Annotated in this window: 114 protein-coding genes, 1 tRNA gene and 3 pseudogenes (2 of these 118 cut by a window edge); 55 read left to right on the top strand and 63 right to left on the bottom strand. The window is 58.8% G+C overall.

Annotated features, from left to right (window positions below):
• The 6 genes from speA to Q0562_RS03765 all read right to left on the bottom strand — a co-directional run.
• Nucleotides 1–949, bottom strand: the 5' end (the start) of a protein-coding gene (gene speA / locus Q0562_RS03790; RefSeq protein WP_298641372.1) for a biosynthetic arginine decarboxylase. Its footprint begins 962 nt before the window's first position; the window shows 949 of its 1,911 coding nt (coding positions 1–949); it begins with the start codon at nucleotides 947–949; its stop codon lies off the left edge, out of view.
• Nucleotides 950–1,088: 139 nt separating this feature from the next.
• Entirely contained in the window at nucleotides 1,089–1,613 is a 525-nt protein-coding gene (locus Q0562_RS03785; protein ID WP_298641369.1) for a hypothetical protein, read from the bottom strand.
• A 97-nt stretch (nucleotides 1,614–1,710) separates the two neighbouring features.
• On the bottom strand, nucleotides 1,711–1,947 hold the full coding sequence (locus tag Q0562_RS03780) for a hypothetical protein (RefSeq protein WP_115610812.1): 237 nt from the start codon (nucleotides 1,945–1,947) through the stop codon (nucleotides 1,711–1,713).
• A 5-nt stretch (nucleotides 1,948–1,952) separates the two neighbouring features.
• On the bottom strand, nucleotides 1,953–2,813 hold the full coding sequence (locus tag Q0562_RS03775; protein WP_298641362.1) for an alpha/beta hydrolase: 861 nt from the start codon (nucleotides 2,811–2,813) through the stop codon (nucleotides 1,953–1,955).
• Nucleotides 2,814–2,819: 6 nt separating this feature from the next.
• Nucleotides 2,820–3,872: a homoserine O-succinyltransferase gene (locus Q0562_RS03770; protein ID WP_298641359.1), complete on the bottom strand. Its 1,053-nt coding sequence runs from the start codon at nucleotides 3,870–3,872 to the stop codon at nucleotides 2,820–2,822.
• Nucleotides 3,873–3,875: 3 nt separating this feature from the next.
• Complete coding sequence (locus Q0562_RS03765; RefSeq protein ID WP_298641356.1) at nucleotides 3,876–4,682, bottom strand: hypothetical protein; 807 nt, start codon at nucleotides 4,680–4,682, stop codon at nucleotides 3,876–3,878.
• A 91-nt stretch (nucleotides 4,683–4,773) separates the two neighbouring features.
• Between Q0562_RS03765 and Q0562_RS03760 the strand changes: the two genes are divergently transcribed.
• The 8 genes and pseudogenes from Q0562_RS03760 (at nucleotide 4,774) to Q0562_RS03725 (ending at nucleotide 13,377) form a co-directional block, all read left to right on the top strand.
• Complete coding sequence (locus tag Q0562_RS03760) at nucleotides 4,774–5,325, top strand: methylated-DNA--[protein]-cysteine S-methyltransferase (RefSeq protein WP_298641353.1); 552 nt, start codon at nucleotides 4,774–4,776, stop codon at nucleotides 5,323–5,325.
• Between the two features lie 113 nt (nucleotides 5,326–5,438).
• Nucleotides 5,439–6,302: a 5-bromo-4-chloroindolyl phosphate hydrolysis family protein gene (locus tag Q0562_RS03755; RefSeq protein WP_298641350.1), complete on the top strand. Its 864-nt coding sequence runs from the start codon at nucleotides 5,439–5,441 to the stop codon at nucleotides 6,300–6,302.
• Nucleotides 6,289–7,386 (top strand): toxic anion resistance protein, encoded by a 1,098-nt coding sequence (locus tag Q0562_RS03750; protein ID WP_298641347.1) that lies wholly within the window; start codon nucleotides 6,289–6,291, stop codon nucleotides 7,384–7,386. The genes Q0562_RS03755 and Q0562_RS03750 overlap by 14 nt, the downstream gene beginning before the upstream one ends.
• The gene (locus Q0562_RS03745; RefSeq protein WP_298641345.1) at nucleotides 7,370–8,293 is read left to right on the top strand and encodes an SPFH domain-containing protein; all 924 of its coding nucleotides are present in this window, start codon (nucleotides 7,370–7,372) and stop codon (nucleotides 8,291–8,293) included. The genes Q0562_RS03750 and Q0562_RS03745 overlap by 17 nt, the downstream gene beginning before the upstream one ends.
• Before the next feature lie 1,551 nt (nucleotides 8,294–9,844).
• Nucleotides 9,845–10,222: pseudogene (locus Q0562_RS13740) on the top strand (lytic transglycosylase domain-containing protein); the annotation flags it as partial.
• Nucleotides 10,219–11,094 (top strand): lytic transglycosylase domain-containing protein, encoded by an 876-nt coding sequence (locus Q0562_RS03735; protein WP_298641340.1) that lies wholly within the window; start codon nucleotides 10,219–10,221, stop codon nucleotides 11,092–11,094. The pseudogene Q0562_RS13740 and the gene Q0562_RS03735, both read left to right, overlap by 4 nt.
• Nucleotides 11,095–11,102: 8 nt before the next feature.
• On the top strand, nucleotides 11,103–12,968 hold the full coding sequence (locus tag Q0562_RS03730; protein ID WP_298641337.1) for a transglycosylase SLT domain-containing protein: 1,866 nt from the start codon (nucleotides 11,103–11,105) through the stop codon (nucleotides 12,966–12,968).
• Nucleotides 12,969–12,978: 10 nt separating this feature from the next.
• Nucleotides 12,979–13,377 (top strand): MliC family protein, encoded by a 399-nt coding sequence (locus Q0562_RS03725; RefSeq protein ID WP_298641334.1) that lies wholly within the window; start codon nucleotides 12,979–12,981, stop codon nucleotides 13,375–13,377.
• A gap of 375 nt (nucleotides 13,378–13,752) precedes the next feature.
• Here Q0562_RS03725 and lpxA read toward each other — a convergent pair whose 3' ends face one another.
• Genes lpxA through bamA form a run of 5 tightly spaced genes read right to left on the bottom strand, consistent with a single transcriptional unit; the run spans nucleotide 13,753 to nucleotide 19,041 of the window.
• Nucleotides 13,753–14,529 carry an acyl-ACP--UDP-N-acetylglucosamine O-acyltransferase gene (gene lpxA / locus Q0562_RS03720; protein WP_298641331.1) on the bottom strand — a complete coding sequence of 259 codons (777 nt, stop codon included), beginning with the start codon at nucleotides 14,527–14,529 and terminating at the stop codon, nucleotides 13,753–13,755.
• A gap of 2 nt (nucleotides 14,530–14,531) precedes the next feature.
• Entirely contained in the window at nucleotides 14,532–15,005 is a 474-nt protein-coding gene (gene fabZ, locus Q0562_RS03715) for a 3-hydroxyacyl-ACP dehydratase FabZ (protein WP_366144689.1), read from the bottom strand.
• 7 nt (nucleotides 15,006–15,012) lie between these two features.
• Entirely contained in the window at nucleotides 15,013–15,987 is a 975-nt protein-coding gene (gene lpxD / locus Q0562_RS03710; protein ID WP_298641328.1) for a UDP-3-O-(3-hydroxymyristoyl)glucosamine N-acyltransferase, read from the bottom strand.
• Nucleotides 15,984–16,697 carry an OmpH family outer membrane protein gene (locus tag Q0562_RS03705; RefSeq protein ID WP_298641325.1) on the bottom strand — a complete coding sequence of 238 codons (714 nt, stop codon included), beginning with the start codon at nucleotides 16,695–16,697 and terminating at the stop codon, nucleotides 15,984–15,986. Before Q0562_RS03705 ends, lpxD begins: the two co-directional genes overlap by 4 nt.
• Nucleotides 16,698–16,746: 49 nt before the next feature.
• Nucleotides 16,747–19,041 carry an outer membrane protein assembly factor BamA gene (bamA, locus tag Q0562_RS03700; RefSeq protein ID WP_298641397.1) on the bottom strand — a complete coding sequence of 765 codons (2,295 nt, stop codon included), beginning with the start codon at nucleotides 19,039–19,041 and terminating at the stop codon, nucleotides 16,747–16,749.
• Between the two features lie 127 nt (nucleotides 19,042–19,168).
• On the opposite strand from bamA, the gene Q0562_RS03695 reads away from it, so the two are divergent.
• Nucleotides 19,169–19,546, top strand: coding sequence for a VOC family protein (locus Q0562_RS03695; RefSeq protein ID WP_298641322.1), 378 nt, complete (start codon nucleotides 19,169–19,171; stop codon nucleotides 19,544–19,546).
• A 6-nt stretch (nucleotides 19,547–19,552) separates the two neighbouring features.
• On the opposite strand, the gene Q0562_RS03690 is transcribed toward Q0562_RS03695, so the two are convergent.
• From Q0562_RS03690 to Q0562_RS03665, 6 genes are all read right to left on the bottom strand, one after another.
• A complete protein-coding gene (locus Q0562_RS03690; RefSeq protein ID WP_298641319.1) occupies nucleotides 19,553–20,317 on the bottom strand; it encodes a DUF4261 domain-containing protein in 765 nt (254 codons plus the stop codon).
• Nucleotides 20,318–20,429: 112 nt separating this feature from the next.
• Entirely contained in the window at nucleotides 20,430–20,951 is a 522-nt protein-coding gene (locus Q0562_RS03685) for a hypothetical protein (protein ID WP_298641316.1), read from the bottom strand.
• A 75-nt stretch (nucleotides 20,952–21,026) separates the two neighbouring features.
• Nucleotides 21,027–21,818, bottom strand: coding sequence for a pseudouridine synthase (locus Q0562_RS03680; RefSeq protein ID WP_298641314.1), 792 nt, complete (start codon nucleotides 21,816–21,818; stop codon nucleotides 21,027–21,029).
• On the bottom strand, nucleotides 21,815–22,327 hold the full coding sequence (gene scpB / locus Q0562_RS03675; protein WP_298641312.1) for an SMC-Scp complex subunit ScpB: 513 nt from the start codon (nucleotides 22,325–22,327) through the stop codon (nucleotides 21,815–21,817). The genes Q0562_RS03680 and scpB overlap by 4 nt, the downstream gene beginning before the upstream one ends.
• Nucleotides 22,328–22,547: 220 nt before the next feature.
• Entirely contained in the window at nucleotides 22,548–24,095 is a 1,548-nt protein-coding gene (locus tag Q0562_RS03670; protein ID WP_366144692.1) for a tannase/feruloyl esterase family alpha/beta hydrolase, read from the bottom strand.
• Nucleotides 24,096–24,117: 22 nt separating this feature from the next.
• Nucleotides 24,118–24,624, bottom strand: a complete 507-nt coding sequence (locus tag Q0562_RS03665; protein WP_298641306.1) for a phenolic acid decarboxylase — start codon at nucleotides 24,622–24,624, stop codon at nucleotides 24,118–24,120.
• A gap of 96 nt (nucleotides 24,625–24,720) precedes the next feature.
• Here Q0562_RS03665 and Q0562_RS03660 point away from each other — a divergent pair, with 96 nt between their 5' ends.
• Nucleotides 24,721–25,665 carry a LysR family transcriptional regulator gene (locus Q0562_RS03660; RefSeq protein WP_298641303.1) on the top strand — a complete coding sequence of 315 codons (945 nt, stop codon included), beginning with the start codon at nucleotides 24,721–24,723 and terminating at the stop codon, nucleotides 25,663–25,665.
• A 14-nt stretch (nucleotides 25,666–25,679) separates the two neighbouring features.
• On the opposite strand, the gene Q0562_RS03655 is transcribed toward Q0562_RS03660, so the two are convergent.
• Nucleotides 25,680–25,808, bottom strand: coding sequence for a hypothetical protein (locus tag Q0562_RS03655; RefSeq protein WP_298641301.1), 129 nt, complete (start codon nucleotides 25,806–25,808; stop codon nucleotides 25,680–25,682).
• A 15-nt stretch (nucleotides 25,809–25,823) separates the two neighbouring features.
• On the opposite strand from Q0562_RS03655, the gene rtcR reads away from it, so the two are divergent.
• The 11 genes from rtcR to Q0562_RS03600 all read left to right on the top strand — a co-directional run bounded on the left by rtcR (nucleotide 25,824) and on the right by Q0562_RS03600 (nucleotide 38,128).
• A complete protein-coding gene (rtcR, locus tag Q0562_RS03650; protein ID WP_366144688.1) occupies nucleotides 25,824–27,437 on the top strand; it encodes an RNA repair transcriptional activator RtcR in 1,614 nt (537 codons plus the stop codon).
• A gap of 185 nt (nucleotides 27,438–27,622) precedes the next feature.
• On the top strand, nucleotides 27,623–28,750 hold the full coding sequence (gene murG / locus Q0562_RS03645) for an undecaprenyldiphospho-muramoylpentapeptide beta-N-acetylglucosaminyltransferase (protein WP_298641295.1): 1,128 nt from the start codon (nucleotides 27,623–27,625) through the stop codon (nucleotides 28,748–28,750).
• Between the two features lie 131 nt (nucleotides 28,751–28,881).
• A complete protein-coding gene (gene murC, locus Q0562_RS03640; protein ID WP_298641294.1) occupies nucleotides 28,882–30,321 on the top strand; it encodes a UDP-N-acetylmuramate--L-alanine ligase in 1,440 nt (479 codons plus the stop codon).
• Nucleotides 30,318–31,238, top strand: a complete 921-nt coding sequence (locus tag Q0562_RS03635; RefSeq protein WP_298641291.1) for a D-alanine--D-alanine ligase — start codon at nucleotides 30,318–30,320, stop codon at nucleotides 31,236–31,238. Before murC ends, Q0562_RS03635 begins: the two co-directional genes overlap by 4 nt.
• 3 nt (nucleotides 31,239–31,241) lie before the next feature.
• Nucleotides 31,242–32,078: a cell division protein FtsQ/DivIB gene (locus tag Q0562_RS03630; protein ID WP_298641288.1), complete on the top strand. Its 837-nt coding sequence runs from the start codon at nucleotides 31,242–31,244 to the stop codon at nucleotides 32,076–32,078.
• Entirely contained in the window at nucleotides 32,078–33,298 is a 1,221-nt protein-coding gene (gene ftsA, locus Q0562_RS03625) for a cell division protein FtsA (RefSeq protein WP_298641285.1), read from the top strand. Before Q0562_RS03630 ends, ftsA begins: the two co-directional genes overlap by 1 nt.
• Nucleotides 33,299–33,333: 35 nt before the next feature.
• A complete protein-coding gene (gene ftsZ, locus Q0562_RS03620) occupies nucleotides 33,334–34,536 on the top strand; it encodes a cell division protein FtsZ (RefSeq protein WP_298641282.1) in 1,203 nt (400 codons plus the stop codon).
• Nucleotides 34,536–35,459 (top strand): UDP-3-O-acyl-N-acetylglucosamine deacetylase, encoded by a 924-nt coding sequence (lpxC, locus tag Q0562_RS03615; RefSeq protein ID WP_298641279.1) that lies wholly within the window; start codon nucleotides 34,536–34,538, stop codon nucleotides 35,457–35,459. Before ftsZ ends, lpxC begins: the two co-directional genes overlap by 1 nt.
• A 336-nt stretch (nucleotides 35,460–35,795) precedes the next feature.
• On the top strand, nucleotides 35,796–36,386 hold the full coding sequence (locus Q0562_RS03610; RefSeq protein ID WP_298641276.1) for a tetratricopeptide repeat protein: 591 nt from the start codon (nucleotides 35,796–35,798) through the stop codon (nucleotides 36,384–36,386).
• 88 nt (nucleotides 36,387–36,474) lie between these two features.
• Complete coding sequence (locus tag Q0562_RS03605; RefSeq protein ID WP_298641274.1) at nucleotides 36,475–36,726, top strand: hypothetical protein; 252 nt, start codon at nucleotides 36,475–36,477, stop codon at nucleotides 36,724–36,726.
• Between the two features lie 76 nt (nucleotides 36,727–36,802).
• Nucleotides 36,803–38,128 (top strand): MATE family efflux transporter, encoded by a 1,326-nt coding sequence (locus tag Q0562_RS03600; protein WP_298641272.1) that lies wholly within the window; start codon nucleotides 36,803–36,805, stop codon nucleotides 38,126–38,128.
• Nucleotides 38,129–38,428: 300 nt separating this feature from the next.
• Here Q0562_RS03600 and Q0562_RS03595 read toward each other — a convergent pair whose 3' ends face one another.
• Nucleotides 38,429–39,718 (bottom strand): leucine-rich repeat domain-containing protein, encoded by a 1,290-nt coding sequence (locus Q0562_RS03595; protein ID WP_298641269.1) that lies wholly within the window; start codon nucleotides 39,716–39,718, stop codon nucleotides 38,429–38,431.
• Between the two features lie 202 nt (nucleotides 39,719–39,920).
• On the opposite strand from Q0562_RS03595, the gene Q0562_RS03590 reads away from it, so the two are divergent.
• The 5 genes from Q0562_RS03590 (at nucleotide 39,921) to rbfA (ending at nucleotide 45,125) form a co-directional block, all read left to right on the top strand.
• Nucleotides 39,921–39,997, top strand: a tRNA-Met gene (locus Q0562_RS03590).
• A gap of 45 nt (nucleotides 39,998–40,042) precedes the next feature.
• The gene (gene rimP / locus Q0562_RS03585) at nucleotides 40,043–40,540 is read left to right on the top strand and encodes a ribosome maturation factor RimP (protein ID WP_298641267.1); all 498 of its coding nucleotides are present in this window, start codon (nucleotides 40,043–40,045) and stop codon (nucleotides 40,538–40,540) included.
• A gap of 11 nt (nucleotides 40,541–40,551) precedes the next feature.
• On the top strand, nucleotides 40,552–42,042 hold the full coding sequence (gene nusA / locus Q0562_RS03580) for a transcription termination factor NusA (protein ID WP_298641264.1): 1,491 nt from the start codon (nucleotides 40,552–40,554) through the stop codon (nucleotides 42,040–42,042).
• 18 nt (nucleotides 42,043–42,060) lie between these two features.
• Nucleotides 42,061–44,724 carry a translation initiation factor IF-2 gene (gene infB, locus Q0562_RS03575; RefSeq protein ID WP_298641262.1) on the top strand — a complete coding sequence of 888 codons (2,664 nt, stop codon included), beginning with the start codon at nucleotides 42,061–42,063 and terminating at the stop codon, nucleotides 44,722–44,724.
• Nucleotides 44,724–45,125 carry a 30S ribosome-binding factor RbfA gene (gene rbfA / locus Q0562_RS03570; protein WP_298641259.1) on the top strand — a complete coding sequence of 134 codons (402 nt, stop codon included), beginning with the start codon at nucleotides 44,724–44,726 and terminating at the stop codon, nucleotides 45,123–45,125. The genes infB and rbfA overlap by 1 nt, the downstream gene beginning before the upstream one ends.
• 42 nt (nucleotides 45,126–45,167) lie before the next feature.
• On the opposite strand, the pseudogene Q0562_RS13735 reads toward rbfA, so the two are convergent.
• Nucleotides 45,168–46,064, bottom strand: a pseudogene (locus Q0562_RS13735) (LysR family transcriptional regulator).
• Nucleotides 46,065–46,164: 100 nt separating this feature from the next.
• On the opposite strand from Q0562_RS13735, the gene Q0562_RS03555 reads away from it, so the two are divergent.
• The 3 genes and pseudogenes from Q0562_RS03555 to Q0562_RS13730 form a co-directional block, all read left to right on the top strand.
• Nucleotides 46,165–46,608, top strand: coding sequence for a GNAT family N-acetyltransferase (locus Q0562_RS03555; RefSeq protein ID WP_298641250.1), 444 nt, complete (start codon nucleotides 46,165–46,167; stop codon nucleotides 46,606–46,608).
• Nucleotides 46,605–47,165 (top strand): NAD(P)H-dependent oxidoreductase, encoded by a 561-nt coding sequence (locus tag Q0562_RS03550; protein ID WP_298641247.1) that lies wholly within the window; start codon nucleotides 46,605–46,607, stop codon nucleotides 47,163–47,165. Before Q0562_RS03555 ends, Q0562_RS03550 begins: the two co-directional genes overlap by 4 nt.
• Nucleotides 47,166–47,552: 387 nt before the next feature.
• A pseudogene (locus Q0562_RS13730) lies at nucleotides 47,553–47,774 on the top strand (NADP-dependent phosphogluconate dehydrogenase); the annotation flags it as partial.
• A gap of 259 nt (nucleotides 47,775–48,033) precedes the next feature.
• On the opposite strand, the gene Q0562_RS03540 reads toward Q0562_RS13730, so the two are convergent.
• From Q0562_RS03540 to Q0562_RS03500, 9 genes are all read right to left on the bottom strand, one after another.
• Nucleotides 48,034–48,510 (bottom strand): type IV pilin protein, encoded by a 477-nt coding sequence (locus tag Q0562_RS03540; RefSeq protein ID WP_298641242.1) that lies wholly within the window; start codon nucleotides 48,508–48,510, stop codon nucleotides 48,034–48,036.
• Nucleotides 48,511–48,514: 4 nt separating this feature from the next.
• Entirely contained in the window at nucleotides 48,515–49,027 is a 513-nt protein-coding gene (locus Q0562_RS03535) for a GspH/FimT family pseudopilin (protein WP_298641240.1), read from the bottom strand.
• Between the two features lie 11 nt (nucleotides 49,028–49,038).
• Nucleotides 49,039–49,842, bottom strand: a complete 804-nt coding sequence (locus Q0562_RS03530; RefSeq protein ID WP_298641239.1) for a hypothetical protein — start codon at nucleotides 49,840–49,842, stop codon at nucleotides 49,039–49,041.
• Nucleotides 49,843–49,863: 21 nt separating this feature from the next.
• Nucleotides 49,864–50,985: a prepilin-type N-terminal cleavage/methylation domain-containing protein gene (locus Q0562_RS03525; protein ID WP_298641237.1), complete on the bottom strand. Its 1,122-nt coding sequence runs from the start codon at nucleotides 50,983–50,985 to the stop codon at nucleotides 49,864–49,866.
• Between the two features lie 11 nt (nucleotides 50,986–50,996).
• Entirely contained in the window at nucleotides 50,997–51,560 is a 564-nt protein-coding gene (gene pilV / locus Q0562_RS03520; protein WP_298641234.1) for a type IV pilus modification protein PilV, read from the bottom strand.
• A 15-nt stretch (nucleotides 51,561–51,575) separates the two neighbouring features.
• Nucleotides 51,576–55,226 carry a PilC/PilY family type IV pilus protein gene (locus Q0562_RS03515; protein ID WP_298641231.1) on the bottom strand — a complete coding sequence of 1,217 codons (3,651 nt, stop codon included), beginning with the start codon at nucleotides 55,224–55,226 and terminating at the stop codon, nucleotides 51,576–51,578.
• 368 nt (nucleotides 55,227–55,594) lie between these two features.
• Nucleotides 55,595–57,517 (bottom strand): DNA topoisomerase IV subunit B, encoded by a 1,923-nt coding sequence (gene parE, locus Q0562_RS03510; protein WP_298641229.1) that lies wholly within the window; start codon nucleotides 57,515–57,517, stop codon nucleotides 55,595–55,597.
• A gap of 335 nt (nucleotides 57,518–57,852) precedes the next feature.
• The gene (locus Q0562_RS03505) at nucleotides 57,853–59,151 is read right to left on the bottom strand and encodes a PilT/PilU family type 4a pilus ATPase (RefSeq protein ID WP_298641227.1); all 1,299 of its coding nucleotides are present in this window, start codon (nucleotides 59,149–59,151) and stop codon (nucleotides 57,853–57,855) included.
• Nucleotides 59,152–59,168: 17 nt separating this feature from the next.
• Nucleotides 59,169–60,239, bottom strand: coding sequence for a type IV pilus twitching motility protein PilT (locus Q0562_RS03500; RefSeq protein ID WP_298641224.1), 1,071 nt, complete (start codon nucleotides 60,237–60,239; stop codon nucleotides 59,169–59,171).
• A 158-nt stretch (nucleotides 60,240–60,397) separates the two neighbouring features.
• Here Q0562_RS03500 and proC point away from each other — a divergent pair, with 158 nt between their 5' ends.
• Genes proC through Q0562_RS03475 form a run of 5 tightly spaced genes read left to right on the top strand, consistent with a single transcriptional unit; the run spans nucleotide 60,398 to nucleotide 64,190 of the window.
• A complete protein-coding gene (gene proC, locus Q0562_RS03495) occupies nucleotides 60,398–61,240 on the top strand; it encodes a pyrroline-5-carboxylate reductase (protein WP_298641221.1) in 843 nt (280 codons plus the stop codon).
• Between the two features lie 5 nt (nucleotides 61,241–61,245).
• Entirely contained in the window at nucleotides 61,246–61,776 is a 531-nt protein-coding gene (locus Q0562_RS03490; RefSeq protein ID WP_298641218.1) for a YggT family protein, read from the top strand.
• A gap of 1 nt (nucleotide 61,777) precedes the next feature.
• Nucleotides 61,778–62,074, top strand: coding sequence for a DUF167 family protein (locus Q0562_RS03485; RefSeq protein WP_298641215.1), 297 nt, complete (start codon nucleotides 61,778–61,780; stop codon nucleotides 62,072–62,074).
• A 4-nt stretch (nucleotides 62,075–62,078) separates the two neighbouring features.
• Nucleotides 62,079–63,932, top strand: a complete 1,854-nt coding sequence (gene mnmG / locus Q0562_RS03480) for a tRNA uridine-5-carboxymethylaminomethyl(34) synthesis enzyme MnmG (protein WP_298641212.1) — start codon at nucleotides 62,079–62,081, stop codon at nucleotides 63,930–63,932.
• Nucleotides 63,933–63,941: 9 nt separating this feature from the next.
• A complete protein-coding gene (locus tag Q0562_RS03475) occupies nucleotides 63,942–64,190 on the top strand; it encodes a hypothetical protein (protein WP_298641208.1) in 249 nt (82 codons plus the stop codon).
• Between the two features lie 287 nt (nucleotides 64,191–64,477).
• Here the strand turns inward: Q0562_RS03475 and Q0562_RS03470 are convergent, their stop codons facing one another.
• Nucleotides 64,478–64,816, bottom strand: coding sequence for a P-II family nitrogen regulator (locus Q0562_RS03470; RefSeq protein ID WP_298641205.1), 339 nt, complete (start codon nucleotides 64,814–64,816; stop codon nucleotides 64,478–64,480).
• 9 nt (nucleotides 64,817–64,825) lie between these two features.
• A complete protein-coding gene (gene pyrB, locus Q0562_RS03465) occupies nucleotides 64,826–65,872 on the bottom strand; it encodes an aspartate carbamoyltransferase (protein WP_298641203.1) in 1,047 nt (348 codons plus the stop codon).
• 192 nt (nucleotides 65,873–66,064) lie between these two features.
• Between pyrB and dtd the strand changes: the two genes are divergently transcribed.
• The 4 genes from dtd to Q0562_RS03445 all read left to right on the top strand — a co-directional run bounded on the left by dtd (nucleotide 66,065) and on the right by Q0562_RS03445 (nucleotide 69,156).
• Nucleotides 66,065–66,502, top strand: a complete 438-nt coding sequence (gene dtd, locus Q0562_RS03460) for a D-aminoacyl-tRNA deacylase (RefSeq protein ID WP_298641200.1) — start codon at nucleotides 66,065–66,067, stop codon at nucleotides 66,500–66,502.
• Between the two features lie 398 nt (nucleotides 66,503–66,900).
• Nucleotides 66,901–67,071 (top strand): hypothetical protein, encoded by a 171-nt coding sequence (locus Q0562_RS03455; protein ID WP_298641198.1) that lies wholly within the window; start codon nucleotides 66,901–66,903, stop codon nucleotides 67,069–67,071.
• Between the two features lie 66 nt (nucleotides 67,072–67,137).
• Nucleotides 67,138–67,635, top strand: coding sequence for a glycine zipper 2TM domain-containing protein (locus Q0562_RS03450; RefSeq protein ID WP_298641195.1), 498 nt, complete (start codon nucleotides 67,138–67,140; stop codon nucleotides 67,633–67,635).
• A 351-nt stretch (nucleotides 67,636–67,986) separates the two neighbouring features.
• Nucleotides 67,987–69,156, top strand: coding sequence for a tetratricopeptide repeat protein (locus Q0562_RS03445; protein WP_298641192.1), 1,170 nt, complete (start codon nucleotides 67,987–67,989; stop codon nucleotides 69,154–69,156).
• A gap of 11 nt (nucleotides 69,157–69,167) precedes the next feature.
• On the opposite strand, the gene Q0562_RS03440 is transcribed toward Q0562_RS03445, so the two are convergent.
• Nucleotides 69,168–69,890: a hypothetical protein gene (locus Q0562_RS03440; protein ID WP_298641189.1), complete on the bottom strand. Its 723-nt coding sequence runs from the start codon at nucleotides 69,888–69,890 to the stop codon at nucleotides 69,168–69,170.
• Nucleotides 69,891–69,943: 53 nt separating this feature from the next.
• Entirely contained in the window at nucleotides 69,944–71,806 is a 1,863-nt protein-coding gene (locus tag Q0562_RS03435; protein ID WP_298641187.1) for a fructose-specific PTS transporter subunit EIIC, read from the bottom strand.
• A gap of 266 nt (nucleotides 71,807–72,072) precedes the next feature.
• Here Q0562_RS03435 and Q0562_RS03430 point away from each other — a divergent pair, with 266 nt between their 5' ends.
• The 8 genes from Q0562_RS03430 to Q0562_RS03395 all read left to right on the top strand — a co-directional run bounded on the left by Q0562_RS03430 (nucleotide 72,073) and on the right by Q0562_RS03395 (nucleotide 78,720).
• Entirely contained in the window at nucleotides 72,073–72,906 is an 834-nt protein-coding gene (locus Q0562_RS03430; protein WP_298641183.1) for a factor H binding protein domain-containing protein, read from the top strand.
• Nucleotides 72,907–73,178: 272 nt separating this feature from the next.
• Complete coding sequence (locus tag Q0562_RS03425) at nucleotides 73,179–74,141, top strand: hypothetical protein (protein WP_298641180.1); 963 nt, start codon at nucleotides 73,179–73,181, stop codon at nucleotides 74,139–74,141.
• The gene (locus Q0562_RS03420; protein WP_298641178.1) at nucleotides 74,134–75,183 is read left to right on the top strand and encodes a DNA cytosine methyltransferase; all 1,050 of its coding nucleotides are present in this window, start codon (nucleotides 74,134–74,136) and stop codon (nucleotides 75,181–75,183) included. The genes Q0562_RS03425 and Q0562_RS03420 overlap by 8 nt, the downstream gene beginning before the upstream one ends.
• A gap of 5 nt (nucleotides 75,184–75,188) precedes the next feature.
• Nucleotides 75,189–75,761: a hypothetical protein gene (locus Q0562_RS03415; protein WP_298641175.1), complete on the top strand. Its 573-nt coding sequence runs from the start codon at nucleotides 75,189–75,191 to the stop codon at nucleotides 75,759–75,761.
• Between the two features lies 1 nt (nucleotide 75,762).
• A complete protein-coding gene (locus Q0562_RS03410; RefSeq protein WP_366144691.1) occupies nucleotides 75,763–76,380 on the top strand; it encodes a TerD family protein in 618 nt (205 codons plus the stop codon).
• Between the two features lie 188 nt (nucleotides 76,381–76,568).
• Nucleotides 76,569–76,838 carry a DUF1778 domain-containing protein gene (locus Q0562_RS03405; RefSeq protein WP_298641173.1) on the top strand — a complete coding sequence of 90 codons (270 nt, stop codon included), beginning with the start codon at nucleotides 76,569–76,571 and terminating at the stop codon, nucleotides 76,836–76,838.
• Nucleotides 76,839–76,877: 39 nt separating this feature from the next.
• Entirely contained in the window at nucleotides 76,878–77,357 is a 480-nt protein-coding gene (locus Q0562_RS03400) for a GNAT family N-acetyltransferase (RefSeq protein ID WP_366144686.1), read from the top strand.
• Nucleotides 77,358–78,123: 766 nt separating this feature from the next.
• The gene (locus Q0562_RS03395) at nucleotides 78,124–78,720 is read left to right on the top strand and encodes a recombinase family protein (RefSeq protein WP_298641169.1); all 597 of its coding nucleotides are present in this window, start codon (nucleotides 78,124–78,126) and stop codon (nucleotides 78,718–78,720) included.
• 76 nt (nucleotides 78,721–78,796) lie between these two features.
• On the opposite strand, the gene Q0562_RS13725 is transcribed toward Q0562_RS03395, so the two are convergent.
• From Q0562_RS13725 to Q0562_RS03320, 15 genes are all read right to left on the bottom strand, one after another.
• Entirely contained in the window at nucleotides 78,797–79,132 is a 336-nt protein-coding gene (locus tag Q0562_RS13725) for a hypothetical protein (protein ID WP_366144685.1), read from the bottom strand.
• A 462-nt stretch (nucleotides 79,133–79,594) separates the two neighbouring features.
• The gene (locus Q0562_RS03385; RefSeq protein WP_298641164.1) at nucleotides 79,595–82,333 is read right to left on the bottom strand and encodes a DUF2958 domain-containing protein; all 2,739 of its coding nucleotides are present in this window, start codon (nucleotides 82,331–82,333) and stop codon (nucleotides 79,595–79,597) included.
• 119 nt (nucleotides 82,334–82,452) lie between these two features.
• Entirely contained in the window at nucleotides 82,453–82,788 is a 336-nt protein-coding gene (locus Q0562_RS03380; RefSeq protein ID WP_298641161.1) for a type II toxin-antitoxin system PemK/MazF family toxin, read from the bottom strand.
• Complete coding sequence (locus tag Q0562_RS03375) at nucleotides 82,785–83,105, bottom strand: AbrB/MazE/SpoVT family DNA-binding domain-containing protein (RefSeq protein WP_298641159.1); 321 nt, start codon at nucleotides 83,103–83,105, stop codon at nucleotides 82,785–82,787. Before Q0562_RS03375 ends, Q0562_RS03380 begins: the two co-directional genes overlap by 4 nt.
• Nucleotides 83,106–83,235: 130 nt before the next feature.
• Nucleotides 83,236–83,376 (bottom strand): hypothetical protein, encoded by a 141-nt coding sequence (locus tag Q0562_RS03370; protein ID WP_298641157.1) that lies wholly within the window; start codon nucleotides 83,374–83,376, stop codon nucleotides 83,236–83,238.
• Nucleotides 83,373–83,582 carry a hypothetical protein gene (locus Q0562_RS03365; protein WP_298641155.1) on the bottom strand — a complete coding sequence of 70 codons (210 nt, stop codon included), beginning with the start codon at nucleotides 83,580–83,582 and terminating at the stop codon, nucleotides 83,373–83,375. Before Q0562_RS03365 ends, Q0562_RS03370 begins: the two co-directional genes overlap by 4 nt.
• A 107-nt stretch (nucleotides 83,583–83,689) precedes the next feature.
• Nucleotides 83,690–83,851 carry a hypothetical protein gene (locus Q0562_RS03360; RefSeq protein WP_298641152.1) on the bottom strand — a complete coding sequence of 54 codons (162 nt, stop codon included), beginning with the start codon at nucleotides 83,849–83,851 and terminating at the stop codon, nucleotides 83,690–83,692.
• A 165-nt stretch (nucleotides 83,852–84,016) separates the two neighbouring features.
• A complete protein-coding gene (locus tag Q0562_RS03355; protein WP_298641149.1) occupies nucleotides 84,017–84,277 on the bottom strand; it encodes a hypothetical protein in 261 nt (86 codons plus the stop codon).
• Between the two features lie 115 nt (nucleotides 84,278–84,392).
• Nucleotides 84,393–84,764 carry a hypothetical protein gene (locus tag Q0562_RS03350; RefSeq protein WP_298641146.1) on the bottom strand — a complete coding sequence of 124 codons (372 nt, stop codon included), beginning with the start codon at nucleotides 84,762–84,764 and terminating at the stop codon, nucleotides 84,393–84,395.
• Nucleotides 84,765–84,852: 88 nt separating this feature from the next.
• A complete protein-coding gene (locus Q0562_RS03345) occupies nucleotides 84,853–85,098 on the bottom strand; it encodes a hypothetical protein (protein ID WP_298641144.1) in 246 nt (81 codons plus the stop codon).
• A gap of 463 nt (nucleotides 85,099–85,561) precedes the next feature.
• Nucleotides 85,562–85,747, bottom strand: coding sequence for a hypothetical protein (locus Q0562_RS03340; RefSeq protein ID WP_298641141.1), 186 nt, complete (start codon nucleotides 85,745–85,747; stop codon nucleotides 85,562–85,564).
• Entirely contained in the window at nucleotides 85,744–86,442 is a 699-nt protein-coding gene (locus Q0562_RS03335; RefSeq protein ID WP_298641139.1) for a hypothetical protein, read from the bottom strand. The genes Q0562_RS03340 and Q0562_RS03335 overlap by 4 nt, the downstream gene beginning before the upstream one ends.
• A gap of 75 nt (nucleotides 86,443–86,517) precedes the next feature.
• A complete protein-coding gene (locus Q0562_RS03330) occupies nucleotides 86,518–87,585 on the bottom strand; it encodes a DUF6094 domain-containing protein (RefSeq protein ID WP_298641136.1) in 1,068 nt (355 codons plus the stop codon).
• Nucleotides 87,582–88,433 (bottom strand): DUF3275 family protein, encoded by an 852-nt coding sequence (locus Q0562_RS03325; protein WP_298641134.1) that lies wholly within the window; start codon nucleotides 88,431–88,433, stop codon nucleotides 87,582–87,584. The genes Q0562_RS03330 and Q0562_RS03325 overlap by 4 nt, the downstream gene beginning before the upstream one ends.
• A gap of 355 nt (nucleotides 88,434–88,788) precedes the next feature.
• Nucleotides 88,789–89,157 (bottom strand): hypothetical protein, encoded by a 369-nt coding sequence (locus tag Q0562_RS03320; RefSeq protein ID WP_298641130.1) that lies wholly within the window; start codon nucleotides 89,155–89,157, stop codon nucleotides 88,789–88,791.
• A gap of 349 nt (nucleotides 89,158–89,506) precedes the next feature.
• Between Q0562_RS03320 and Q0562_RS03315 the strand changes: the two genes are divergently transcribed.
• Nucleotides 89,507–89,797: a BrnT family toxin gene (locus Q0562_RS03315; protein WP_298641127.1), complete on the top strand. Its 291-nt coding sequence runs from the start codon at nucleotides 89,507–89,509 to the stop codon at nucleotides 89,795–89,797.
• The gene (locus tag Q0562_RS03310) at nucleotides 89,784–90,122 is read left to right on the top strand and encodes a BrnA antitoxin family protein (RefSeq protein ID WP_298641124.1); all 339 of its coding nucleotides are present in this window, start codon (nucleotides 89,784–89,786) and stop codon (nucleotides 90,120–90,122) included. The genes Q0562_RS03315 and Q0562_RS03310 overlap by 14 nt, the downstream gene beginning before the upstream one ends.
• Before the next feature lie 215 nt (nucleotides 90,123–90,337).
• Here the strand turns inward: Q0562_RS03310 and Q0562_RS03305 are convergent, their stop codons facing one another.
• From Q0562_RS03305 to Q0562_RS03275, 7 genes are all read right to left on the bottom strand, one after another.
• Nucleotides 90,338–90,577 (bottom strand): antitoxin, encoded by a 240-nt coding sequence (locus tag Q0562_RS03305; RefSeq protein WP_298641121.1) that lies wholly within the window; start codon nucleotides 90,575–90,577, stop codon nucleotides 90,338–90,340.
• Nucleotides 90,578–90,717: 140 nt separating this feature from the next.
• A complete protein-coding gene (locus Q0562_RS03300; protein WP_298641118.1) occupies nucleotides 90,718–91,029 on the bottom strand; it encodes a hypothetical protein in 312 nt (103 codons plus the stop codon).
• A gap of 436 nt (nucleotides 91,030–91,465) precedes the next feature.
• Nucleotides 91,466–92,110 carry a hypothetical protein gene (locus tag Q0562_RS03295; protein ID WP_298641115.1) on the bottom strand — a complete coding sequence of 215 codons (645 nt, stop codon included), beginning with the start codon at nucleotides 92,108–92,110 and terminating at the stop codon, nucleotides 91,466–91,468.
• A 95-nt stretch (nucleotides 92,111–92,205) separates the two neighbouring features.
• Nucleotides 92,206–92,394 carry a hypothetical protein gene (locus tag Q0562_RS03290; RefSeq protein WP_298641113.1) on the bottom strand — a complete coding sequence of 63 codons (189 nt, stop codon included), beginning with the start codon at nucleotides 92,392–92,394 and terminating at the stop codon, nucleotides 92,206–92,208.
• 811 nt (nucleotides 92,395–93,205) lie between these two features.
• Entirely contained in the window at nucleotides 93,206–93,454 is a 249-nt protein-coding gene (locus tag Q0562_RS03285; RefSeq protein ID WP_298641111.1) for a hypothetical protein, read from the bottom strand.
• A 69-nt stretch (nucleotides 93,455–93,523) separates the two neighbouring features.
• On the bottom strand, nucleotides 93,524–94,327 hold the full coding sequence (locus tag Q0562_RS03280) for a DUF3577 domain-containing protein (RefSeq protein WP_298641108.1): 804 nt from the start codon (nucleotides 94,325–94,327) through the stop codon (nucleotides 93,524–93,526).
• Between the two features lie 338 nt (nucleotides 94,328–94,665).
• Entirely contained in the window at nucleotides 94,666–95,697 is a 1,032-nt protein-coding gene (locus Q0562_RS03275) for a tyrosine-type recombinase/integrase (RefSeq protein WP_298641105.1), read from the bottom strand.
• A 10-nt stretch (nucleotides 95,698–95,707) separates the two neighbouring features.
• Between Q0562_RS03275 and Q0562_RS03270 the strand changes: the two genes are divergently transcribed.
• The 5 genes from Q0562_RS03270 (at nucleotide 95,708) to Q0562_RS03250 (ending at nucleotide 99,785) form a co-directional block, all read left to right on the top strand.
• Nucleotides 95,708–96,877, top strand: a complete 1,170-nt coding sequence (locus Q0562_RS03270; protein ID WP_298641102.1) for a tyrosine-type recombinase/integrase — start codon at nucleotides 95,708–95,710, stop codon at nucleotides 96,875–96,877.
• Between the two features lie 1,041 nt (nucleotides 96,878–97,918).
• A complete protein-coding gene (locus Q0562_RS03265) occupies nucleotides 97,919–98,215 on the top strand; it encodes a hypothetical protein (protein ID WP_298641099.1) in 297 nt (98 codons plus the stop codon).
• 147 nt (nucleotides 98,216–98,362) lie between these two features.
• Nucleotides 98,363–99,079 carry a hypothetical protein gene (locus Q0562_RS03260; RefSeq protein ID WP_298641097.1) on the top strand — a complete coding sequence of 239 codons (717 nt, stop codon included), beginning with the start codon at nucleotides 98,363–98,365 and terminating at the stop codon, nucleotides 99,077–99,079.
• 81 nt (nucleotides 99,080–99,160) lie between these two features.
• Complete coding sequence (locus tag Q0562_RS03255) at nucleotides 99,161–99,394, top strand: AbrB/MazE/SpoVT family DNA-binding domain-containing protein (protein ID WP_298641095.1); 234 nt, start codon at nucleotides 99,161–99,163, stop codon at nucleotides 99,392–99,394.
• Nucleotides 99,384–99,785, top strand: coding sequence for a PIN domain-containing protein (locus Q0562_RS03250; protein WP_298641092.1), 402 nt, complete (start codon nucleotides 99,384–99,386; stop codon nucleotides 99,783–99,785). Before Q0562_RS03255 ends, Q0562_RS03250 begins: the two co-directional genes overlap by 11 nt.
• Before the next feature lie 151 nt (nucleotides 99,786–99,936).
• Here Q0562_RS03250 and Q0562_RS03245 read toward each other — a convergent pair whose 3' ends face one another.
• From Q0562_RS03245 to Q0562_RS03230, 4 genes are all read right to left on the bottom strand, one after another.
• Nucleotides 99,937–101,373 carry a PepSY-associated TM helix domain-containing protein gene (locus Q0562_RS03245; protein WP_298641090.1) on the bottom strand — a complete coding sequence of 479 codons (1,437 nt, stop codon included), beginning with the start codon at nucleotides 101,371–101,373 and terminating at the stop codon, nucleotides 99,937–99,939.
• The gene (locus Q0562_RS03240) at nucleotides 101,370–101,918 is read right to left on the bottom strand and encodes a hypothetical protein (protein ID WP_298641087.1); all 549 of its coding nucleotides are present in this window, start codon (nucleotides 101,916–101,918) and stop codon (nucleotides 101,370–101,372) included. The genes Q0562_RS03245 and Q0562_RS03240 overlap by 4 nt, the downstream gene beginning before the upstream one ends.
• A gap of 75 nt (nucleotides 101,919–101,993) precedes the next feature.
• Complete coding sequence (locus Q0562_RS03235) at nucleotides 101,994–102,968, bottom strand: nitroreductase family protein (RefSeq protein WP_298641084.1); 975 nt, start codon at nucleotides 102,966–102,968, stop codon at nucleotides 101,994–101,996.
• 174 nt (nucleotides 102,969–103,142) lie between these two features.
• A complete protein-coding gene (locus Q0562_RS03230; RefSeq protein ID WP_298641081.1) occupies nucleotides 103,143–105,305 on the bottom strand; it encodes a TonB-dependent siderophore receptor in 2,163 nt (720 codons plus the stop codon).
• Nucleotides 105,306–105,599: 294 nt separating this feature from the next.
• On the opposite strand from Q0562_RS03230, the gene Q0562_RS03225 reads away from it, so the two are divergent.
• Nucleotides 105,600–106,172: a DUF2726 domain-containing protein gene (locus Q0562_RS03225; protein ID WP_298641078.1), complete on the top strand. Its 573-nt coding sequence runs from the start codon at nucleotides 105,600–105,602 to the stop codon at nucleotides 106,170–106,172.
• Nucleotides 106,173–106,266: 94 nt separating this feature from the next.
• Here Q0562_RS03225 and Q0562_RS03220 read toward each other — a convergent pair whose 3' ends face one another.
• Entirely contained in the window at nucleotides 106,267–107,385 is a 1,119-nt protein-coding gene (locus tag Q0562_RS03220; protein ID WP_298641076.1) for a Fic family protein, read from the bottom strand.
• 250 nt (nucleotides 107,386–107,635) lie between these two features.
• Between Q0562_RS03220 and Q0562_RS03215 the strand changes: the two genes are divergently transcribed.
• Entirely contained in the window at nucleotides 107,636–107,956 is a 321-nt protein-coding gene (locus tag Q0562_RS03215) for a hypothetical protein (protein ID WP_298641074.1), read from the top strand.
• Between the two features lie 46 nt (nucleotides 107,957–108,002).
• On the opposite strand, the gene Q0562_RS03210 is transcribed toward Q0562_RS03215, so the two are convergent.
• The 3 genes in view from Q0562_RS03210 to Q0562_RS03200 are tightly spaced (at most 15 nt apart) and all read right to left on the bottom strand, a layout consistent with a single transcriptional unit that may run on beyond the window.
• The gene (locus Q0562_RS03210) at nucleotides 108,003–109,952 is read right to left on the bottom strand and encodes a hypothetical protein (protein WP_298641071.1); all 1,950 of its coding nucleotides are present in this window, start codon (nucleotides 109,950–109,952) and stop codon (nucleotides 108,003–108,005) included.
• 15 nt (nucleotides 109,953–109,967) lie between these two features.
• Nucleotides 109,968–110,729, bottom strand: coding sequence for a hypothetical protein (locus tag Q0562_RS03205; protein WP_298641068.1), 762 nt, complete (start codon nucleotides 110,727–110,729; stop codon nucleotides 109,968–109,970).
• A gap of 11 nt (nucleotides 110,730–110,740) precedes the next feature.
• Nucleotides 110,741–112,010 carry the 3' portion of a hypothetical protein gene (locus Q0562_RS03200; protein ID WP_298641065.1) on the bottom strand. 59 nt of this gene lie beyond the right edge of the window, so the window shows 1,270 of its 1,329 coding nt (coding positions 60–1,329); its start codon lies off the right edge, out of view — the gene reads right to left on this strand; the stop codon is at nucleotides 110,741–110,743.

Genomic DNA, 112,010 nt, shown 5'->3' with positions numbered 1-112,010 from the left:
CGCAGTATTCTTCGAGGGTGTAGTTGCGCGAATGGATGGCGGAGGTGCGGCTGCCGTCATAGTCCACAGCGAGGCCGCCGCCGAGGTCGAGGAAGCGCATCGGTGCGCCTTCTTCGACGAGTTCGACATAGTAGCGGCAGGCTTCGCGCACGCCGGTGCGGATGTCGCGGATGTTGGGGATTTGCGAGCCGAGGTGGTAGTGCAAAAATTGCAGGCAGTCGAGCATGCCTGCCGCTTTCAGGCCGTCGATGACCTGCACGAGCTGGCTGGCGTTCAGGCCGAACATGGAGCGGTCGCCGCTGGTGGCGTTCCAGTGGCCGGAGACGTGCGAGAAGAGTTTGGCGCGCACGCCGATGACGGGGCGCACGCCCATCGCCTGCGAGCTTTCGACGATGATGGGCAGCTCCGCCGGGGTTTCGATGACGAAGATGACCTGGAAGCCGAGTTTGGTCATGCCGAGGCCGAGTTCGACGAATTCGCGGTCTTTGTAGCCGTTGCAGACGATGAGCGGACCGGGCTCGGTCAGCATGGAGAGCGCAATCATCAGTTCGGCCTTGGAACCCGCTTCGAGGCCGTGCTGCCAGGGTTTGCCGAAGCGGACAATGTCTTCAATCACCTGCGCCTGCTGGTTCACCTTGATGGGGAACACGCCCCGGTATTTGCCCCGGTAGTGGCTGCTCGCGATGGCTTTGGCGAAGCTTTCGTTGATGAGGCGGATCTGGTTTTCGAGGATGTTTTGCACGCGCAGCATCACGGGCATGGTCTTGCCGCGCACTTCCATGCCTTCGATGAGGTCGAGCATGGCGATTTCGGCGGTCTTGCCGCCGGCGAGCGGGGCGTTGATGACGAGATTGCCGTCGTCGTTCAGGCGGAAGTAGCCCGCGCCCCAGCCGCTGATGCGGTAGAGTTCGTCGGCGTCGGCGATGGTCCAGTCGGTGTGTTGGTTCAATGCGGTTCCTTGGTTTGTGCAGGTGGAGAGGCGGAGCGCCCCGGCGTGGCGCGGCATTGTAAAGCCCTTCCCCGGCGGGGGAAGGGCTTTTTTCGGCGGGAGGGAAAGGGCGTGGTTGAGCCGCTTGGTAGCTACTGCGTCAGGCCAGTTCCGCATTGAGGATTTCCCGCTGTTTGCCGTCGGCGGCGGTCAGCGTAATGGCAATGGCGTCGAAGCCGTCTTGTTGCAAGCGGGCAAAGGGGATGGTTTCGCCGCTGGTCAGCGCCACGTTGCCGTTTCCGTCGGCGAAGTCGTCGCGTTCTTCTTCGTAGTCGATGTTGTAGTAGAGACGGATACCGATTTGGCCGGGCGCTGCGTCCAGATCCTGCAAAGGGCGGTCGTTGTGCTGCGCGGCGCTGTACTCGTCGCAGAGCATGGCGTTGTAGCCGTGCCGGCAGCCGTCAAACAGCAGGATTTCCCGCCCGCTTGCCACGGCGACGGCGGTGATTTTGGCCGGTGCGAAGTCGGTGTCGGTAATCAGGTTTTCGTAGAGGGTGCCGTAGTAGCGGATGCGGAAGCAGTCGGTGCCGTCGGCGGCGAGGGTGAAGCGGTGTTCGATGCCGCGCGCGTCGCGGTGCAGGCTGCCGGGTTTGACATAGGGTTGCAGGTGGGGCGGGATGGGCATGGTGCGGTTTCGCCGACTTGTGGTTTGGGGACGCAGGGAGGGCTTCAGTCCGCCGCAGTAATGTTGATGGCGGGCTGAAGCCCGCCCTGCGGTCATTTCAGAACCAGATGACTTTGCGGCGGTTTCTGGGGGTGAAGGTGCCGCCGACCATTTCGCAGTTGCTTTGTGTCATTTCTTCGCGGTATTCGCGGCCGTCGGCGCGGATGCCGCGACAGTCGCCTTTGGAGAGGTTGTGTTTGCCGACGGCGGCGGTGGTGTCGCCCCGGGCGCAGGCGGTGAGGGTGAGGGCGGCGGCGAGGCCGAGGGTGAGCAGGGTTTTGTTCATGCGGTTCATGTGTTTTATGGGGTTTGTGCGGGTTGGTGTTGGTGGAAGGTTTGGATGGCCGCCCAGAGGATGTCCGGCTGGGCTTTGATGGCTTCGTGTCCGGCGAAGGGGATGTGCAGCAGGTGCGCGGCAGGGTTTTGTTTGCGCAGCGCCGCCCAGTCGGGCAGGTTCAGCAGGAAATCGTCTTCGCCACGTACTGCCAGGATGGGTTGTTTGATGGCGGCGACGCGTTCATTGGGGTAGCCCGTCGTGCTGTTATCCAGCCACAAGCGGCGCAGGTCGGCAGTCAGGGTGGCGAGGTCGGGCTGCGGGTTTTGTTGTTCGTAAGCGGCGACTTGGGCGGGCATATTTTCGCGGAGGAAGTCGGGGGTGAGGCTTTCGTACATGTCGCGCGCGGGTTCGATTTGGCTGCTGTGCCAGTTGGCGCCGACGGTCAGGATGCTTTGTACGCGTTCGTCGTTGAGGGCGAGGTGGTAGGCAGCGGTGCCGCCATCGCTGAAGCCGAGGATGTGGTAGGTGTTGAGGCGGAGGGTGTCGATGAGGTGTTTGGCGTCAGCGGCGATTTGCGCGTAAGTGAGGGGGACGCTGCCGCGTGTGGATTGGCCGTGGCCACGCGTGTCGTTTTCGATGACGCGGTAGTGTGGGTGCAGGCGCGGCAGGAGCGGGGCGAAGTCGTCTGCCGCTGTGCCCAGTCCGCCGTGCAGGAGGAGGAGCGCAGGGGCGTCGGTTTTGCCGTTGTCGCGGTAGTGGAGGATGGCGTCGTGGTAGGTGTGGCTGGTCATGGGTTTTTCTTGGCTGGGTTGGGCTTCGCTCAGGCGCGGGGTGAGGGCGGCAATGGCGGCAGCAGTGAGCAGGGTACGGCGGCCGGTTTTCATGCGCTGTCAGCGACGCAGGCGGCCCAGCGGGTCGGCGGGGTCGATGCCGTCCATGAATTGCAGGCGTCTGTCGCGGTGGGTGAGTTGGTAAACGAGGCCGAGCCAGTTGGCGAAGAGGGCCTTGGCGGTGTCGCGCCAGGTAACGTCCACTTCTTCGAGCAGTGCCGCTTCGGGGAAGTCACCGCTGGGCGCGCCGCTTGCGAGGTAGGCGTTGGCGAGGCGGGTGCCCGCCGGGGTGAGGTAGTGTTCGGGCAGGTAGGGCGCGCGGTCGCTGTCGCCTGCGCGGTAGTGTTGCAGGTCGCGGCGGTATTCTTTGAGCAGGCTGTTGCGGTCGTATTCGGGGTGGCCCTGGAAGTAGATTTGCCGGAAGCCGTCCGGCGAGCTGGCCATCGCCACGCCGCTTTCTTCGCCGGCAACGAGGACGGGCAGGCCGCAGGCGGCGAAGGATTCGGCGGCGACGTCATTCCAGCGGGAATGCGGCATGTCGAAACGGGTGTTGATGTTGGCAAGCATGGGGTGGCTGCGGTCTTGTACGCGGTGGCTGTACACGCCGAAGAGTTTGTTTTTGCGGCGCAGGCGCGGGATGCCGTAGAAGTGGCGCAGGGCGAGGTGCGAGGCGAGGCAGGAGCAGAGGACGGAGGTGACGTTTTGGTCCGCCCAGTCGAAGACGCGCCGGACATGCGGCCAGTAATCCTCTTGGGCAAGGTCGGCGTGGACGGGGTTGGTGCCGGTGAAGATGAGGGCATCCAGCCCTTCGGCGGCGAGGTCGTCGAAGTTTTCGTAGTGGGTGTCGATGTAGGCCTGGATGTCGGCGCTGCGCGGTACGCCGGGGACGGTGAAGATGTGGACGTAGAACTGGGCGATGCGGTTCGAGTTGCCGATGAGGCGCAAGAATTGGCGCTCGGTGGCTTTGAGTGCGCCGTCGGGCATGATGTTGAGGAGGCCGATGTGCAACTCGCGGATGTCCTGGCGGTGGGCGCGTTCGACGTCGAGGATTTCCTGGCCTTCGGCGCGCAGGCGGTCAAGGGCTTCGAGGGGGCGGTGGGCGACGAGCGGCATGGGTCAGTTCCTTTGTGCGGCGTTGAGCAGGTCGTGGAAATCGGCGGCGTCGCGCAGTTGCCAGATGTCGCGCGCGTTCAGGATGATGCCGCCGTATTGGGCGACGAGCGCGCGGTAGCGCTCGCGGCGGTGTGCCATCATGCGCGGGGTGACGTAGCGGATGAAGTCGTCGGATTCGAAGCGGTCGGGGGTGAGGCCGCCTTTCATCAGGCTGTATTCGCCAATCATTTCTTGCAGGAACTGCGGGTGGTAGCAGATGGGTTTGGGGTAGGCGATGGCGCGCGCTTCGAGTTCGGCGTAGTGGGCTTCGTCGGTGTCGATGTAGATGTAGCAGGTGTGCGCAGCCAGCGTCCGGAACATGGCGGGGTCGTCGATTTCGCAGATACTGCCGCCCGCGTCGTTAATGAAGGCTTTGTAGCCGTAGAGGCGCTCGGCCCGCTCGATGAAGGCGGGTACGTCGCCCATCGCCGCCTGTTCGGCGGCGCGGAAGAGGTGCTGCCGGGCGATGAAGATGCGGGCGTCGTAGCCGTCGCGCCCCAGTTTGCCGATGTAGGCGGAGAGGATGTGCAGCCGCTCGATGCTGACTTTGCCTTCCACGCTCACGGCATCGTCACGCAAGAGGGCGGCGAGGGTGGGTTCGCGGCGGGCGAGTTCGGTCAGCCAGTCGCTGATGGGTTCGTTCAGGTAGCGGGTGGCGATGCGGTAGTCGCCGGAGTAGTGGAACCAGCCGGCGGCGGCGAGCATGGTCGCCAGGGTGGTTTTGCCTACACCTGAGGTGCCCATCAGGGTGATGCGGGATATTGGGGGCATGTCGTCATCCGTTTGCACAAAAAACGCGCGCTATATTAGCACCCGCCCGCTAAAATGGATTTTCCCCCCTTCTTCACCGTAACCGCCGCTTATGAATGTCATCCGCACCCAGGTTTACCCGTCCCCCACCGGCGATTTGCTGCTCGGCGACTGGCGGGGCAAACTCGTCCTCTGCGACTGGCTGCTGGCCGCGAACGGTTATGCGGCCGACGACCGCGTGCCGCAGCGTCTCGGGGCGACGGTGCAAGAAGCGGCGACGGCGCTGTTGCAGGAAGCAGCGGCGCAGTTGAACGCCTATTTCGTCGGCCGCCTGCGCACCTTCACCCTGCCGCTTTATGGCGCGGGCACGCCCTTCCAGCAGCGCGTCTGGCAGGCACTCAGAGCAATCCCCTACGGCGCGACGCGCAGTTATCAGGACATCGCCTGTGCCGTCGGCAACCCGCGCGGCACACGGGCAGTGGCGAACGCCATCCGCCACAACCCGCTCTCCGTCATCGTCCCCTGCCACCGCGTCATCGGCAAAAACGGGCAGCTCACCGGCTACAACGGCGGCACCGCCGCGCTCTATATCAAGGAACGGCTGCTGGCGCTGGAACAGCGCGTCGCCGCAAGCCCCACACCGCACCTGACAAAACCGTTATAATCGCCGCCATCCCGCAACCGCCTGAACCATATGAATTCCTTCCCCCGCCTGCTCGGCTTCATCCTGCTATTCAGCGCCATTTTCATCCCCGCCTGCATGGGAATCTTCCGCTGATGCCCCGCGACCACAAAGCCATCGTCAAGCAGCAATACCTCGGCATACGCGGCATGGCGCTCTACCTCGTGCAAATCCCGCTGTGGCTGCTCATCCCGCTCAACCTGATCCTTTTCCGGCCGCTGCCCATCCTCAGCGCGGGCATCGCCGCCGCCCTGCTCTGCTACGCCGCTTACCTCACCCAGCAGCACTACCGCTCACGCCGCGACAACTACATCAAAACCGGGCAGGAGCACGCCGACGAAGATAACCGCCCCTACGCCCTCGGCTTCACCGCGCTCGCCGCTGCCGTGCTTGCCTTCACTGCCCGCCCGCAGCCGCTCTTCGCCCTGCTGAACGCGCTGGTTGCCGCCGCCGGTTACTACCTCAGCTATCTTTATGACGACACCCCGGCCGCCGACGTGCGCCCGCCGCGCGACATCCCCGCCGCCCTGAACGACACCCTGCGCAAGATGCTGGCGGATGGCTACGACGCCGTTGAGCAACTCGAACACTACACCAAACGCCTGCAACTGCTCGCCGAAGAGCGCGGCATCGCCGGCAAACTCGGCAACATCACCGCCCGGGCGCGCGCCATCATCAAACACATCGGATCTGACGCCGAACGCATCCGCGCCGCGCGCAGCTTCCTCATCGTCCACCTCGGCGAACTGAAAAACATCAGCGCCCAATACCTCGCCGACATCGGCAATCCCGGCCACGACGCACAACAAACCCGCTTCCTCACCCTGCTGGATGACAGCGAACAGGCCTTCACCGCGCAACACCTGCAACTGACGAGCCAGGAACAAATCCGCCTCGACACGCAAATGCAAGTCCTGCGCGAACAACTCAACCCGAGCCAAACCCATGACCCACACTGAACTCACCATCACGACGGCCACCGCCCCGGCGCACCTTGACGACGTGCGCGTCAAACAACTCGCGCAAACCCTCAACATCACCGACACCAACAGCATCCTCAACTTCGGTGCCGCCGCGCAAAAACAGCTCACCGCCGTCGCCGACACCATGCTCACCGACATCAAAAGCGAAGACGCGGGCAAAGCGGGACAACTGCTTTCCAACATGGTCTCGCTGCTGCGCGGCTTCCAGGGCGCGGAACTCAAAGTGCAGGAAAAACCCTCGTTCATGGCGCGCCTCTTCAACAAAGCCAAGCCGCTGCAAACCTTCCTGCAAAAATTCGACACCATCAGCGAACAAATCGACCAAATCAGCAACGCCCTCGAAAGCCACAAACAAAAACTGCTGGTGGACATCAAATCGCTGGACAAACTCTACGACGCCAACCTCGACTACTACCGCGAACTCGAATACCACATCGCCGCCGCCGAAAACGTGCTGGCCACGACCGACGCCGAAGTCCTGCCCGCGCTCGCCAAAGCCGCCGAAGACGGCGAAATGGAAAGCGCGCAACGCCTGCGCGACCGGCAAATGCAGCGCGACGAACTCGACCGCCGCCTGCACGACCTGCGCCTGACCAAACAAGTCTCGATGCAAGCCCTGCCGAGCATTCGCATGGTGCAGGAAAACAACAAAGGCCTCGTCAACAAAATCAACACCACCCTCGTCAATACCGTGCCGCTGTGGCGGCAACAACTCGCCCAGTCCATCGCCATCTACCGTTCCGGCGAAGCGGCGATCGCCCTCAAACAAAGCAGCGACCTCACCAACGAACTGCTCACCGCCAACGCCGAAAACCTGAAAATCGCCAACCGCGAAAGCCGCACCCAGCTCGAACGCGGCGTTTTCGACATTGCCTCCGTCGAAAAAGCCAACCAAATGCTCATCGAAACCATCGAAGAAAGCATCCAGATTCACGAAACCGGCCGCAAACAACGCCAGGAAGCCGCCGAAAAACTGCTCGCCGCCGAAGAAGCCCTCAAACAGAGCCTGAAATCGGCCGCGCAAATCACCCAGGAAACCCCGCATGAAAGGACTGTTTGACACCCTGCTCAACAAAATCCGGCCCATCGTCAGTGCGCGGCCACGCGTCCTAGCCGCGCACTTCCCGCCGGACAGCCTGCTCTACCATTACAGCCAGTACAACCTGCTCGAAAGCAGCACCCTGCACATCGACGCGGGGCAAGTCGCCTACCTCATCATCAACGAACAATACACCCCCGCCTATCGCGAAGGCGAATACCCGCTTGACCCGGATAACATCCCGCAGACCGAAACCGCCGACATCCTCTTCCTCAACACCGTCGCCATCGCCAACCGCCTCTGGCAAAGCGCCTACCAGCCCTCGCAGCGCCCGCTGGACCAGCCGCTTTCCGGCACATACAGCGTCAGCATCCATGATGCCGATGCGGTTTGCCGCACCGTCATCGAACACCAGGCCATCAACCTGGATGACGAACTCATCGACCAATGGGTGAGTTACACCATCGATCACACCCTCATCAACGAACACATCAGCGCGGACGACATCGAAAACCAGGCTGAAGCCCTGCAAAACTTCCTCAAAGCCCGCCTGCGCACCCAGCTCAACGCCCAGGGCCTCACTCTGCACGATCTGCGTATTGGCCGCCGACCGCCCGCTGTCAAAGCCGAGCGTGAACGCCGCCCCGCCTACCGCGCCCCCCCCGTTTTCGCCCCGGCGCGCGAAGCCGCCCCCGCCGCGACTGCCACCATTGCCGCCAACAACAGCGGCGACACCCCGCGCAGCCCGCTGTCCGAAGACAAAATCTACTACCGCGTCCACCACGGCCAGCAAATCGGCCCATTGAGCGCACTCGATATCCAGAAACTCATCGACGAAGGCCAAATCCTCGCGCGCGACCTGCTCTGGCAAAAAGGCATGACCGCCTGGCTGCCCGCCCAGGCATTCAGCCACTTCAACTGGAACTGATCCCACATGGAAAAACCCTATAACAAGGCCGGAAGCCTCGCCCTGTGCATCCTGCTCGCCCTCAACCACCCCACCGCCCACGCCCAGGACGCCACCGCCGGCCTTTACATCTGCACCGGCGCCGACGGCATGAACAACATCACCAGCCAGCCAAGCGGCGGAAACTGCCGCCCCTACCAAAAAGGCGCTATCGGCGGCGATAGTGCGCCAGCACCCGCTGCCTCCGCAATGCCCGTCACCCAACCGACCCCGCAACCCGCGCCCATGCCGCTTGCCGCCCCGCCTGCCAACGACGACGGCGGTTTTACCTGGGACGACGGCGACACCCCCGCCGCCGCCCCGCAACCTGCCAAAACCCCGACGCGGAAAACCCCCGCTGCCCAACCGGCTCCACAAGCCGCTGCGGCCCCCGTTGCCCCGGTAAGCGAAAATAACGACGACAGCGGTTTCACCTGGGACGACGGCGACGCTCCGGCCAAACCTGCCGCCCCCGCCAAAGTGGACAAAAAAGTAGCTGGCAAAAAAGACAAACCCGCCGCCAAAGACGCCGCCACCGCAGACAAAAAACCATCCGCCGCGCCGCAAGCAGCGGCACCCGCAGCCCCATCCACCACAGCGGCGAACAACCCCCTCTTCCCGCCCGCGCCCGGCTACACCAGCGCCCCGCAAGGCAGCGGCAAATACTACCAACACATCGCGCGCGGCAACGGCAAAGCCCCCGCCCAGCCCACGGCTCCCGCCGCCGAACAAGAAGAAAAAACCATCGCCACCGTCACCCCGCAGGGCACACAAATCTGGATGTGCCCGCAACTCGACGGTACCCCGACCATCATCGAGACCGCCACTCCGCCGCAGGGCAACTGCCAGCCGCTGGGACGCAAAGGCACAAGCGGCGACATATCCGCCCCCGCCCCGCCCGCGCCGAACCGGGGCAAACCGCTGGTTGGCGAAAGCACCCCGCAAGAAGCCCCGGCACAAGACATCTACAAATGCTTCGACAACGACGGCAAACCCAACTTCGTTCCTGCCGACAAACGCGACAAATACAAAGGCTGCACCTTCTTCTCGCGCTCATACAGCGGCGTCAAACAACAATTCATCCAGCAGGCCAACCAGACCCAGTCGCTGGAAGCCCTTGCCAGCGCCGGCGTCCAGAAAAACAAAGACGGCAAAACCACGGGCGGCCCCGGCCTGCAATGCACCGGCGCCGGTGCCGTGACCTTCAACGGCGAAACCCGCGAATTCAACTGCGCTACCCGCTCCTTCGACTACACCCCCGGCACCAGCGGCGGTGAAGCGCGCCTCGGCAGCCGCCAGACCAGCATCGCCGCGCACAACCTCGACTACCTCAACACCCAGGGCAGTTGCGGCGGCACCGTTACCAGCGAAAACGGTCGCGTCTTCCACCTCGAACCCACCAAAGACTGCCCGCAGTCCTACATCATCGAAGCCGAACGTATCGCCGCCGAGGTACGCAGAGAACTCAACATCAACGTCAGCGGCGCCTTCCGCGAACGCCAGCGCAACCTCAGCGCGCAAATCAACCAGATTGCGCTGGAAATCGGCGTCGAACCGCACTTCGTCCACGCCATCATCTCGGCCGAATCCGCTTACAAACCCGGCGCCAAATCCCACGCCGGCGCGATGGGCCTGATGCAGCTCATGCCCGGCACCGCCCGCCGCTTCGGCGTCACCGAACCGTACAACACCGGACAAAACGTCCGGGGCGGCGCGACCTACCTCAAATGGCTGCTCAACGAATTCGACGGCGACATGCAACTGGCGGCAGCGGGCTACAACGCGGGCGAAGGCAACGTTCGCAAATACGGGCGGAAAATCCCGCCCTTCATCGAAACCCGCGCCTACGTGCCGAAAGTCATGGAGTACTACCGCCGCTACAAAAACAACCCCAGCGAGATCGGCCTATGACGCGGCATGACCCATCGCCTGCGCCGCCCGCCAACCGCGCAGAAACCCCGCTTGACCGCTTGCAGGCGGCGTTTCTTCCCCGCCTCGCTGCCATCCTCCTCGCCTGCACCCTCATCCGGGGCGCACACGCCGCCACCTGCGGCACCGTCGTCTATCAGGGCAAAAAAACCAATATCTCCTGCCGCGTCGCCCTGCCTGGCGGCAAAAAACCGTCGAAGCCTGCGCAACCCGCCGCCGCGCCTGCGACCACCACCGGCAACGCGACCGCCCAGCCCGCATTACTCAACAACAGCCCGGCAGCCGCGGCCAAACCCGCCGCTCCTGCCTACGGCACGGGCTATTGCACCCGCACCGGCACCTTCAACGGCAGAAAAATCAAAGTCCGCCAACACTGCCCGCTCCTGCCGCTCAGCCCGCTTGCCACCCCCAACGTGCGCGAACCCAGCGGCGACTTCAAAACCCGCCAGACACAGCACAAACAACTCATCAACCAGCTGGCCGCCAAATACCAAATAGACCCCGCACTGGTTCACGCCGTCATCAGCGTCGAATCCGGCTACCAAAGCAACGCCCGCTCCCACGCCGGTGCCATCGGCATGATGCAGCTCATGCCCGGCACTGCCAGCGAACTTAACGTTGCCGACCCCTACGACCCTGCGCGCAACATCGAAGGCGGCATCAAATACCTCAGCCAACAACTGCAACGCTACCAAAACACCGAACTCGCGCTGGCCGCCTACAATGCCGGCCCGCAAAGCATCCTGCGCTACGGCGGGCAAATCCCGCCGTACAACGAAACCCGCGCCTACGTCAAACGCGTCATGCACTACAAAGAACGCTACCAGAACGACTGGCAACAACACATCAAATAAGGCACACCATGCACAAACTCCTGCTTACCCTCGTCCTCAGCCTCGGCGGCCTCACTGACAGCAACGCCGAAAACATCCTTGACGCCGAAAACGCCATCAAAAACGGTGCCCCGCTTGCGGCCTACCAGCATCTCGCGCCGCACCCGCTCTATCCCTACCTGCAAGCGCGCGCCTACCGCGACGACCCCGCCACCCCGGTCGAGACCATCGTCGCCTTCCTCAAACAATACCCGGCCGACCCCTTCTCCACCCAGCTTGCCAAACAAAAATTCCCGCTGTGGCTCGCCAGCGGCAACAACGACGCCATCATTGCCGCCTACAGTGCCGACTACGCCGATGCCGGCATCGAATGCGACTACCGCCTGGCTCAACTCAACAAAAACCACACCCGCGCTGCCACGCAAAAACTCGACGAACTCTGGGAACAGGACAAAAACCTCGACGCCGAATGCAACACCCTCTTTGACCGCCTCGCCCACGGCGGCCACATCAGCGAAACCCAGACCGCCGCGCGCTTCCGCCAGGCGATGGAACAAAACAACCGCCTGATCGCCAGCTACCTTGCCGGCGCCCTGCATGGGGCCGCCGCCCAGGCTGCGCAAACCTGGCTCGACATCGACCAGGGCAACCTGCCGCTGGATGCCGCCTACAACCTTGCCCCCGACTGGCGCAGCGCCCTGCTCGCGCAACAACTCGGCAAACGCCTGAAAAAAGACCCAGGCGCCGTCGCCCAGGCTGCAAACGCCGCCGCCTTCGGCTACCTCTCGAACCCCAAAGACGCGGGCAAACTCTACAACCCGCTCCTGCGCAAACTCGCCGACAACGACGATCCGCACACCCTCACCATCTGGAATGCCATCCCCGCTGGCGAACACGAAGACAACACCATCTACGACCTCATCGCCTACGACCTGCGCCGCAGCGACTGGCGCGGCCTCGCCTCGCACCTCGGCAAACTCGGCCCCGAAGCACAAGACAAAGCCGAAATCCAATACTGGCTCGGCAAAGCCCTCGAAAAAAACGGTGACCGCGCCGGTGCCGACACACACTACCGCCGCGCCGCCAGCAAACGCGACTTCTACGGCTTCCTCGCCGCCGAAAAACTCGGCGAAACCTTCCGCCTGAACGACCGCCCCGTGCGCCGTGACCAGCACTACACCGCCATCGTCGGCCGTCCCGCCGCCTACCGCGCCCGCATCTTCCGTAACCTCGGCGACGACGCCCGTGCCAGCCAGGAATGGCAGGCATTCACCAAAAACCTCAGCCCCGCCGAAAACGCCCAGGCCGCCCTCTACGCCAGCGAAATCGGCTGGAACATCCAGGCCATCACCACCCTCAGCAAAGGCAAAAACTGGGACGCCCTCGAACTGCGCTTCCCCGTCGCCTACGAAAACCAGGTACGCCAACTCGCCAGCCGCCACGGCATCAGCCCAGCACAAATACTGGCCATCATCCGCAAAGAAAGCATCTTCCAGCCGGGCATCGCCTCCAAAGCGGGCGCCATCGGCCTCATGCAAGTCATGCCAGCGACCGCCAGCCACACCGCCCAAAAAAACGGCATCCCGTACAGCGGCAAATGGCAACTGACCGAACCGGACACCAACCTCGAAATCGGCAGCCAGTACCTCGCCGACCGCCTGAACGAATTCGGTCACCTCGCCTACGCGGCGGCGGCCTACAACGCCGGGCCCGCACGCGTGCGCCAATGGCAGGCACAATTTGCCGGCCTGCCGCTAGACGAATGGATTGCACAAATCCCGTTCAACGAAACCCGCGACTACGTCAAACGCGTCCTCGAATACGAAAAAGTGTACGAATACCGCCTCGGCCTGCCGCACACCTCCTACAACAACGGCGCCGTCCGCCTGTGGTAAAGGAACAGCCATGAACAACAAACAACTCGCCCCCGTCCTTATTCTCTCCCTGCTGCTCACCGCCTGCGGCAGCGGCAACCCAACCCCGCCACACATCACCCTGGAAAGCGAAACATCGGACGAACTGCCCGAATACCAGCACACGCCCCGCCAGCTCGACCTGCCCATCACCAACCAGTGGGACAACTGGCACTGCAACGAAGGCGACCTCACCGTGCGCTACGCCGACAGCAGCAAAGCGCGCCTGCAAGTGCGCTACGCAGGCGGCGAACAAACCCTGGAAGCGCGCCCCGGCAACAACCCCGCCACCTTTGAAAACGGCCAGCTCGCCTTCCACAGCGACGGCAAACAGGCCGTCCTCGCCCGCCCGGCCTCAGCCGACATCCTCATGAGCGGCTGCCGCCCCTGATATAGACAAACCGCTGAAAAAGATAATGACGCAAGGCGGGCATCAACCCGCCATTTGCATTGCTGCGGCGGGCGACCGCCACCCTGCGGCAGGTTTTTATAGTGGATCAAGCTGGAAATAGTACAGAATTATCATTTCTGCCGTAGGTAGAAAATTCAAGTAAATAGAACAAGAACATATTGATTTATATAAAGAATCTGGATTCCCGCTTTCGCAGGAATGACGATATTTAGCTGTCATATTCTTAGATGAAATCACTATATAGTCGTTTCAATAGAAGCGGTATGGGCAAACCCTGCCAACACCGCATCACTTCTGCCTGAAACGGCTATAAAAAAGCCCGCCGTTTGCCGGCGGGCTTTTGCCGTGGCTGTTTCAGCGGGTCAGGCCGCGTTTGCCGACCATGTTGTTGAGGAAGGTGGCGATTTTTTCCGCCGGGGCGGATTCGGCGGCAAGGGCGTTGATTTTCTCGCGCGCTTCGTCCAGCAGCAGGTTTTCCTGGTAGAGATGGTGGTGGCAGCGCTTGATCATGGCGATGTCTTCGGCGCTGAAATGGTGGCGTTTCAGCCCTTCGAGATTGATGCCCGCGATGCGCGCCGGGGATTCGACCACAAGCGAGTAAGGCGCGACGTTTTGTTTGACCCCCGCGCAGTAGCCGACCATGGTGTAGGCGCCGATGTGCACGAACTGGTACACCAGCGCGAAGCCGCCCATGACGACATGGTCTTCGATGTGGACATGGCCGGCGAGGGTAACGTTGTTGGCGAAGGTGGTGTCGTTGCCAATGACGCAGTCATGCGCGAGGTGGACGTAGGCCATGATCCAGTTGTCGTTGCCGAGAATGGTGGTCCCAATGTCCTGCACGGTGCCCCGGTTGAAGGTGGTGTATTCGCGGATGGTGTTGTTGTCGCCGATGTGCAGGGTGGTCGCTTCGCCGCCGTATTTTTTGTCCTGTGGTGCGGCACCCAGCGAGGCGAAGGGGTAGATGTGGTTGTTTTTGCCGATGCGGGTCGGGCCTTCGATGACAACGTGCGGGGCGATGGTGGTGCCGCTGTCAATGTGCACGTCTGCGCCGATGACGCTGTATGCACCGATATTGACGTCCGGCGCGAGTTCGGCTTTGGGGTCGATGATGGCGGTTGGGTGGATCATGTTTATCCTCCTCTGCCTGCAGTGGTACACATGATTTCCGCTTCGCAAACGAGTTTGTCGTCTACGTGCGCTTCGGCGTTAAATGACCAGATGCCACGCCGTGAGCGGATAATGTTGATGTCGAAATGCAGTTGGTCGCCGGGGACAACGGTTTTGCGGAAGCGGGCTTTGTCAATGCCGACGAAGAAGTAGATGTTGTCTTCTTCGGGGATGTCGGGCAGGCCGAGTTCTTTACGGCCGCTTTTTACGCCGAGGATGCCGGCGGCTTGCGCCATGGCCTCGATGACCAGTACGCCGGGCATGACGGCTTTACCGGGGAAGTGTCCCTGAAAGAAGGGTTCGTTAGCACTGACGTTTTTGATGGCTTTGATGTATTTGCCAACTTCGATGTCGGTGACGCGGTCTATCAGCAGGAAGGGGTAGCGGTGCGGCAGGTAGCGGCGGATTTCTTCGATATCCATGATGGTGGGGTGCATAGCGGGCTCACTTTTCTTTGGCTAGGAATTTGAGTTTGGCGAAGAATTTTTTCCATTGCAACGCGGGCATGGCCGGGATGCCGGAGGAGTAGGCACCCGGCTGGTGGATGCTTTTGCTGATGGAGGAGTGTCCGGTGAATTGGGCGCCGTCGCAGATGGTGATGTGGCCGGTGAAAACGCAGGCACCGCCGACGACGCAGTATTTGCCGAAGGTGACAGAGCCGGCAATCACGGCAGAACCGGCGATGACGGTGTGGTCGCCGATGTGGACGTTATGCCCGATCTGGATGTGGTTGTCGAGTTTGACGCCGTTGCCGATAACGGTGTCGCTGACCGCGCCCCGGTCGATGGTGGTGCAGGCGCCGATTTCGACGTCATCGCCGATGCGCACCCCGCCGAGCTGGGCGACGGGCAGCCAGCGGCCGTCTTCAAAGTTGTTGCCGAAGCCGCGCTCGCCGATGACGGCGTTGGCGAGGATATTGGCGCGCGCGCCGATGGTTGTATTTTCGAGGATGCGTACGCCGGAGCCGATGCGGCTGTCTGCGCCGATGCTGACGCCGGCCGCGAGGTAGGCGAGCGGGGCGATGCGGCAGCCGTCGCCGATGTGCGCGCCCGCACCGATGACGGCACCGGCACCGATGCCGACGTTTTTTCCGATGACGGCATCGGGGGCAATGTGTGCCTGCGGCGAGATGACGGGCGGCGGCGGGGGTGGGGCGAAGTCGTCGGCGAGGAGGCGCCAGGCGCGTTTGACGTCGCTGACGATGATTTGCGTCATCGGGGCTTCTGGGCAGGCTTCGCCGACGAGGACGGCGGCGAGGCGGCTCGTCGCCAGGTAGGGACGGTAGTGCGCGTCGGCGAGGAAGCCGATTTCGCCCGCTTGCCCGTCTTGCAAGGTGCCGACGCCGCAAATGGGGGTGGCGGGGTCGCCGTGGAGGGTGCCGCCGAGACGGGCGGCGAGGTCGCCTGCGTTGGTTTTCATGGTGTTCCTGCCTTGTTTTGCAGTCGCCGGATGATGAGCGGGCTGAGGTCGGCGCGTTCGCTGACGTAGAAGACGCCGATGTCGTTGAGGATGATGTCGTAGCCCGCTTCTTTGGCATGGGTGAGGATTTCGTCGCCGATCATTTTTTGCAGCTTGGCCATTTCTTCGTTGCGGCGGACGTTGATGTTGTCGCGGTAGTCGCTGTCGCGGCGGCTGACGTCGCGGCGCTTGTTGATGACCTGGCGTTCGAGTTCGTTGTAGGCATCGCCGTGGCGGGTGGTTTCGAGGCGGCGCTCCATGTCGCGCAATTCGCTCTGCGCCTGCAAGAGGGCGTCGCGCTCGACGCCGAATTCGCGTTCGAGGCGTTCGTTGATTTCGTCGCGCTGCGGTGCGGCGGCCATGATGCGGCGGAAGTTGACGAAGCCGATACGCAGGTCGGCGGGGTCAACGGCGGCGGTGGCCGGGACGGTTTCAGCGGTCTTTGCCCCGCTTGCGGCGGGGACGGCCGTAGCGGCGTTGTAGTCATTGCCATCTGCCCCGCTTGCAGCGGGGGTGGCGGTGTTGCTGTCGCCGCTGTTTGCCCCGCTTGCGGCGGCAGGCGGGGTGGTGTTGCCGTTTGCGGCGGGGGTGGCTGCCGGGGCGGTTTCGGCGGCGGCAGCGGGCAGGGCGGCGGCGAGGGCGAGGAGTGCCGCCAGCGGTAGTATTTTCATGGTGTGGCCGATGGGTGATGCCGCGTCGTCCGTGCGGCGGCGGGTGGGGTCAGAAGCCCATGCCGAAGCTGAACTGGAAGGCTTCTTTTTCGTCGCCGTCTTTTTTCTTGATCGGCACGGCGTAGCTGAGGTTGAGCGGGCCGAGCGGCGACATCCACTGCACGAAGAGGCCGCCGGAGTAGCGGAAATCGCCGAGGTCGAAGTCGCCGACTTTGCTGTACACGTTACCGAAATCGACGAAGGTGCCGACGCGGACGTTGTTGGATTTTTCGCTGATTTTCCACGGGGTCATCAGCTCGACGCCGCCGACGGTGCGGAAGTCGCCGCCGGAGGTGTCGCCGTTGCTGTAACGCGGGCCGAGCGAGCTGTGCTCGAAACCGCGCACGGTGGTGAGGCCGCCCGCGTAGTAGTGGCGGTAGAACGGCAGGTCGTCGGTTTTGCCGTAGCCGGCGCCGTAGGCGATGTCGCCGCGCAGGCCGAGGATGAGGCTTTTGTCGTCGTTGAGCGGGAAATAGGTGCGGTTGCGGTAGCCGATTTTGTAGTAGGTGTCGGTCGCGCCGGGCAGGGTGATTTCGCCGCTGATTTTGTTCAGGCTGCCTTTAGTCGGCAGGTAGGTGTTGTCCTGGGTGTCTTTGCTCCACGCGAGTGTCAGCACGCCTTCTTTGTAGCGGCGGCCTTTTTTGTCGAGGTAGTCGGTGATTTCGCTCGCGACGTTGTCGCCGGTGTTGATTTTCAGGGTGCGGTAGCCGCCGCCGAAATAGACGTTCTGGTATTCGGTGAGCGGGTAGCCGAAGGTGACGGTGGCGTCCAGGGTGTCCGCCGCCCAGTCGGAGAGGCGCTCTTTGCGGTAGTTGGTTTTGCTGTAATCGAAGGCATAGTTGATGCTGACGCCGTCGGCGGTGAAATAGGGGTCGGTGAAGTCGAAGCCGTAGCGTTCTTCGGACGAGCTTTTGCCGAAGTTGATGCCGAGGGTGTTGCCGGTGCCGAGGAAGTTGTTGTCGTTGTATTCGAGGTTGAAGAGTGCGCCGCTGCTTTGTCCGTAGCCGACGCCGCCCTGGATGCTGCTGGTGCTGCGTTCGGTGATTTTGTATTCGAGATCCACCTGGTCGGGCGAGCCGGGCACGGGGTGGATGGACTGTTCGAGGGATTCCACCTGCGGCAGGCGGCGCAGGCGCTCTTCCGAGCGGGCGACATCGGAGCCGGAATAGAGGCTGGCTTCCTGCTGGCGCAGTTCGCGGCGCAGGACGCGGTCGTAGGTCTTGGTGTTGCCGGTGAAGCCGATTTGCCGCACGTAGGTTTTGATGCCGGGGGTAACGAGGATGTCGAAGCCGACTTCGCCGCTCAGTTTGTCGGCGTTCGGCACGATGTTCACCTGCGCCTGGGCGTAGCCTTCGTCGGCGAGGCGGGTGCGCAGCGCGTCGGTGGTTTTGCGCACTTCGCTGCGGTTGTAGCGGTCGCCCGGCTTGAAGGTGATGAGCGATTCCAGCTCGGTGCGCGGCACGATGAGGTCGCCCTGCAACTGGTAGCCCTTGACGCGGTACACCTTGCCTTCGTCCACGTTGATGGTGAGATAAATCCATTTGCGGTCGGGCGAGAGCGAGACTTGCGTCGAGGTGACGGCAAAATCCATGAAGCCCCGGTCACGGTAGAAAGATTCGAGGCGATCAATATCCGCTTGCAGCTTGTCGCGGTCGTACTGATCCGACTTGGTCAGCCAGGAATTCCAGCGCGGCGTCGAGGTGTCGAAGAGGGAAATGAGCTGCTTGTCGGAGTAAATCTTGTTGCCGACGATGTCGATCTGCTTGATGCGGCTGGAACGGCCCTCGCTGATGTCCAGATCAATGGCGACGCGGCCGCGCGGCAGCTGGCGCACCTTCGGCTCGATTTTCACCGCGTACTTGCTGCGCGCCTGATACTGCTCGGTGAGTTCCTGCACCAGCTGCTGCAACATCTGCGGGTTATACGCCTGCCCCTCGCTGATGCCGGCGGCGGACAGCGCCTTTTGCAAATCCTCCGATTTCAGGTCGCGGTTGCCTTTGAGATTGACCTCGGCGATGACGGGGAATTCCTCCACCTGCACCACCAGCACATTGCCGTCTCTGGCGAGGCGGACTTGCGAGAAGAGGTTGGATTTATACAGCGCGTCAATGGCCTGGGCGCTGTTTGCCATATCAAACTGCTCACCGGCGGTAACGGGCAAATACGTGAAGACCGTACCGGCGGAAATCCGCTGCAACCCTTCAATACGGATATCAGCGACGCGGAAAGATTCGGCCTGCGCCGAAAGGGACAAAAACAGGGCTGCGGCACAGGGTAAAACCTGCGTTTTCAGCGAATTGCGCATAGGAAAAACCATCCGGATGTGATTGATTTGGAAGGGCGGCATGATAACAAAGGGCAGAAAAGGCGGCAATGAAGCGCGGGCAGGGAACGGGCATAATCACGGCTTTGCACAAGCAGGGGGAAAGACGATGAAAATGCACCATGTGGCGCTGATTGCCGCCGACTACGCGCGCAGCAAGCGCTTTTACACCGAAATCCTGGGGCTGGAAATACTCGCCGAGCACTACCGCGCCGCGCGCGATTCGTGGAAACTCGATCTCGGCAGCGGCGGGCACTACCTGCTCGAACTCTTTTCCTTCCCCGCCCCGCCGCCACGCGCGAACAGCCCGGAAGCCTGCGGCCTGCGCCATCTCGCCTTCGCGGTGGACGACGTGGCCGCACAGCGGGCGGCGTTGCAGGCGAAAGGCGTCGCCTGCGAAGCGGTGCGCATCGACGAATACACCGGCAAACCGTTCTTCTTTATCAAGGACCCGGACGGGCTGCCGATTGAGTTTTATCAGGCATGAAGCGGCTCAATAGGCGATTTTCAGCGTTTCTGCGGCAACACCGGCGACGCGCGGCGAGCGGGTAATCGCCAGTTTTTCGTCTTCGCTGAAGCCGATGGTTTCGCCGTCGCGTAGGGTTACATCGTTGGCGATGAGGTAATCGCAGATGCTGCACAAAAAAACGTGCAACTCGCTCACGTCGTGGCGGCTGGCGAGGATTTCCAGCTCCATTTTGCCGAACTGTTCCAGGCCGATGGTGTAGGCATTGCTGCCGTCTTCGTCGTGCAGGTAGTACACGCCGATAAAAATCCACGCCATGACGGGCAGCTTACCGTGGCGCAGGCCGTCGCAGGCATCGCGGTAAAAAGTGGGGGCGAAGACGGTGCCGGAGGTGTACACGCCGAGGGCGTTGTCATCGTGGAGGCAGGCGCAGACGAGTTTGCTGTACAGGCTCATTACCGCAACGGGGTTCGCGGCATCGCCGCCAAGCGGCATGACCACGACCAGCAGATGCGCCTGATGCCGGCGTGCAGCCCCGACAGCATCCCAGCGGCAATAGTGGAAGGCGGCATTCAGCGCGACCCGTTCGGCTTCACCGCCGGGAACGGGCGCAGGCATCAGCGCCACCGAGCAGAGCAGGCCGTTGACGTTGAACATCAGCGTAGTTTCCGAAACGCTCAGTGTGCCGTCGGCATCGGGCACGATGCCCCAGTCGCGTTGCAGGGCGGCAAGAATGCGGGCGGGGTCGTAGCGGTTTTCTTTGAGCAGGACGAAGCCCTGGGCGTGTCGCATGGGGTTCTCCGGTTGTATGGGAATTGTCGGCGGGATGGTTGCCGGGTTTAGGGCGCCCGCCAAGCGGCGTCGTTACCGGGTTCGCGCCAGGCGGATGGTCGCCGGTTCTTTTTTACAGGCGTGTGCAGATGGTTTTAGCCATTTCCGGCCCACCGGCGCGTTCCAGTTGGGTTTGCCGCATGGTGTTGCCTTCAATGCTGTCAACACGCAGGACGATATTGGCGTCCACCTCGGTGTTTTCATCCGGTTTGAGGATGGCGGCAATTTCTTGTTCCAATTCACGCACCTTTGCTTTGGTTGTGATCAGTTTTTGTATTTCCGGATCATGGGCCGGGGTAAGCGGGTCGTCCCGCCAGGTCAGGCTGAGTGTGTCGCCATCCAGTTTCCAGCTGCCGTACGAAGGCTGTGTGTAGCGGAAGGTCAGATTTTGCACGCGGAATGTGTATTTTCCTGCGTTTTCGGCACGGTGATCGGCGTGCAGTGTCACGGTGTCGTCTGTGGTGGCGATGATGGCGTCGCCCGGGTATTCAGTAACGCATTGCCAGCGTCCGGTGATTTGCGCTTCGCTGATGTTGTTGGCGGCAGCGAGGGCAGGTATGGCGGCGCACAGCAGCAGGATGTGGTGTTTTTTCATGATATTTCCTTTGGATAGTTGGGAGATGGATTGGCCTGTATGTGAAAGGCTGCCAAGCAGGGGCGTTACGCGTTTTCAGCGCGGGCCCGGGGTGCGGGCAGGGCCTTTTTTCTGGCGCAGCGGTTCGAGCAGGGCGTTGGTTTCGCCGGGGGTAAGCAGGCGGTAGCGGCCTTGTGCGAGCTCTTTCGGCAGGTAGAGGTTGCCGAAGCGGATGCGTTTCAGGCGGCTGACCCGGCAGCCGACGGCTTCCCACAGGCGGCGCACTTCGCGGTTGCGGCCTTCTTTGAGGGTAACGCTGAAATAGCGGTTGTACTGGCTGTCGTCTTCGTGCAGGGCTTGCAGCGGCACGATGTCGTCGAATCTGGCGAAGCCGTCTTCGAGTTCGAGGCCGTGGCGCAGCGCTTCCAGGGTGCTCTCGCTGACATCACCGGCGACGCGCACCCAGTATTCGCGCGGGATTTCGCTACCGGGGTGCATCAGGCAGTGGGCGAGGGCACCGTCGTTGGTGAAAAGCAGGAGGCCGGCGGTGTTGAGGTCGAGGCGGCCGATGCTGACCCAGCGGCCCTGCCGTATTTTCGGCAGGCGGTCGAAGACGCTGCGGCGGCCTTCGGGGTCGCGGCGGGTGCAGATTTCGCCCGGCGGTTTGTGGTACATCAGGATTTGGCGCGGGGTTTCGCGTTCGGGTGAGGTGTGCAGCGGGTGGCCATCCAGGCTGAAGCGTTCCTGTCCGCTGACGGGCTGGCCGATGACGGCGGGTTTGCCGTTCACTTTGAGGCGGCCGTCGCGGATCCAGCCTTCGATTGCGCGGCGCGAGCCGTGGCCGCGCGCGGCCAGCCATTTCTGGATGCGTTCTTTTTCTTCTTTCATGCGGGTTCTCCGTCTTCTTCGGGTAGGGCGGGCAGCGCGTCAAGGCCGGCCACGGAAAAGTCGTTCAGGAATTGGGTGGTGGTCGCCAGCAGTTCGGGGCGGCCGGGCACTTCTTTGGTGCCGATGACTTCGATCCATTCGAGGTCGAAGAGCTGGCGGTAGATGCCGCTGCCGGTGGTCACGCCGCGCACGGCGTCAATTTCAGCGCGGGTGACGGGCTGGTGGTAGGCGATGTAGGCCAGCGTTTCCCAGAAGGCGCGCGAGTAGCGCACCGGCTGGGCTTCGGCGAAGGCGGCGACGGCCTCGAAATAGTCGGGGCGCAGTTGCAGGCGCCAGCCGTCTTTGACGCAGACGAGCGTCATCGCCGAGGTTTCATAACGCGCGGCGAGGTCGTCGAGCGCGGTGCGGACGGCGTCCTCCGTGGTGGCGAGCGCCTGCGCGAGTTGGGCGGCGCTCACGGCTTCGTCACGGGTGAAGAGGATGGCTTCGATGCGGCGGGAGAGGTGCAAGGGGATTCCTTATGGACGAGAGGGGTGGCGGGGCGGATTGTGCCCGCCCCGGCCTTTATATAAGGGAAGGCATTATACGTTGGCACCGTTTCCGCCCGGAAACATTCGCCGCTGCCGCAGCGGCGCATGACCGCCCCGAAAGCAGAAAACCCGCCGCACCACGCAAAAATGGCGGGCCGAAGCCCGCCTGACGAAGACTTTATTCTTTCCCGGCCCGGGACTATTCGCAGCGATAGCTGCCGTCTTTGTACATCGTCACTTGCGGATAGGCACAGAGCGGCATTTCCTGATTCGGGAAGGCTTTGCCGCGCGCGGTGAGCGCATTCGGCGCTTCGCCCTTGTCCTGCCAGTTTTCCAGCGCGGTGAGCGGGTCGAAATCGTCATAGGCTTGGCCGCCGCCGCAGTGGTTCATGCCCGGCACCATGAACAAGCGGCTAAAGCTGGCCGCATCGGCAGTGTCCTGTTGCAGTGTTTTGTACCACGCGACCTGGTCTTTGGCGGAGAAGACGGGGTCGGAAACGCCGGTAACGACGATGAGTTTGCCGCCGCCCGCCTTGAAGCTGCTGAGGTCGGTGCTGATGGCGTCGTTGAGCGCGCCGGTCTGGTAGGTTTTTAGCGGGTCGCGGTCGAAGTCGAATTTTTCTAAATTGAAATCGGGTACGGCCGGGGTCATGAAGTACCACAGCAGCGAGCCTGCACCAAGGCTGACGTTGCGCGCATCCGCTTTGCCTGTTTGCGAGGTGCCCAGTTTCCAAGCGCGCCAGTCGGGCTGGTTCAGCCCCGTGTCGTAGTACCAGCCGCTGTAGATGGGGTTGCCCTTGCTGTCGTGCGCGCCGTCCATCACGGCTTTGAGCGCGGCGATTTTGGCTTGGGGCAGGTCGAGGCTGTCGGGCTGGAAGTCGCAGTTTTCCCAGGCGTTGATGATGCCGTCGGCGCGGCCGTCTTTGCTGTCGCATTGTTTGAGGACGGCGGCGCTGACTTTGTCGAGATCTTCTTGGGTCAGCGCGTTGGCGAGGATTTTTTCGCCTTTGTCGTTGGTCGGCGCGATTTTCATGAGCTGCTGGTAGTCCCACTGTTGGGCGACGGCAGCACGCGAGAGACGGAAGCCGGGGTTGGCGGCGATGACGCCGTCAAATTCCAGCGGATAGCGCTGCGCGGCAATCAGTGCTTCCCGTCCGCCATTCGAGCAGCCCATGAAGGTGCTGTGTTTGGGGGCTTGCTGGTAGTGCTGCCGGATAAGCGCTTTGGCGACGGTGGTCACTTTGCCGGTCGCCTGATAGGCAAAGTCGAGGCGCGCCTGCTGGTCGGCGCCGAAATCAGGGGTAGGCGTAGGATGGCCGCCATCCATGCTGACCACGGCATAGCCGCGCATCAGCGCCGGGGTGGCGGTGGAACTGCGCACGGGGATGTTGCCGACCGCCGGGGCGACGAAGCCGTCCACGCCACCGCCCCCCTGGAAGAGGAAGCGCTGGTTCCAGTTTTCCGGCAGGCGCAGTTGGAATTTGATGCCGTAATGCTTGCCGTCGGCACCAGTGCGCGCACCGATTTCTCCGCTGACAACGCAATGCGGCCGTGCTTTTTGTGCAGCGGCAGAGCCGCCGGTGAGGGCGGCCATGTTGTCGCCATCGATGGCGCCGTCTGACCAGGTGACGCTATTGATGACGGTATCAGGCAGCGTGGTTTGTTGCAGGGCGAGGCAGTTTTTTTCGTCGGCCTGGGCGGTGAGCGCGACGGCGGCGACGGCGAGGGCGGGCAGGGTTTTGGTCATCATCATGGCGGCTCCGGCGGGTTCAGCTCAGGTTGGCGGGAAAATCGGCGGGCAGTTCGCTCGCGGCGCAGTTGATGATGCTGTCGTCGTTTTCCCCGCAGTCGCGGATGAAGGTGATGGTGGCGAATTCGTCGATGACTTCGGTCGGGTAGGCGGGGCCGGCGGCACGGTATTGTTCCATCAGCGCGATGTGCTCGTTCTGGAAGCAGACGGTTTTCTGCGGGTCGTTGATGACCCAGCGCGGGAAGAAGATGGTGCCGTGGAAGAGGCGGTCGCCGAGGTTGGCGATGAGGCTGACATCGGTGCCGGTCGGTTCGGTCCAGGAGATTTTGTAGCTGTCGGCGCCGACTCTGGCGATATACACGCGCTGGTCCTTGACCCAGCGGTTGCCGACGATGCCGCTGTGGATGCGGTAATCCAGCGTCTGCGCGTTCTTGACGTAGATTTCGTAGTTCCAGCCGTTGTCGTAGGTATAGACCAGGTGCTTGCCGAGCAGGCCGCGCAAATCGTGTTTGTCGAAAGTTGTCATGGGGTTCTCCGTTTTGTGTGTGCGGCCATGATAGCGCTGCCGCTTTTAGGGAAAAATGCGAGAATCGCTAAATCACCTTTAACGGAAACATCACCAATGGACACAACCGACCCGGATTTACGCACCCTGGGCTTCTTCCTCGACGTTTACCGCTGCCACAGCTTTTCCGCCACGGCGCGGCAACACAACCTCTCCGTGCCGGTCATCACCCGCTGTATCAGCCAACTGGAAGCCACCCTGCACACGCCGCTCTTTTACCGCACCACCCGCGCCGTGCTGCCCACCGCAGCGGGGCACTGTTTTGCCGCTCATGCCGAGGCGCTGGTGCAGCAGTGGCGGGCGGCACAACAGGCACTGGCCGACCTGCACGAAACCCCGTCCGGCAGCATCCGCATCCATGCCCCGCTGGCCTTCGGGCAGCGGCACATCGCGCCGTGGCTGGGCGGGCTGCTGCGCCGCTACCCGCAACTGGATGTAGAACTGCTGCAACGCGACGAGCGCGCCGATTTCCGCGCCGACCGCCTCGATCTCGCCTTCTGCATCGGCAGCCGCCCCGATTCCGCCCTGAAAACGCGCACCTTCGCGCGCGAGCACCACTACCTCGCTGCCGCCCCGGCCTATCTGGCGGCACACGGCAAACCGCAGACGCCGGACGAACTGGGCGCGCACCACTGCCTGCTTTACCGGGGAAAAAACGGCCTGCACCGCTGGCTCTTCCGCGCGGACGGGGGCGACTGGGAAAGCCCGGCACTGCGCGGGAAAATCACCGCCGATAACGTGGAAGTGCTGCTGCGGGCGGCACTCGACGGTGCCGGACTGGTGCTGTTTCCCGACTGGCTGCTGGGCGCCCACATCCGCCGGGGCGAACTGCACACCGTGTCCTGCGGCGGCAGACAGGCGGCCGACGATCGCCGCGAGCAATACGTCAGCGCCTTCTACCCCCACACCCGCCAGCCGTCGCGCAATGTGCGCGCGGTGCTGGATTATTTCGGCGGAGTATTCGGCGAAAAAGCCTACTGGCTGCTGGAAGGGCAGACATAGGGAAGCGGCAGGCTTCATTCCGCAAATACTTCTGCCAGCAGATTCAGCACCGCGCGGTTTTTCGCCGACTGTCCGGCATGGGCGGGCGGTTTTTTGTGCCGCCGCGCTGCCGCCTGACCGATGCCGTGCCATAATCCGCCCATCCCCACCACCCATCCGTGTCTATGAGCGAAAAACGCCGCATCGTCGTCATCAGTTTCCTCGGCACCGTCCTTGACAGCGGCAAGGGCGAAGGCCGCTGGCAGAAATGGCGGCCCAATGTCGCCCTCAACCAGCGGCAAGACCTTGCCGTTGACCGCATCGAGCTTTTCTGCGCCGAGAAATTCCGCGATACGGCGGAAACTGTCTGCGCCGACATCCGCCGCGTCGCGCCGCATACCGCCGTCAACCCCGTGCCGATGGAACTCGCGAACCCCTGGGATTTCAGCGAAGTCTATGCCCGCCTGCATGACTGGGCGGCGGCTTACCCCTTCGACAGCGAGCAGGAGGAATACTGGGTGCATATCACGACCGGCACCCACGTCGCGCAAATCTGCCTCTTCCTGCTGGTGGAATCGCGGCAGATTCCCGGCGTCCTCCTGCAAACCGCGCCGCCGAAGAACCAGAAACGCGGCATGACGCATGGCGATGTCGGCAGTTTCGAGCTCATCGACCTCGATCTCGCCCGCTACGACGCCCTCGCCGCCCGCCTCGCCGCCGTGCGCGATGATGCCGTCCTCTATCTGAAAAGCGGCATCGCCACGCGCAACCCCGCCTTCAACCGCATGATTGCCGAAATCGAGCAAGTCGCGCTGCACAGCCCCTCGCCCATCCTGCTCAGCGGCCCGACCGGCGCGGGCAAATCCATGCTGGCGCGGCGCATCTACGAGCTGAAAAAGGCGCGGCATCAGGTGCGCGGCGCGTTTATCGACGTCAACTGCGCCACTCTGCGCGGCGACGGCGCGGCATCCGCCCTCTTCGGCCATAAAAAAGGCGCGTTCACCGGCGCGGTGGACAAGCGCGACGGCTACCTGAAAAGCGCCGACGGCGGCGTCCTCTTCCTCGACGAAATCGGCGAACTCGGCCTCGACGAACAGGCGATGCTGCTGAAAGCGCTGGAAGAAAAGCACTACTACCCCGTCGGCAGCGACACGGAAACCGCAAGCGACTTCCGCCTCATCAGCGGCACCAACCGCGACCTGCGCCACGACGTGCGCGCAGGCCGCTTCCGCGAAGACCTCTACGCGCGCATCAACATCTGGAACTACCCGCTGCCCGCGCTGGCGGAACGGCGCGAAGACATCGAGCCGAACATCGCCCACCAGCTCGCTCTCGCTTCGCAGGAACTCGGCCGCACCACCCGCTTCAACAAGGAAGCACACGCCGCCTACCTTCGCTTCGCCCTCTCGCCGCAGGCGTCGTGGCGCGGCAACTTCCGCGATCTCGCCGCCAGCATCATGCGCCTCGCCACCCTCGCGCCACGCGGACGCATCACCACCGAACTGGTGCAGGCGGAAACCGCCCGCCTGCGCTGGCTGTGGCAGGACGACGCCGCGCCTGCCGCCAGCGTCATCCCCGCCGGGGTCAACCCCGACGACCTCGACCTCTTCGACCGCCTGCAACTGGAAAACGTCATCACCGTCTGCCGGCAGCACCAAAGCCTCGCCGCCGCCGGCCGCGCCCTTTACAACGTCTCGCGCGGCACGCGCACGAGCGCCAACGACAGCGACCGCCTGCGCAAGTACTTGCAACGCTTCGGCCTCGCCTGGGCGGACATCCGGCCCGAGCGCTGAAACCCGGCGATGCGGTTTTGTCGCCCCCGGCGGCCGTCAGGCGGGGCAATCGTGCCGCTTGTGCCGCCCCGGCCGCTATCCGGCCATGCCGACGGCGTGGTTTTCCTCTATCCTATGCGCCTTTTTTCACGCACACGTTTTCTTCGAGGATTTTCATGCCTACCGCTGCAAATAATTTGAATGTGATGGACAAGCCCGACCCCGCCCGCTGGCAGGGCAAGCGGGTGTTGATGATGGCGGGCGGCACGGGCGGGCATGTCTTCCCCGCGCTTGCCGTCGCGGGGGCGGCGCGTGATCTCGGCGCGGAGGTGCATTGGCTCGGCAATGGCAAGGGCTTTGAAGGGCAACGGGTGCCGGCGGCGGGTTTTGTTTTGCATGACATCGCGGTGCGCGGGCTGCGCGGCAAGGGTCTGCTCGGCTGGTTGCAGGCGCCGTTCATGCTGGCGCGGGCGTTTTGGCGGGCGAACGCGGTGTTGCGCCGCCTGCGGCCCGATGTGGTCATCGGCATGGGCGGCTTTGCCTCCGGCCCCGGCGGACTGGTGGCGCACTGGCGGCGGCTGCCGCTCCTGGTGCATGAGCAGAATGCGGTGGCGGGGCTGACCAACCGCCGCCTGGCGAAGATCGCCGACCGGGTGTTACTCGCCGATGGCCGTGCGGCGGAGAAGATGGGGTTAGCGGCGGGGCGGTTTGTGGTTACGGGCAATCCGGTGCGCCCCGAAATTGCTGCGATGCCTGCGCCTGCGCAGCGTTTTTTGGGGCGGCGCGGGCCGATTCGCCTGCTGGTGCTGGGCGGTTCGCAGGGGGCAAAGGCGCTGAATGCGCTGTTGCCGCAGGCGCTGGCGTTATTGCCGGCGGAGTCCCGCCCTGCCGTCACGCATCAGGTCGGCGAGCGCTGGCTGGATGAGGCGCGCGCGGCGTATGCGGCTGCGGGTGTCGAGGCCGAGGTGGTGCCGTTTATTGTGGATATGGCAGCGGCCTATGGTGCGGCGGATTGGCTGATTGCTCGTTCGGGTGCGCTGACGGTCGCCGAGGTGGCGACGGCGGGGCTGGCGGCGGTGTTTGTGCCGTTCCCGTTTGCGGTTGATGATCATCAGACGGCAAATGCGCAGGCGCTGGTGGATGCCGGCGCAGCGGTGGTGGTGCAGCAGCGGGATTTGTCGGCAGAGTCATTGGCCGGGCTGATTGCTGCCCGTCAGGATCGCGGTGCGCTGTTGATGCAGGCTGACCGCGCCCGCAGCCGTTCGCATGCGAAGGCGCTGGGGCGGATTCTGGCCGAGGTTGAAACGCTGCTGGCAGACAAGACGACACGCTAGTTCTTGTTATGTTCACTCTTTTTTCGCTGGCGCGGGGCTTCCCCGCCCTGCCCTTCCCCGCGTTTTTTCGCGTGGTTGTCCCGCTTGGCGGGGTTTGTTTTTAACTCACTTTTCAGGTTCAGGTTTTTCAGATGAGTGCTGATATTCATTTTGGGCGGATTGAGCGCCGCCAGATGCGCCGCGTGCGCAATGTGTTTTTTGTCGGGATCGGCGGGGTCGGCATGAGTGCCATCGCCGAGGTGTTGATTACGCTGGGTTATGCGGTGAGCGGTTCGGATTTGAAGCCGTCCGCCAATACGGAGCGTTTGCAGGCAAAGGGTGCCACGGTGTTTTTCGGGCACAGCGCCGAGAATGTCGGCGATGCGTCGGTGGTGGTCACGTCGTCGGCGATTGATCCGGGCAATCCGGAGGTATTGCACGCGCGCGAGTTGGGGATTCCGGTCATCCGCCGCGCCGAGATGCTCGCCGAGTTGATGCGCTTCCGTTTCGGCATTGCGGTCGCGGGCACGCACGGCAAGACGACGACGACAAGCCTGATTGCCTCCATCCTCGCCGATGCCGGGCTGGACCCGACGTTTGTCATCGGCGGGGTGCTGACGGCGGCGGGCAGTAATGCGCGCCTGGGCGACGGCCAGTATTTGGTCGCGGAAGCGGATGAGTCGGATGCGTCGTTCTTGTTTTTGCAGCCGATGATTTCGGTGGTGACGAATATTGATGCGGATCATCTGGAGAATTACGGCGGCAGTTTCGACAATTTGAAGCAGGGCTTCGTCCGCTTTTTGCACAATCTGCCGTTTTACGGGTTGGCGGTGCTGTGTGTGGATGATGAGGGGGTGCGCTCGGTGCTCGCCGAGGTCGGGCGGCCGGTGCGCACGTACGGGTTTTCGGAGCAGGCGGATTTGCGCGCGGTGAATGTGCGTCAGGTCGGCCTGGATATGCAGTTTGATGTGGTCGATAAGGCGCGCGGCGAGACGTTCCCGCTGTCGCTGTCCATGCCCGGCAAGCATAATGTGCTGAACGCGCTCGCGGCGCTGATTGTGTGCAGCGAGCTGGGGCTGCCGCATGAGGATATTGTCGCCGGGTTGCGCCAGTTCCGGGGCGTCGGGCGGCGTTTTACCTATCACGGCGTAATCCGGCACGAGCGCGGCACGGCGGAGGTGTTCGAGGATTATGGGCATCATCCGAACGAGATCCGCGCGGTGCTAGCGGCGGCGAAGGAGGGCTTTGCCGGGCGGCGGATTTTCGCGGTGTTCCAGCCGCACCGCTTCACGCGCACCCGCGATTGTCTGGATGATTTTGCCGAGGTGCTGGCGAATTGCGAGGCGCTGGTGCTAACGGATGTGTACAGCGCGGGCGAAGCACCGATTGCGGGCGCGGACAGCCGCGCGCTGGCGCGCGCCATCCGCGCGCACGGCAAGGTCGAGCCGGTGCTGATTGCCGACAAGGGCGCAATCAATCAGCAGTTATACGATAATTTGCTGCAAGACGGTGATGTCGTGATTTATTTCGGCGCGGGCGATATTGGCCGCGTCGCCAAAGATATGGCTACGGAACATGGGGTGACGCAATGAGTATGGATTTTGGCAAGGTTGCCGTCCTGTATGGCGGGACATCGGCGGAACGCGAGGTGTCGCTGGTCAGCGGCGCAGCGGTGCACGAGGCGCTGTGTGCGGCGGGCGTGGATGCGCATTTGGTCGATACGCTGGATAGACAAGCGCTGTTTTCTTTGCGGGAACGCGGTTTTGCGCGCGCTTTTGTGATTTTGCACGGACGCGGTGGCGAGGACGGGCAGACGCAGGCGATTCTGGATGCCTTGGCCATTCCCTACACGGGCGCAGGCGTTGCCGCTTGTGCGATTGCCATGGATAAGGTGCTGACCAAGCGGCTGTGGGCGGCGGACGGGCTGCCGGTGCAGCCGGATATGGTGATTGACGAATCGACGCCGTTCGACGCGCTGGTCACCCGCTTGGGCGCATCGTCGTTTGCGGTCAAACCCGCGCTGGAAGGTTCAAGCGTCGGCATCAGCCGTGTTTCCAGCCAGGCGGATTTGGTCGCGGCGTATGCCAAGGCAGGCGGCGCCAGCGAGAAGGTCATGGCAGAACCGTGGGTAGTTGGTCGTGAGCTGACCTGCGCCATCATCGGCGACGAGGTGCTGCCGGTGGTGGAAATCCGCCCCGCCAACAGCCATCAGTTCTACGATTATGACGCCAAGTACCGCGACGACAATACCCGCTATCTCTGCCCTGCCCCGCTGGATGCGGCGTTAAGCGGGGAAATTCAGGCACTCACCAGACGCGCGTTTGCCAGCATCGGCGCGAAAGGCTGGGCACGCGTCGATTTTATTCTTGATGAAGAGAACCGTCCTTGGCTGCTGGAAATCAATATGGCGCCCGGCATGACCTCACATTCGCTGGTGCCGCTGGCGGGCAAGGCGGCGGGGCTGGATTTTCAGGCGGTCGTCTTGAAGATTCTCGCGCAGACGCTGTAAGTCATGGCCCCGCCCCCGAAAAACCGCTATTTGAGCCGCTCGTCGGTCAGCGTGCCGCGCGAGGAGCGCACCGTGTGGCAAATCGCCTGGCTGATTGGCGAATGCACGCTCGCCGTCTTCCTGCTGCTCGGCATCGCCTACGGGGTGTATGTAACCTATCAACGCCTGACGCAGCAGGCGTTTTTCCCGCTGAAACGCGTCATCATCGAGGAACCGCTGCGTTACGGCGACATCAACGACATCGGCGACATCATCCGCCACCACCACCAGAAGGATTTGCTGCATATGGATGTGTCGCTGCTCGCCGGCGAAATCCAGCAGCTTGACTGGATTGCCAAGGCAGGCGTTTACAAGCGCTGGCCGGATGCGGTGGAAATCAAACTCGTCGAACGCGTCCCCATCGTGCGCTGGGGCAAGGAAGGCTTCCTTGACGCCAGCGGCACACCGTTCACCGTGCCGGACAGCGACAAGCTGCGCGGCTTGTTCAAACTGCAAGGGCCGGACGGCTACGAGCAGCAGGTGCTGCAATATTACGAAGACATCGCACCGTGGCTCGCCGCACGCCATCTCAATGTTGCCCGCCTCAGCCTTGACCCGCGCCTCGTCTGGCATGTCGAACTGACGGACGGCCCCGACGTCATCCTCGGCCGCGACCAGCTGAACGAGCGCCTGAAAAAACTCGTCGTCGTCAACAACAAGGTCATCAAGCCCTACCACCCGTACATCGACGCCATTGACCTGCGCTATCATGACGGCTTCTCCGTGCGCTGGAAAGCGGGGGTCAGACCCGTAACCACCGACAACGCAAGCGCAAAGGACAACGCAAAAGGCAAAAAATAATGAAAGAACAGGCCATCAAAGTCGTCATTGACCTCGGCAGCTCACGCACACGGGTGACCATCGCTGAAATCGGCAGCAACCACAGCTACTTTGAAGTGCTGGGCAGCGGCGTCGCTGCCGGAGGCGCCGTCAAGGCAGGCATCGTCACCAACATCCCCGCCGCCACCGCCGCCATCCGCCAGGCGGTGGCCATCGCCGAACAGGAAGCCGGCGTCAAAATCAACAGCGCCATCGTCAGCATCAGCGGCCAGCACATCCTCGGCGTCAACAGCGACGGCCAGGCCCATATCCGAAACCGCCGCATCCGCAACAACGATATCATCCACGCCGTCATGCGCGCCCGCAACCTCGCCCACAAAGGCGGGCAAACCCTGCTGCACATCCTCGAACAACAATTCATCGTTGACGGCCACAAAGGCATCACCGACCCCAAAGGCATGACCGCTGACGAACTCGACGCCCGCGTCCACGTCATCAGCGCCCGCAGCGCCGCTGTGGATAACCTCGGCCAGTGCGTGCGCGAAGCGGGCATCGAAATCGAACAAATTGTCTATGCCGGCCTCGCCTCCGCCTACGCCGCCAGCAGCGAAGACGAACGCGAACTCGGCATCTGCACCGTTGACCTCGGCGCCGGCACCGCCGACATCATGCTGTGGCTGCACAACCAGCCCATGCACGCCGCCACCCTGCCCATCGGCGGCGAACAAATATCGAGCGAACTCGCCACCGCCCTGCGCACCCCGCGCGCCGCCGCCGAAACCCTCAAATGCCGCTACGGCGCACTGCGCAACAAATACTGCCAGCAGCACCGCATCCCGCTGCCCAGCACCGGCCACCTGCCCGACCGCCAGCTCGCCGGCAACGACATGGTTGAGCTGCTCGCCATGTGCTACCAGAACTACTTCACCCACATCAACAAAGAACTGCACCGCGTCGGCCTGCGCAAAATGCTGGACGGCGGCATCATCTTCACCGGCGGCGCGGCGCAAATCCCCGGTCTTGCCGAAGCCGCCGGCGAACATTTTGAATGCCCGGTACGTGTCTTTATCCCCCCGCCCATCGACGGACTGCACGAACACCTGCAAGGCGACGCGGGCATGGTTACCACCCTCGGCCTCTTCTACCTGCAACAAGTCCCGCTCGCCGACTACGTTTGGGCGAAAGAAGAAAACGACGGTATAATCCAAAACGTTACAAACTTTTTAAAGCGTTACCTATAACAACGCACACACCCCGGCACACAAGAGGTAAACACATGGCCTTCACAATACAAATGGACGAGACCGACAACACATCCCCCGTCATGATCAAAGTTATCGGCATCGGTGGCGGCGGATGCAACGCCTTGAAACAAATGATGGATTTCGACCTGCAAGGCGTAGAACTCATCGTGGCCAATACCGACAAACAAGTCCTGCAAGAAAACCCCATCCAGAACAAACTGCAACTCGGCGTCAAAACCACACGCGGCATGGGCGCGGGCTCCAAACCCGAAGTCGGCCGCCAGGCCGCCGAAGAAGACCGCGACAAAATCCGCGAAGCCCTGAACGGTGCCGACATGGTCTTCATCGCTGCCGGCATGGGCGGCGGCACCGGCACCGGCGCCGCCCCCGTCATCGCCAATGTCGCCCGCGACATGGGCATCCTCACCGTCGCCATCGTCACCAAACCCTTCACCTTCGAAGGCGTGCCGCGCATGCGCAAAGCCGAAGCCGGCATCGAAGTATTGAAAAGCGAAGTGGACTGCCTCGTCGTCATCCCCAATGACCGCATCACCTCCGTCATGGGCGAAGACGCCACCCTCATCGGCTCCTTCAAAGCCGTGGACAATGTCCTGCGCGACGCCGTGTACAGCATCGCCACCATCATCCAGAAACTCGGCGTCATCAACACCGACCTCGAAGACGTCAAAACCATCATGAGCGAACGCGGCATCGCCATGATGGGCTCCGGCGAAGCCAAAGGCGAAGACCGCGCCCGCGCCGCCACCGAACGCGCCATCTCCTCGCCGCTCCTGGAAAACATCGACCTCGCCTCGGCGCGCGGCCTGCTCGTCAACGTCAGCGCCAGCTCCAGCGTCAAAACCGCCGAATACCACATGGTCGGCCACGTCATCTACGACATCATCGACCCCGAACAAGTCAACCTCAAAATCGGCCTCATCGTTGATGACAACATGGGCGACACCCTGCGCGTTACCGTCGTCGCCACCGGTATCGAAGGCGGCGACAGCGACGGCTACTTTGACGGCACCTTCGGCGACTTCGCGGGCGGCGGCAACAGTCGCAACAACGGCGGCAGCTACACCCAACTCAGCGACTTCGGCCTGAACGCCCGCAGCGAAAACAGCGGCAGCCCCTACGACGACGCCGCCGATGACCGCAGCGACTACCTCGACAACAACAACGACAACAGCGGCTTCAGCCTCAGCAAAATCCTGCGCCGCCGCACCCACTGATGGCCAGACAGAGCAGCATCCGCGAGCCCATCGCCGGCTCCGGCATCGGCGTGCACAGCGGCAGACGGGTGGACATCCGCCTGCTGCCCGCCCCCGCCGACAGCGGCATCCGCTTCCGCCGCACCGACCTTGACCCCGCCGTCGAAATCCCCGCCCGCGCCGACCTCGTCCGTGATACCCAGCTCTGCACGGCGCTCGCCAACGAAAACGGCGTACGCGTCGCCACCATCGAGCATCTCATGTCCGCCCTCGCGGGCGTCGGCATCGACAACATCACCATCGAACTGAACGCGCCGGAAGTCCCCATCATGGACGGCAGCGCCGCCCCCTTCGTTTACCTCCTGCAACAGGCGGGCATCCGCGAACTCGACGCCCTGAAAAACTTCATCCACATCACCGACACCATCGAAGTGCGCGACGGCGACAAATGGGCGCGCCTCAGCCCGCACAACGGCTGCCGCTTCGACTTCACCATCGAATTCGACCACCCCGTCTTCCGCCACCGCAACAACCATACCCGCCTCGACTTCACCAGCCGCCGCTACATCCGCGACATCAGCCGCGCCCGCACCTTCGGCTTCCTGCGCGACATCGAATACCTGCAAAGCCACGGCCTGACCCTCGGCGGCGGGCTGGATAACGCCGTCGTCGTGGACGACTACCGCGTCCTGAATGAACACGGCCTGCGCTTTGACGACGAATTCGTGCGCCACAAACTGCTGGACGCCGTCGGCGACCTCTACCTGCTCGGCGCGCCGCTCCTCGGCCACTACCAAGGCCACAAATCCGGACACGACCTCAACAACAAACTGTGCCTGGCGCTGCTCGCCGCGCCGCAAACCTGGAACCACATCCAGCTTGACCGCGACAGCGACATCCGCATGGACTACGGCGAAAATCTGCCGCTGCCGCAGGCAGGCTGAACGTCCCGGGAAAAACCATGAGAGACGCCGCCGCGCGTCTCTTTTTTACCGCCTCTGCCCTTCCCTGCCGATGAAACCCAGGAAAAGACGCATAGCGCGGGCTTCATACCAAAAACCTTGGCACACGACAAAATCCGTTATGACTAAACATCTAAAAATCTAAAAAACCGCAACGGCATTGCGCCGCCCTGCTCCAATCCTGTTTGCAACGACTGTATCTGTATAAGCCTGACAGCCGCCCACGCAGACTAGGGACGATGAAGCAGGCGCAGCCGCTTGCGTGTTTTGCTGCCGCGTCATATAAGTACGGCAATTTTTCAACCGCCGTCTGCCGCCATGACCACCCGCATCCCCGCCGCTTTCTCCCTTCAATTCGCCGCCCGTGCGCATGCGCAGGGCGATTATGACGGTGAGCGGCAACTGCTACTACCGCTGGCGGAGGCGGGCGATGCGGCGGCGCAATGCCGTCTCGGTCTGCTTTATACGACCGGCAGCGGTGGCGTTATCCGGGATTACGCGGCAGCGCGAGCGTGGTTCGAGCGCGCCGCCATGCAGGGGCACGGTGAGGCGCAGTTCTTTCTCGGCCTGATTTTCACCGACGGACAAGGGGTAACGCGCGACTATGTGCAGGCACGGCAGTGGTTCGAGCGCGCCGCCGCGCAGGGCGAGGCACGGGCGCAGAGTTATCTCGGCTGGCTGTATGACAACGGCTACGGTGTGCGCCGCGATTTCGCCACGGCGCGGCTGTGGCTGGAACGGGCGGCGGCGCAGGGCGATGCCGATGCGCAGTTCAATCTCGGCGGTTTTTACCGCTACGGCAAGAGTGTGGCGCAGGATATGGCCACCGCCCGCCTGTGGTATGAACGCGCCGCCGCCCAGGGCGACAGCGATGCCCGGCAGGCGCTGCGTGAGCTGGCGTGTGATTGAGGGGGTTTTTCATCAGGCGGCTGTGCCGTGATGTGCAGCGCTGCCGCCGAAAGCGGATAATGCGCGCCTTTTCAGGACAGAAATCCCCATGAAAAACGTCCCCCTCACCGCGCGGGTCTATGCCGATTTTGACAACGAACGCCCCGCCCGCCATATCGTCGGCCTGAGTCAGACGGGTAGCGTGCGCCACTTCGACGGCACGACGCGGATCGTCACGAACGGCGATTATCTCCACCTCTACATGGACTGCGGCGACGGCGAATATTGCGTCAGTGCCGGCATCGTCATTGCCAGCCCGTTTCCGGCGCGGCCCTATAAATGGGTGCTGTGTGCTGGATGAAGACATCCGCTACCGGCGGGAAGATTGACCGCCCGGCGGACACCCCATTCACCCATAACCAACAACAAGGACATCCATGACAGCCCGACACGAACTGGCAGCGACGCTGCGCCTCGCCCTGCCGCTGATGCTGCTGCAACTGCTGAGTTACTCCCTGCCGGTGATCGATACCGTGATGGCGGGACGCCACAGCGACCTCACCCTCGCCGCCGTCGCCCTCGCCGCGCAGATTTTCAGCTTCATCTACCTCTTCATGGCGGGCTGCGCGCTCGCCATCACCGCCGCCATGTCGCAGGCAAACGGCCACGACGACCGCGCGCAAATCCGCCGCAACTTCCAGCAGGGCATCTGGATGCTCGCCTTCCTCGCCGTCGTGACCATCATCCTTACCCTGCTTGGCGCCTACGTCCCCGGCTGGCTCGGCAGCACGCCGGACATCGCCCCTGAAGCCAGACGCTACCTGCTCACCCTCGCCCCCGGCGCGGGCGTGTGCATCATCGGCCTCGCCGGACGCTGCTTCCTCGAAGGCATGGCCTACCCGCGCACCATCGTCATCGTGCAGGCGCTGCTCATCCCCACCAACATCTGCGGCAACTACCTCCTGCTCTACGGTGCGGGCCCCATCCCCGCCCTCGGTGTGCCGGGCATGGCGCTCGCCACCGCCCTGTGCTACCTCATCTTCACCACCTTCGTCTTCACCGCCATTGCCCGCAACCCGCGCTGGCGGGCGTACCGCCCCTTCTACCGCTTCGCGGCGCCTGATCTTGCCGCCATCCGCCGCTACTTTGCCGTCGGCCTGCCGATTGCACTGGCGCTCGTCATGGAAACCGGCCTCTTCACCGCCGTCGGCCTGATTGTCAGCCGCACCAACGAAGTCAACGCCGGTGCCAACCAGATTGCGCTCAACTACGCCGGGCTGTCCTTCATGATCCCACTCGGTCTTGCCAGCGCCCTCACCATCCGCTGCGGCAACGCCTACGGACGCGGCGACCACGCCACCCTGCGCCGCCGCGCCCTGAGCGGACTGGCAGCAGCGGCCGTCATCATGTGCTTCATCGCCCTCATCCCGCTGCTCTTGCGCTACCAGATTGCCGCGCTGTACAGCAACAGCGCCGACACCATCGCCATCGCGGGCACCATCCTTGTGCTGGTCGGCCTCTTCCAAATCGGCGACGGCCTGCAAGTCTGCTCGGCGGGCGTGCTGCGCGGCATCCACGACACCCGCATGCCGATGATTTATGCCTTCATCGGCTACTGGGTGGTCGGCTTCCCCGCCGCCCTTATCGGCTACCACACCCTCGACATCGGCGTCGCCGGATTGTGGGTCGGCATGGTGGCGGGACTGAGCCTCACCGCCGCCCTCGGTGTGCGGCGGGTACTGTGGCAGGTGCGGAAACGCTGACGGGACTGTCCCCATCCGCAAACGGCGTCAATGCCAGGCTTGCGCAAGGTGAGCCTTGACCTGCCATGACGGAAATGAAGGAATGCGCGGCGGACCGGGTAGCGGCCTGCAAAGCAGGCTGCTTGGAAACAGCAAGAACCGGGCAGGTTTAGTTGACGCTTTCTGCCATGAAAACAGAGGGAAAATTCCCCCGTATTTGCTGTCTGTGCCATTGGCACATTCGTTGAGCATACCTTTCAGGCCACTACCAGATTATTTCCAGGATTGGTGTAAAACCCGCCGCTTCGTTATGTTTGTGGTTTATTTGAAGTAACCCGCCATAACCGCATTGCTCTCGATGCGGTTAGCCAGCGCCAGCGGGACTTTCATCCGCGTGTTACGGACGTCGAGGACGCACAGATGGGTCAGGTTGGCGATGAATTTCGGCAGGAAGGGAATCTGATTGCCGGAGAGGTTGAGCGTGGTCAGTTTGCCGAGGTTGGCGACGCTGTCCGGCAGGGAGCCGAGGTCGTTGCTGCCGACATCAAGGATTTCCAGTTCGCTCAGGTAGCCGATGTGTGTGGGCAGCATGGTCAGTTCGTTGTGTGCCAGGTGCAGGTTGTTCAGGCGGCTGAAATTGCAGATGAAATCCGGCAGGCTCATCAGGTTGTTGTGCGAGAGGTCAAGGGTGCTCAGGCGCAGCAGGCTGCTGGTCTGCTCGGGCAGGCGGGTCAGTTTGTTGTGCGCCAGCGAGAGGCGGCTCAGGTGTTGCAGATTGCCGATGCTTTCGGGCAGGCCGGTGAGGCGGTTGTTGTGCGCGTCAAGCACGTCAAGGTTTTTCAGCGCGCCGATGCTTTCCGGGATATTGGTGAGCAGGTTGCCGCCAATGTCGAGGCGGTGTAATTGGTGCAGGTTACTGAGGCTGTCCGGCAGGCTGCCGAGCTGGTTGCCGTAGAGTTCGAGTTCGGTCAGGTTGGCGAGCGAGCCGATGAAGTCGGGGACGTGCTTGAGCTGGTTGGAGGCGAGGTTGAGGTGGGTCAGGCGCGTCAGTTTGCCGAGGAATTCGGGCAGGTCTTCGAGCTGGTTGCGCGCGAGGTTGAGCCTGGTCAGGTTGGTGAAGTTGCCGAGGTAGTGCGGCACGCGCACCAGGCGGTTGTCGCCGATGTCGAGTTCGGTGATTTGCGTGAAGCCGGCGAGGGTTTCCGGCAGGCGGGTCAGTTTGTTGTAGCCGAATTCGAGCTTGCTGAGGCGGGTAAGGTTTTTCAGGCTGTTCGGCAGGGCTTCGAGTTTGTTCCATTTGAGGTCGATGCGTTTCAGCAGGGTGAGGTTGCCGATGCTTTCCGGCAGTTGCGCCAGTTCGTTGCCGCGCAGGTCAAGCTCGGTAAGCTGGCTCAGCTCGCCGATGCCGTCCGGCAGGCTTTGCAGGCGGCGGAAGGAGAGATCAAGACGGGTCAGCCCGGCGAGTTCTTCGGCATCGCGCGGGATGCGGTCTTCGCCGATGTTGTTCTCTTCCGCCCATTTGATGAGTTCGACAAAGCCTTCCTGATCGCCGTCATCTGCGGCATCGCGTCCGGTGATACGGCGTAATCCGTTGATTATTCTTCCAATCATGCAGGGTTTCCTTGTTGGGTAAATGAAGTTGCAGTTGTTTTATGGCGGCATTGTAACAATGCCTGCCACCGACTTGAATTCCAGCAGCGTGCCAAGTTTGTATATGTGTTTTCCGGTCAACCGCTTAACGGTGCCAAAGCGCGGGTTTTCATGCGGGGCTTGCAAGTGGTGCGCTTTCCCCTATAATGGCGCCCCTGTCAGATGCGGGGTGGAGCAGTCTGGTAGCTCGTCGGGCTCATAACCCGAAGGTCGTTGGTTCAAATCCAGCCCCCGCTTCCAAACCGGATTTTTTATCAAGCCCTTCTTCAAGGGCTTTTTTGTTGTATGTGTTTTCATGAAGGGGGCGTTGTGTCGCGCGAGGAGAAGGTTACGGAACTGCTGAGGCCCGTGGTGGAATCCATGGGTTTCGAGTGGGTCGGGGTGGAATATCACCACAATTCGGTCAATTCGGTTTTGCGCATTTATGTGGACCGGCCGGAAGGCGGCATCGATATGGACGGCGTGGTGGCGGTCACGGAAGCGGTGAACCCGATTCTCGATGTGGAAGACCCGATTAATGCGTCCTACACGCTGGAAGTCTCATCGCCCGGTCTGGATCGCCCGCTCTTTACCTTTGCCGATTTCGTCCGCTTTACCGGGCAGACGGTGAAGCTGGATTTGAGTGTTGCGCTCGGCAAGCGCCGCCGTTTCGAGGGGGTGATTGCCGCGACGGACGAGGCCGCGCAGCGCATCACCCTGCAAGTGCAAAACGGCAGGGAGACGGAAGCGGTGGAAATCGATTTTGCCCATGTGGATAAGGCACGTCTGGTGCCCGTTTTTTGAAGGAGAGAACCATGTCCAGAGAATTGTTGAACATCGTGGAAGCGGTAGCGAACGAAAAGGAAGTTGACCGCAGCGTGATTATCGAGGCGCTGGAAGCGGCGCTGGCGGCGGCGACGCGCAAGCGCTACCCCGACGAAGAAATCGCCGCGAAGGTGGTGATTGACCCGCGCAGCGGCGAATACAAGAGTTACCGCCTGTGGTCGATTGTGGATGACGAGGCGATTCTGGAAAACCCCGACGCCGAAATGCGCGAAAGCGTCGCCGCCATCGAACATCCCGAAGAAAACCTGCATGTCGGCGATGTGCTGGAAATCCCGATCGAGAACGAGCCCTTCGGCCGCATCAGCGCGCAGCAGGCGAAACAAATCATCATCCAGAAACTGCGCGAGGCGGAGCGGCGCAAAGTCTATGACCGCTTCATCGCCGAAGAAGGCACACTGGTACACGGCATCGTCCGCCGCCACGAACGCGGCAACGTGATTGTCGATGTCAACGGCGTCGAGGCGACCATCCTGCGCGACGGCATGATTCCGCGCGAAACCCTGCGCGTCGGCGACCGCATTCGCGGCTACCTCGCCAAAGTCAACCTCGAAATGCGCGGGCCGCAGCTCGAAGTCAGCCGCGTCGCGCCGGAAATGCTGAAAGCGCTGTTTACCCTGGAAGTGCCGGAAATCGGCACCGGCATCATCGAAATCATGGGCGTGGCGCGCGACCCCGGCCTGCGCGCCAAAATCGCCGTACGCACCTTCGACCCGCGTGTCGATCCGGTCGGTGCCTGCGTCGGCATGCGCGGCTCGCGCGTGCAGGGCGTGATGAACGAACTGGCGGGCGAACGCGTTGACATCGTCCTTTGGGACGACGACCCGGAAACCTTCGTGCGCAAAGCGATGGCACCGGCGCAAATCAGCGCGACCGCCGCCGACGAAGCGCGCAAAACCATCGACATCGCCGTGCCGGAAAACAAACTGCCGCAGGCGGTCGGACGCGGCGGGCAGAACGTGCGCCTTGCCAGCGAACTCACCGGCTGGAACATCAACATCCTCAGCGAAGCCGAATTTGCCGCGCGGCAGGAAGAAATGCAGAACGCGCAGGAACGCGAACTGGCCGCCGCGCTGGACGTGGACGACGACATCGCCGACCTCCTCACCAACGCCGGATACAGCACGGCGGAAGCCGTCGCCTCGGCCGAGCGCGACGCGCTGCTCGCCATCGAAGACTTCGACGAAGAAACCGTCGATGCTCTGATTGAGCGCGCCGCCGACCATCTGCTGCAACAGGCCTTTGTCGAAGAAGTCGAGCCGGAAGACGAAATGCAGACACCGCTTGCCGGTGTGGAAGGGCTGGATGAAGCAGCCGCTGCCGCCTTGCAGGAAAAGGGTCTGCACACCCGGGAAGACCTGGCCGAACTGTCGGTGGACGAACTCATGACCTACACCGGCATGAACCAAGAACAAGCCTCGGCGCTCATACTCAAAGCGCGCGAACCGTGGTTTCGTGGATAAACACGAGGGACAAAAACAATGACAACAGTCGCAGAAGTAGCCAAACAACTGAAAATCCCGGTGAACCGCCTGATGGCGCAACTTGCCGAAGCGGGCATCAACGTACAAAGCACCGAAGACGACCTCAGCCCCGCGCAAAAAGTCGCCCTCACCAAACACATGGCGGCGAAAAAAACCGGCGGGCACAAAAAACTCAGCCTGAAAGAACACAAAAGCGGCGGCAAGAGCGGCGGTGACGCCAAACTTGCCGGCAAAAAACCGGGCGGCGAAAGCGGCGCGAAAAAACCGCGCGGCAGCGGCAAGAAAAGCGGCGAGAAAAAACTGAGCCCGCTGGAAATCGCCAAACAAATGGCCGAACAGCAGCGCCTCGCCCAGGGCGAAGCCATGCGCGACAGCGAAACCCGCGCGCGCGAAGAAGCCCAGGCTGCCGAAGCCCGCCGCCTCGCCGAAGAAGCCGACCGCAAGGCGCGCAAAGAACAGGAAGAACAGGCCGCGCTGGAAGCCGAAGAAGCACGGCGCAAAGCCGAAGCCTCGCTGGTCGCCAGCCTCGCCGAACAGGAAAAACAGCGGCGCATCCGCGAAGCGGAAGAAGCGAAAAAGAACGCCGAAGCGCAGTTGCGCAAACACGAAGCGCGCGAAAAAGAAGCCGCCCAGGAACACGCCGAACTCGAACGCCAGCGCCTGGAAGCCCTGCAAGACGTCGCCAAGCGGGAAAACTACGAAGAAGAAGCCGAAAGCCGCTTCCACATCCAGACGCGCGAGCGCGGCGCGGGCGGCAAAAGCAAAACCGAACGCGGCGGCAAGCGCGGCGGGCGCAGCGGCGAAGACGAACCGCGCCGCAGCGGCGGCGGCCGTGGCGGGCGCGGCAAACCCGCGCGCGAGAACGAACGCAAAGGCGGCAAATTCGAAAAACCCGTCGCCCCCGTCTCGCGCGAAGTGCGTATCCCGGAAACCATCACCGTCGGCGAACTGGCGCAGAAAATGAGCGTCAAGGCGGGCGAACTCATCAAGGTCATGATGAAACTCGGCTCGATGGTCACCATCAACCAGCTGCTCGACCAGGAAACCGCCGCCCTCGTTGCCGAAGAGATGGGGCACCAGTACATCCTGCTCAAAGAAAACGAACTCGAAGCGCAAGTCATGGCCGAGGCCGCCGAAGACGCGGGCAACGTCATCCAGCGCGCGCCCGTCGTCACCATCATGGGCCACGTTGACCACGGCAAAACCTCGCTGCTCGACTACATCCGCAAAACCAAAGTCGTCGCCGGCGAAGCGGGCGGCATCACCCAGCACATCGGCGCCTACCGCGTGCAGACCCCGAAAGGCACCATCACCTTCCTCGACACCCCCGGCCACGCCGCCTTTACCGCCATGCGCGCACGCGGCGCGGATGCGACCGACATCGTCATCCTCGTCGTCGCCGCCGACGACGGCGTCATGCCGCAGACCATCGAAGCCATCCAGCACGCGAATGCCGCCAAAGTGCCGCTCATCGTCGCCGTCAACAAAATCGACAAACCCGACGCCGACCCGGATAAAGTCAAATCCGAGCTGACCCAATACGGCGTCGTCGCCGAAGACTGGGGCGGCGAAAACCTCTTCGCCAACGTCTCGGCGAAAAGCGGCGAAGGCATCGACGACCTGCTCGACAAAGTCCTCATCCAGGCCGAAGTCCTCGAACTCACCGCCCCCTCCACCGGCATGGGGCGCGGTGTCGTCATCGAATCCCGCCTTGATCGCGGGCGCGGCAGCGTCGCCACCGTCCTCGTCCAGTCCGGCCTCGTCAAAAAAGGCGATATCATGCTGGCCGGCATGGAATACGGCAAAATCCGCGCCATGCTGGATGAAAACGGTAACGAACTCAAAGAAGCAGGTGCCTCGACGCCTGTCGAAATCCTCGGTCTCTCCGGCACCCCGAACGCGGGCGACGAAGTCGTCATCGTCGAAAACGAACGTAAGGCGCGCGAAATCGCCAACTTCCGCCAGGGCAAATTCAAAGAAATCAAAATCGCCCGCCAGCAGAAAGCCAAACTGGAAAACCTTTTCGCCAATGCGGACAGCGGCGAGGTGCAGACCGTCAACCTCATGATCAAGGCCGACGTGCAAGGCTCGGTGGAAGCCCTCTCCGACTCGCTGCTCAAACTCGCCACCGACGAAGTCAAGGTGAACATCATCGCCTCCGGCATCGGCGGCATCACCGAATCCGACGTGCAACTCGCCATCGCCTCCGAAGCTATCATCATCGCCTTCAACGTCCGCGCGGATGCCAACGCGAAAAAACTCGTCGAAAACGAAGGCGTGGACCTGCGTTATTACAGCATCATCTACGAAGCCATCGACCAGGTGAAAGCGGCGATGCAGGGCCTGCTCTCACCGGAAGTGCGCGAAGACATCATCGGCCTCGCCGAAGTGCGCGAAGTCTTCCGCTCCTCCAAATTCGGCACCGTGGCGGGCTGCATCGTCGAAGACGGCATCCTGAAACGCAACAACCCCATCCGCGTCCTGCGCAACAACATCGTCATCTACGAAGGCGCGCTCGAATCCCTGCGCCGCTTCAAGGATGACGTGAACGAAGTGCGCGCCGGCACCGAATGCGGCCTCGGCGTGAAAAATTACAACGACGTGCGCATCGGCGACCAGATTGAATGCTACGAACGCGTCTCCGTCGAAAGGACCCTGTAATGCAACACCACAAACAGCACGGCGACCGCACCCGCCGCATCGGCGAACAAATCCGGCGCGAACTCACGCCGGGCTTCATCGCGCAAATCCTCAACCACCCGCATGCCTCGCTGCTGTCGATTACGGCGGTGCGGGTCACGCGCGACCTGTCCTTTGCCAAAGTGTACGTTACCCACGTCATCAGCAACCCGGGCGAACGGCAGGACCTCATCCGCGCCCTGAACGAACACGCGGGACAATTCCGCCACCACCTCGCGCAAAAGCTCACCACGCGCAAAGTGCCGGAACTCACCTTTGTCTATGACGATTCCGTGGAATACGGCGCGCGCATGGACAACCTCCTCTACGACCTGGTCAAGGACCTGCCGCCGCCGGAAGAAGACCCGGATACGCAGTCCTGAAACCCAAAGCCGCAACATTGCGGCTTTTTTCATGGCGGGGCATCACCCACCCTGCCCCAGCAGATAATCAATCAGCACCTGCACCCGCCGCGCTTTTTGCGTCTGCTGGCGGTAATAAAGATAAATCGGCGGATAGGAGCGCCAGTAGGGTTCGAGGACGGGGATAAAGGCGCCGCGGTCGCCCTGCCGGTCGCGGATGGGCTCGAAAATGCGCCCCAGGCCGAGACCGGCGCGCACGGCGTCGTTCATCACCTCGATGTCGTTGCAAACGAGCGCCATCGGCAGGGCGACGGTGATGTCCTGCCCGTTTTCCCGCAGGGTCAGCGGGTAGAGGTGGTTGGCGGTGATGAAGCGGTAGCCGATAAGCCGATGATGCAGCAGGTCGGCGGGTGTGGCCGGCGTGCCGTACTGTTGCAGATAGGCGGTGTCGGCATAAAGACCCTCGCGCAGCGCCGGATAGAGCGGCCGGGCGATGACGCCTTCTTCCAGGGCATTGCCGAAGCGGATGCCGAGGTCGAAGCCGCTGCTGACCAGATCGATGGTGCCGTCGTTCAGGGAAATTTCCAGGCATACCTGCGGATAGCGGCGGCAGAAGCCGGCGAAGACGGGGCGCAGCACAAGCTAATAGGCGAAGCGCGCCAGAGTGATGCGCACGCAGCCGGCCGGTTCGCCGCCCGCCCGGCGGGCCTCGTCCACCGCCTGATGCAGGGTAAGCAGGGCGTCGGCCGTGCGCGCCAGCAGTTGCTCCCCGGCTTCGGTGAGGTGGATGGCGCGGGTGGTGCGGGTACAGAGCGGCACGCCGATTTTGCCTTCAAGCTGTTTCAGCGCGGCGCTGGCGGAGGGCGTGGTGATACCGAGACGGCGGGCGGCGGCGGTGATGCTGCCTTCGGCGGCAATCAGGCGGAAGAGGTTCAGTTGGGCGTAGATGCTGTTGTCCATTGTGTGGTTTTGGCTAAGGGAGTCTCAGGCAGTTACAGGCTAATCCGCCTAATTGCGCCTGTCTATAATGCGCGCCGTCTTTGTTATGCAGGAACCTGTGATGTTTACCATCCGCCCCGATAACGACGCGGAACACCGTCGTGAAATTGCAAACCGCCTGCGCGCCGCCAACCGCGCACGTTGCGCCTGGCTGCGCGCCAACCCGTCTGCGGCGGAAACACGAAATTTCCTCGCCTTTGACGGCGGACGGCTGATTGGCGGGGCAGTGGGCTTTGTCCGCTTTGGCTGGTATTTTTTGGACCTGCTCTATGTGGATGCGGCCTGCCGCAATCGGGGTCTTGGCCGGCAGCTGCTTACTGCGGCCGAACATTTCGCCCGCGACCGCCAGCTGGTCGGCGTACGGCTGGATACGGCAGATTTTCAGGCGCGCGGCTTCTACGAAAAAATGGGATACACCCTTTTCGGCGAACTCGCCGACTGCTCGCCCGGCCATTCTCTCTACTTCTTGCACAAAACCTTCACCCGATCCAAGGAAAAACTATGAAAAACGTCCTGATTATCTCCGGCCACCCCGACCTCGGCACCTCCGTCGCGAACGCCACCATCCTCGAAGAAATCGAAAAAGCCCTGCCCGAGGCGGCAATCCGCCGCCTGGACAGCCTCTATCCCGACTACCGCTTCGACATCGCCGCCGAACAGGCCGCGCTGTTGAAAGCCGACGTCATCGTGCTGCAATTCCCCTTCTCGTGGTATGCCATGCCCGGCCTCTTGAAACTGTGGCTGGACCAAGTCTTCCGGCACGGCTTCTCGCACGGCAGCGAAGGCAAACTCGACGGCAAAAAACTGCTTTTCTCCTTCACCACCGGTGCGCCTGCCGCCGCCTACCGGAAAGACGGCCCGATGCAACACACCGTGGAAGACTACTTCCCCGCCTTTGCGAGCACCGCCGCCCTGTGCAACCTCGACTTTGTGCCGCCCATCTACACCTGCGGCCTCAGCTATACCGCCCGCGATGACAACGCCGCCATCAACGCGCAGAAAGAACAAGCCCGCGCCCACGCCGCCCGGCTGATTGCGAAAATCAGGGAAATCGTCGCTTAAGCCATGCCAACCGTCCGGCAGCGCAAACCACAACTACGCCCGACCGCTATCGTCGGCAGTCTCTGGCTGCTGTGCGTCGCACTATTTCTTACCCAGTATCTAATCCTGCTGGACAAAGCGGCCGAGGACGCCATCGTCAGCGTGAAGTTCCTTGTCACCCTGCTGATGGCGCTGCCGGGTAGCATCCTGCTGCTGGTTGACTGGCTGCGCTACGCCCTCCCCGAACGCGCGGCGCCCGTCGCTGCACGCGCTGCTGGCCGCCGCCGTGTATGGTGGCATTGGCTGGCTGACAAACTAAATGCTGGCCGCACCCATCACCTGCCGCTGAAAATCGTGCTCTTCGCCCACGGCATCGTGCTGCTGGGACAGCTGACCGGCGCGCTGGAAGCGGCCATCAGCCACGGCATCCCCGTGCCATGCATGACCTCGGCGCTGACCCTCCTCGACGGCTACACCAGCGCACAACTACCTGCCAACCTGCTGCAAGCCCAGCGCGACTACTTCGGCGCGCACACCTACGAACGCACCGACCAACCGCGCGGCAAATACCACCACACCAACTGGACCGGCAGTGGCGGCGACACCGCTTCGACCACCTACGATGCCTGACAAGCGGCACAAAAAAGCCCTCCCCGTAGGGAGGGCTTTTAATCATCAGTATAACTAACTGTGCTGGTGGTGGCCTGAAATGCATGCTCAACGAATATGTCAATAGCGCGGACAGGAAATACGAAGAGATTTTTTCCATTGTCCTCATAGTTGGAAGAATCAGCCAAACCTGCCCGGATTATGGGCAGCATACTTTTCAGGTTACTACTAACTATCGTATGCCCAACCTAGCATAATTTTCAAACCATAACCAAAATTTCTATTTTGACCAGCATTCTAATGAGACTTCATCGCGCTTGCTGCTCGGAGGAGTAGCTGTTTTCGACGCCATCTGTGAACCACTCTGATCGTAAAAGAAATAAGCACAGTCCTTATCTCTTTGTGCCTGGTTACCAAAAGCTTGTGCCTGCAAAGTATATCCAGTCGCTGTAATCGTGTTAGGTACAAAACTAATCGCATAACGTTTATTGGTACTACTGGGAATATCTGCAAAATTCCAGCTACTTATAGTCGCATCGCTAAGAGAATCGCCATTCGCCAGTTTTCGATAGTCTCGTGTTACCCGGTAATTTTGATCAATTCGTTGTGCTATCGCCTGCAGGGCGTTACGTGCTTCCACTCTCTGGCTACGAACGACATACCGGGAATAATTCGGTATTGCAATAGCCATTATAATAGCCATTATAACTACTACAATAAGTAGTTCTAACAACGTAAACCCTTTATTCATTTTCATTGTATCAAGCTCCTCTCAAACGCCCAGCCGATGAAATATTTACCTTCAGTTCGTGGTTACCTAATTTTACAGTTACAGAACCGCCAGCATTAATATCAAGGCGTCCGTTTCCTAGAAATTTCAGTTGACCATTAGCCCCTACCGGGCCGCCCAAAGTAACTTTTATCCTCTTGTCAGTCAATGGGCTATCTTGCAATATCTCCGGATTTTGACCCGCGACTTCATGTAAGACAAGCCATCCATTGGTAAAATCGTTACTACCACTGCATTTCTTGCCTTCACTATCGGAAGCGCAAAAAACCACACCATCCTTTAATCGTAAAGACTCGCTTTGCGCGAAATAAAAAGCACTTTTCCAATCATTAAGTACAGAACGTACTTTATGACGTTCCATCATAGAGCGGTAATTTGGGGCAGCCCAACTGATCAGAATACCAAGAATCGCTATTGTTACCAAGAGTTCCAACATAGTGAACCCTCGTTCAGCTCTATATTTACTCTTATATTTTTCGAGCATATGCCACCTCTCTAGCCGTTTAGCAGATAAATTGCTTGCATGACTGCATTGGTTGTTTTAACTTTTTCACTATTATTATTACCATTACCATTGCCGAAACCTACAGCAGTAATGCGGAAGACGACCACATCACCACTTTTGAGCTGGGTTCCCGCTGCAAGATCAGGAAATTCCATAGCGTTAATTTCCTTGGCAAGGAAACGTTCAATTATGTAATGAGGCTTCAACCCGGATGTCGTTGAGCAATCTTTGCATTCTATGGAAGGTAGTGTTGCATTAGCGGAGGAATCTAGTTGCTTGCTTGTAACTTTAACCTGATTGGCATTTTCTGACCAGTCCACACATACCCAAAACGGGCGGCATTTTTCATTATATTTATTGGCAAGAATATATTGCTGCGTATAAATACCATTATTGAGTAGTTCTCTTTTTCCCACAGCTGTAAAGGCCTCCTCAAGCGCTTTTTTTGTTTCGGTATCTTCCTTACTCCAGAAGGTATTTGCCCATTCTGCCTTGTTTTGTTCATCACAATATGCATCTTTCGTTTTACCGGGTGCAAGCGTAATACCTTTATCTTGCAGGCAAAGCTGGCGTCCTTGTTCAAGAATGAACCGCTCTGCTGCCCGTAATGCTGTGTCAGCAGATTGACGCGCTGTTAACATTTCAAAATCAGCCCCGGCCTTTCGTTCTTCCAGTCGCGAGCTTGTCATGGTAAAACGAATTATCCCCAGCAAAATCAACAGAAAAACAAGACAACTCAATAAGACGACTCCGTTCTCCCGTTTGTTCATACAAATATAAATATTCTCTTTCATTTCGACTGTCCTCAATACTCCCTATTCGGGGATATACAAACTGTTAGGCATACTGATTATTTGCACATACCGCTTATAGAGGCGGAAATCACCTGCTGGCCTTGGCCTATTTTCAGCAAATGAGGCGTCTGCGGCTGTCGCATTGAGACCTGCCTGACGGGCACAAGTGGGTATGTTGGGTTGGATCTCACCAAAAGACCCTTCACTGGTACCATCCATAGGTTCAACAGCAACAATTACACACGCTTCCACACCTACCACACTTGCCCATTTCAGCTCTTCATCTTCTACTTTTGACGCAGGAAGATATTTTATAACTTCCAGTCCACTGGTAGATTTACTCATATTTACTGTCTCACCAGCAGGAGTATCATTTGCAGGAGTGATCAGATAGCGGAAAGTCATTTCCTCAACACCTTCAATAATTCCCTGCCAATCACCCGCGCTACTGCTACAGCCAAAGCTGCCTTTACCATTATCGATTCGAACGCTGTAACGATTTACAACAAGTCCCGCCGCATCTTCCACTTTTCTGCCGATGCAATCTCTGCCTGCTCCACTAAGACTGTTATTTTCCTGAGTTTTAGAAGTTAAGGATGGCGATGGCGCTTTTTTACCATCGGAAATAGATTGATTTTGGAGATTATCAGGTGCAACAGTCTGGTAACCTATCTGTATGGATTGCCGTACTTGAAGATTAGTACCACTACAGGTCGCTAATTCTGTAAGTGAAGGCTGTGACGCGCCACTAAATTCACCATTACATCCTAGCAGTGGTACCACCCGGCCATTGGTGAATTTTCCTAATGTTGTCGCTTCTTTCAGATTACCCGTCAAGTTATCTTTTTGCCGTGCATAAATAGCAAGTACATGTGGATCTTCCAAGTCAAAAGCACTCTTCGCAGCAGATGCACTAGAAAATGGATCAAGATATCCCGCTTCATGTAAATCATAATTTAGTCTTTCCATTACTTGCCGAGCCACTTCATCCAGATTCTCCGACGTAGAACGCCGTTTTGAAGATTCATTGGCGGTAATAAAAAGCGTCGTTAATGCCATTAACAGAAGTACACCTAACCCCATTGCCACCATAAGTTCTATCAACGATAGCCCTTTCTGCTTTTTTATAGATATTATCTTCATGCTACCTCCATTCATAGCGTAAACCATACCCGTGTTCCTTGCACCGGAGTATCTTCGCTACGGTTAGTTTCAGGAACATGGCTCCACATTACGATAACTTCATATTGGTTACCTTTTTGTCTGATAATTCCTCTTCCGCCCGGTAGAGAACGAATCTCGCTTACCCACATTCGCATATCCTGCTTGGCATTATTCTCCGCTTCCGTACATCTACCACTCTTGCATTTTAGATTGGTGGTAATATCCGTCGAATCATACAACGTACTCAGGCTATTATACAGTTGTTGATAGTCTATATTGCCCTGTAGTGCTGTATTTTCCCGATCCAGCAGATAGGTATCTCGTGCAATACTGTTCGCACGCATGGCGTCAATAATCTGCTGGCTCTTCTGTTGGGCAAATGCCGTAAATTCAGCGGTATCCCCAAACCGGTTAGCCGTTTGAATCATGGAAACGCTCATTGCCAAACCCAAGGCAACTATTAACATGGAGATGACGATTTCCAGTAATGTCATTCCTCCTTCCTTCTGGTGGGTACGTAATGTACCCACCAGTCCTCTTTTTTTTATTTCCATAGAAAATACCTCGATTTACAACAAGATTTCCCGCTTGATACCCCGGATAAAGGAGGGATCGCCACAACGCTTGCCACCCAATGGCTGTACGTCTACTCTTCCCGCTCCTGTAGGGGGAGGCGTAGCGCCAGGCTCTTCTTGTATTGCCTTCAAGTCTCCCCATTTGGACGTTTTGGCAAGGCAATCATTTCTGCCCAGATCTTTACCGGCATTTTCAAGATCCTCCGCTTCACCCTGTTTTAACCCGCCATTAACGCCTAGTTGTCTTGCATTCGGCTCGACCTTAGCAGTATCAATGATATTTACGGCAGAAGTGATGGAACCTTCATTTTTACCAGCATGCTCTTGGGCTTGGCCATTTTCATCAGTAAAGTAGCCGCCTATTTTAAGATCCGGGCCTGCGCCGGTAAAGGCATTGATTGCCATAGTCCAGCTGGTACCTTTGGTATCTATACTGGATTCCGATTCATAGCAGGTCATTTTTGGATTAGCTTGCGGTGGCAACTTTGTGTCAACTTCTTTCACGCGATAAATCCTGGTAGAAAAGAAAGCCGTACTGAGCAACATACCCGGCTGAGATACCACTTTCTCGGAACCGACCAGATAGTCACCATCTTTTGAAGATGCTTTCAGCAAAACTTTCCATCCTTTATTTACGTCATTATCGAATCCTGCATCAATGATGTAGCGTTTATCACCAGACTCCGTAAATGTTTGCGTAAAAAGTGAGCTGCTGGTCAGTGCGGTGGGGGCGTCCACGCTCAAATCATCGTAGATACCGGCGATCATTTGCTGGTTAGTATCTTTATGATCATGTTTGAAAATATCGGATCCCGTGCCGAAGACAACAACGTAATCTTTTTCGCTCTTGCGATAGACATCCGGCGCTGCCGTGATTGGCTGTTTTTTATCGCCCTTATAGATCATGACGGCCTTCCAAGTACTGGGTTCACCACGCAGATCGAAGCGGTACAAATTACCAAACTGGTCGCCGGCATACGCCACATCCACAACTCCGTTAAAGTCGGTGTCTACCAAAAGTGGTGTGGACAATGCACCCGGCCCAATATCGGGTCCTGACGGTACAGAAATTTTCTTAACCAAAGTACCCGGTTTCGCGCCATTGGTTACTGATCCCGCAGTGGCATTCAGGCCGAACTCCTGCCCCATCATCTCATAAATATAGAGTGTCGGGGTGCTATCGTAAGCGCTAACCGTGAGGTTGGGTGTAAAGCTGCCTGCATCATCGTAAACCCCTGGTCGGTACCCATTGGCAAGAAAAGCATATACGCGAACACCTGTCTCAAGTTTGGGCTTTTTAGTGCCGGTATCCCATTGGGTGGCAACTTGTGCGATGGTTGGCGTACTGACGGTATAACCCAAACCGTTATCTGTGCCTTTTTCGGTCTCCCACATCGGAACCGAAGTCTTCCACTGGGCTTCTCCGCCTGCTTCCATTCCTGCACCGCCCGTGCCACTGCGTTTTTCTCCGGCGATTGACAGAGCGTATGCGCCACGACCACCCTGTCCCATGTTGCCGAGCATGACATATTGCTGTTTGAATCCGCGTGTTTTTGCAGTCAGCAGCCAGCTAATACCGCCATTATTCAGGTAGAGATGTGGTTGCAGGATATTTTCTTTACCATAGCCATCTTCTGCAATTAGCGGCAATGTTTTGCCCACAGTCAGACTGTCATCGCTGCTTTCGCGCTGCATACCCGCCGGCAGATAATTCAGTTTGAGGGCATATGGTGCCCTTTCACCCGTACCCGCAGTAGATTCAAAGATATAGGTCATACCGTCATTGGCAGCAGTGATGACGTATTTCTGTTTACCCGCAACGTCTTTGCCCAATGCAATAGTCGGCGTACCCAAGACATCACCCATTTGCCGCTGCACATCACTCGCAGTAGTCGTACGAATACGGTATGTCGTGATGCGACGCGGTGTAATGTTATTGGCGGCATCCTGAATCTGTTTATCGGTTTTGCCCGGGTCGCGCAGTATCCACGGCGCAAAAGCATCGCGATATTCTTGTTCGGAAGTCAGGTCGAAATCCACTCTGTGAGCTGTATCAGCTGCAGTCAGCCAGTAAATTCCGCTGCCATCCGCTTTGCCGTTATTCACCAGCACGACACGGCCATCATATTTAGCCGGTTCGGGATCTTTGGTTTTATCAATGGCCGTGCCACTGGAATTAAAGAAGCTGAAGAGCATGATACTGGACCATTTATCGGTATCAAGCGACAAGCTGGCAGCAATTGAGGCGATACTGCTACCGGATACAGATGGTGTGGACGTCGCACGGGTGTGCACTGACGGCGTTTTCACCTCTTTGGCAATGTCATTCAAGATTTCGCCAAAGATCTCTCTTAATCTGTTGCCATCAGATGTCTGATAGTAGCAACTAGAGCAACTAGCCGCGCCGCGCAAGTATTCTATTCCTCTTGAGCTCAGGTCTTCACCAAAACCAACGGCGTAAGTGGTAATTGTCTGTTTCGGGTATTTCGGATCATCCCAATCTCCCCCCTCGGCATCCTTTGCATCATTTGCTTTATCGGATCTGCCACCTGCCGGGATAATATCTTTAGACGACAGCATCCGGCTGAACAACCCTATGCCATTCCAATTCTCATCTCCCCACCTGGTTTTTCCATAGTACGGGTGGTACCAAGCTTCATAGGAACTCGTTCTTGAAGGTTTATATTTATACCACGGACCACTTCCATCTGTACCCCAGCGGGTAAACGTCCCATAGTAATCCTTCTCCCATTGCAGGAAGCCTGTAGCATTGTTGTAAATCTCGCCTGGGTAGCCCGGAATTTCATCCTCATTAGCATCACCATCAGAGAGCACAACAATATAATTCTTCTGGCACCGGTATTTAATATTATCTCTTATTACTCGAATGGCGCGAATATAACGGTCGGTAGTCGGCGTATCCAGATAAGGGGATAACGAGTACACATAATCCTTTATATCTGCTGCTTTTTCCTTGAAGCCGATGGGCACAGGGATATTATTTGTTTTCCAAAAATCATTCCATACAGGATCATATCCTCGAGCTCTCCATCTTGGATCGGCAGTATCCCAATAATTGCCCCAATCCGGCTTTCCACCCGTTTCGTGGCGTCTCTCGGTGCCCCACAGAGAATAAACTCCCCAGTTTACTTTCCCATCGTAAGTATTCATGATTGCATCCATACCATCTATGGCCACTTGCATACGGGTAGGTTGATCAAAGGTGTAGAAATTTCGCGCACCATTATTAGTGGCAGACAACGATTTATCAGTATTTACACCGAAAAAAATATAAAAGCATTTGTTTCGATTATTTCTGTTATAACTCACACTCCATGGACACCATCTTTTATTTGCCCAGTTATTGCGTTCAGGATTTGGAACATGCGTAACTGCTTGACGCATACTGCCCGAGTCATCAACAAAAAACATAACATTAGGACGCACACCACCTGCCCCACTCTTAATGGAATAGCTATTGAATTGCGGGGGGCGCGGCAGGAATGGTGAGGTGCGCGCATCGGTGGTAGCGGCAGGCGTCGGTGTTGCTTGCGCCATGGCGTATTGTTGACAGGCTACGCCCACGACCGTGGTCAGCAGCAGCGGGCGAAGAGGAATTCCGATTTTTCTCTGTGTTTTCATCATGTGCTCCATGTTTTCATGCCGCATGGATTATGCAGCAAAAGGGGTATATTTCTTTCATCAAGCAAGAATGGTGCCAATGGTTTTTCCTTATTATTTCCAACGGGTTGCATGATGTTTCCAAGCAACACGAACCGTCGCAGCACTCTTGCAAGGCCGCTCCTGCTCCGCCTGTTTCCGCAATGTCCTGACGTCGAAAAGCGATGGTTACAGCGAACGGGATACCGGGGATTTTACCTTTATCTGCCGCAGCCCGACACCTTCTGTCTCTTCCTCACCGGAAGCAATCATGATTATTCCCTGATTGTGAAGGCAATTTACGCCTGCGTAGCGCGCATCCGGTATTTTCCCCGCCAGGTGCGCAGTACGCATCAAAGCGTGGGCAGTGTCGTCGCATCGAAGGCGTCGAGGTTTTCGGCGTGGTTGCCGTTGGTTTCTATCCACTGGCGGCGGTCGGCGGCGCGTTTGTCCGCGAGCAGCATATCAAGCAGGGCTTCGGCGCTTGCCGCGTCGTGGTAGGTGAGGCAGACGAGGCGGCGTGTGTCCGGATTCATCGTGGTTTCGCGCAGTTGCGGCGGGTTCATTTCGCCGAGGCCCTTGAAGCGGGTGACGTTGATTTTGCCGTGGTAGCCGTCGCGGCGGATGGCGGTGATGGTCGCGTCACGTTCGGCTTCATCCAGCGCGTATTCGATGCGTTTGCCGGCGTCAATGCGGTACAGCGGCGGCATGGCGACGTAGAGGTGTCCCGCTTGGACCAGTGCCGGGAAGTGCCGCACCATCAGGGCGCAGATGAGGGTGGCGATATGCAGGCCGTCCGAATCGGCGTCGGCGAGGATGCAGATTTTGCCGTAGCGCAGGCCGCCCAAGTCGTCGCCGGCGGGGTCGATGCCGACGGCGACGGCGATGTCGTGGATTTCTTGTGAGCTCATGACGACGGTGGAGTCGTCTTCCCAGGTATTTTTGATTTTGCCGCGCAGAGGCAGGATGGCCTGGTATTGGCGGTCGCGCGCCTGTTTGGCCGAGCCGCCCGCCGAGTCGCCTTCGACCAGGAAGAGTTCGGTCAGGCGGTTGTCCTGGCTGAGGCAGTCGGCGAGTTTGCCGGGCAGTGCCGGGCCCCCGGCACTGCGTTTGCGGGTGATTTGTTTGTTGCTGTTGAGGCGTTTTTGCGCGTGACCGATGGCGAGCGCAGCGAGGGCTTCGCCGATGTCGGCATGTTTGTTGAGGTAGAGGCCGAAATGGTCTTTGACGGTGTTGCCGACCCAGGCGGCGCATTGGCGCGAGGTGAGGCGTTCTTTGGTCTGGCTGGAGAATTGGGGTTCGGGGATTTTCACGGAAAGGACGTATTGGCAGCCTTCCCAGATGTCTTCCGGCGCGAGTTTGACGCCGCGCGGCAGCAGTTGACGGAATTCGCAGAATTCGCGCAGGGCATCCACCAGGCCGCTGCGTAGGCCGTTGACGTGGGTGCCGCCGCCGATGGTGGGGATGAGGTTGGCGTAGCTTTCAAAGGTGCCGTTTACGCCGCTGCCTTCCTGCCAAGTGAGGGCAAGGTCGATTTGGCCGTCGCTGTCGCTATGGTTCAGGGTATAAGGCTCGGCGGGCAGGGTGTCGTCGCCGGTCTGTTCACTGAGGTAGGCGGCAAGGCCGTCGCGGTAGCACCAGGCGTCTTCTTCGCCGCTGCTTTCGTTGGTGAAGCGGATGTTAAGACCGGCGCAGAGGACGGCTTTGGCTTTGAGGATCTGCTTGAGGCGGGAGACGGCGTAGTTGGGGCTGTCGAAGTAGGCGGGGTCGGCCCAGAAGCGGACGGTGGTGCCATGACGGCGTTTACCGATGTCTTCGACGGCAGTCAGCGGTTCGACCACTTCGCCGTGTGCGCAGGCGAGGCGGTAGCGCCGCCCGTCGCGTTCGATATCCACTTCGAGGCGGGTAGAAAGGGCGTTGACGACGGAGACGCCGACGCCGTGCAGACCGCCGGAGTAGTTGTAGTTTTTGCGGCTGAATTTGCCGCCCGCATGCAGGCGGGTGAGGATGAGTTCGACGCCGCTTACGCCTTCGTCGGGGTGGATGTCCACCGGCATGCCGCGCCCGTCATCCTGCACACTAAGCGAGCCGTCGCGGTGCAGGATGACATGGATGTTTTTGGCGTAGCCGGCCAGGGCTTCGTCCACGCTGTTGTCAATGACTTCTTGCGCAAGGTGGTTCGGGCGGGTGGTGTCGGTGTACATGCCCGGGCGGCAGCGGACGGGATCGAGTCCTTTGAGGACGTCAATGTCGGCGGCAAGGTAGTGGTCTGTCATGGTCGTTGGTTTGTGCGGGTTGTGTGCGGTAGTGGTTTTGGCGCGGGTTCTGCCGGGCGGGAATGTGGGGTTTGTGCCGCTTGGCTTTGTACGCGACAAATTTTTTGTCCGTGGTCAAAGCGGTGTGTACTGATGCTTCATCAAGCGGCGCGGTTGCCGGGTTTTGTTGCTATCGCGATGTGTCCGACCTTTTCTCGCTGCGCGAGTTCTTTCAAGTCCCCAAACCCCTCCCCCAATAGGGAGAACTTTTATCCCGCTTGGCGGGCGGCGGGATTATAAACGGCGAAGGCAGGCGTTGCCGCCTGCCTTGTCCGTGTTGCGCCGTGGTGTGTGGCTCAGAGTTTGCCTTCGCGTTTGAGGCGCTCGCGTTCTTCGCGGTCTTTGCGCATGAGTTCGCGCGAGAGCGCGTCGTCGCTCTTGACCGAAAAGATTTCGCCGCGCGATTGCATTTCCGGCGGCAGGCGGCGGTTCGACTGCGCGCGCAGGCGGATGCGGAAGTTGTTTTCGGATTCGACGTAGTTGATGGCGTCCTGGAAGGAGATGACGCCGGATTCGTACAACTCGAAGATGCTGTGGTCGAAGCTGAAGACGCCTTCCGCCGGGTTGCCGCGTTCCATCGCTTCCGGGATGGAGCCGAGGTCGCCTTCGGAGATGAGGTGGCTGATGTACGGGGTGTTCATCATCATTTCCATCGCCACAATCCGTCCCGGGCGGTCGGATCTGGGCAGGAGGCGCTGCGAGATGAGGCAGTGCAGGTTTTCCGCGAGTTCCGGCTGGATTTGGTGCCGCTGTTCGCGCGGGAAGAAGTTGTAGATACGCTCCAAGCCTTGCACGGAGTTGGTGGCGTGCAGGGTGGCGAGGCACAGGTGCCCGGTTTCGGCAAAGTGCATCGCGTATTGCATGGTGTCGATGTCGCGGATTTCCCCGATGAGGATGACGTCCGGCGCCTGACGCAGCGAGTTTTTCAGGGCCATGCCGTAGGAGGCGGTGTCAATGCCGACTTCGCGCTGGATGACCACGGATTTTTTCGGCTTGTGCACGAATTCGATCGGGTCTTCGACGGTGATGATGTGGTTGTGCGAGTTTTCGTTGCGGTGGTCGATCATCGAGGCGAGGGTGGTCGATTTACCGTTACCGGTCGCTCCGATGACGATAACGAGCCCGCGCTTGACCATCGAGATTTTTTTCAGGATGTCCGGCACCGGCAGTTCGAGGTCGTCCAGTTTCGGGATGGTGGCCGGGATGAGACGCAGCACGAGACCGGGGACGTTTTTTTGCAGATAGACGTTAACCCGCAGATAGGTGACGTTCGGCACTTCCACCATCATGTTGAGTTCGTGCGTACGCAGGAATTCGTTGTAGGCTTCGGGGCGGGCGATGACTTCGATAAGGTTGTAAACGTCGCCTTCTTCCATGAATTTTTTGGTGTAGTTGAGCTGACCGTCAATCTTGATACTGATGTAGTTCTCGGTGTTGATGAAGATATCCGAGGCATTCTTTTCGGCGGCGTGTGCCACCAGCTTGTCGAACATCGGCCGCAGGTCTTCGCGCGGCATGCTGGTTTTTTTCTGCGCAATGTCGCTCCGGCTGATCGGCGTGAGGATGGTGGGGGAATCGAGGGATACGGCTTCCATGGGGCAACTCCGTCGGTTTATCCGTGGGTGAAGAGGGTTTTGTCGTGCGCTTTGGCGGCAGCGGTCTGTCTGTCGATCATGCCTTGAGCGACAAGGCGTTGCAGGGACTGGTCAAGGGTTTGCATGCCGTATTGCGCGCCGGTCTGGATGGCGGAATAGATTTGGGCGATTTTGTCTTCGCGGATGAGGTTTTTCACCGCCGAGGTGGCGACGAGGATTTCGTGCGCCGCGACCCGGCCACCGGCGATTTTTTTCAACAGGGTCTGGGCGATGACTGCACGCAGCGATTCGGAGAGCATCGAGCGCACCAGTTGTTTTTCTTCGCCGGGGAAGACGTCGATAATCCGGTCGATGGTTTTTGCAGCGGAGGAAGTGTGCAGGGTGCCGAATACCAAGTGTCCGGTTTCCGAGGCAGTCAGTGCCAGGCGGATGGTCTCAAGGTCACGCAACTCGCCGACGAGGATGATGTCCGGGTCTTCCCGCAGCGCCGCGCGCAAGGCGTTGTTGAAGCTCTTGGTGTCGCGGTGCACTTCGCGCTGGTTGACCAGGCATTTTTTCGATTCGTGCACGAATTCGATCGGGTCTTCAATGGTGAGAATGTGTTCGTGACGGTTCTCGTTGATATGGTTAAGCATCGCGGCAAGCGTGGTGGATTTACCGGAACCGGTCGGCCCGGTAACCAGTACCAGTCCGCGCGGCACGTCGATAATATCCACAAATTTTTCCGGCGCTTTCAGGTCTTCCAGCGACAGCACGCGACTGGGGATGACCCGGAAAACCACGGCGAGGCCGCGGTTCTGGTTGAACACGTTGACCCGGAAGCGCGCAATCCCTTTGACTTCTGTGGAAAAGTCCGCTTCCCAGTTTTCTTCGAAATCCTTGACCTGGGTATCGGTCATGATCGAGTAAATCATGTCGCGCAGCTGCTGGCGGTCAAGCGGCGGCAGGTTGAGGCGCTTGATGTCGCCATCCACGCGGATCATCGGCGGCAGTTCGGAGCTGAGGTGCAAGTCGGACGCCTTCTGCTTGTCGGTAAAACGCAGCAGGTCGTCCAGCTTGGCTTCATTCTTTTCTTTTTCAACATTCATGACAACATCCTTTTCCAATTCTTAAAAAATATCAAGGTGCATATATTACCGCAAATCCGTGTAAAACCAAGCCAAACTTCCGCCCGCGCGGGACAATCATGATAAGATTCGCGCCGCTACGCCCCTTCCGACCGGAACAAACATTACAGGATACACACATGGCCACAACCATCGGATTCCTCGGTGCCGGCCACCTCGGTGCCGCCATCATCAGCGGTATGCTTGCCGACGGTGCCAACGGCTTCAGCCCCAAACACATCCACGCCACCTGCAAAAGCGCCGCCAGCGCCGCTTACCTCAAACAGGCGCACGGCATCAACGCCCACACCGACAACCGCTGCCTCGTCGCCGACAGCGACTACATCATCCTCGGCGTCAAACCGGCGCAGATGAAAGACGTGCTGGACGAACTCGCTGCCTGCAACCTCGACGACAAAATCCTCATCACCCTCGCCGCCGGCATCCGCATCGAGCACTACCGCCGCATCCTCGGCGAGGATGCCGTCATCATCCGCGCCATGCCGAACGTCGCCGCCTCGCGCCAGGCCTCGCTCACCGGTATATACAGCGATGACGACCTCGCCCCGGAAGAAGAAGACCTCATCAATACCATCTTCACCGCTATCGGCGAAACCGCCTGGCTGGACGACGAAACCCAGATTGACGGCATCACCGCGCTCTCCGGCAGCGGCATCGCCTATTTCTTCCGCCTCATGCAGGCGATGCTGGACGCGGGCGAACGCTACGGCTTCGAGCGCGACGAACTCTACGACATCATCACCTGGACCGCCGTCGGCGCGGGCACCCTTGCGCTTGATAATGACCGCACCCCGCCCGAATTTGCCGACTACTGCCAAAAAATCGCCGTACCGGGCGGCACCACCGAAGCGGCGCTGGCCGTCTTCGACCGCGCCAACCTCGACGCCATCGTGGACGACGCCATGAGCGCCGTCGCCGCCCGCAGCCGCGCCATTGCCGACGAACTCACCAAAGACTGGTAACACCCATGCCGCAAATCATCCTCTTCATCAGCAAGCTCATCATCGCCCTCTTCCTCATCCGCTTCCATGCCAACCTCTACCGCCTCGGCTTCAACCCGCTGGCGCAGCAGTTGAACCGCTACACCGACCCGCTGGTACTGCCCTTCCGCAGACTCCTGCCGCCCTCGCGCTACGACCTCGGCGCGCTCGCCGTTGCCGGCATCATCGCCCTGGCCATCTCCCTCATCTTCACCGCCGCCATCCACGCCTCCTTCGGCGTCTTCATCGCTCTCTGCCTCGTGCTCATCATCACCACCTGGCTGAACACCATCTTCTACGCCATCCTCATCATCGTCATCGGCTCCTGGCTGCAAACCGACCCGCGCCAGCCGGTGATGCAAATCGCCCTCGCCTGCGCCGACTGGCTGCTGGCACCCTTGCGCCGCATCATCCCGCCCGTCGGCATGCTCGACTTCACCCCGATGGCGGCGCTCTTCATCCTCTACCTCGCGCAAAGCGGCATCAACCGCCTGCTGCTCGGCGGCATCAGCGGCTGACATGAGCGACGCCGCACACTGGCAGGCAGACACCCTCATCCTCGCCGTGAAAATCACCGCCCGCGCCAGCCGCGACCAATACCAGGGCATTCACGACGGCCGCCACAAAATCGCCATCACCACCGCCCCCGAAGATGGCAAAGCCAACGCCCACCTCTGCCGCTGGCTGGCCGGCCAGTTCGGCGTCGCCAAACGCGCGGTGAACGTGCAAAGCGGCGAACGCAGCCCGCTGAAAATCCTCGCCATCACCGCGCCGCAAAAACTCCCCGCCGCCTGGCAACTACCCGCCCGACCCTGAACACATGCAATCCCCCTACACCTACCAAGTCCTCGTCATCGGCGGCGGACACGCCGGCGTCGAAGCCGCCTGCGCCGCCGCCCGCATGGGCGTCCGCACCCTGCTCCTCACCCACAACATCGAAACCATCGGGCAAATGAGCTGCAACCCCGCCATTGGCGGCATCGGCAAAGGCCATCTCGTCAAAGAAATCGACGCATTGGGCGGCATCATGGCACGCGCCGCCGACCGAGCCGGTATCCAGTGGCGCATCCTCAACCGCCGCAAAGGTCCCGCCGTGCGCGCCACCCGCGCCCAGACCGACCGCAACCTCTACAAAAGCGCCGTGCGCGAAATGGTTGAGAACCAGCCCAACCTCGACATCTTCCAGGCGGCTGTTACCGACCTCATCATCGAGAACGGGCGCATATGCGGCGTGCGCACCCAACAACAAATTGACTACCGCGCCGAAACCACCATCCTCACCACCGGCACCTTCCTCGGCGGCAAAATCCATATCGGTCTGAACCACTTCCCCGGTGGCCGTGCCGGCGACCCGCCCGCGAACGAACTCGCTGCCCGCCTGCATGACCTGCCGTTTCACCTCGCGCGCATGAAAACCGGCACTCCGCCGCGCCTTGATGCGCGCACCGTCGATTACAGCCGCATGGAAGTCCAGCCCGGCGATACCCCCGTGCCCGTCTTTTCCTACCTCGGCAGTGCCAGCGAACACCCGCGCCAGGTCAACTGCCACATCACCCGCACCAACGAACGCACCCACGACATCATCCGCGCCTACATCGACCAGGCGCCGATGTACGCCGGTGTCATCAAAGACGCCTACGGCCCGCGCTACTGCCCGTCCATCGAAGACAAAATTATGCGCTTCGCCGATAAAACCAGCCACCAAATCTTCATCGAACCCGAAAGCCTGACCACCGGCGAACTCTACCCGAACGGCGTCTCCACCAGCCTGCCATTTGAGGCGCAAATTGCCTACATCAACAGCATCGCCGGCCTCGAACACGCGCGCATCACCCGCCCCGGCTACGCTATCGAATACGACTTCTTCGACCCGCAAGACCTTGACCACACCCTCGAAAGCCGCCACATCGAAAACCTCTACCTCGCCGGACAAATCAACGGCACCACCGGCTACGAAGAAGCGGGCGCACAAGGCCTGCTCGCCGGCATCAACGCCGCCCTGCGCGTGCAAAACCGCGCCCCCTGGTACCCCGAACGCGAAGAAGCCTACCTCGGCGTCCTTATCGACGACCTCATCACCCAGGGCACGCGCGAACCCTACCGCATGTTCACCAGCCGCGCCGAACACCGCCTGCTCCTGCGCGAAGACAACGCCGATGCCCGCCTCACCCCCACCGGCTACCGCCTCGGCTGCGTGGACGAGCACCGCTACCACCACTATCGCCGCAAAGAAGAAGCCGTTGCCCGCGAACAAGATCGCCTGCGCCACACCCACATCAGTCCGGAACACCTCGCGGGCATCAGCCAGAAAACCAGCGCCGCCGAACTGCTGAAACGCCCCGAATACAGCTACGCCCAGCTCGCCGCCCTGCCCGGTTTCGACGCGCCGCCGCTGGATGACGCCGTCATCGAACAAATCGACATCGCCGCCAAATACGCGGGCTACATCGAACGCCAGCAACACGAAGTCGAAAAACTCAAGAACAACCGCGCCCACAAACTGCCGCGCCCCTGCGACTACCGCGCCATCCACGGCCTCTCGGCAGAAGTCGCGGAAAAACTGGACAAAATCCAGCCGGAAAACCTCGACCAGGCGGCGCGCATCCCCGGCGTTACCCCGGCGGCGCTGTCCATCCTCCTCATCCACCTGAAAAAACACCCGCAGCCTACATAAGGAACCCCCATGGCCATCAACGCGATCAAAGAACTCATCTTCGGCAACAGCGCGCCCGTGCTCCACTGGCAAAAGCTGAAAAGCCGCAACAACAAGCACACCCCCGAACTCTACCGCACCCCCGTGCCGGGCGGCTGGCTCATCAGCCAGAGCGAAACCGGCGGCCTGGTGTACATCCCCGACCCCGATCACGAATGGGACGGCCACTCGCTGAATACGGATAGCTATCTGAACGAAGGGGACGGCACGGAAAACTGACTGCCTGCGGCAGCTTGAAGACGCAGTTGTCCCGCCCGGTGCGGGCAAAAACCGCCCATAAAAAACCGCGTCGGAGCGCGGTTTTTTTCGGGCGAAGGCGGTTATGCCCCAAGAAATACAGTCGTTTCAAACAGAAACGATACGGTGTTGGCTCGCCCCGCCGTACTGTCTTCGGTTCGCCGCCTTGTCTCCTCCCTGTTTGAAACGGCTATAAAGCAATGTGCGCAGGGCGGGCTCCCGCCATCCGTATGGTTTCGGCGGGCGACCGCCCTGCGGCAGGATATTTATTACAGCGCCTCGTCGTCCAGTTCGCCGGTGCGGATGCGTACCACCCGTTCCAGCGTGGTGACAAAAATTTTACCGTCGCCGATTTTGCCGGAGTTCGCGGTGTCGCGAATGGTCTCCACCACCTGTTCGGCGAGGTCGTCGCCAACCGCGATTTCCAGTTTCAGCTTCGGCAGGAAGTCGATGACGTATTCCGCGCCGCGATAGAGTTCGGTGTGTCCCTTCTGCCGCCCGAAGCCCTTGACCTCGGTGACGGTGATGCCCTGCACACCGATGTCGGACAGCGCCTCGCGCACGTCGTCGAGTTTGAACGGCTTGATGATGGCGGTGATCATCTTCATCGGCACACCTCAGTCGAATTGATAAAAATCGGCATCGCCGTCGCTGTACCGGCGCGGGCGGTAGCCCTGCCATTTGTGGAAATGGCGGTCGATGTCCTTGTGCACATCCAGCACCAGCGCAAACATCGCCATGCGCACCGGCACCCCGTTATCCGCCTGACGGAAGATGGCGAGATTCGGCAGCGTATCGAGGTCGGGGGCGAGATCGAACGCGCCCGGGCGGCTGTCGCGCGGCAGCGGGTGCATGATGACGATGTCTTTCGCCGCGTATTGCGTGATGGCGGCGCGGTTGATGCGGAAATCCTCACCGTAGCCTTCCATGTCTTCGCCGCCTTCGATGCGCTCGCGCTGGATGCGGGTGGCATAAACCACGTCCGCGCCGGGCAGGCCGCTGGCGATGCTTTCAAACTCGCGCACATGGTGTCCGGCCGCTTTCAGGCTGTCGAGCAGCGCCTGCGGCGCGGCGAAGGCTTGCGGCGCGACGAAGTGGAAAGTGATGTTGCGGAAGAGGCGCAGCAGGCGGCAGAGCGACTGGATGGTGCGGCCGTGTTTCAGGTCGCCGACGAGGGTGATGGTCATGCCGTCAATGCTTTTGCCGAGGCGGGCAAACTCGCGGTTGATGGTGTAGTAGTCCAAGAGCGCCTGGCTGGGGTGCTCGCCGGTGCCGTCGCCGGCATTGATGACCGGCACCCGCAGCCCTTTGGCGAATTGCGCGACCGAGCCCGTTTCCGGATGGCGCATGACGATGGCGTCGGCATAGCCGCTGATGACGCGGGCAGTGTCGTGCAGCGACTCGCCCTTGGAAATGGAGGAAAAAGTGAAACCGGTGGTATCGCAGACGCGGCCGCCCAGGCGGGAAAACGCGGTGTGGAAGCTGATGCGGGTGCGGGTGCTCGCTTCAAAAAACAGATTCGCCATTACGGCACCTTCGAGCACATTGCAGCGGTACTCGCGGCGGGCGACGGGCTCAAGCGTCTGCGCGACGGCGAGCAGCATTTCGAGGTCGGGGCGGGTGAACTGATCAATCGAGAGGATGTGGCGACCGGCAAAGGACATGGTTTTGGCTCCGTGGGAATTTGCCGCATTATATTCCCGTCATGTTTCAACACACAGAACAACATAATAAAGCGTTGCCCTATATGTTGCCCTGAAATGGAAGAGGTCTTGCCTCTCCCCTTTAAACCTTCTGCCATAAATGACAGGATTTCGACTAAAAAGGAAATTCTGATGAACATCCGGAGAGAATGAATGATCGCCCTGATACAGCGCGTGCGCGAGGCATCCGTAACGGTGGACGGCGCGGGCGTTGCCGCCATCGGCCCCGGCCTGCTGGCTCTCATCGGCATTGAGAAAGCCGACACCGCCGCCCACGCCGCCCGCCTGCAACAAAAACTGCTCAACTACCGCGTCTTCCCCGACGCCGACGGCAAAATGAACCTGAACGTGATGGAGGCGGCGGGCGAAGTGCTGCTCGTCTCGCAATTCACCCTCGCCGCCAACACCACGAAAGGCAACCGCCCCGGCTTCGACCCGGCAATGCCGCCTGAGGCGGCAGAGACCATGTTTGCCCGCTTCTGCGCCGATGTGCAGCGGGCATACCCGCGCGTACAAAGCGGCATCTTCGGCGCGCACATGCAGGTGGCGCTGATCAACGACGGCCCGGTCACGTTCTGGTTGCAAGTGTAAAAAGCGGCAAAACCAAGGCCTGCTGACGAGTAATATCCAATCCATATCAAATGGTTATGGAAGAAAGATTGATACTGACCGATGCCAATGGGCAAAAATGGAGCCCCTGTGCACAGGGAAAGTCGGTGCTCGCGGGCCAACCGCCGATAACCGCATGTTTATCAAAACCGTGCTGTGGATGATGCCCGCACCGGCAGCCCGTGGCGGGATTTGCCCCAAGAATCTGGCAAATGGCACAGCGTGTTGCAGCGCTACCGCCGCCGGATTGATCCTTTTCCGCCAGCATCTATCCGGCGCGGCCATTATCGCCTAGCAGTGATGCCAACGGACCCTGCGGCGGCCAGAGCGCCGTCGCCATCGGCCTCTCCACCGTCAGCAAAAACGGACGCGCCGAAGCCGTGCGCGATTACCTCGTGCGCGGCGGCATTGCCGCCGGCCGCATCCGCACCGCCGGCCTCGGCAGCGCGCACCCGCTCAGTGCCTGCCGCGACGACCTGCCGCGCGCAGAACTGATCCCCTGCCTGCAACCCGACCGCCGCGTGGAAATCGGCGTGGGCGCGGGTGAATAAGCCGTATGCCGCGCCCGGGCAAAACAGCGTAGGATAAACACGACCCCCCAACCACAGAGAACAGCCATGAACAGCAAACAAACCTTCCTCGCCGCCGTCCTCGCCCTTGCCCTCGGCGGCTGCGGCATCAGCCACGGCGACCGCATGAATTACGCCAACGTCAACGCCATCCAGCGCAACGTGACGACCGAAGCGCAAATCCGCGCCATGTTCGGCGAGCCCGTATCCGTGCAAATCAACCAGAAGGCGGGCATCAAGAAGCTGGTTTATGCCTACCGCAATGACGACAGCATCAAGAAAGGTGCGGCGGGCATCGGCGGCGCCATCCTCGGCGGCGTGCTGGGGCACCAGATCGGCGGCGGCAGCGGCCAGGCGATTGCCACCTCGGTCGGCGCGGCCGCAGGCGGCCTCCTCGGCGACAACGCCGTAACCGCCCGCCGGGAATCGCAAATGCTGGAAGTGGAAATCTCGCTCGCGACAGGCCGCGTCAGCGACTACAACTACACCGAAGAAAAAGGCCGCACGCAAAGCTGGGGCATCAGCGGCGGCGTCGCGCCCTTGTAATACCGGGGCCAAAGGGTGGCTTCAGCCCGCCGGAACCGGCTTGCAAACATCGTGTTGTTTCCCGGAATTGGCATAAAAGATCCTCCCCAGGCGGGAGGATTTTTAATAGTTAAACATCTAAAAAATCGTAACGGCGTTGCGTTGCCTTGCCGTACTACTTGTACTGTCTGCGGCGACGCGCCTTGTTACGCTTTTTTATCTATTCAACTATATAGTTGACCCTCTCGTACGCGACCCAAAAACCGCCCGGCAATCGCGCCGCCTGACGAAGCCTCGTCATGCGCCGCCCGGCGGGCAGCAAATTTTGTCATGCACGAAACCCTTCAACCATACCGACAGCAAGGAGTCATCATGGATCCCATCCGGCAAGCCTTCGGGCAACTCATCGCCGCCCACGACGGCGCACTGCGCCAACAGCTGCAACACGCCGCCACCGCCTGCGCACGGCAGGACTACGCGCCCGCCCACGCCCTGCTCGCGCCGCTGGCCGCAGCGGGCGAGGCCGGGGCGCAATTCATCCTCGGTGCTTTTTATCTCTGCGCGCACGGCGTGGTGCAGGACACGGACAAAGCCGCCGCTTACTGGCAGCAGGCGGCGGCACAGGGCATGGCGGCGGCGCAAACGGCGCTCGCCGCGCTGCATGCCGCGCAGGGGCGGCCGGAAGAGGCGCGCACGCGCTTCGCCCAGGCGGCGGCGCAGGGCGGTACATACGCGGCGGCGGCGCAGCAGATGCTCGGCACCCATCCTGCCGCAGCGGTGCGGCGCGCCATCTGCCTCTTGCAGGAAGGGGACGCGGACGGTGCCCGGCGCAAGCTGGAAGGGCTGGCGCGCGAGGGCAACGGCGAGGCCGTCCGCTATCTTGCCGTCATGTTCCAGCGCGGCATCGGCGTGGCGCAAAGCCATGTGATTGCCCGCGAATGGTGGGAGGTCGCGCTGGCGCTGGGGCGTGATGCCGTTGCCCTGTACGCGCTGGGCGAGCTGTATTGCAACGGCGACGGCGTCGGGCGTGACTACGAACAGGCCCGCCGTTATTGGGAAGAAGCCGCCGCCCTGGGCAGCGCCGACGCGCAGCGCGGTCTGGGCATCCTCTACCGCGACGGGTACGGCGTGGCGCAGGATGCCGCCCGGGCGCGGGCATGGCTGGAACAGGCGGCGGCGCAGGGGCTGGCGGCGGCGCAATACGAACTCGGCGCGCTGTGTCAGGCGGGGCTGGGTGGCGCGGAAGACAGCGCCGCCGCGCGGCACTGGTGGGAACGGGCGGCGTTGCAGGGCAATGCCGAAGCGCAATGCGCGCTCGGCACCCTGTTCATGCGGCAGCAGGCATTTGTCCGGGCGCGCGCATGGTTGCAGCAGGCGGCGGCACAGGGCGATGCCCACGGGCAATATCTGCTGGGGCTCAGCTATATCTTTGCCGATGACGCCGCCGCACACCTCGACGACATCCACACCCTGTGGCACCGTGCCGCCGCGCAGGGGCACGAAGGCGCGCAGAAAGCGTTGCAGCGGCTGCACGGCGGATAAAGCGGGGGCAATCAGCCCGCTTCCGGCGGTGTGGCGGTTTTCGGGGTAATCGGCGTTTGCGGCGCTTCGGCACCGGCGCAGTCGGCGGCGTCGATGTCGTATTGCATGATGGGGTTGCCGTGTTCGTCCTGGTAATCAAGCCGGATGCTGCGGATTTTTTTCTTCGCCCACAGGGTCGCGAGCGGTTCTTGTGCGCAGAGGTAGGGCAGGCTGCCTTTGTGGTAGGCGGTTTGCAGCGCCGCCATGTCGTGTCCCGCCTTGAAGGCGGCGGCGTCTTCCACGCCCTTGATGACGGCGGTGAAGGTGAAGGTGTTGTCGCTGAGGCGGACGCTGCGGAAGCTGCTGTCGGCGATGTCGTAGGGCAGGAGGCTTTCGAGGTACGGCAGGGCTTCGGCGGCAGTTTTGAAGGTGGGCGGGGCAGCGGGCGCAGTGTCGGTTTTGTTGTCGCCGGCAGCGGCGTTTTCTGCTTTGGAGGCGGGTTTATCGCTTGTGGCAGCGGCATTTTCTGCTTTGGCGGCGGGTTTGTCGCTTGCGGTAGCGGCGTTTTCCACTTTGGCGGCAGGTGTGTCGCTTGCGGCAGCGGTATTCTCCGCTTTAGTGGCAGGTTTGTCGCTTGCGGCAGCGGTATTCTCCGCTTTGGTGGCGGGCGTGTTGTCCGCTTTGGGTGTCGTGGGTTGGTCGCAGGCGGTGAGGAGGCAGGCGAAGGCGGTGAGAAGCAGGCAGGTGTTTTTCATGGAGTTTCCAGGCGGGGTAGGGCAGGGCGATGGGCCGCCCTGCGGTTGGTGATTTAGGCGGTAAGGCGTTTTTTGAAGAGGCCGAGGCAGATGGTGCTGATGGCGGTGCCGGCGAGGATGGCGACGGCGTAGGGCAGGACGTGATCAACCGCGTTCGGGATGAAAAGGACGAACACGCCGCCGTGCGGGGCGTGCAGGCCGCAGCCGAAGGCGACACTGAGCGCGCCCGTGACCGCCGAGCCGATGACCAGCGCGGGGATGACGCGCAGCGGGTCTTTCGCGGCAAAGGGGATCGCGCCTTCGGTGATGAAGGACAGGCCAAGGATGCCGGCGGCTTTGCCGGCTTCGCGTTCTTCGACGGTGAAGCGGTTTTTGCAAAGTAGCGTCGCGCAGCAGATGGCGAGCGGCGGGGTCATGCCCGCTGCCATCGTCGCCGCCATCGGGAAGAAGATGTTGCTGCCGATGAGGGCGGTGGAGACGGTGTAGGCGGCTTTGTTCACCGGGCCGCCCATGTCGAGCGCCATCATGCCGCCGAGCAGGCCACCGAGGAGGAAGGCGGCGAAGCCTTTGGCATCCTGCTGGGTTTTCAGCCAGGCGGTGAGCGCTTCCATCAGGCTGCCAACGGGTTTGCCGATGACGTAATACATCAGCAGGGCGACCACGGCGGTGCCGAGGAGCGGCAGGATGATCATCGGTTTCAGGCTTTCCAGTTCGCGCGGCAGTTTGATGATTTTCGCAAGGAAGGCGATGAGGTAGCCGGCCATGAAGCCCGCCAGTATCGCGCCCAAGAAGCCGGCGCCAATCTGGTTGGCAATCAGCGCACCGACCATACCCGGTGCAATGCCGGGGCGCCCGGCGATGGAATAGGCGATGTAGCCGCCGAGCACGGGGATGAAGAGCTCGAACGCCGCCTTGCCCGCCCAGAAGAGGTTGGCGGCGAAGGTGCCTTTGTAAGCGTCTTCGTAGATGAAGATGCCTTTTTCGCCGAACTGGAAGGAGGCGAAGGCGAAGCCGAGGGCGATGAGCAGACCGCCCGCAACGACGAAGGGCAGCATATAGGAGACGCCGGTCATCAGGTGTTTGTACACACCGCTGCGTTCGGGCTTCGCTTCGCCTACGCTGGCGGCAGTGGATTCGGCGGCGAAAACGGGGGCCTCACGGAGCGCGGTGTTGATGACTTTGGCGGCGTCGGCGATGGCGGCTTTGGTGCTGGTGCGGTAGAGGCGTTTGCCGGCGAAGCGGGCGGGATTGACATTGGTATCGGCGGCGATGATGACGACATCGGCGCGGGCAATATCCTCCGCCGTGAGCACGTTTGCCGCGCCGACGCTGCCCTGCGTTTCGATTTTGACGGCGTGGCCGAGGGCGCGCGCGCCTGCTTCCAGCGCTTCCTGCGCCATATAAGTGTGGGCGACGCCGGTCGGGCAGGAAGTAACGCCGATGATGAATGTGCCGCTCGCGGGCGCGGCAGCGGCGGGGGCGGCGTCTGATGCGACGGCAGACAGCGTTGCGCGGATGTCGTCGGGATCGGTGGTTTTGGCGAGCCGCGCCGCGACGTCTTCGTCGCCGACGACGGTGCTGAGGCGTTTCAGTACGCCGAGGTGTTCGTTGTCGCCGGCGGCGATGCCGACGACGAGATAGGCGGGTTCGCCGTCTTCCCAATCGACGCCGCCCGGCACTTGCAGCACGGCGATGGCGGTTTCCTTGATGAGATCGCGGCTTTGCGGTGTGCCGTGCGGGATGGCGACGCCGTTGCCGAGATAAGTGTTTTCCTGCGCCTCGCGCGCGAGCATGCCCTCCACATAGGCGGGCTCGACTTTGCCGTTCGCGGCAAGCAGCGCCGCGACCTGGCGGATGGCGTCCGTTTTGTCTTTCGGCGTGGCACCGAGACGGATGAGGGCGTTGGTTAATTGCATGGGAGCTCCTGTGGTAGGGATGGATGCTGCCGCGCGCGGCGGCTTGTTTATTATGCAAATTTTTTGCGCGGGCGGCGGCGAAAAAACCGCCCCGCCCCTTTCCCGCAGACAAAAACAGGCGGCAACAAAAAAACACCACTGCCTGCGGGCAGGCGCGCCAGGCCGACAACCACGTGGTTTTGCCCGCTTGCACAAACCCTTGATTGCAAAAAAAAAGAAAAAAATAAAATGTTTGCCGGAATCCACACACCCGCGAGGTAAACACCATGCAAAAAACCGCACTCAACCTGGCCGCCCTCATCAGCGCCGCCCTGCTCACCGCCTGCGGCGGCAGCTCGGACGAAGCCGCCGCCAACGCTCTCGTCCCTACACAAGCCGACACTAACGTCCTTGTCCCTGCGCCCGTACCGCCCGACGCTGCCGAAACCGCTGCCTTTAATGCCGACAAGCAGAAGAGAGAAAGGATCTATCAGGTTGGCAATACCCCGTTTACTCCTTACAGCATCAGCGTCAATGGTCACACCATCTACAGCCAGACCGGCAGCCGCAGCAATCCAATAGGGGTAATTGACTTCCGCAGCCTGCCGCCCGGCTTCGCTACCTACAACGGCACCTATACCGAAGATTCAGGCAGCGCGACGGTCAAGGTGCGCAGCTATCAGGGCTTCCGCAGCGGTATCCTGCTTACTTATAACGACGGTAACGAATTCGTAAACGTTTCATCCTACGGCGTAGATACCCCATCCGTTGGCATTCCTGCAGCGGGCAAGGCAACATACACCGGCACCGCTTTCGACCATAACGAACGCGGCAGCCTCACCTATAACGTCAATTTTGCTGCAAAAACCGGACAAGGGCGCATTGACGGTCTCAACAAATACGGCAGTATCACCCTAGCCGAGGGCGAATTTACCCAAAACAGACAATCGAATGGCGGCACCACCAACGGGATTGTCGGCAAGGCATCCGCCGCTGCCGGCGACCGCTTTGACTATGGCGTGATATTTTTCGGCAACCACGCCGAAGAAATCACCGGATACGCCGTGAATGAATACAAAGGCATCGGCCTGCACGGCACACGTGGCGCGATTACCGAATAACCCGCCGCCGCTATCAACAACCAACAAAACCCGCCCCGCGCGGGCTTTCTTGCGCAAGGCCGGACACAAACCGCCAAACGGCACCAAAACGCGGCGCAGGATGGAACGTTGCGGGCAACGTCTCTACAGATAGAACTACAATTAATTGGAATCATAATGACACGCAAGAAGTATATACATGGGGTCAAAAACTTGCTGCCAGATGGATAAGTGATTATCAAAAATTCCAAAAAAATAATAAAAAAGAGCGGATAAAACTTCAGATTCACAATTTGCCTCAAGAATTGAAAGTAACACAGAGTGAACAAGAAGCTATATCTGAGATAGTATGCAGTATGAGTCCTAAAATTCAGAATGATACACAACTGCAAGAAGAGGTCATTCACAAACTGACATCTGCTTGGATTCATGCACCAAGTCAAGTAATAATCAAGTCATTATGGGAAAGAGTAAAAAACACAGATGATGAGAATGAATTTTTAAGAATTATAGATGAAATAAACAAATATTTAGTTCCTGAATCAATGTCGCTATCTGTTATTGTTGCCAAACGGATTTTTGCTCTAACAAAATTAGAAGAATTAGCTAAAACAGGAACTGAGCCACAGTTACAAAATCTTCTTGAACAGTTCCCTTGGATTCTTGGATCTGACAAAGGTAAGGTATTTGCTAATCAACAAATGAAAACTATTGTCAGAAAGGCAGCACTAGATGATGAACTACAGGCGCATGGTTTAACCAAAGAACATCTCAAAGAGTACCACCCTGATTCTGACACACGACCTGATTTTACAATATTTTCGGATACAAATAATAAAACTATTATTATTATAGAATTAAAAAGCCCTCTTGTTGAGTTAGAAAGAACGCATTACAACCAACTAATTACTTATAAAGGGTGGTTCCAAGATTATTACCCAGATGCAGATGTTTGTTGTTATTTAATTGGAAAAAATGCAAAAGAATGGCAAATGAAGAATACAGACAAGCAAATTAATATCCTTTCTTGGCAGGATATTTGTATTCGGTCTCGAAAAGATTATATAGAGCTACTCTCATCTATGCTATATGGGGTATCTGAATTTTATGATGATGTAAGAATTCAAAAAGCAATAGAATTTGGGGGACCTGAGTCTTTAGAGTTACTGAAAAGAATGTCTGACTCGAAACCAGAATTAAAGGAATTATTCGAAAGAATAGAAAGAAAATCAAAAAAGGATTCTAAAAATGCTTAGTGCAATTGATTTATTTGCAGGTGGAGGCGGATTATCTGAAGGCTTAAAACAGGCAGGTTTCAAAATATGTTCTGCCATAGAAAATAATGCACATGCTGCGGAAACATTTCGAGCAAATCATAAAAATACTTATGTTTTTGAAAGTGATATTAGACATATATCCGCTACAGAGTTATTAAAAAGAAGTAATCTCTCAAAGGGAGAATTAGATCTTTTAGTAGGGTGTCCTCCTTGCCAAGGTTTTTCTGCATTAACACATAAATATAAACGAACAGATGAGCGTAATAGTTTGATTTCTGAAGTAAGTAGGCTTATTGCAGATATTTGCCCTAAAGCAATTATGATAGAAAATGTTCCGGGATTAATGCATAAAGGCAAGCCATATTTGGAAAAATTTATTTTTGACATTAAAAAACTTGGGTATGTTGTGAATTTTGATGTTTTACAAGTCGCTGACTATGGTGTACCTCAAGATAGGAAACGTTTTGTGTTACTTGCGGGGCGAGGATTCGAAATTAAGATACCTCAAGCGACACATTCTCGTTTGGGAATAAATGGCAAAAAACCATGGAATACCGTTAAGAGTGCTTTAGAAAATTTAGCACCACCTATTTCACTCAAACACACACATGAGTGTGGAGGGCCTCAACGATTCAATTGGAATGTTATTAGAGATTTGGCTGATATAAACTTAGAGCGCTTAAAGTATCTGAAGCCTGGAGGTTCCCAATTTGATATTCCCGATGAATTAAGACCAAAATGTCACAAAGGAAATAAAGGGTTTTCTAATGTGTATGGTAGAATGGACTTTGATACGGTGTCTCCTACTATTACAGGTGGTTGTACTGTTTTGAGTAAAGGAAGATTTGGACACCCCGTTGAATTAAGAACTATTTCTGTCAGAGAAGCGGCTAGATTGCAAACATTTCCTGATTCTTTTCAATTTGCTTCCGATTCGATAGATCAGGTATGCAAAATTATAGGAAATGCTTTGCCTTGTGAATTTGCAAGGGTTATGAGTGAGGCTTGTAAGGCTGTTTGACTTGTATGCATGTCGCTGTTGTCGATCAGTTCGCCGAAAACCCACAGCCGGGCAGCAGCATCGGCAGCCTCCGGGGCAATGTATTGGTCGCTAGCGAGCCGACAGGTGATGATTGGCCGACCGGCGGAGGCGCGGCTGACAAATTCGGTATCCAGCATGGTCAGACTGAAGAGACCCAAGCGACCGAGCGCCCGGACACGCTCGAAGCGCTGCACTTCGAGAAAGCGCTGTCCGCCATGCTCAAGGATGACCGTTTGCGCGGCATAGATGCCGCTATGACGAGCTCATCTGCGGCAGCGGGATTTCCTCCAGTCGTTGAGTGCGGAAGAAATCCAACGGTTTTGGACGGAATTCCGGGTGGGCTTACTGCCCGTCGGCGACCAGTGGCTTTGCACCTGCATGATGATGCAGATCGGCAGCACCTCCTGGCGCGTGGCGACAGCGAAGAACGCGCGGTGTCCAAAGCGCGGTTCACGTTGGGGCAGTTAGGACTCAAGCATCGCCGCCTGGTGCAGCGTTTATTGGCAGCCCGGGCCTCCCGGGCTGAAATCCTGCAACAGTTGATGCAACGATCCTGACCTGACTGACACCCAACCGGGAGTTGATATAAGCCAAACCCTCATCCCCGGAGGCAACGCCGCCCTCAACAGCCACAACATCGTCATCCGCGTACGCAGCGGGGCGGACATTGATGTGGCCGCCTACCGCCTTGCCGGTAACGGCAAGGTACGTGGCGACAGTGACATGATCTTCTACGGCCAGACGCAGTGCGATGACGACAGTGTGTCCTACAGCGGCCACGAGCGCGAATCGACGCTGGCCGTCAACCTGGCGGCACAACCGGCGGTGATCGAGCGCATCGCTATTGCCTTCTCGGCGGCGCTGCCGTTGGCGCAGCTCGGCAGCTTGACGCTCTCGGTCAAGGCCGACGGACAAACCCAACTGCAATGTCCGGTCGACGGTAGTGGCCGCCGCGAAACCGCGCCGATCCTTGGCGAGTGCTACCGCCGCAACGGGGTGTGGAAATTCCGCTTTGTCGGCCAGGGTTTCAACGGTGGCCTCAAACCGCTGTCCGAACACTACGGCGTGGAGATTGCCGATGATGCCGCCGTAGCGCCGGCATTCAGCGAGGATGGAACCGCTGAGGTTGCGGGTGATGAGGGGGAGGTAGGATTTCATGCAGGCATGATAGCTTAGGTCGTTCGGCATTATAGGACACGTCTGTTTGTATGTGCATTGCACATACAAGAAGATTGGATTACAATCTTCCCAAGTTAAGTTCATCCCGAAGAACGTTTAACCTGGAAGGAATCGAAGAGAATACTTTTGGTGCGCCTTTCTTTATGTAGTCTTTTGTAGTCTTTTGTTTTAATGAGGTCTGATAGATGTCCAGCAATATAACAATGCGTATTGATGTTAATGCATTACAGCGTATTGACCAGGCTGCTCGCATGAGTGGGAAAAACCGGACGCAATTCATCCTGGAAGAAGCCCTGCGCAAGGCAGATGAGCTTCTTCCGGATTTTGATGCCGTCCATTATGAGCTGTCATCTGTTGACTACCAAGCCGTATTAACCATTTTGGAAGAGACTCCGGATGAGAATAAAAGAAATAAATTATTGGAACCGAAGGGGCTACCTTGGAATAAGAGTTGAACCTGCCCTGAGAGACAGAAAAAAATCAAGGGGGATACAATGATATTGTTTGCCCCCCAACCATTGCAGGAACAGCATCACCACGAGAATTTTGATTGTGGTAACGAAAAAATGAATCTCTGGTTGCAGCACTATGCCCTGAGAAACCAAACTTGCGGTGCCAGCAGGGTTTTTGTCTGCGTGGATGAAATGCAGCACATCCAGGGATATTACGCACTGGCGGCTGCGGAGATTCTGCATAAAGACACGCCCGGAAATCTCAAGCGCAATATGCCTAATCCGATTCCGGCTGTCGTCCTGGGTCGTTTGGCTGTCAATTTGACAGCTACCCGGCAAGGGCTTGGACGCGGGCTGTTACGTGATGCGTTTCTGCGGGCACAGCAGGCGGCCGAACACATCGGGATTCGTGCCATGGTAGTGCATGCCATTAATGACGAAGCGAAGGCTTTCTACATGCAATACGGTTTCCGGGAAAGCCCGATACATCCCCTGACACTGATTACCCCATTGTCTGCATGACAGCACTCACGCGTCTGTCATGTCATCAGGATCTTCCTCTTCTTCGTCATCGACGAAGACGTAGGTCTGTTGTGCATCGTCCCAGCGGTAATCACCATCACCGCCTCATAGCGAAAATTGGTAATCAGAAGCCCTTCTGCAAACATTTCTGATCCCACTCGGCCGCTGTTACGTATCGTGTACTGCCCGGTGTCTCGCCCAGAAATTCTTCGGCAAAATCAAGCACGGGCTTTGCCCCTGGATAATGGCTGGACAAGGTTTCTATGAAGGTGAACCGTTAGACCCACACCGTCTTGAAGATGTAATTACACTCCGCGTGGTCCAGAGGGAAATATTCAAGTTTGGACGGCTTCCCCAGTTACTCAAACACCAGCTGTACCAGTCAATAGGCCCTTGAGCTTGTGGCAGAGATAGAAACGCACGGCGACGCTACCCAATCTTCCTACCGATATCTCAAGTGAAGGATGCTACTGTTTCAAGTGCGGTATCGGAAAATTCCCCTCACAGTGCAAGAAACTTCTCATGTATCTCAAGCAGTACAGTCGTCGGCACGTATGAAATTTGCCAAGGTTGCAACGAGAAAGATCTGTCAGTGCTTGATCCTTTGCAATGCGGAGAGTCGCCAAGAAGGTGCAACCTTCGGTAACCCGAAGCGCTGTCCGCCAAACGACCGTTTGCCGGACAAGGCAAATGTGTCCGGTAAATGCGCCTTTACGACGTTTGTCGGACACATTAGAATAACGGACAGTTGACGGACAAAAGGAGGATGGTTGTGAGCACGATGATCGGGTATGCACGAGTCTCAACTGCTGATCAGAATTTACATCTGCAAGAAGATGCCCTGAAGAAGGCGGGGTGTTACCGCATTTTTTCCGATGTGGTGAGTGGTGCAAAAGACAAACGGCCGGGGCTGGATGACGCACTCGCCTTCCTGCGAGAAGGCGACACCCTCGTGGTATGGAAGATAGACCGACTCGGTCGCTCCACCGCGCATCTGATTCAGATCATCGAAGATTTACGCCAACGAGGCATAGCCTTCCATTCGCTCACAGACGCCAACTTCGACACCCGCACTTCTGAAGGTAAGCTGATTTTCCACATTTTTGCGATATTGGCCGACTATGAACGCAGCAGAATCCGGGAACGCACCATCGCCGGATTGGCTGCAGCCAAGGCAAGAGGACGCAAGGGTGGCAGACAGCCGGTCATGACGCTGGCAAAACTGGAAAAGGCGAAGCAGCTGATGGCGAAGGGGTTGAAAGTCAGGGAAGCCGCCGCCGCAATCAAAGTCGGTAAAACCGCTTTATATGAGGCACTGCGAAAGGAAGAAAAAACACTTGACAAATTGGCGCAGACCACTTGATTTCCCTATCGCTAGCAGTCGTTAATCATTCCAAAATATTCAGAAAAAAAGCGCCCGTAGGCGCTTTTTTTGTTGCTCAGTCATCGTCATAGACGTAGTGGTGTAGCGCTCCATCCCAGCGGTAATCTTCCTCACCGCCCCACAACGCAAAAGCAATCTCATAGGCTTCGCGGCTGCCGTCAAGCACCCAGCCGGCATCAAACCACTTGCCATTTTTGATGGAATAGCGTCCAGCGTTAATACCGATGTCTTCATCGGCGTAGCTGACTTCAAGTACCAGCTGCGGATGTTGCCGTGACAGCGCCTCGATAATGGGACCAGGATGTGTCCAGGCCGTTTCGAAGGTACAGCTGGCATCACTTCCCAGACGAAATTGATGACTGTTCCATTTCGTACCCCAGTGTCCACGCACCAGTCGTACCAGGTCGCGTAACCGTAGAGGCTGCGGCAGAGGTGATAGCGGCGTGCCAGGGGCAGCCACTTGGCAAGCAGCATGGGTTGGCAAATGTTGTAAGTATTGCCGTAGTCGTCTTGCCCAAATCGTAGGAAACTGGGTGGGGCATTCTCCGGCTGGATGATGTCCCGAAAGGTCAGACCGTCGAAAATCAGCCTTTCGTAATGGCCGCTGTTCGAGCCGCTCTCGGTTTTTTCCAGTGCCAGCGGCATCGGGATGATGCGGTTAAAATCACGCAGTTTGCCCAGGACTTCGAGGTTGTCGCAGCGGACAGAATTGGCTACCCAATTTGGCATAAATAACTCCTTTGTTTGCATGAAAAAAAGGAGCAATCCCCCAACGGGGGACTGCCCCGTCAGGGAATGGGTCTTGTGACCCGGTGGTGGCGTTACCGCCAATGAGGGCCTTGCGGCCGGTGGGTTAGGCGCGACCGAGCAGCTGCTTCGCCAGCGCTTCGGTGATCGAGCTCTCGCTGCTTTCGTCTTCGATGAAGGCGTCGAGACCGGTTTCTGGCATCACCCCCATGGTGGAGAGTGCTGTCTTGATTTTGCGTGCCATCAGTTCCATGCACTGCACTTGGGCACTGCCGGCATAGCAGGCGTAATAGACCTTGACTGTCTCTTGCTGGCCGATGCGCCAGCTGCGGCGCGAAGCCTGGGCGACGGTGTAGACGTTGTAGCCTATTTGGGCGAAGTAGAGGGTCGGGAAAGCGAGCAGGTCGAGCCCGGTTTTCACCAGCTCAGGATTGGTGATGAGCACGTCAATGCCACGTTCGACCTGTTCATTGATCCAGTCTTCGCGGGCATCGCTGCCAACGGTGGAGCGCAGCACCGCCACACTCAACCCATGGGCCTGCAACAGGTTGCGCAGCCGGGTTGAGGTGTCATGGCCGCCGGTGTAAGTGGTATAGACGATGACTTTACGTCCCGCCGCTTTTTCAGCAAGGCAGACGTCAATGACATCGGCTTCCTTCGGCGTCGCCTCATCCGCTGCAAACAGGGCATCGACCTTGGCCAACACGTCATGCCGGTCACGCGGGTGCGTCACGGTCTCAGCCCGGAAACAGGTTTCCGGCCAGCGCAGCAAGGCATTGATGACGACACCGGTCAAGGTAAAGTCGCGCCGGACGATGGCCGCACGCAGTGCCTGTTGCAGTTGCAGGGTGAGGATGCGGTTCGCTTCCGCCATCGCTGGCGGCATGTCGACAAGGCGTGTCTCTTCATGGAAGTCCGGCAAGATGCCGTCCCCCAGGTCGCTGAGGCGCATGAACACGGTGTACGGCAGCACAAAGCGGGCGATACCGAGTGGCGAAAACCCCGGTGCCTTGCGGGTCGAGCTTGTTGCCTTTTTCGCGCGCGAGGTCCGAAAATCGCCGTCATCGCTTCGGAGATTGATGATGTCGATGAGGCAACCATAGTCGCGCATGAAGCGGGTTTCTGCCTTGCCGAAGCTGTTGTTGGCATCGGCGGCAAAGCCCAGTCTGGCCATGACGCCCGGCATCGCCCGGAACAGGAGGTGAAACAGGTCGGAAGCGTAGCCACCCATTAAGGTGCCGGTGAGACACAGTACTTTTTCTGCCTGGTTGCAGAGTACGGCCATTGCCTGCCCTTGGGCAGAGCCCGCGTTTTTGTACTCGTGGGCTTCATCAACCAGCACCAGCGAAAAGGCCAGGCGTGGGAAATAGCGTTTGATGAACTCGGACGGCTGGTAACTGACGCTGCGCAGGGCGAACTCCTGCCGTCCCAGCGCTTTTTCCAGGCGTCCGGCTTGATGATCGCTGAAGAAGAAGCCGCCCTCAGCGGTTTGCAGGTTGACGAAGTCGTAGATGTTGTCATCGATGATCCGTTCCAGCATCGCCGCACCGTAGGTCGCGAGCAGTTTATCAACGGTGGCATGACCGATACCCGGCAAGCCCAGGCAGAATTTACGCACCCGCGTGTCGCAGGGCGTTTCGCCATCGTCTTGATGGCGCATCGTCCATAAGGCTGCACCGCATTGTTTGCAGTGCTCGCGCCGTTCTTTGCCCCAGTGCGGGTGGGTTTCCACACGCAGCGGGGTTTGCTCTTCATCATCGTAGCGGTATGCGCCACAGTGCGGACAGGCAATGGCGGTATAACTGCCGGTCTCGCGTTTGCCGTCATGGTTTTCAACCACAAAGCGATAAGGACGCGCCCAATAGGCGGGACGCCAGTGGAAACCCATGCGCATCCGTACCCGGCCGATGACCAGGTAATGCGGTCGCGCGCTTTGGCGGGCATCACCCAGTTGCTGTCGGAAATGGCGCAGGGCGCGGATGGCGTTGCTGCCATTGATGACAGTAACCACGGCATCCGGAATGGTGTCGAGGATTTCGCGTCGCCACTTGTACACCAAATGCGGCGGCGAAATGACCAGTACGGGTTTGTGCGAGTAACCACGTTGCATCAGCGCGGAGACGCAGATGCCCATCATCGTCTTGCCGGTGCCCATCTCGCCGTTCAGAAAGATGGCCGGCAGATTGTGTTTGACCAGCCCGGCATAGCAGGCAAGGATGCGATGGCGCTGCGCGGCAAAGGGTTGGCGTTTCAGGCCGTCGAGAACCGCGTCCTGCCAGGCAGCGTGTGTGCCGTCGTAGAGGACCGGTGTCTGTTTGCTGATCTGCTCAAGTAACGGCTCGCGGAAGTCGGTAAGGAACTGCGCCAGGGGCATGACCGGCTCATCATCCGGGGCTGTTTCATCCTCGTCTGACAGCATAACCTCGGTGACAATATCATCCCTTAGGGGGATTTCGTCTGCCGGTGGTGACTCACCTTGCGGTGCGCCTTCCCAGGTCAGGACAACGCGCTGTGCGGCAAGGGCCTGTTTGGCATACTCGAACAGCGGCGCGACGGCTTTGAAGCCACGGTCGCTTACCAAGGGAATGCCGAATGAGCTAGTGGCGTCAACAATCTCGTTCAGGTCAACATAACCCAGCTCAGGGAATCCCATGCCTAGGTCGCATAGGCCGAAGGCGATGTTGTCGGCGTCAATTTCTGATAAGAGCCAATGATGGCCATGGCTGGGAATAGCCAGGTGGACGACCGGCCAAGGATCATCTTTGTGGGGACTGGCGTGATTGGCGCGCAGTACGGCCAGTTGTGCCGGGGTAAAGTATTCGTTGGAGGAAAAATGATCGGACATTGGTGTTCTCCTTGCTCGAAATGAAAAAGGGGAACACCACCGCAGGGGAAGTGTTCCCCTGTGGGATGGATGCGCGCCGCAAGGTGCGACGCAGAAGAGGCACCGGAAGGTGCAATGGATCAGATGGCGACCAGTTCTTGCAACAACATGCTCATTGTCTCGACCGCCGTTTGGTCCGCCTTTTCGACGAACTCAATGTTACGTTCACGGTAATCCAATGATTTGAGTTGAATGGAAATGGCCACACCACGGATGATGTCGCCATCGATGGCCACCTCGGCATTGTTGCCGCGAATGGTGGAGGTTATCGGGCATACCAGCACGAAGCCGGTCTGTCGTGACAACAGCTGGTCGCTGACCACCAACGCCGGGCGGCGTTTCTGAATCTCGCGGCCCATGGCCGGGTCAAAATCGATGTAGATGATGTCGCCTCGGGCGGGGATGTAGCGGCTCATAGCAACTCCTTCCCGACGGGGCGCATGTCCATCCACTCGCGATCTTCCTCGGTCTGGAAGGTCTCGGGTGTGACGCCTTCAAGAATCTCTTCCAGCGTCAGACGTTTGACCTTGGTCTTGGACGGACTCAGGATGATGGTGTCGTCTTGCAGGGCAACATCGAAACGATCGCCGATGCCGACTCCCAGCTGTTCCAGCAGGGCTTTCGGCAGGGATACGATGTTGGCATTGCCACTTTTACGGATGGTGATGGTGGGCATGGTAATCTCCGGTTTGGTTTTACCGAAGTATAACCCATGATGAATGTAGAGGTGCATGGTGTTCTCCTTGGTTCATGGATGAAGAGGGGAACACCACCACAGGGGAAGTGTTCCCCTGTGGGTTGGTGAGGTGCAGCGAGGGCTGCGAAGATGTACCCGATGGCTCAGGTACGGAAAGGATGGGACATTAAGCCGGACGGGAAGAATCTTCCGCCTTGCTTTTGTCTTTTTCCTCCTGGATACGTTGGCGATTGGCCTCCATTGCAGCCAGGCCAATGACGATCATGATGGCTGAAGCCACATATAGCATGATTACACCGGACGTCATAATTTATCCTCCGATAGGATTTGATAGGCAATATACCACATGCCAAAAGCAGTGATTAAGCCGAACAATGCGGTGAATCCACGCCCCTGGAAAGTGAGCTGAACCAAAATAACGGCCGCCAGGGTGTTTAACATGGTGGCAAGCTGTTTCCGCTGGTTTTCGTTGCCTTTTTTCAAGGCATTAATGAGCCAGATAAAAAATTTCATAGATTTCTCGCGAAAATCGCAGGGAAATGCCCCATCAGGGGATTTTCCCCTGCGGGTTGAGGATGGTTGCCTCAGACCATGGGTGATGGTCTGGGGCAGGAGAGGCACTACGGTTGCCCGTCGCTATCGTCTGCAGCAGGCGTAGCAGCTGCTTGCGGTTCAATAACAGCGGGGTCAATGCCCGGCCCAAAGTCACGGCGCAGTTGGTTGCGCAGGGCTTGGGTAAAGCGGTCAGTATTGTCGCCGAGGGTGAGGATCTGGATTTCCATGGTGTTCTCCTGTTCAAGAAAAAAAAGGGAACACCACCACAGGGAAGTGTTCCCCTGTGGGATGGATGCGCGCCGCAAGGCGCGGCGCGGGTTCATGAATGAAGAGGAGAACACCGCCGCAGGGGATGTGTTCCCCTGTGGGGTGAGGGGCGCAAACCCGGAAAATTAGTCTGCCCAGTAGTCGTGATAATGGCGAATGGGAGAGTTATCGCGGTGTCGCCTGATCAGTTCAACTGCTATGTCATGTGCACGCATGGTGTCAAGGAAGAGCGATGCATCGTTGTCCTCTTCTAGGTAAGCAGTTTCGCCCTCCCTGTAAGACCAGGAAGTGATCCGCCCAGCGATGCCGAGGTCGCGCAGTTCACGCATGGGGACTTCGATCCAGCCGTGGCCGGGGTCCTGATGGTAGGTGTAGGTTTTGGACATGGTGTTCTCCTGTTCAAGAAAAAAGGGAACACCCCCACAGGGGAAGTGTTCCCCTGTGGGATGGATGAGCAGCAGTGCTGCGAAAGAGGTGCGCCGGAGCGCACAAGATTCAAGATTAAGGTGTCAGCTTAAGAACGGTAACTACCAAGGCAATGGCAGAAAAACCGACCATCATGCTCCATTGCAGGAAACTAAGTCGTTTCTCAATGGAATCAAACTTGGCGTTACAAATCTTTTCCAAAGAATCAACCTTGGAATCAATTTTTTTGTCTAATGCATCAATTCTTTTATCTAATGCATCAATTCTTTTATCTAATGCATCAATTCTTTTATCTAATGCATCAATTTTATTCAGAACCAAATCTAACTTTGCAGTAACGGACTCCATTTGTTCCTCCGCCTTGATATCAATCAAAGCGATTATAGCAGTTCTGCTTTGCGGTTCAATGTTACTTGCCAGTTCATATAGTTGGCTCAGACTTGCCATAAGCTTCTCCTTTTCAAGAGGTTAAAGAACCCCAAGGAGACACGTCCCCAAGGGAAACGTATTTCCCCGGGGGATGGGTGTGGTACTACTACATCACGTCGTCTTCCGGCCATTCGTCCGGAATGGCTACAGCGCGAACAAAGGGCAAGGCCTCTTCCGCCTTTTCGGCGGTGCCGAAATAGCCGCTTTCGCGGCTGTATGGCATGCCGTCGAGGGTGCGGCCGACGTAATAGCCAGCGGCACTCTTGAGGACGGACAGTTCACTCACGCCTGGCACAAGCACAACTAGTGGGCGAGAGAAGATCTCGTCCTTTTCAGCAACTGAGAGGGTCATTGTTTTTCTCCTGTTTTAGAAAAGAAAACGCAGGAGAAACGTCCACACAGGAGATGTTTCCCCTGCGGGTTTGAGATGCTGCTGCGATGCAGCGGATTGAGGTCGTTGCCCCGTGACGGGGTGCCGGAACTGCCAACGACGTTTCGGTCGCCACCCTAGTAGGGGACGCCTTATCTTGATCCGGCTCTGGTGCGTTTTGAGTTCGCCAACTGTTGGTTTTTAGTATAGCCGTCCGGCGGTACAAGGCAAGCGCTGTTTCCGGCCAATGGGCAAAAAAATGCCCGGCATTGCCGGGCAAGAGGAGAAAACGGGCCTCGCAAAGGAGGAAGCAAGGCCCGGATGGAAATAGCGCTATGAAACGCGCTGTTGAGTATAGCATGGGTGGCTTCTCTGCCTCTCGCAGGCCCGCAGATACTGCATCGTGATACAAAAACCCGGCCGCAGCCGGGGGGTTGAGGGTGGTTCAAAGTCGGTCATCGTCATCCCACCACGAACGGTGGCGGCTTGTCCGCCTATGGCAGCAGCCGAGCAAACAGCCAATGCAGATAAGCACGATGATAACGCGCAGGCTGCACAGGTTGGTCAGGGTCTGTCCCAATAGCTCAACGCCAAGCGCCGAAGCAAACAGGGACGCGCTGTGGCGTTTCATGCTGCCTCCCCGCGCAGGTGTCCGTCCCGGATCATGTCCTGCACCAGAGCCTCATAAGCTTTGTTGTCGGCCAGGTCGAGCAGCACAGCGTCAATGCCCATTGACGGCAAAGGCCTCAGCATGTCCTGCGCACGCAGGGCAGTCAGCAGCGCCGTGCGCCAGTGGTCGAGCAGACCAAGGGTGGACATGTGTTGCAAGGTCTCCCACAGACGGGCATCGTCCACGTCGCGTAACAGCGCCCGTCGTTGCAGGCTGTCGTTGCCGACCGGCGGTGCGTACAGCATGGCATGAACACAGTCTTTGCCATAGCGGCAGCTTGCCGGCAGTTTTGTCTGCCGTTTTTCCAGGCTTTTATCGATGTCGAAGATGCGGCCATCCACGCGGAAGTATCGGTCAAGTCCGGCGACGATTACACCGTACATGGCCATGATTTTGCCGCTACGCCCCACGAGTGAGGCGAAGATGAGGCGATCACCGTCGGCCACGTAGGCGTCGCAGTAGACGCCGGGATGATTGTCCACCGGTAGTACCTGGCGACATGGCTGTGCGGCGTGTGTCCCGTCTGGCGCGGCTTTATGTAATCCGTCGGGGTCTGGCAATACGCGCAGGGTGGTTGCGGCCATGCCGCCGTGGTTGGCTGCAGCGTGCAGGGTGTGGTTGGGGGCAGCAACGGCCGCCGCTGTGTAGGGGGTCATAAGGGGTACTCCTATCTTATGGGTAGATGGGAATACCCCCACAGGGGTATTCCCTGTGGGGAATGGGGCGTTGCCCTATTTGATGATGAGGATATCGCCGTAGGTCGGCGCGCCCTGGGTCAGGTCGATGGCCTTGATTTCGGTGCTGAATACGTCGCGCCGTTCTTCGGCGACGACATCACCATCCTCGTTCTCGCGGCGTTTGACGGCCTTGAGTTTGATGGTGCGCCCCTTGATTAGGATCCGTTGCCGGCCATTGTCAACCAGACCGCTGACCACGCCGGAGGCAATAAGCAGGCCTGTGTGCCAATCGGTCAGGTCATGCACCGGGCGGATGGTTCCCGCCTCGGCGCTGCTGCCGAACAAGGTATCGAAGTCCCGCCACAGACCGCCGTATTCGGCGAGTGTGGCGGCAACGCCAGCGGCGTCCATTTCATTGACCTGCATCTGCAACTTTTTGTCGTTGCCGGTACAGGTGTAGCGGTCAAGCGGCGAAGGCGGCAGCGTCGGCCAGGTTGCTTGTCCGGTCTGCCAGGCGGCAAAGCGGTCGCGCAACGCCTTGTAGGCAGCGCCCGGTATCGCACGTTTCCGTGCGATAAGGACGATCTGGTCGAAGCGGTCGGTGCCGGCTGCCCATACGCCGATGTCCGCGAAGCGGGCCTGCAACCAGCCGAGACAGTCTTTATCCACGCTCGCTTTGGGCACGATGTAGATGAGAAGGCCGTCGGCACGCAACGCTGGAAAAAAGTGGTGCAGGAAGCGGTGTTCCAGGCGTTCGCCATTTTCACCAGCCTCGCGGTCACGCAGGGCCCAGCCGTAGGGCGGGTTGAGGAAGAGAATGTCGACTGCGCCGATGCTGACTTTGCTGTCCAGGGCATCGCCGTGCAGCAGGTGCCGCACTTGCCGTTTGGCCGCTGCCGCCCGTTCGCCGTTGTCCTCGATGCCGTAGGTGACAGCAAAGGGGAAACGTCGCGCCAGCCACGCCAGAGCGTCGCCGCATCCGCAACAGGGGTCGAGGATTTTCAGCGCCACTTCCGTAGGAGCCAGCAAGCAGTCGAGACCGCGCAGGGTGGCCTCATCGGTGGGGTAATAGCCTTGCGCCGCGTAGTTATGCGCGACGCGCGGGTGCATCAGACCGCTCACAGGGCACCTCCGTCATCAGCCGGCAGCCACAGTTGCTGTCTGGTGTCGAGGACATAGCCAAGGGCATCCAGTGCACAACGGCATTTGGCGATATGCGGACGGCCAATGGTGGTGTCGATTTTGTACGGCTCACCAAAACGCCAGCCTTCACGTTCAGTACCGGCGAGGTAGCTGCGCAATAGGCGGACGTTATCGTCTTCATAGGTGGCGATGTCGATAGTCTCGGGTGTGGCGACGTCATCGGTCTCTGTGTTCGTACCCGTCTCGCCGGGCCGGATTGTGACAGCTTGTGTGCCACGGTTATCCGCTGTGACGAGGTTGTCGGCGACAAAATCCAGGGTTGTTCCACCTGGTGAGGTATCGTCGTGCATCGGCATGTCGGCTTCCGGAATGTAGCAGTCGTCATCATATGGCAGAAAACCGTCGTTGGCGGCGTCGCGGTTAGCGTAGTCATCTTCGACGACAGACGTATCGCAGAGGTGGTAGCCGCCGATGATAGCGCGGATAGTGGTGCGCTGCTCGCCGTAGGCGCGATAGCTGTACAGCGACAGTTCGGCAACGTGGAAGACGCCTTCGAACTCGCCTTCCGCCAGGGTCTTGAGCCACTCGTCGCGGACGGCAAAGGCACCGATGGCGGTGTAGAGGGTGCCGACCGGGAACGGACCGAAGCGACCCTGTACCTGCTTGACGTGCAGGGTGCCGGTGAAGGCGACCTGTGCATCGGGCGGGACAGCGTTGGCGGTGATGTCACGCATGGCAGCGCGGCTTTTTTCTCCGCCGCTTTGGCGAGAGCCTTGGAGGACGGTATCGCGCGTGGCGGCGCGGCTCGTCGGTATGGGATAAGACATGGGGATTCTCCTGTTGAGCAAACGGGAAAAACCCCGGCGGGGTTTTCCCCGCATGGGTGGTGTGCCGGCTGGCACGGATGATGATGGATAACTATGACCTGGGACGTCCGTGCCCTGTCTGCTTACGCATCGGGGCAAGTCGATCAGTGTGGTCTGTCCGAGATGAACCGGCATCGACGGATGTTGGGGGGCTGCGGCGGATGACCGCCTGAGGAATGACCGCCCAGACACCGGCGGCTACTTGCTGCATGTTACGCATGGGGTTCTCCTGTGCTGAAAGAGGAAACAGGGAACCGCCGCAGGGCGATACCCTGCGGGTGGTGAAAGATAGTCCACTGTCCGGCACTGCACCGGGTCAGAATGGCAAGGTGTCGTCGGGGAATTCGACAGACTCTTCCCACTGATGGGGATTGTCTGTCCTACGGGTATAGCAGGTGCAGGAATCTATACTGCCCCCGTCCTGGCAGTTTTCCCATTGTAGGACGATCCGTGCAGCGCGCCGGATCAAATAAGCGACTTTTTCCGGGTCGCAAGGTTCGCAACGGGGCGGTTCGTGCCGGTTGCCGTATTCCTGGCGATAAGCCAGGGGCAATGACCGTATGGCGCCATTGGGCAGCTCGGCCCATGCCTTGTCGGCATAGACGGCCAAGCAGCCATCGAAGCCTTGCAGCTCAAGATCGCAGAGGAAGCCGATGAGGCGGCGAGTGGTGAGGGTGGTTTGCATGGTGTTCTCCTGTGTCAGAAAAGAAAACGCAGGAGAAACGTCCACACAGGGGATGTTTCCCCTGCGGGTTTGAGATGCTGCAGCGATGCAGCGGATTGAGGTCGTTGCCCCGTGACGGGGTGCCGGAACTGCCAACGACGTTTCGGTCGCCACCCTAGTAGGGGACGCCTTATCTTGATCCGGCTCTAGTGCGTTTTGAGTTCGCCAACTACTGACCTGAGTATATCACTGCCACCCATACGGGCAAGAGAAAGCTGCGGCAGGCTTTTAGCCCGGAAAGCAGGTGGAACAGCAGTCTCGCGGATTCTTTGTTGAACCAACGGCTTTCTGTAACTACACTAATGTAGTTATGGAACACATCGTTTTTGAATGGGATGAACACAAGGCCGCAAGCAATTTGCGCAAACATGGCGTAACGTTCGTGGATGCCGTTTCCGTATTTCGTGACCCGCATTGCCTGGTTTCGCAGGATCGGTTTGAAAATGGAGAGATCCGCTGGCAGAGCATCGGCTATGCCAGCAATACCCTGCTTTTGCTGATGGCGCATACCTATCAAAACCGGGACGGATGTACGGTTATCCGCATTATTTCCGCCCGTCGTGCAAGCAAAGCCGAGAGGAGACGTTATGAGCACCGTTAGATATACCCTGGATACGCTACCTGCGCCAACAGCAGAAGACATTGTCCGTCTGCAAAAATTGGCGGCAATGCCCGATGACAATATTGATTTCAGCGATATTCCGCCTCTCACCGAAGCATTTTGGGCCAAAGCCCACCGGGCAAATGCCTTGTTCCGCCCGAAGAAACAACAAATCACGATACGCCTTGATGCCGATGTCCTTGCCTGGCTGAAAGGCAGCGGCAAAGGTTATCAAAGCAGGTTGAACAATATCCTGCGTCAGGTCATGCTGGCTCAGACCGGGCGCAAGGCGGATACCACAGCAGTGGAAGTCAAGGATGCCTGAAAGTAAAGGGTGACCACGTAACAGCAGTCTACGACGATGACGTATGACCGGATGTAACTTTGTCGGGTTGGTTTGATTTTTCAGAGTGCGCTGCATTGTCTTGCGCTTGTTTGATCAGGGGGTGCCTGATGCGCGTTGCACGCCGTCAGCTGTGAAATCAAATGTTTTCAGATAGGTGTCGTCATCCATAGCATCGCTATCACGCAAAATCATGGTCATGAAAAATCCGGTGTTCGGTCTTCATATTCACGCTCGATGTTCAGTTCGACGCCACCGTATTTTTGCCCGATTGCAGCGAGCAATGTACCCAACCCAACCCGTTGTTCCGGCGGTAGAACCACCTGGTCGAGGATGTGGCGAACTTCCGCCTCGGTGCTGCGTCCGGCCGCTTTGGCTTGTGCTTGCAAGGCGCGGTGGGTTTCCGCGCTAAGATTGTGAATGGTGATAGTGGGCATAAAACCTCCGTAAACGTGGTTGTGGTGACTATAGCATGGCCGTGGTGGGTGGGCACGGACACAAGAGGGGCATGGCATCTGTTCCGCCGAGGCACAAAAAAACGGACAGAAATCTGTCCGTTGTATGCCATGTTGGCCAATCAACGCTCACAGCGCTCGACGTCGAGGATACCCTCACCGTCCAGGGCGACACGCCAGGTATCGTCCCGCCAACAGAATTTGAGGCGGAAGCGGTAGGGATCCTGTTCGGCGACCCCGTTCTCCGGGATGTGGATGCCCATGTCGCGCAGCTGCTCCGGCAGAAACACTTTTTGCGTGTTGGTTGCAAAAAGGATGGCCAAGGCGTCGAGGCAATCCGGGCGACGCACGACAAGGCTGCCGGGAATCTGCACGGTGGCCTTGACCAGGCCGCGTGATGCCAGTGCCGCGTGAGCCCAAGCGGCCATCGTCATCGGCACAGGTGATCAGGACAACATCCGGATGGACGATGCATCCGCGCCAGTTGTTGCCGTCTTCCGTGCAGCCCCACCAGGTGGCCTGAGCCAGAAAGGCAGTGATGCCATCACAGGGTTCTTCCGTCTGCGGCAGGATGACGATGTCGCGTAACCGCTCTACCTCCTGATGACGGCAGTAACGCATGGCGAGCTGTAGCTCACCTACCGTACCGGCATGACGGGCGAAACCGTCCGTCACATTGACCTGGCGGTGCAGGTACAAATTGCCGTGATCGTGCAAGAAACACAGCAGGGAATGCACAAAATCTTCGTTGTCCGGTGCGGCAGCGGTCGACTGATTGGTTTGCATAAAACCTCCTTCAAAAAGAAGGGGCATCACCCCGGCGGGGCAGATGCCCCGTGGGGAAGAAAGGCCACTGGGGTGGCCGAAGATTCAGAACGCCAACGCCGGGCGGTATTGCAGCGGCACCTTGCTGCGAATGAGGCGTTTCAGGCGGCTGAAGTGATCATGGCGCTGTTGCCGTACGGCGTAGCGGATGTCTTCCGTTGCCGCTTCCAGCAGGCCGGATGCGCGATGATCCCAGCCGTAGTAGCCGCCACAGACAATATCCAGGGCGGGAATGCGAAAACCGTAGACATCGCCATTGGCCCAAGCGGATAGTGCCTCGATTTCGCCGCGCAGACGGTCATAGATGCGGCATTCCAGCTTAGGGCTGATGCGCTTGACGCCAAACTCACGGCGAATGTCGGTACGCCTCTCGTAGAGAAAACCGACTTGGCCGCTGTCCCAGCGGTCATTGAAAGGACAGCATTTCAGTACGATGCCGCCATGTTCATACATGTAGATCGGTAGGCAGATGATGTCTCGCTCGTGCAAGCCTTGTTCGGCCAGATGCCAGGCGAAGGCTTCAGCGCATGAACCGGCATCGCCGGACAAGCGTTCACCGCCAAAATTATAGCGACGGAGTGCGATGCAGAGCGTACTGCTGCACCAAGTACGCGGCGATTCGCCATCGGGATCGTGGAAGATTTCGACGGCGTAGCCGTCAATGGTGAGGATTTCAACTATGTCGTTCATGGTGGTCTCCCAAAAAAAGAGGGAGACCGCCCCAACGGGAGTGGTCTCCCGTGGGGATGAAGGATGTGCCGAAGTGATGATCGGCACGGTTTGCATCAGCGGCGCTTGTCTGTCGCAGGGGCGGCAGAACGGGCGGCCTGAGCCAGCAACTTGCGCCGTTCTTGCAACAGGGCGTGGGCGCGTAGCAAAGGCGGCAGGCTGTTTTCCCGCCCGAGGGCGAGACAGGCCAACCAAAGGAAACGTGCGCAGAGGCACGCGGATTGGATGTGAACAGCTATGTTCATGGGGATTTCTCCTGCGTAAATAAACGAAAAGCAGGAGAAGACAATACCCGGCAGGGAATGTTTTCCCCTGCGGGTGGGAGGTGTCATCCGTTTGCGCGATGACGAAGGCAGACAGCATAGGCAAAAAAAATGTCGTGGCGATTACTCACCACGACTCCGATCTGAATCCCATCAAGCGGAGTTCGCCTGTACACACGGAAAACGGTCTGAAGGTACAACCGTATGTACTACGTCTCATGGCTCAATGGGCCGTGCGGGTCGTCACGCTTCCCGCAGGAAGCGACGTCGGCATTACAGACGACTTTGACCCCGAAGGGCTGTGCGATGCGCCGACTTGTGCGTTTAAGGTCTGCCGACCCGCGTTTAAAGTCCGCGCGACTAAACCGATGGATGACTTTCCCACAGCGACTGTTTCTGGCAGTCGTTGTGGGGGAGCCATCCGGTTACCCGGATGACCGACTACTCAGGGCTTGGCCCAAAGCCGGGAGAATTTGTTCCGCCCTCCCACATATGACATGCGGCGGTTCCGGACAGATGACAGCATGGGTACCCTCGCCAAAGCGAAGGCACCCGGCGATGCCATCTGTTAACACCGTTTGGTCACGGTGAGGCATTGTCGCAGATGGTCTGCACAATGCAAAGTGCCACCTTTCCGGAGAAAGGTGGGCATCGGATTTGTTGGTATCCGCAGAAGGCCTTTACCGTTTGGCAGAAGGCATTTTTTCGGGCTTGTACAGGATCGCAGCTGCCAAGATGATGCCTGCGATCAGGCAGAGCGTCATAAAAGCGGTAAATATTCCCATGACGGTCATTAGTCCTCCTCGTTTTTGCTACTCATGGCAAGCAACGCGATTATCTCGAAAGCCAGTGCATAGAGCAACCAGCCAAGTGCCTGCCAATCATCGCTGTGTTGCTCATTGGAGAGCAACTTGCTGATGATCGGTAGTGCCGAAGCCAAACCGAGCAAATGGCTCAGTTTGGCGATGTGGTCGCGCTGCTTTTCGTTCAGGCGAAAGAAATGCCTGCGCACGAAGAGCAGCAGTCTTCTGATTTTTCCCATGTTTTCTCCTTAGAAAAGACAGGGACACTTCCCACAGGAAGTATCCCTGTGGGAAGTTGCGAGAAACCGTCAGGCAGCAGCTGCTGTCTCACGGGACTTGCCGGTGACAAGGACTGTGCCATCGGCTTTGAGGTATCTCACCTCGGTGAGAACCCCTTTCAGGGCAGCACTGGGCTTACCGTCCTTGCCCTTAAACCCCTCGCAAAAGAGGCCACTGATGGCCAGATTGGCGAAGAGGTGGGGGTTGGTAGCACGGTGCGCGTAGCCGCGTGGTATGAGACCACGGACAATGAGTTCGCGGATGGCGGGGATTTCACCCGCTAGAGACAGGGTCATGTTGCGCGTCTCAGACGCGCTAATTTTGCCGTCCTGGGCGGCAAATTTGACGATGCCCTTTTCAGGGTCAATCAGGTTGATGAAACCGGATGCAGTTACAACCGGTGGCAGGACGTTTTCCGTCCATTCTTCGCCGACAATCAGCTCTTCAGCAATCCGCAAGGCACGGATGTTGATCAGCCGCCCTTTCAGGACGGCACCTATGTTGCCATCCTTTCTCAGGTAGGCCTCCGCACGGATACTGCCGATATTGATATCGGCGACCCAGCGGGGGCCGCTGTGCTCCATGCGGTCCTTAGGCCAGCGAGGCATCAAAGCACGCAACACACCTTTCACCTGTTCGCCACTGGCGATCAGGTCAATGGTGCGGTACTGGGCCTTTCCGTCAGCCCCGACATCCAAAATACTTGCGTTGATGGCGCAGTATTTTGGCCCTTTTGTCGGTGTGATAATTTTAGCCTCGTTGATGTACGCGCGGGCGTACATCACGATGTCAAAATAACCATGGGTCACTTGGGGTTGTTGAGTTGCATTCATGGTGTGTTCCTCCTGTAAAGAAACGTGAGAGAGGTACACACGAACGCCCTGCACGGGGTAGCGGTGTACCCCGTTGGGTTGAAGTCCCGGTTAGCGGGACGGAGAAAAGGTGGGTCGTCTCACCCGCAGGTGATGTCGGCATTGCAGACGACTTTCACGTGTTGCCACGCTGTGCTTGGCGCCGACTCTGTTGCGTTTACAGTCCGCATGACTATTGATGGTTAACCTACTGCACCGCGTTGCCGCTGTCAATATCGTTTTGTACGTGTTGTCGCTGCGCCTGTCGCGTGCAAACCGTATCCGCCATGCATCGCATCGACCTGCCACTCGTTGACCCGTTAGGCACGCGGATGGTAACGGCGATGCAGTTCTTCCAGATGATTGTCGCGTAGCTGGGTGTAGAGCTGCGTAGTCGCAGCCACGGTATGACCGAGCAACAGTTGCACCACACGCAAATCCGCTCCGTTTTCCATCAGGTGCGAGGCAAAAGCGTGACGGAGCGAGTGGGTGGTAAAAGCCGGATCAATTCCGGCGGCACGGACGTATTTCTTGACGATTTTCCACAGGGCGGTGTTGCGCATCATGCCGCCCGTCAGCGAAGACGGGAACAGCACCGCTGTGGCACTTTTCCGTTCCCCGAAAAGCTCGCTGCGACGGGTCAGGTAGTTTCGCAGCCAGGTGATGGCACCCTGGTTGAGTGGCAGCATCCGTTCGCGATGACGTTTCCCCCGGACCCGCAAAGTGGCATTGTGCATATCCACATCGGTCAGATGCAGGCCACAGAGCTCGTGACTGCGGATGCCGGTGTCATAGAGCACTTCCAGAATGGTGCGGTCGCGCAGACCGATAATCCGCTGCGTGTCGCAGGCAGCGAGCAGTCGGTTGATTTCTTGCGGGGTGTAGAAGCGGTAGCACTTGTCCGGCCCTTTCGGGCAAGGCAGGTCTTGGAACGGGTTATCGCGCAGACAGCGCAAATCAAGCAGGTAATGGAACCAGGCTTTAACCGCGATGCGGGTTTTATTGGCACAGCTATGTGACAGCCGTTTCTCGCGCAAATAATTGGCGAGATGTGAGGGACGCAGCACCTGCGGCGTCAAACGCTGAGACAGCGCGTGTCGCAGGAAGCGGCCGAGGTAGAGGATGTGCCAGGCGATAGTGGCATCATTACGACCACCGATATCACGCAGATAATCGGCGTAAGTATCAAGCGCATTGTCAATATCGGCAGCAGTTTCGAAGCACCAATCTGTTTGTCGCGACATGTTGACCCTCTCGCAGGTTTCCGCGTGATTCATGGGGAGGCTATAAATCTCGTTAATCACTGCTGTGCGCGGCGTTGGGTATTTTCCGGTGACGATTTTCAGGCACAAGGAGGTATCCATGAAGCGCCGCAACGGAAAAACACCGCATCCCTTGGGCAAACTCTACCGTCGCGTCGTACGGGGTTACAGCCATTACCTAGAAGGCAAACACTATCACGAAAGCACCCAGCGGCGCAGGCTGGAGATGATGCAGAAATTGCTGCTTTTCCTGCACGAAAACCATCCGCAGCTGCGCATCAGCAAGCTGCGTTACAGCCATGTACAAGCCTTTCTTTTCACGCTGCGCCACCTCAATAATGCCTCCTTTAATCTCTATCTCTGCAACCTGCGCGACTTTATTGCATATTTGGAACGCCATCATCGCCTGCCGCCGCTGGCGCAACAATTGCACGGCAAGCCGACAGGTGAACTGCTGCCACGCAATATTCCGCTGGAACAGATGCTGCAAATCTGTACGCCAACCGAAGCAGAATTGCCACGACTCGCCACATCGCTGCGCGAGAAACGCAATCAGGCGATCCTTGAATTTCTGTTCAGTACCGGGGTACGCAGTTGCGAGCTGCGTCAGGCACGCATCGGCGAATTGAGTGACGACCTGGCAAAATGCCGTATTGCCACACGCAAGGGCGGCACAAACCGTACCGTCTTTCTCGGACGTCCGGCAGTTGCTGCACTGGTCGATTACTTCGCGGCGCGCGGCGTTGACAAACGCCGTGACCGTAACGCCTATATCTTCTCGGCCAAAAAAGACGGCAGCAGCCCGCTGAGCTGCGAAATCGTGACCAAAATGGTGAAAGCCTACGGCATTCTCCGGGCGAAGTGCCCGATCACCCCGCACTGTATCCGTCACACCTTTGCCACGGAAATGCTGCGCCGTACGCATTGCCTGCGTACCGTGCAGGAATACCTTGGTCATCGCAGCATCAACAACACCATGCGCTACTGCGGCCTGGATTTTCGGGACACACTGTGGGCGGTCAACCGCTATCACCCACATGGTGCCGACTGTCAAAACCATGACAACGACGGGGATGGGAACAATGCCAACGACGCCAATGACAGCCATACATGTGGCGAAGCAGTGTCTGCAGCATCGAATACCTCCTTACCGACAACCGCTGACTCTACCGACACCTTGATGGCGGGCAAGAGAGGAGTCGACGCAGCAGTCATTGACGAAGCGACGTCCACTGCAAGGCGGAAAAATGGTAAACCGTCCGGCAAATAAAAACACAAGGACAACGCATAGTGGCGCTGCGCGCAGAAAAGCACATTCCCATGTCACCTGTCCTAGGCGACAACAAATTCATCGCTTGACCCAGACCCAGGGAATCGGCTTGACCGTCAGCGGGCAAGGAACTATATTCCAAAACAGAGTTGGCGAACTTAAAACGCACAAGCGCCGGCGCAGGTGTGACGACACTCAGCCGATGAGGCAAATGCATCGGCACTACGGGCAACGTGCCCATCACCCGCAGGGGAAACATTCCCTGCGGAAGGTTTCTCCTGCACACTCCTGGAGAAATCTATGAGAAGATTATTCCGAAATATCTTGCGTAGGATTAAAACAAGGTTGAAGATCAAGTTTTTCCCGATGACACAAGATACTCGCAGACATATCGCTACAAGTTTGGCGAATCTTAGTCTGCTGGTTTTTGCCCAATATATTTTTAGAGAAAACCCTTCTCTAATTGGGGCAATAATAGTAACTTTTCTATGGCTGCTCTCGGTAGCCATTAATCCTTAGCCCATAGGAGGCAGCTATGAACGTAATCAACGCTTTCGGTCTAATCATGATTATTGTGGCATGTGTACTGCTGTATTTCGACAACAAAGCTAGGAAACAGCAGCAAGGCGGCAATAAATCGTAGGGACACAGTCCACCCGCGAGGGCATTATGCTCTCACGGGGCATGGTATCTTCGCTTCCTCGCAAGCAACACCAAGGAGCCGTAAGGCTCCTTTTTTGTATGCATATAACACCTTGCATACCATAACTGATTGATTGAGCTGGAAGATTGACTGGGCGCAGGTAAAGGGCTATATTCAGACGCAGTGTCAAGCGAGACGATAAACCGCACAAGCGCCGGCGCAATCGCATAGCGTGACAACACGCGAAAGTCGTCTGAAATGCCGGTATCACCTTTGGGTGTGACGACACTCAGCCGATGAGGCAAATGCATCGGCACCACGGGCATCGCGCCTTTAACCCGCAGGGGGAAACGACCCTTGCGGAAGGTTTCTCCTGTTGTTAATCCTATGGAGAAAATATGAAGTTAACCAAAGTTGTTGCATTTTTTATGGCCAAACTGATGGCCATGGAATTTGAACAGCGCAAACTAATTGCAACCGCGTGCAACGGTCTCGCCCTTATGGTCATTGGACAGCTCTTCTTTGTCCGTACGGGTATACTGAACGCCATGTTTGCCCTTATTACTACCATATTGTTATGGCGAGTAGCCATTATTATCCTGAAAAAAGGGAGGACGAGAAATGATCGCTCAAATCACCTTATACGTAGTTGCGGTAGGAATGATAATTTTTGGATATTTAGTTATCCGGGCTAATAACCTAGACGAGAAAAACAAAAAATAGCCTGTTTTCTCGTCATTTTTCAAAGCCAGCAAACTACGGATTGCTACCGCATTCCCCACCCGCGAGGGCATTATGCCCTCCGGGGCTTGATGTCTTCGCATTCAACCGGAGACATCCACATGAACACTGTAGACATCGCCCCAGAGAGGCACATCACTTTTTGGCAAGTGTTGATCGCGCTGATTACCGACCCCGGCAGCCGTGCCGCTTTCAAAGAAGGCTGGAAAAGAGGCACCGCCATGTGGGAAGCGGAGCAAAAGGCTGCTGCGGCAATGCCTGCCGATAAAGACCTGATCGCCGAACCTTTTGCCGACACGATCATCGGCCCGGAGGATGCATGGGATATTGCGGAGACGGAAGTTTCCGCAACCGCATCACTGGAAAACATCGCCGCAAATGCCCCGGCGGAACTGCCAGAAAACTCCCACCTTCACCAGGATTCGGATGATGCCTGGGACTACCCCACAGCAGAAAGTATTTCGCCGGATTTCCCGGAATTTCCTGCTGAAACCGGTACCACGAAGGCAGAAGGCATTCCGGAGAACGACGCCGAGAGGCAAACCGATGATGCGTGGGACTATGCGGAAACGGCATATCCATCAACCCACATCACGGTTGATGAAACATGGGATGAGCCTGATACAGCACATCCTGCTGCGCAGACACTGATGCAGGTCACTACCGCTCCTGTTGACTGCCGCCGGGAAAACATCCCGTCAGCCATGTCGGCACTCAGACCGGAAGACCTGTGGGAAGACGTACCACAGCAACCAACCGTAGATCGGTCACCACCACCACATCCCCTCGCAACCACCTACAAAAACATCTGGTGGTAGCACCCAGGAGCCGCAAGGCTCCTTTTTTATTCCGGGTGATATACAATTTTCCATGTATATCCATCCAATAGAGAGCCTATTATGCAAGTGGCCAAGTGGGGTAACAGCCTGGCAGTACGCATCCCTGCCGCCGTAGCGCAGGCACTGCAACTGAAAGAGGGGGACGATATTGAGATCCTGGTTGCTGACGCCAATACCTTTGCTATCCGCAGAACGACCGATGAAGACTTGGCCTTTCTCGAACGAATCCGTCATTTTCGCGGGCGCATGCCACCGGGGTTTGTCTTTGACCGTGAAGAAGCCCATGCCCGCTGACATCGCCTTTGACAGCAATGTGGTGCTGTATCTGCTCTCGGCTGAAGAAGCAAAGGCTGAAACAGCGGCCCGGTTGTTGAGCCAAAAGGGCGTCGTGAGTGTGCAGGTACTGAACGAGGTCAGCAATGTGATGCGACGCAAGTGGCAGATGGCTTGGGAGGAAATCGATGACTTCCTGCAAGCGCTGATGCCGGTTTGTATTATCCGGCCGCTAACGCTGAGTGTGCATCGTTTGGGGCTGAACCTTGCGCGCAGGCATCATTTCAGCATCTACGATGCCATGATTGTTGCGGTAGCCATTGAGTCGAACTGTCGCGTCCTCTACTCGGAAGACATGCAGCACGGTTTCACAGTTGAAAGTCTGCAAATCATCAATCCATTCCATGCCTAGGGGCTGTTTGCATTTCGTTTTGAATGCGGTCGCTACGCGGTTTTCACCCCCCCTCCCCGGGTTCCCTTGAAAAAGGCGTCCGCCTTTTTCAAGGGGAGCCCCGTCCCTCCCCCGCTTCGCAGGGGCGGGAAATTCAAATTGCAAACACGCCCTAGCGGGCTTTTCGGGTAAACGGATACAAGGTGAGCGCGAGCAGGAGCGCCGTGGCATCCACCGGCAACAACAACCGTGGCACAAACGGCAGCCATCCCACCACGGCCAGTCCGGTCGTCGCCGGTATGGCGCAGAGCAGCGCGATAGAGACGCAAAGCAGCGCGGCCGTCGCCCCCGCCCCGCGTCGCAGCGCGTACGCATTGGCGGCGAGAAACGGCAGATAGTAGCTGGCGTGTGCCAGTGTTTCTGCAGCAAGCGGCAGCAGCGGCTGAAAGCGTGCGGTGAGCAGCATTGTCGCCATGCCGCAGATAGCGCCGCAGCTGGTGCCGACGGTCAGCGCCGCCAGCAGCCGCACGTCGCGCCGCTCGCCGCGTGCGCGTTTGCCGAGCCAGAGCAGGTTGCCCGTGTAAAACAGCACCGCTCCCGCAAGCGCCAGCACGAAATATAGCCAGCGCAGCGGGTAGCCGCCGTAGTTGCCGAAGTGCAACGCGGCGAAGGCATCGCTGGCGGCGTGATAAAAACTGCCGCCGCTGTTGCGGTAGCGCAGCGCGCCGCCGTAGGGGTTGAGCGCCACATACAGTCTGCGCCCGCCGGTGGCTGTCCCGCCGAGAACCACGACTAGCGCTTCCGCACGGTCATCGAGCGCATCGAAAACCATGCGCTCCGCCTGCAATGCGGGGGCGAACGCCTGCGCACGGGCAAGCAGCGTGGCGGGAGGCAGCAATTCGCCCTGCCTTGCGGCTTCTGCGACGTCCGTGTCCGCGGCGGGCGACAGCGCCCGCATCGCCTGCTCCAGCGGCGCATAGAAAACGAACACGGCAGTCGTGATGGCGATCACCAGATGAAACGGCAACGCGGTGAGGCCGAGCAGGTTGTGCAAATCCAGCCAGGCGCGACGGCGGCCGCCTTCGGGGCGCAAGGCGAAAAGCTGCCGCTTGAGGCGCGGCAACAGCAGCACCGTGCCGGAAATGAGCGCCAGCGCATACAAGACGGCGACCACACCCATCGTGTAACCGCCCACCGCGCCGGGAATGCCCGCCGTGCGGTGCAAATCGTCCAGCACCTCGCCCAAGGCCGGAAGGGGCGCGCTAAAACGGCGCCATTGTCCGTTGACATCCCGCGTCGCCCAGAACTGTTCCCCGTCCCGCTCCCAGGAGAGCGGCGCGGGGGCATCCGCCGTCGTGCGCAGATGCAGGGTGAATGTCGTCGTGATTTCAGGATGCGCCGCCATGTAATCCAGCAACTGCGCCTGCTGTCGCGCATCGGGCGCGGGCATGACCGACGGCGGCGGTGGCGCTGCCCAGCGGTTCAAGTCGTCGAGAAACAGCGTCAGCGCGCCCGCGAGAAAACAGACGATGAGAAAGAGCGCGCTCACCACGCCGCACCAGGTGTGCAGCGGCAAATGCGTTTTCAGCAGATGGCTCGCGACTTTCATGCCGTCAAGCCGAAAAACAGCGCCGCCAGCAGATTGGCGCAAAACAGCAGCCGCCAGGCGCTACGCGCATTGCGCAGGAAATACACGCCGCCGCAGAGCGCCAGCCAGGAAATGCCGACCATCCACACAAAAAACGCGCCCGCCTCCCCGCGCATGGCGGGCGGCAGGCCGCGCAAAAACGGCAGCCAGCAAAAAAGCGCCAACGGCAACCCCAGACAAAGCGCGGCCAGCGCCCTGCCCCAGCCGTCCGGACGCGCGGCGCCGCCCAACAGCCATTCACGCCAGGCAAAACGCCGCATCAATGCGAGCAGCGGCAAGACACCCAGACCAACCAGCACGGCGGCGATGGCGACCAACACGCCGTAACCGCCAAAACGCGACACCCACAGCAGCAGCGCTGCCAACGCCGCCCGCCACGCCATATCGCCCGCGTAGCGCCACGGTAACGGCGCGGGCAAAAGGCGCTGTTGCGGTGCGGCGAGGTAGCCGTAAAACGCGGCGAGGAAGCTGAAAAACAGCGCGAGGGCGGTGATGGCGGCAAGCATGGCAATGTTCGTTGAGATGATTACGGGGTTGTGCTTTTCCGTTGTCGCGCTGCGGGCGGTTTCTGCCCCGTGCGGTTACGACGCTTCCCGGATGACTGCTTCTACCGGCTTGCGTTTGGCATAAGGCAGCGGCGCGGCGTAGCCCAGGTGGAGCAGCAACTGCGGGTATTGGCCGCCCAAGGCGAGTTCGCGGCCAAGGCGGGCGCGCAGCTCTGCCACTTCGCACGGCTGGTTGAGCCAGGCGCTGGCAATGCCCTGTTCGGTCAGGAGCAGCAGCAGGCGTTGCAGCACGGCGCCTGCGGCAATCCACGCGGGGATGGTGTCGTCATCGGTCGCAAGCAGCAGCAGGTGCGAGGCGGAAGCGATTTTTTTGCCGTCGGCCTTGTTCTGCGCGTTCGCCTTCAGCGCGAGCCGGATAATCGGTTTGGTCATCCACGCGGGCAGGTTGGGCGCGCCCATCACCGCGTAACTCAGGCCGTCCAGGGTGCGCTCGCTGTGCGCTTTGTTGAAGCGAATCCAGGAGAGCAACTCGCGCTTGAAGGCTTCGTCGCCCAACTGGGCGCGGTTGCCGTCCATGACCAATTCCGTAAGTTGCGCGAATTGCGGCGCGTTTTTGTCCCAGACGCGCAGACGCACGGTGTCGTCACTTTGTGCGGCGGCGAGTATGCCGTCCAGCAGCGCCTGCGGAATGTTGCGGCCGTCGTAACGCGCGCGGTTGGTCTGCCGCAGCGGAATCTGTGCGAACAGCGGATCCAGCTGCGCGCCGGGCTGTTTGTCGAGGCGGACGGTAATTGTGCCTGCCGCGCTGACTGCGGTCGTGGTCGCATAGCCGTAATGGTTGGCGGCAATGCGCAGGTTTTCCGCGGCGCAGCCCAGGCTGATAAAGAGTTCACGGTCGTCGGGATCCACCACCGGCAGGCGTTTGCTGAAATCGGGCGTAATCGTGATGGCATCCGCGCCAAGGGTAAAAAACCACGGCTGGGTGTTATGCCCGGAAGGGGCTTTGCTCGCATATTCGACCATCGCGTGGAAATCATTTTGCAGCGTCATGTTTTTCTCCGCTTGGGATGATATGGACGCAGTGTAGCACCACCCGCTTTTCGCGTGGCAGTCCTTTGCCCGCACGGTAAGAAACGATGCTTCAATATTTAGGGCGTGTTTGCAATTTGAATTTCCCTCCCCTGCGAAGCGGGGGAGGGGGATGTATCAATTGTCAACGCGCCCCTAAAATTCGTATCGGAATGTCGCCATCACATGACGCGGCGCGCCGAAACTTAACGCATCGGGAATGGTTTTGTATTTCTGGTCAAAGAGGTTGTTGGCATTGAGGGTAAAGCGCAGGTTTTTTGTCGGCCGGTATTGCGCCATGAGGTCTACGGTGGCATAGGATTTTTGTGTGTTGGCAACAATTCCGACGGGATCATCAATCTCGCTTTTGGCAAAGATTTTACTCTGCCAGTTAATGCCGCCACCGATCGTCCATTGTTCATTCACGTCATAGCTGGAGAATGCTTTGAATAAATGCAGCGGGGCATCGGTTTTCAGGCGCGCGCCTGTGCGGTCTTCAATTTTAGTACGGGTATAGGAAGCGTCCACGCGCCAGTCCGGTAGCGGTTCGCCGGAAAGGGTCAGCTCCCAGCCACGCCCTTTGGTGTTGTCTTCGGCGCGGTAGTAGTCCGAGCCGTCGGCGTGTTTGCCCGCTTTGACGGCAAGGTTGTCCTTGCGCACTTCAAATACCGCTGCCGAAGCATTCAGGCGGTCATCCAGCCATGCGCCTTTGACGCCCAATTCGTAAGTCGCGCCTTTTTCCGGATCCAGCGGGTTGTGGTTTATGTCCTCATTGTCCTGCGGCTGGAAAATGGTGCTGTAATTGGCATAGGCGGTGAGGTTGTTGGTGAAATCGTAGGTCAGCCCCAGATAGGGGGTGAAAACGCCGTTTTCTTTACGCACCCGCGGAATGTAGTCATTGCGGAAATCGTATCCGGTTCTTTTCCAGTTGGTGAGACGCGCTCCGGCAAGTAATGCCCAATCGTCATTGAGATGGATGCGGGTCGCGCCATACAGGGAAGTGGTTTGTTTTTTATTGGTGCCGTAACCCAGTAATTCGTTTTCCGGCCGCTCAATTTTGCCATCGCGTACAAAGGCGAAAAGGTCATCCACGGGGTCATCGGCGCGGGTATCGTATTTGGCGTTTTTGCCATCGCGGTAGTCGTTATGGCTGATGCCCATCTGGAATTCGTGCTGGCGGCTAAAGAGCGGGTATTTTCCATCAAGGTGCATATCGAAGGCGTGCTCTGTCGGATGGAAGTTTTCTTTGATGGTGACGAGTTGCGCGCTGCCGTCGGCTTTAACGTCGTAACTGCCGCCGATGCCGTAGTGGTTGTCGGCCTTGCCGAAGCGGTAGCTATAGGCGGCGCTGAGTTTCCAGTCGTCATTAAAATCGTGTTCCAGTCGGGTAAAGACTTCGCTGCGACGCCGCTTGCTGTATGACCATTCCGCGGCGTTGTTGTCGCGCGGTTGCATCAAGAGCAGACGGTAGCCGCTGTCTGCATCGCCATACCAGGAGGAGAAGGAGCCGGGCGTCGAGTGTTTGCTGTGTACGTCGCTCAGTTGCAGCCCTGCGCTGACCATCGTCTGCGGGGTGAGGTCGTATTCGAGTATGCCGTAGAGGGTTTTGCCATCTTGCCGGGCGCGGCGCTGCCACAGGCCGCCGCGGTCGTAGATGGCAACCGCGCGACCACGCAGGCTGCCGTTGTGGTTCAAGGCGCCATTGCCATCGAAAACGGTGCGGTAATGTCCCCATGTTCCCGCGCCAACATCAATGCTGAAATGCGGCTCGGCGGTCGGGCGTTTGCGCTGCATCTGGATATTGCCGCCCGGATCGCCGATGCCGTTTCTCAAGCCGGTCGAACCGCGCACGACGCTCGCCGATTCGTAAACGGCGCTGTCGGTATTGTGCAGGGACAGGCCGTAACCGGAGCCGTCTCCGCTGGCGTCAAGTCCGTCGATATTGACGTTGTCAATGCGGTATCCGCGGGAGATGTAGTAGTGATAGCCGTCGGCGCTGTTGCCATATTTCTGGAAATAGATGCCAGGGGCGTGCGCAATAACTTCACTCACGCTATTAAGTTGTTGCTCTTCCATGCGCTTTTGCGTCATGACGGAAATGGACTGCGGCGTTTCGCGTAGGGTGAGGTCCAGTCCGGTAGCCGAGATGCTGGCGGGGATGGTGTAGTTGGTTTCCAGCGACCGCTCGGCCTTGACGACGACCGGCGCCAACGTCGCAGGCTCGCCCGATGCCGCGAAGGCGACAGGCGCGAGCATGGCGAGGGAAGTCAGGCTGATGAGCGGTTTGCGGGACAGGTGGGCGGGGAAGGGTTGGCGCATGGGGAACTCCGGCTGTGAATGTAATTGCGAATAAATCTTAACATTACAGCCATCATGCCTGCCGCTTTTTTATCGCAATCCCGCCGGTTTATTCGATGATGACGGGGTTGTCGGGCAGTTCGTTGCCGTGCGGGTCGTCGGGTTTGCCAAAGTGTTGGCGCAAGAGCGCGGCGCCGTCGGCGATGAGGCTGTCCAGCGCGGCGACTTCGCCGCCCGCCTTGAATTGGCGCAGGGTGCGTGCGGCAAGGTCGTCCCAGATGTTCTGCGGGATGACCGCTAGAGAGGTTCTGCAAAATGGAAATTGTCCTCCTTGTTCTGATAGTGTTGATAGTGTTTTTTGTCATAGTTGCAAAGAGCAGCAGATCGAAGAACTCTGCCGAAGAACAGCAAAAAACAGCTTCTTACCAGGACTATCGTAAGACTCGGGCAGAAGAAAATCTGCGTATCATCCTTGCCAACAGCTATCAAAAGCAGAAAGTCTGCAACCGCCTGGAACGCATGGCCTATCTGGCCGCGCTTGGCATAGTTCTAGAGCGGCAACGCAAAGAGCGTGTTCTGGCTCAGGTGTGTCTCGGAGAATTTCTGCGTAACCCGGACAAGCGCGCACACAGCGCCATCAACAGCAAGCGGGTCGATGTTCTTGTCTGTGACGATGACTTCATGCCATTGGTGGCTATTGAGATTGATGGGAGTGGCCACCGGTTATCGGACCTGGCCGATATCAATGATGAAGGCAAGGAACATGCCTTGCGCAGTGCAGGTATTGCGTTGATCCGCATCACAGCAAAAGAGGATGATGCCGAGACCGTACGCAATGCGGTACGAACGCAGCTGGCGGCCTTTTTTGCCGGAAAGACGCGGGTATAAACATCCTTGCAGTATCACTGCATCCGGCCGTGGATGCTGTGAGTGCAGACGGCGAAAACGCGCGGGCTGTATTTCCGTGTGCAAATCAATGACGCTATATTTTGGGATAAAGATAATGTCCTTCCGTCACATCAAGCCATGTGTCCATCACCAGCCAATCGCGCCGCAGCGTCCTGTCAGTGACTTTTTGATACAGCGCCTGATACCAGGGCATTCCCGCCAGCATTTTGCGGGTATACAGCCCCGGATTCTCCTGAATAAATTTCAGGATTTGGAATTGCCGCTGGTTGATTGTTTTGTCACGCAATGCCGAGGAGAGGCGGAAAGAAAACAGCAGGATTTTCGTCATGTGATTGACCCGGTCATGCAAATTGTTGATGGTCTTCAACATACCTTCCAGGAAGAAACAGACAAAATCCGTATTGGCATCCGGTCTTTTGGCTTTCCCTGCCTGCCGCGTGGCAGTAAACAGGCTGAAATAACGGTCAATCTGATCCAAATAATAGCGCGCCTGTGCGAAAGGCGCATACACCATGCCGTCATGAACAAGGATGGAAGCTTCCAACACCCGCCCCACGCGGCCGTTGCCGTCCCAGAAGGGGTGGATGATTTCATAGTAGTAGTGCACCAGGGGAGCGCGGATAAGGGCGGGGATGCCCTGCGCCGCCAGCTCCGCGTGCCAGGTACAAAGCCCCTCAACGCAGCGGACAATATCCCCGATATATTGCGGCGGCTTATAGGCCGGATTGCCGACCCTGGTTACCAGATCCTTGCGGTTGTCCCGATATTCACCCGGGCGGTTGTACTCATGCGGCAGGTCTTGCGTGACGAGTTCATGCACCTTGCAGATGTATTGCGGCGAAAGCAGCCAATCGGCCGCAGCGGCATCGTTCCCGGCGTATTCATAGGCGCTGCGCAGGTTCAATACGGCCGTCGCATTGGCACCTGCCGTCCTCTTCCCAGTTTCCAGGATGGCGGAGGTCTCCTCCTCGCTCAAATCGCCGCCCTCAATGGTGTGTGTGCCGTAGATACCGGTCGCCAGCACCTCTTTTTCCAGTGAAGCGGCAATGCCGGCGACAGGCGACGAAGTAAAGCGCCGCCAGGCATCTTCTACGCGTACCCGCAGCAACTCGATTCGCCGTTCATCAACGCCTATCCGAAAAGTAACAGGGCTAAAACGCTGGCACTCCACCCTTTTCTCCACTTCCTGCATGGGAGACCCTCACAAAAAAGCCTATTGTAGGCGAAAAAATGTCCGTCGGAATGTCCGCATAACCACAAACAGATTCAGCCGCATACAGAAACCTGCACACATTTGATGTCTGCAAGAATGTCCGTTTTCTGCCGCAGATGGGTAGTGCGGCAAAGCCGTACTTCCCGGCCAACGGGTCGCGATATTTGACAATGCCACGCAATAGGCATATAACTCGTTCACAAGAAAGAAGGTTCAGGAGGTACCTGCCATGACAAAACAGGTCGTACAAGAAAAAGACATCGGTCTTTGGCAAGTATTGGTCGCGCTGATTACTGACCCCGGCAGTCGTGCCGCTTTCAAAACGGGGTGGAAAAGAGGCACCACGCTGTGGGAAGCAGAGCAACAAGCCAAAGCAGCAGAAAGCGAGAAACTGCGTTTGCAGCAAGCGGCAGAACCTCGGAATACGAGCGATGACTCGGAGGGGCGTATCAGATGCCTTGTGTCTAATGCGATGTTGGAAGGTACTGGATATGATACATACTCAAATCCTGAGATAGAACTAAATCCATATGGATTTACCGAACTCTGATACTTCATCTGATGGATATAAAAAAGGGGCTTTGCAGCCCCTTTAATTATTCCTTATTACGCAAACCGGCTAGTCTGCTTTTTACACCTTGATAGCTTTCTTTTATATTGAACGCTATTTTGCCGGAAGTGCTTTTTACTTTCTCCCAACCTTTGCCGGCCCATTGCCGTCCCCAGCCGCCGGTGTATTCACCCTTGTTATTTTTGGCGCCGGAGAACAACCAACTACCTATTCCAAAACTTCTACCGGTAGTCCTACCGCCAATATCTCTTGACAAACTGGATGCTTGTTGCTTCCCACCACCCAGCATGCCACCGGCATCACCACCACCGGCAAGGTTCACCATATAGAAGACCGCCGAGAAGATGATGATGTAGAAAATCCCGCTGGTCGCATCAAGCAGGATCATCGCAAACGGGCTGCCCCAGCGCGAACCATACATGGCATCCCATAATTTGTCATCAATATGGTCGGCGATGGACCACAGGCCAAAGATGATGGTGGCCGAGAAAATGGTCAGCATCCCTTTTACCACGGTCGAGCCACGCATCTCGCCGATCAGCACATAGACGCCCCAGAACATGTAGATCACCATGATAATCATCGGCACCAGGAAGCGCAGCATGATTTTCAGCATGTAAATACTGGCATAGAAGCTGGTAATGGCGGAGAGTGCCCCACCGGCCAAATCAACACCAAAAGCCTTTAAGTAGTAAATGGCCGCCGCACCGGCAAGAGTGAAAACCGAAAAAACGGCATTTTCGTCGGCCTGCAATAACCCCTCTTTCTCATGCACTTTATTGCCCTGATAAGCCAGCAGTATGTTACGGGCCAGACCACGCCCGGTTTCATTGACGTCGCCATCTCCTGCTTCATCGCTGGTCGGGTTGTAAGAACCCGAGGCGAGGCGTTCACGGATGATGGCCAGACATTGTTCTTTGTTTTTAACACCCTGTACCGGCTGGCCGGTGTATGAACCCGATAATACCGCCGGATTGATGTCAAGCACGCACCCCGGGATATTGTGGTTTTTGGCTATCTTTAACACGGCGTCATCAGACAGGGAAGTCACCAACCGTTTGCGTAACCCCTTGCCGGCATGCGTCCACCATGTATAACAGGATGGCAGCCCTTCCTCCACATCCTGAAATGCAGCGACAGATTTTTGGGCTCTCATGCTGCGGACAATCCCCCCCAGCTCGTTGCTATAAGGTCCCGTAACTAAAGGGCTTTGGTAGTTATATAGGTAATCGATGATGAATTTGGAGTCTACAAAATTGATTAATTCTTCTTCTATCGTGCTGTCAAACGTAAAGTAATATCCTGCACCTCCGTATCTTTTTTTGGCTTCCTTCTTTAACTCCTCTTTAAACCAGTCTGAAATCTTGCCTCTTCCTTCAATCTGCTGATCGTAGTTGCCATCCAGAATTTCCTTGATTTTATTCACTGCCGGGCGATGGCACTGATCGATAAAAGCCGCAAATTCCTGATCGAGCACCTCATCCCCGGTTTCCAGCCCAAGCACGGTTTTATTGGCGTCAGCCGTATGCAGGGCACAGGGCAACTGTTTATAGACCACGCTGTTAAATCCCTGTCCCAAGCGCATGGCCAGCCACGGCAGAAGCGGCACCCGGGCATCGCTCAAAGTGAAATATTTTTTTCCTTCATGCGCATTCAGGGCATTGATTTCTTCAACGCTGTGTTTCGCCGTATCACAGATATCTCTCACTTCGGTCTTGTCGAAAGAGATTCTGGCCACCGGTACCAGCGCCAGGAAAAACACCAGCATGTTCAGAGCCAGGATGACGAAGGCCTGTTTGAGATAGCCGATACCGTCATAACCTTCTCCGGACAGATACTCGGTGAGAATTGTCAGCAACGCCCGTAGCAGGGGATAGAGAAAGAGACCGGTGACACCGATCAGCAGGAAGAAGGTGTAATACACCGCCCAGCCATAGACGGACAAAAAGGCTTCGAGGTAGTTGGATACGGTCATGACGGTTGTCTCGTATTAATGCAGGAGGAACGGCAGCTGCAGCGCCAGGAGGTCGAAAACGACCAGCAGGATGAAGAGGGTCAGCTTCGGGATACGGAACTCGCTCAAGCGGCGTTCCAGGGCTTCCTGCCGTGCTATTTCTGCGGCATCGAAGCTGTCTTGCGCGAAGAGCGCGGCGCGGCGCTCCGCCAGATTGGCGGCCGCCTTGTTGCGGATGCGTTTGTCGAAGAGCGGCAGCAGTACGGTGCAGATGACAGCGTAGGCCAGGAAGCGCAAGGCGGTTGCCGGCCACCAGACGCGATCGACAAAAGCCTGCGTCGCCCGTACGCCTTCATCGCCAATCACCGCCAGCACCAGGCCACCGAGGATAAAGAGACCCAACACCGCACCAAGATTGCGGAAAAGGCGCCTGGTGCGGCGCCAGCGCGGTTTTTGGGCAATGACGATAACGGTGTCACCGGCAACTTCCGGCAGCGGCTGCCCGGCGGGGACCACGATGGTGCGGGTCGGCGCGGCCACTCCGGCGGGAGGGTGGGTGACGATTTCCCCATCAAGTGTGGTTGCACGTCTTTCCGGCAATGACGCAGCAATATCGGCGGTCGTCAGACCGGCCGCTGTCACCGCCTGCGCAATCGTGGCGGCATTAGCTGCTGCCGTGTGCTCCTCTGCCGGGGGAGGTTCCGTTGCGCGTATGGCCGCGTCGCCGTCATGCGCGACATTTGCCGCATCCAGTGCGCCGTGGCCGGCGTGTTCGGTATCGTGTTGGCTTTCTTGCATCGCCGGCCTCCTCAGTAGTTCCAGACGCGCTGGCCGATTTCGCGGATGTCATCCTGCATCCGGTAATAGAGCGACTTGAACTCGGCTTCAGACGGGCCTTTCATCCCGGACTGTTGCAGGTCGGGCGCGGTAATACCGGTCTTCAGGGCCTGCTTGGCGAAGATGAGGTTGTTACGCAGACGGTTTACCCCGTACTGCTGTGCACGACGTTCTATCTCGACGGCCCGCTCATAGGGCGGCATGGCCCGCAACTCATCCACCTCGATCGGCGGGATGATTTGCCGGAATTTTTTCTCAAAGGCCTCACGTTCCATGCTGCCGGCGACATAATCGCGCAGGCCCTGGTAATACTCATCGCGGTACTTGACGTACCACGGTTCATAGCCCTGGCCGTTCCAGGCCTTGACGTTATCGTTTTCTGCCAGATCTTTGCCAAGACGGATTTCGGTCGCGCCGTAAATGTCACGAACGAAGCCATAGAGTTCTTCGGGATTTTTGAACTCGGCGAGGATGGGGTTGTCGAGCACCGCTTTTTCACTCGTGTCGAAGTCCTTGTCCCAAGCGTCTTTTTCGCCGCGCGACAAGAGCAGGTTCATGCCTGCCTTGGTTAGCACCTTGCTGATATTGACCGGTTCCTGGTTTTTGCCGCCGTACTGCTTGCCGTCGCCCATGGTGACGCCGTTTTTGTAGGCTTCCTTGCGCATTTCTTCTTCGGCCGCTTCCAGCGATGTTTCTCCGGCGGCAACATAGCCGATGGTCTGTTTCCACTGCTCACCGACGGCAATCTCGCCAATTTCGCCGAGCGGGTTCTTGCCCTGGCGTACATCGCGTTCATAGTCCTGGCATTGCTTCAACTTCAAGGAAAACAGTTCGTGGTATTCGTCCAGATGTTTGGTGGCGAGCTCGCCCAGGGTTGGGTTGATTTTCATCAACGCATACTGGGTGAAGCTCGATACCGCGCTCGATGCGGTGGTAATCAGGGCAGCCTGTGCGTCTTTAACAGTCTGTTTCAGCTTGCGTTGCAGGTTCTTCGCTTCCGCCTTGAAGTTGTTGTAGAAGTTCAGGTCGCCGCAACTGTTGTTGATACCGGCGCGCAGGTTGGCACCGATTGTCAAATGTGTGCTGTAAGAACCCGGATTGATGGCATCCAGGGCAGCTGCGGCATTGGGCAGATAGTAACGGCCGGCATCACCGGCAGGGACTTTGTCGGCACGATAGTCGCCATCCAGGAGGGCATTAATGTTATTGCCGCCTTTCTTGTCTTGTTTGTCCGCCGCCTGT

Source organism: uncultured Cardiobacterium sp. (genome assembly GCF_938028825.1).
Taxonomy (GTDB): Bacteria; Pseudomonadota; Gammaproteobacteria; order Cardiobacteriales; family Cardiobacteriaceae; genus Cardiobacterium.
The sequence above is the reverse complement of the archived record's forward strand: the minus strand, read 5'-3'. Positions and strand labels throughout refer to the sequence as shown.

Coding starts and splice junctions, on each gene's coding strand:
- Q0562_RS03685 (WP_298641316.1), bottom strand. CDS start 20,951: ATGAAAAAACACCACATCCTGCTGCTGTGCGCCGCCATACCTGCCCTC.
- Q0562_RS03370 (WP_298641157.1), bottom strand. CDS start 83,376: ATGACGTCCGGTGTAATCATGCTATATGTGGCTTCAGCCATCATGATC.
- fabZ (WP_366144689.1), bottom strand. CDS start 15,005: ATGCACCCCACCATCATGGATATCGAAGAAATCCGCCGCTACCTGCCG.
- ftsZ (WP_298641282.1), top strand. CDS start 33,334: ATGGCCTTCACAATACAAATGGACGAGACCGACAACACATCCCCCGTC.
- Q0562_RS03440 (WP_298641189.1), bottom strand. CDS start 69,890: ATGAAAAACACCTGCCTGCTTCTCACCGCCTTCGCCTGCCTCCTCACC.
- Q0562_RS03230 (WP_298641081.1), bottom strand. CDS start 105,305: ATGCGCCAACCCTTCCCCGCCCACCTGTCCCGCAAACCGCTCATCAGC.
- Q0562_RS03555 (WP_298641250.1), top strand. CDS start 46,165: ATGTTTACCATCCGCCCCGATAACGACGCGGAACACCGTCGTGAAATT.
- ftsA (WP_298641285.1), top strand. CDS start 32,078: ATGAAAGAACAGGCCATCAAAGTCGTCATTGACCTCGGCAGCTCACGC.
- Q0562_RS03490 (WP_298641218.1), top strand. CDS start 61,246: ATGCCGCAAATCATCCTCTTCATCAGCAAGCTCATCATCGCCCTCTTC.
- Q0562_RS03220 (WP_298641076.1), bottom strand. CDS start 107,385: ATGCAGGAAGTGGAGAAAAGGGTGGAGTGCCAGCGTTTTAGCCCTGTT.
- Q0562_RS03695 (WP_298641322.1), top strand. CDS start 19,169: ATGAAAATGCACCATGTGGCGCTGATTGCCGCCGACTACGCGCGCAGC.
- dtd (WP_298641200.1), top strand. CDS start 66,065: ATGATCGCCCTGATACAGCGCGTGCGCGAGGCATCCGTAACGGTGGAC.
- Q0562_RS03595 (WP_298641269.1), bottom strand. CDS start 39,718: ATGATTGGAAGAATAATCAACGGATTACGCCGTATCACCGGACGCGAT.
- Q0562_RS03315 (WP_298641127.1), top strand. CDS start 89,507: ATGGAACACATCGTTTTTGAATGGGATGAACACAAGGCCGCAAGCAAT.
- lpxC (WP_298641279.1), top strand. CDS start 34,536: ATGGCCAGACAGAGCAGCATCCGCGAGCCCATCGCCGGCTCCGGCATC.
- Q0562_RS03505 (WP_298641227.1), bottom strand. CDS start 59,151: ATGGAAGCCGTATCCCTCGATTCCCCCACCATCCTCACGCCGATCAGC.
- Q0562_RS03280 (WP_298641108.1), bottom strand. CDS start 94,327: ATGAATGCAACTCAACAACCCCAAGTGACCCATGGTTATTTTGACATC.
- Q0562_RS03240 (WP_298641087.1), bottom strand. CDS start 101,918: ATGCTTGCCGCCATCACCGCCCTCGCGCTGTTTTTCAGCTTCCTCGCC.
- Q0562_RS03215 (WP_298641074.1), top strand. CDS start 107,636: ATGACAAAACAGGTCGTACAAGAAAAAGACATCGGTCTTTGGCAAGTA.
- Q0562_RS03660 (WP_298641303.1), top strand. CDS start 24,721: ATGGACACAACCGACCCGGATTTACGCACCCTGGGCTTCTTCCTCGAC.
- Q0562_RS03635 (WP_298641291.1), top strand. CDS start 30,318: ATGAGTATGGATTTTGGCAAGGTTGCCGTCCTGTATGGCGGGACATCG.
- Q0562_RS03365 (WP_298641155.1), bottom strand. CDS start 83,582: ATGAAATTTTTTATCTGGCTCATTAATGCCTTGAAAAAAGGCAACGAA.
- Q0562_RS03430 (WP_298641183.1), top strand. CDS start 72,073: ATGCAAAAAACCGCACTCAACCTGGCCGCCCTCATCAGCGCCGCCCTG.
- Q0562_RS03400 (WP_366144686.1), top strand. CDS start 76,878: ATGATATTGTTTGCCCCCCAACCATTGCAGGAACAGCATCACCACGAG.
- Q0562_RS03435 (WP_298641187.1), bottom strand. CDS start 71,806: ATGCAATTAACCAACGCCCTCATCCGTCTCGGTGCCACGCCGAAAGAC.
- Q0562_RS03255 (WP_298641095.1), top strand. CDS start 99,161: ATGCAAGTGGCCAAGTGGGGTAACAGCCTGGCAGTACGCATCCCTGCC.
- Q0562_RS03690 (WP_298641319.1), bottom strand. CDS start 20,317: ATGCGACACGCCCAGGGCTTCGTCCTGCTCAAAGAAAACCGCTACGAC.
- Q0562_RS03515 (WP_298641231.1), bottom strand. CDS start 55,226: ATGATGAAAACACAGAGAAAAATCGGAATTCCTCTTCGCCCGCTGCTG.
- bamA (WP_298641397.1), bottom strand. CDS start 19,041: ATGCGCAATTCGCTGAAAACGCAGGTTTTACCCTGTGCCGCAGCCCTG.
- Q0562_RS03345 (WP_298641144.1), bottom strand. CDS start 85,098: ATGACCCTCTCAGTTGCTGAAAAGGACGAGATCTTCTCTCGCCCACTA.
- Q0562_RS03205 (WP_298641068.1), bottom strand. CDS start 110,729: ATGCAAGAAAGCCAACACGATACCGAACACGCCGGCCACGGCGCACTG.
- Q0562_RS03630 (WP_298641288.1), top strand. CDS start 31,242: ATGGCCCCGCCCCCGAAAAACCGCTATTTGAGCCGCTCGTCGGTCAGC.
- Q0562_RS03470 (WP_298641205.1), bottom strand. CDS start 64,816: ATGAAGATGATCACCGCCATCATCAAGCCGTTCAAACTCGACGACGTG.
- murC (WP_298641294.1), top strand. CDS start 28,882: ATGAGTGCTGATATTCATTTTGGGCGGATTGAGCGCCGCCAGATGCGC.
- Q0562_RS03420 (WP_298641178.1), top strand. CDS start 74,134: ATGCTTAGTGCAATTGATTTATTTGCAGGTGGAGGCGGATTATCTGAA.
- Q0562_RS03380 (WP_298641161.1), bottom strand. CDS start 82,788: ATGAGCCGCTACATCCCCGCCCGAGGCGACATCATCTACATCGATTTT.
- Q0562_RS03320 (WP_298641130.1), bottom strand. CDS start 89,157: ATGCAAACCACCCTCACCACTCGCCGCCTCATCGGCTTCCTCTGCGAT.
- rimP (WP_298641267.1), top strand. CDS start 40,043: ATGTGTTTTCATGAAGGGGGCGTTGTGTCGCGCGAGGAGAAGGTTACG.
- Q0562_RS03235 (WP_298641084.1), bottom strand. CDS start 102,968: ATGACGCTGCAAAATGATTTCCACGCGATGGTCGAATATGCGAGCAAA.
- Q0562_RS03775 (WP_298641362.1), bottom strand. CDS start 2,813: ATGAAAACCGGCCGCCGTACCCTGCTCACTGCTGCCGCCATTGCCGCC.
- Q0562_RS03485 (WP_298641215.1), top strand. CDS start 61,778: ATGAGCGACGCCGCACACTGGCAGGCAGACACCCTCATCCTCGCCGTG.
- pilV (WP_298641234.1), bottom strand. CDS start 51,560: ATGGAAATAAAAAAAAGAGGACTGGTGGGTACATTACGTACCCACCAG.
- Q0562_RS03705 (WP_298641325.1), bottom strand. CDS start 16,697: ATGAAAATACTACCGCTGGCGGCACTCCTCGCCCTCGCCGCCGCCCTG.
- Q0562_RS03725 (WP_298641334.1), top strand. CDS start 12,979: ATGAACAACAAACAACTCGCCCCCGTCCTTATTCTCTCCCTGCTGCTC.
- Q0562_RS03750 (WP_298641347.1), top strand. CDS start 6,289: ATGACCCACACTGAACTCACCATCACGACGGCCACCGCCCCGGCGCAC.
- Q0562_RS03745 (WP_298641345.1), top strand. CDS start 7,370: ATGAAAGGACTGTTTGACACCCTGCTCAACAAAATCCGGCCCATCGTC.
- Q0562_RS03680 (WP_298641314.1), bottom strand. CDS start 21,818: ATGAAAGAAGAAAAAGAACGCATCCAGAAATGGCTGGCCGCGCGCGGC.
- Q0562_RS03340 (WP_298641141.1), bottom strand. CDS start 85,747: ATGAAACGCCACAGCGCGTCCCTGTTTGCTTCGGCGCTTGGCGTTGAG.
- Q0562_RS03250 (WP_298641092.1), top strand. CDS start 99,384: ATGCCCGCTGACATCGCCTTTGACAGCAATGTGGTGCTGTATCTGCTC.
- Q0562_RS03295 (WP_298641115.1), bottom strand. CDS start 92,110: ATGAACGACATAGTTGAAATCCTCACCATTGACGGCTACGCCGTCGAA.
- Q0562_RS03270 (WP_298641102.1), top strand. CDS start 95,708: ATGAAGCGCCGCAACGGAAAAACACCGCATCCCTTGGGCAAACTCTAC.
- Q0562_RS03735 (WP_298641340.1), top strand. CDS start 10,219: ATGACGCGGCATGACCCATCGCCTGCGCCGCCCGCCAACCGCGCAGAA.
- Q0562_RS03395 (WP_298641169.1), top strand. CDS start 78,124: ATGGTTGTGAGCACGATGATCGGGTATGCACGAGTCTCAACTGCTGAT.
- Q0562_RS03655 (WP_298641301.1), bottom strand. CDS start 25,808: ATGGGCGGATTATGGCACGGCATCGGTCAGGCGGCAGCGCGGCGGCAC.
- lpxD (WP_298641328.1), bottom strand. CDS start 15,987: ATGAAAACCAACGCAGGCGACCTCGCCGCCCGTCTCGGCGGCACCCTC.
- Q0562_RS03765 (WP_298641356.1), bottom strand. CDS start 4,682: ATGCCCCCAATATCCCGCATCACCCTGATGGGCACCTCAGGTGTAGGC.
- Q0562_RS03300 (WP_298641118.1), bottom strand. CDS start 91,029: ATGACGATGGCCGCTTGGGCTCACGCGGCACTGGCATCACGCGGCCTG.
- Q0562_RS03770 (WP_298641359.1), bottom strand. CDS start 3,872: ATGCCGCTCGTCGCCCACCGCCCCCTCGAAGCCCTTGACCGCCTGCGC.
- infB (WP_298641262.1), top strand. CDS start 42,061: ATGACAACAGTCGCAGAAGTAGCCAAACAACTGAAAATCCCGGTGAAC.
- Q0562_RS03355 (WP_298641149.1), bottom strand. CDS start 84,277: ATGTCCAAAACCTACACCTACCATCAGGACCCCGGCCACGGCTGGATC.
- Q0562_RS03780 (WP_115610812.1), bottom strand. CDS start 1,947: ATGAACCGCATGAACAAAACCCTGCTCACCCTCGGCCTCGCCGCCGCC.
- Q0562_RS03445 (WP_298641192.1), top strand. CDS start 67,987: ATGGATCCCATCCGGCAAGCCTTCGGGCAACTCATCGCCGCCCACGAC.
- Q0562_RS03665 (WP_298641306.1), bottom strand. CDS start 24,624: ATGACAACTTTCGACAAACACGATTTGCGCGGCCTGCTCGGCAAGCAC.
- Q0562_RS03550 (WP_298641247.1), top strand. CDS start 46,605: ATGAAAAACGTCCTGATTATCTCCGGCCACCCCGACCTCGGCACCTCC.
- Q0562_RS03225 (WP_298641078.1), top strand. CDS start 105,600: ATGGAAATTGTCCTCCTTGTTCTGATAGTGTTGATAGTGTTTTTTGTC.
- Q0562_RS03605 (WP_298641274.1), top strand. CDS start 36,475: ATGAAAAACGTCCCCCTCACCGCGCGGGTCTATGCCGATTTTGACAAC.
- Q0562_RS03730 (WP_298641337.1), top strand. CDS start 11,103: ATGCACAAACTCCTGCTTACCCTCGTCCTCAGCCTCGGCGGCCTCACT.
- Q0562_RS03475 (WP_298641208.1), top strand. CDS start 63,942: ATGGCCATCAACGCGATCAAAGAACTCATCTTCGGCAACAGCGCGCCC.
- Q0562_RS03755 (WP_298641350.1), top strand. CDS start 5,439: ATGCCCCGCGACCACAAAGCCATCGTCAAGCAGCAATACCTCGGCATA.
- Q0562_RS03415 (WP_298641175.1), top strand. CDS start 75,189: ATGCATGTCGCTGTTGTCGATCAGTTCGCCGAAAACCCACAGCCGGGC.
- Q0562_RS03265 (WP_298641099.1), top strand. CDS start 97,919: ATGAAGTTAACCAAAGTTGTTGCATTTTTTATGGCCAAACTGATGGCC.
- Q0562_RS03600 (WP_298641272.1), top strand. CDS start 36,803: ATGACAGCCCGACACGAACTGGCAGCGACGCTGCGCCTCGCCCTGCCG.
- Q0562_RS03785 (WP_298641369.1), bottom strand. CDS start 1,613: ATGCCCATCCCGCCCCACCTGCAACCCTATGTCAAACCCGGCAGCCTG.
- Q0562_RS03535 (WP_298641240.1), bottom strand. CDS start 49,027: ATGCTCGAAAAATATAAGAGTAAATATAGAGCTGAACGAGGGTTCACT.
- Q0562_RS03500 (WP_298641224.1), bottom strand. CDS start 60,239: ATGAATGTTGAAAAAGAAAAGAATGAAGCCAAGCTGGACGACCTGCTG.
- mnmG (WP_298641212.1), top strand. CDS start 62,079: ATGCAATCCCCCTACACCTACCAAGTCCTCGTCATCGGCGGCGGACAC.
- Q0562_RS03405 (WP_298641173.1), top strand. CDS start 76,569: ATGTCCAGCAATATAACAATGCGTATTGATGTTAATGCATTACAGCGT.
- Q0562_RS03290 (WP_298641113.1), bottom strand. CDS start 92,394: ATGAACATAGCTGTTCACATCCAATCCGCGTGCCTCTGCGCACGTTTC.
- Q0562_RS03305 (WP_298641121.1), bottom strand. CDS start 90,577: ATGCCCACTATCACCATTCACAATCTTAGCGCGGAAACCCACCGCGCC.
- pyrB (WP_298641203.1), bottom strand. CDS start 65,872: ATGTCCTTTGCCGGTCGCCACATCCTCTCGATTGATCAGTTCACCCGC.
- Q0562_RS03350 (WP_298641146.1), bottom strand. CDS start 84,764: ATGGCAAGTCTGAGCCAACTATATGAACTGGCAAGTAACATTGAACCG.
- Q0562_RS03260 (WP_298641097.1), top strand. CDS start 98,363: ATGAACACTGTAGACATCGCCCCAGAGAGGCACATCACTTTTTGGCAA.
- Q0562_RS03540 (WP_298641242.1), bottom strand. CDS start 48,510: ATGAAAATGAATAAAGGGTTTACGTTGTTAGAACTACTTATTGTAGTA.
- Q0562_RS03325 (WP_298641134.1), bottom strand. CDS start 88,433: ATGTCTTATCCCATACCGACGAGCCGCGCCGCCACGCGCGATACCGTC.
- proC (WP_298641221.1), top strand. CDS start 60,398: ATGGCCACAACCATCGGATTCCTCGGTGCCGGCCACCTCGGTGCCGCC.
- rbfA (WP_298641259.1), top strand. CDS start 44,724: ATGCAACACCACAAACAGCACGGCGACCGCACCCGCCGCATCGGCGAA.
- Q0562_RS03285 (WP_298641111.1), bottom strand. CDS start 93,454: ATGGGAAAAATCAGAAGACTGCTGCTCTTCGTGCGCAGGCATTTCTTT.
- Q0562_RS03245 (WP_298641090.1), bottom strand. CDS start 101,373: ATGAAAGTCGCGAGCCATCTGCTGAAAACGCATTTGCCGCTGCACACC.
- Q0562_RS03210 (WP_298641071.1), bottom strand. CDS start 109,952: ATGACCGTATCCAACTACCTCGAAGCCTTTTTGTCCGTCTATGGCTGG.
- Q0562_RS03360 (WP_298641152.1), bottom strand. CDS start 83,851: ATGGAAATCCAGATCCTCACCCTCGGCGACAATACTGACCGCTTTACC.
- Q0562_RS03610 (WP_298641276.1), top strand. CDS start 35,796: ATGACCACCCGCATCCCCGCCGCTTTCTCCCTTCAATTCGCCGCCCGT.
- Q0562_RS03760 (WP_298641353.1), top strand. CDS start 4,774: ATGAATGTCATCCGCACCCAGGTTTACCCGTCCCCCACCGGCGATTTG.
- Q0562_RS03530 (WP_298641239.1), bottom strand. CDS start 49,842: ATGAAAGAGAATATTTATATTTGTATGAACAAACGGGAGAACGGAGTC.
- Q0562_RS03450 (WP_298641195.1), top strand. CDS start 67,138: ATGAACAGCAAACAAACCTTCCTCGCCGCCGTCCTCGCCCTTGCCCTC.
- nusA (WP_298641264.1), top strand. CDS start 40,552: ATGTCCAGAGAATTGTTGAACATCGTGGAAGCGGTAGCGAACGAAAAG.
- Q0562_RS03670 (WP_366144692.1), bottom strand. CDS start 24,095: ATGACCAAAACCCTGCCCGCCCTCGCCGTCGCCGCCGTCGCGCTCACC.
- lpxA (WP_298641331.1), bottom strand. CDS start 14,529: ATGATCCACCCAACCGCCATCATCGACCCCAAAGCCGAACTCGCGCCG.
- Q0562_RS03385 (WP_298641164.1), bottom strand. CDS start 82,333: ATGTCCGATCATTTTTCCTCCAACGAATACTTTACCCCGGCACAACTG.
- Q0562_RS03375 (WP_298641159.1), bottom strand. CDS start 83,105: ATGCACCTCTACATTCATCATGGGTTATACTTCGGTAAAACCAAACCG.
- parE (WP_298641229.1), bottom strand. CDS start 57,517: ATGACAGACCACTACCTTGCCGCCGACATTGACGTCCTCAAAGGACTC.
- murG (WP_298641295.1), top strand. CDS start 27,623: ATGGACAAGCCCGACCCCGCCCGCTGGCAGGGCAAGCGGGTGTTGATG.
- Q0562_RS03525 (WP_298641237.1), bottom strand. CDS start 50,985: ATGAAGATAATATCTATAAAAAAGCAGAAAGGGCTATCGTTGATAGAA.
- Q0562_RS03335 (WP_298641139.1), bottom strand. CDS start 86,442: ATGACCCCCTACACAGCGGCGGCCGTTGCTGCCCCCAACCACACCCTG.
- Q0562_RS03310 (WP_298641124.1), top strand. CDS start 89,784: ATGAGCACCGTTAGATATACCCTGGATACGCTACCTGCGCCAACAGCA.